Below are 115,343 nucleotides of genomic sequence, written 5' to 3' on the forward strand. Positions count from 1 at the left end.
ACCTTTACCTACACCAACGAATCCGGAGAAGTTGTAGCTTTTGATGCCAATACGACTGCAATGGTAGATAACGGAGATGGTACGTATACTTTCACCAATGCCAACGGAGATACCATTACAGTAGATATACCTTCCAGTGTTGTGGAAAATATAACCAATGAAGGCGATATTTTCAATGCTATCGAAAACCTGATTAAGAACATCGGCGGTAATGTATATTACGATGGTGATCAGTTCACTTATTTGGATGAGAACGGGGATACTCAAACCATCAACTTTGAAGAGTTGGTACAGGCTAATGAGACTGTAACCACATTGGTGAACAATGAAGACGGGACCTACACCTATACTTCCGAAGATGGTACGGTAACCACGATCAACGTACCTGCAGATGTGATCAACCAGTTTGAAGAGATTGTTAATAATGAAAACGTCTACAACACTTTAGAAGAGATCATCAAGAACATCGGCGGTAATGTGTATTACGATGGTGATCAGTTTACCTACCTGGATGAGAATGGAGATACTCAAATCATCAACTTTGAAGAGTTGGTACAGGCCAATGAAACGGTAACTACCTTGGTAGACAACCAGGACGGAACATTTACCTATAAAAATGAAGAAGGTATTGATGTTGTCTTTGATGCCAACACGACTGCAATGGTAGACAACGGAGATGGCACGTATACTTTCACCAATGCCAATGGAGATACCATTACAGTAGATGTACCTTCCAGCGTTGTGGAAAATATCACCAACGAAGGAGATATTTTCAACGCTATCGAAAACCTGATCAAGAACATCGGCGGGAACGTATACTACGACGGTGATCAGTTCACTTATTTGGATGAGAATGGAGATACCCAAACTATCAACTTTGAGGAGTTAGTACAGGCTAATGAAACGGTAACTACTTTGGTAGACAATGCCAACGGTACCTACACCTATACTTCTGAAGATGGAACAGAGACTATCATCAACGTACCTGCAGATGTGATCAATCAGTTTGAGGAGATCGTCAACAATGAGAATGTCTATAACACTTTAGAAGAGATTATCAAGAACATCGGCGGTAATGTGTATTACGATGGTGACCAGTTTACCTACCTGGATGAGAACGGGGATACCCAGACGATCAACTTTGAAGAACTGGTACAGGCTAACGAAACGGTAACGACCTTGGTAGATAATGAAAACGGCACCTATACCTACACTTCTGAAGATGGTACGGTAACCACGATCAATGTACCTGCAGATGTGATCAATCAGTTTGAGGAGATCGTCAACAATGAAAACGTCTACAATACTTTAGAAGAGATCATCAAGAACATCGGCGGTAATGTGTATTACGATGGTGACCAGTTTACGTATATCGATGAGTCCGGAAACACCCAGACTATCAATTTTGAAGAACTGGTACAGGCTAACGAAACACTAACCATTTTAGAAGCCGGCGATAACGGCAGTATTAATTATACAGATGAAGAAGGTGAAATTACAGCGATAAAAGCCGTTATGCCCAAGTTCTTTTACATGCCGTCGGTAGCAGTACCCACAGAAGTCAGAAGTACTCCGCAAACACTTGATTTATATAGCATGTACAGTAACCAGTTTGGAAGTCCTATGGCCAAGAACCCGGCATCCGGCACTGCTACTTTACCTGTGTTACCTGTAGGAGAATTGAACTATTATATAACGTATTTCGATGCTGATGTATTTGAAAGTGTTTCGGTAAGCGATACAGGGATATTAACCTATACTGTCAAGGCAGATGCGGAGATATCTTTAGCAAGTTTTATGAATATTGTATTTGAAGTGAAATAGGATTGAAAGATGAAAAAAATAACATATATCGCAACCATTGTATTTCTGTGCTTTCTGTGGAAAGGGGAGGCCCAGAATACCAAAATAGTTTCTTTGGAAAAGAAGCAAAGTACTTCCGGTAAACAGGAAGCCAGGGATTTGGAATACCTGAAGGCAGGAACACCTTACAAACTGTCCTTTACAAAAGAAAGGGAACCCCTATATATATGGAATAAAGAAGGAGGGGTCGAAGTAGTGGAGTTTGAAGATGTCTCTTTGTTGCCCGAATTGAAGAATTCCAGGCATACTAAAGATTTCAATTCTGCACAATTGCTGATTATCAATTGGAACAATAATGGAAATATTGGTATAGCGGAAGATGATCTGGTAATGTTTCAAAATCTTCGCTACATTCTTATCAGGAGTTATCAACCGTTAAATGAGAATCTCGTAACCGGTCTGATCCGTTCACTACAATCTTCCGATACAGGGGAGAACGGAGTAGAAATCCTGTTTGAGACATTGGAAGCAGCAAACTAAAACCCCGATTCTATGAAAACAGATTTTTATAAGATTAAATCGTTAAAAACTACTTTACGGGTTGTTTGCCTCCTGTTTTTGTTTACGGCCGGTTTTTCGGGTTTTGCCCAGGTTATCGTGCCTTTTGAACCCAGAATATCGGACAAGGCTCCCGCACCGTATACGAATGTAACCAATTACAACCTGCAGGGTGATTTCACTATGATCGGTAATACGAATATGACATTGGTAAATTATTCTGATTTTACTAATAACAGTAATACTGATATGAGATATGTGGATATCGACGGAGACCAAAATACACTTAACTCCTCGTCGGCCACACTCATTCTGGAAGGAGAAGAAGAGTGCTCCGAAATTATTTATGCAGGGTTATATTGGTCGGGAAGAGCACATAATGGAAGTAGTTCCAATACGTTTACAGTTGGAGGAAAACAATTGGATAAGCGAAAGGTCAAGTTAAAAAAAGCAGGGGGCACCTACCAGGAAGTTACTGCGGGGCAGAATGATATTTATTATCCAACTACTTCCCATGATTATATGTATTCTGCCTATGCCGATGTGACCGATTATGTGAGAGAGAATGGAGCGGGTGAATACTTTGTGGCAGATATGGCCCTCCGGGAAGGGAACGGGGGAGGAACCGGTTATTATGGTGGCTGGGGACTGGTCGTTGTTTATAAAAATCCTGCCATGAAATGGCGGGATATTACAGTATTTGACGGACATGGCTATGTGGCAGGCGGAACAGGTAATCATGAATTACCTGTATCTGGATTTAAAGCTGCACAGAATGGAGACGTAGCTGTAACAATAGGTATGATGGCAGGTGAAGGGGATGTTGGTATTCCGGGAGATTATTTTCAGATCAGAAATGCGGCCAATTCCAATTGGATATATTTAAGCCATGGAGGTAATACGACCAATAACTTTTTTAACTCTTCCATATACACCGGGGGAAATTCCAGGAATCCTGATCTGTTAAACAATACGGGTATCGATATCAGTATGTTTGATCTGAATAATAATAGTAATCAAATTATTGCAAATAGCCAGTCATCTACCCGGTTTCGTTATGGGACTACCCAGGATACCTATATTATTTATAACATTGTTTTTGCCGTAGACGCTTATGTACCGGAAGTAGATGGGGTAAATACGCCTACGGATACGGGCATAATCCATGACGGTGTTGTAGACCCGGGACAAGAAATAGAGTTTGACCTTTCCATATACAACCGGGGAACCGAAGCGATCAATAATGCCAGGGTAGAGATACCTCTTCCGCCCAATGTACATTTTGTGGAGGCTTCGGCAGAAACGCTCGGAGGAACCATTACCTGGGAGCACTCTTATAGTAACGATCCCAATGAAACTCCAGGTGGTAAAATCATATGGGATATTGGTACCATACCATTAGGAAGTACTCCGGATGAACTATTGGGCAAACTCAGGTACAAGATTCGCATAACAGATAATTGTACGTTGCTGACCACCTCCGCAGGTGGCTGTGGACTGACCATTCCCATCAATGGACAAATAACAGGCGCAGGCGCCACTTCAGGTACGCCATTGAATACCGAATTTATCAGGGAATACGCTTCTGGCGACTGCTACGGACCGGTATATGGTGATTTTGTATCGACGATAAACATAGCCGGTGTTACATGTCCGGATGTTACCGAGGAAGGATTTAAACGTTTTACATCTTTTTGTAAAGGAGGAAGCGTTCCGGGAATAACGGTTACCGATGTTTATCCGTCAGGGACTATATTTTACGACGGTATCCCGGGAGAAACAGGTTCGCAGGAAGTAACGGGAGATTTTCCGGCTAATAATGATGGAACTACAGTTACCCGTTTCTATGCAGTTATACCGGGAATGGAACCGGGATGTTATTTGCAATTAGAGACTATCCTGAAGAAATGTATGGTAATCACCAACCCCATGCTTCCCTCAAAAGCTAAACAATAAGGATATGAATAAAGATATACACATAAAAATTATTGGGGTCTTGGTCCTTTTGTTGCAGGTATGCCAGGTTTCCGCACAAACCGTTAACACCGGAGAACTGTCCGTTGCTCCCGGAACCCAGCTATCCACTATGGAAGATTTTGACAACAGGGAAAGCGGAACAGTAAGCAACGACGGAGAATTCTACATATACGGAAACTTTAACAACGATGGCCTGGTAAGCTTTACCCCCGGAACAAAGACCGGAATCACACTTTTCAAGGGACTTTACGGGGCACAGTCCATAACAGGGGAGATGCCTTCGGATTTTTTCCATGTACTTTTTGACAATCCGTCTACCCAACCCGCCTTTCACCTTTCCGGAGATATCGGTATCTCCGGAAAGGCCCAGTTTCAGGACGGTATTGTAGACGGCGATATCTATGGTGGATTGGTCACTTTTCAGCAGGGTGCCTTCCACGAACAGGTTTCCGATATCAGTTTTGTAGACGGGCAGGTACGTAAAATAGGTGACGAAGCCTTTGATTATCCCATAGGGGACGGAGGTTATTACCGAAGGGCATCGATGTCAGAACCATCCGATACGGACGACCATTTTACTTCGCAATATATCCTGAAAAATTCCAATACACTCTATGCGCATTCCGATAAGGAAAACAACATAGAACGGATAGATGATACGGAATATTGGGAGATAAACCGGACTAACGGAACATCCGGTATAGTCCTTACCCTTACGTGGAATGAAGAGACCACGCCATCGGATATTTTAAACGAAGAAGACGGTAAAGCCATACACATTGTACGCTGGGATGCTGTCCATAAAAGATGGAAAGACGAAGGAGGTGTGGAAAACCGCGATGAAAAGACGGTGACTACGGCGGTATCCGGCTATGGTATATTCACTTTTGCCAAAGTAATGACAGAAGAAGAGCCGGACAGCGGCCTGGTGATCTATAACGGGGTGTCTCCCAACGGGGATGGCAGGAACGACTTTTTCTATATAAAAGGTCTGGAAAAATACCCGGAAAATACTGTGGAGATCTACAACCGGTGGGGTGTAAAGATATACGAAGCGAAGGGATACAATAATACCAACGTCCGTTTTGACGGGTATTCGCATGGACGTGCTACGATAAACAAAGGCAGGTTATTGCCTTCCGGTACGTATTTCTACATCCTGAAGTATAACGACAACAACATATTGAGAGATAAATCAGGGTATTTGTATATCAATTAATCCTGCCCATGTAGTATAGAAGGGGGAATAACAAGTTTTAGACTTCCGGAAAATGAAGCAGTAAAAAACAAGACAGATGAAGAAGATATTTTTGATATTGGGATTATTCGGCTCCTGGATAGGTTTCGCGCAACAAGAACCCCAGTATACACAGTATATGTACAACACTATAAGTGTAAACCCCGGTTACGCCGGTACCAGGGGAGCTACCAGTATGCTGGGCTTATACAGACAGCAATGGGTAGGCCTGGAAGGAGCGCCTAAAACAGCCCAGTTTTCCATACATTCCCCGATCAGTTACCAGGGGCATGGGTTGGGATTGTCCATCATTAATGATGAAATAGGTCCGTCCAGGGATACATATGTCAATGCCAGTTTTTCCTATAAATTGCAACTGGATTACGATACCTGGCTGAACCTGGGAGTTATGGCCGGGGGAAGTTTCCTGGATATAAACTACGATAAACTGAATATCCATGACGAAGGAGACCCGCAGCTAACCGGAAGACTGAGCAAATTTTCGCCGAACATTGGTGCAGGAGCCTATTTGCATTCCAGTAACTGGTATGTAGGACTATCGGTTCCCGCCTTGCTGGAAACCAGTTTCTACGATGATATCCAGCAGTCCGTAGCCAAGGAAAAAATGCATTTCTATCTAATAGGGGGATACGTTTTTGATCTTAACCCCATGCTAAAATTCAAACCGGCAGCCCTGGTCAAAGCAGTAAGCGGTGCCCCTCTGGGAGTGGATGTTTCGGCTAATTTCCTGTTCAATGACAATTTTACCCTTGGAGCCGCATATCGCTGGGATGCCAGCGTGAGCTTTCTGGCAGGTTTTAGTATCACCGAAGGGCTGCATTTGGGATATGCTTACGACTATGATACCACGCGATTAGGAAATTACAATTCTGGGACACATGAAATATTTGTCCGGTTCGAATTTATTTCCTCATCCCGGAACCGAATGGTTTCCCCGAGATTTTTCTAACCTAAGCGATAACATACAATGAACAAAATACTACACATAGCATTTCTTCTTTTCCTGTGCAATTCCCTGTTCGCCCAGGAGGCCAAAAAAGCCCGTGCGGATAAAGATCATGACAAGTTTGCCTATATACGTTCCAGTGAATTATACGAGAGACTTCTGGAGAATGGTTATGAATCCAAAGACCTGTACGGTAAACTGGCCGATGCTTATTATTTTAACGCCCGTTATGCGGAAGCCCTGCCGTATTACAGGAAAATGATGTCTTACGAAGGAGAAACAGAACCGGAATATTATTACCGGTATGCCCAGTGCCTTAAAGCAGATGAAAAGTACGGGGAAGCGGATAAGGTTTTAGATAAATTTTACAACCTTGTAGGTCACCCGAAAGAAGATAATGCAAAGCTGCTCCATATTGCGGAAACCCTGGAAAACGGATCGCCCCGCTATGTTTTAACCGATGCGGGAATCAATACCGGATATGCCGATTTCGGAACCGGTTTTTACGGTAAGGACCAGGTAATATTCGCTTCGGCCAGGGATACGGGAATCTTTGTAAAAAGAACCCATAAGTGGAACCAAATGCCCTTTCTCAAACTGTATACCTCGACTATAGACAGTACCGGAACGCTTACGGAACCGAAAAAATTAAAAGGAGAGGTGAATTCCAGATATCACCAGACTACAGCGGTGGTGACAAAAGACAAGAAAACCATGTACTTTACGCGGAATAATTACCGGAAAGGAGAATTCCGTAAATCCGAAGACGGTACAAACCACTTGAAAATATACAGGGCTACCTATGCAGACGGGGAGTGGGGGAATATAGAAGACCTTTCCATAAACGACGATGCGTATTCCACGGCCCACCCGGCATTAAGCCCGGACGACAAACGCCTTTATTTCGTTTCCGAACGCCCCGGAACCCTTGGAAATACCGATATCTTTGTTACGGAAATACTGGATAATGGCAAGCTGGGGCCTGTAGAAAACCTTGGAACGGATATAAACACCCCCGGGAAGGAGACTTTCCCCTTTATAGATGAAAACGACAGGCTCTATTTTGCTTCCAACGGGCATAATGGTTTGGGTGGACTCGATATATTTACAGCTATCCGCGACCCTTTCGGTCGTTACAGGATCGTAAACCTGGGAAGCCCGGTAAACTCCCCGGTGGATGATTTTGCTTTTATCATGCGTAGTGACGGAAAGGGGTTTTTGTCCTCGAACCGGGAACAGGAAACCGGCTTTGATAATATCTATGCCATATCCGAAAAAGAACCTCTTAATCCGAAGGCAACCCTTTGCGGATTGGTCAGGGATAGCATAACAAAAGAACCTTTGTCCGATGCAAAAGTGACACTTTATGACCGGGATAATGAAATGTTAAACGAGGTCCTGACCGATGTTTCCGGGAATTTCTGTATTCCCGTATGGCCTTTTACCAACTATAATTTAAGAGCAGGCAAAGAAGAATATCAAAGCCGGGAACATTGGGTAAACGAACTCGAAAACGGTGAAAACAGAAACGTAGTGATAGATCTGGTCAGAGACGGTGTAAAGGTAACCACAGGTGATGATCTAACTGAAAAACTCGGACTGAAACCCATCTATTTCGATTTTGACGGCTCGGGAATACGAAAAGTATCCGAGATAGAACTTGGCAAGGTTATTGAGGTGATGAAACAGTATCCCGACCTGGTCGTAGAAGTACGTTCACATACCGATAGTCGCGGAAGTGATGCTTATAACATGGCACTTTCCGAAAGAAGGGCCAAAGCAACAGTAAATTATATACGGAATAAAGGAGGTATTTCTCCCGATCGGATCAGTGGTAAAGGATATGGGGAAACCGAACTTATAAATTCCTGTGCAAATGGCGTACCGTGTACTGCAGAACAACATCAGCAAAACAGGAGAAGTGAATTTATACTGATCCAAATGTAATTTTGTATTCGTTTTTTAAGTTCCCGGAATACGGGCTTTCAGGATAATCTTTTGTCCTTATCAATATATTCTGGCAGGTGGAAATATTTTTTTAAGGGTTTTATATTTTTTTACAGTCATTATAATACGGGTTTTGATTATTACTGAACTCATCTTGACTTTTGTGATTGAAGCAAACCTGCCGGCAGGCAGGAAATAGAGTTTTTTGCTTCAGATGCAGGCTTTTTTGCGCTGCATAGCCATAGCTACGGAGCAAGAAAAAGGCGAAATCTGGAGTAAAAAGATCATTTTGCAGCCAATTAGAAAAGTCAAGATGAGTTCACTAAAAAGATAGAGCATCCGGACTTTCTGAGATATCGGATATAGCCTGAAAATCCACCCAGATCGAATTTTGTCATGTACTAAAAAAATAAGGATAAAATTAAGGCTAACGTACTTTTACAGACTGTTATAGCGGATAAAAATATGAAGTGAATTGAAATAAGATTTAATAATATTCGTTAAACTACGAACAATGGCCCCACCCCCATGATTTGGTTACTGTGCGTAGTATTTGCTAAATGCATAGAAAAGATGAAGAGAGAGGAAACAAACAACCGAACCAAAAAAAGAAATAACACAGTTCCAGGGAAAGAAGAGCTCAGTGTAAAGGAGGTTTTGAAGAATCTGAAAGAAATTCTGAATCTTCGGACAAATAAAGAATTATCAGACGTGCTCGGGGTGAGAGCTAACACCATATCCACGTGGAAAAAAAGGAATAGTCTGGATTATAGCAGGCTGGTTGCCATGGGCAAACACCACAAGCTGGATATGAATAAATTATTCTCTAACAATGTGTTCGAACCTGATTCCGGAAGATATATTATTGCCGTCCCGAGGGAGTTACAATACCAATATGTTTCACAAAGACAGGATAGAAATTTTCTCGGCAGTTTACCCAGATACCGTTTTCCCTTTTCTTCTGCCGAAAACGCCAGGGCCTTTCAGACTACCGATATGTCATCTTCCGTGACCTTTAAGGGAATATCTTATGTTGTCGGGGAACCGGTTGAAATTACGGAGACCTTTGCCACGGGCAAAACATATGTTCTGGTCAACCGTGAACAGGGAATATTCATAGGTCAGGTAGAAAAAGACGAAAACGATAAGTCCATGATCCATGTCATAACAAATAATCATAAATTAATACCCGGAAACGTGAGTATGATACGTGGAGAGATCATAGAAATATGGAAAGTCACCAGTATTATCTACCAGGATTTTGTGGACGGATAAAATATAAAGAGATTTTTAGTACACGACAAAATTCAATTTCGCAGGATTTTCCTCTCCCGAAAGCTTTCGGGATTTGACCCCGGCCCTAAAGGGAGATCCCGAGGAAAATCGGGACGAGGAAAATCGGGTTCCCTTTAGGGCTAGGGTAAAACTGATTTTCCGATAAATAGTGCCAAAATCTGATTTTGTCGTGTACTAAAAAAAGAGATTATAAAGCAAATATTACCGTTAATTCTATCGGTTACTTGCTTTGGTTTTAGGGAAAAGGAAAGGTGGAGATCTTTCCTTTTTTATTTGTAATTTAGAATTCTCTTTCGGGATATTTTTAGTCCCCGGAAATAAAGAAAACAGGTATAATTACAAACCAACAAGTAGCCGATGCACGAATCTTTTTTTATTCAGGCCTTTATATATCTTGCCGGGGCCGTTATTATGGTCCCTATAGCCCAGTATTTTAAACTGGGGTCCGTATTGGGTTACCTGCTTGCCGGGATAATAGTCGGACCGTCTTTTCTGAAGCTGGTGGGAGAGGAAAGCCAGGATGTCATGCATTTTGCCGAATTCGGAGTAGTCATGATGCTTTTTGTTATTGGCCTTGAACTCGAACCTTTGCGCTTATGGCGCTTGAGACGTCGTATCATAGGCCTGGGAGGAGCCCAGATGCTCTGTACATCCTTGCTGGTTTTTATCATTTGTAACCTGCTCGGATATTCCTGGCAGGTTTCCCTTACCCTGGGGATGATCATATCGATGTCGTCCACCGCCATAGTACTGCAGATACTGGAAGAAAAAGGCTGGAACAAGACCATGGCGGGACGGAGCGCATTTGCCGTGCTTCTGTTTCAGGATGTGGCAATTATACCTATCCTTGCCATTTTACCATTATTGTCCGTAAACGGGGGAAATACTACCAGCGACGAAACAACACTTATAGGACATCTCCCCGGATGGGGGCAAACCCTGGCCGTGATAGGAGCCGTAACTATCATTATTTTAGCGGGTAAATACCTGCTGTATCCCGTATTCCGGGCTATAGCAAGGACACATCTGCGTGAAATGTTTACTGCTATAGCCCTGCTCCTCGTTGTAGGCATAGCATTGCTTATGCACCTCGTAGGGCTTAGTCCCGCCTTAGGAGCCTTCCTGGGAGGAGTATTGCTGGCCAACAGCGAATACAGGCATGAACTCGAAAGCGCTATAGACCCGTTTAAAGGATTACTATTAGGACTTTTTTTTATGACCGTAGGATCTACCATCGATTTTCAACTGGTAGTACAACAGCCCTGGACAATTACCGGGATGGTACTGGGGGTTATTGTCCTTAAAGCGGCTGTGTTGCTTCTCCTGGGGAAAATATTCAATATCCGGAATGCACAGAACTTTATTTTCAGTCTCGGCCTTGCCCAGGTAGGAGAGTTTGCTTTTGTGCTGCTCAGCTTCAGTCTCGGAGAAGGGATACTTTCCGAAGAATTAAATTCCCTTATGATGGCTACCGTTGCCATTTCCATGGCATGTACGCCGTTGCTTATGATGTTTAACGAAAAATTTATCCTTACCAGTTTGTGTTCCGTTAGCACCGAGGATAAAAATAAGGATTATAACGATGTAGAGGAAGAGGAGAATGCTGTGATTATTGCCGGCTACGGACATTTCGGAAATACGGTGGGCCGTTTTTTACAGGCACATAATATCCCCGTTACCGTACTGGATTACGACAGCGACAATGTAGATTTTCTGAGAAAAGTAGGGCTTAAAGTCTACTTCGGAGACGCTACCAGACACGATCTCCTGGAAATTGCCGGGGCCAAAAAAGCGGAAATCCTGATTATAGCTATAGGAGATGAAGAGAAACGTAAGGTCCTTATAGAAACCGTTAAAAAACATTTTCCGCATCTCTATATGCTTGTCCGTGCAAAAGACAGGAACGAGGCATATAGCCAGATGAATGCCGGAATGATGCATATATACAGGGAAAGCCTGGATACCAGTCTCCGGCTTGGAGTGGATGCCCTTAAAATACTAGGCCATAAAAGACATGAAGCCGTAAGAGCGGCAAAGACTTTTTTTATTCACGATGAAAAAACACTTAAATATCTTTCCAGTATACGGAACAATGAAGAATATATCGTAGCTGTACGCGAAAAAATGCAGGAACTGGATATACTAATGAAAGCAGATCGCGAAGAGTTTCAGATGGAAGTGGAAGAAGAAAACTGAAAAGCGCGGAAACAAAGGCACCCTCCGGAAAGGTGTTAAAAATATGATAAAAGTAGTCATGTTATCTCTTTCGAAGTCCGTAAGGGTTGATTAAGCCGAAAATAAACTATATATTTAGTGAGTACAGAATCCCGGGTTTCCGTAAGTACCTGTCATGATTGTATCAGACCTCAATATTGCCACAGGAGGTATTCATGTCATAAGTGGACTTGCAATAATGGCCGCAGTATGCAATAGTTTACGGAAAACCAGGGACTTATTCATATCAGGAAAACTATAGTAAATGCTCAAAAAGCCCGTATATCTCGATTATAATGCCACCACCCCTTGCGATTCCGGCGTTGTGGATGCTATGATCCCATATTTTTCAGAACATTTCGGCAATACGGCCAGCAGGGATCACGGGTATGGCTGGGAAGCGAATGAAGCGATAGAATTCGCCCGAAAGAAAGTAGCACGCCTTATAGGGGCGCCCTCCTCCGGTGTGGTTTTTACTTCAGGGGCCACGGAAGCACTGAACCTTGCATTAAAAAGTATTGCGAATACAGATAATCCTCATAAAAATCATATCATAACCGCCCGGACCGAACACGAAGCCGTGTTGGATACCTGCCGGTATCTCGAAAAAAAAGACTGTGAGGTAACATACCTGGGAGTAGACGCTTTCGGGAATATCGATCTGCAGGAATTGGAAAGAGAGATCAGGCAGGAAACCATAGCCGTGGTACTGATGTACGCCAATAACGAAACAGGACTTATTCACCCGGTAAGACAAATAGGAGAGATAGCTAAAAAACACCGTATCCTTTTCGTTTGCGATGCTACCCAGGCCGTAGGTAAGATCCCGGTAAATGTACCGGAGGATAATATAGACCTGCTGGCATTTTCATCTCATAAAATATACGGACCCAAAGGAGTAGGGGCTTTGTATATGAACGAAGAGGCCAGGAAAAAAATATCCCCGTTGCTTCACGGCGGGAAACATGAAAAAGGGTTTCGTAGCGGTACGTTAAACGTACCGGGAATTGTAGGATTCGGAAAAGCTGCGGAAATATGTTACAGACAGATGGGGACGGAAACCGCTCGTTTGGAGCGGCTTCGTAATATAATGGAAGATATATTGCTTACCGAAAACGGGATTGCAGTTAACGGTGATACGGGGAACAGGCTTTCCCATGTTACCAATATTTCCATTGACGGAATAGAAGGAGAAAGCTTTATATTGTCCCTTGCCATGGATATTGCCGTGAGCCGGGGAAGCGCATGTTCAGGAAATGTACACACCCCTTCCCATGTTCTCCGGGCCATGGGAATGTCAGCCGAACAGGCCGGGAATTCCCTGCGTATAAGTCTCGGAAGGTTTACGACCGAAGAAGAAGCCCGCTTTGCTGCGGAAACCATAATAAAAGCAGTAAGAGAAAGAAGAAAAAGACAATTGGAAATAACAAAGGGCTAATTCCTGTTGAGTGTCGATAATGAATTAAAAAAACGGATCATTGAGTTTAGCAAAAGAAATACGGCAAATAACAGAAGCCTGCGACCAGGCAGCAGAACAAGGAAAAAGAACCGCCCTGGCTACGGTGGTACATGTGGAAGGATCGTCTTATCGCCGTCCCGGTGCCAGGATGCTTATTACCGAAGACGGTGAACTTACAGGAGCTATAAGTGGGGGCTGTCTGGAAGGAGATGCACTGCGTAAGTCGCTATTGGTCATCATGCAGGATTACCCCATGTTAGTAATTTATGATACCTCGAACGAAGATGATGCCGTCCTGGGAGTAGGTTTGGGGTGTAATGGCATCATACGCGTACTGATCGAACCCCTGCCCGGTTCGGCTTCACCCAATCCCGTAGAATTTTTGAGGAAGCTGCAAAAAGACAGGTACCCTGCCGTTCTGGTAACGCTTTTCTCTTTGGAAGATCACAGAAGCGGTATACAAGGAACCCGTTTGCTTTTAAAAGAAGGAGGATCCTCCGGCGAATTAGATGGAATACTTCCCCAGGCAACGTTGTTACAGGAGAGTATGGATGTTTTGAAGAACGGGTATTCTGTTTTCAGAAAATATCAGACGGAACAAGGAGAAATAGCCGCTTTCATACAATATATTCCCCCGGAAATAACCCTGCTCATCGCCGGGGCGGGTAACGATATTTTTCCCGTGGTAGAAATGGCAAATATACTCGGGTGGGAGGTAACCCTCATGGATGGAAGGCCCAATTATGCCAACAAACAGCGTTTTTCTTCGTGTAATATTGTCATCGGTGAGCCGGAAAAAGTATTGGATACTATAAAAACAGACGACCGTACAGCCGTATTATTGATGACGCATAATTATAATTACGATAAGATATTGATGAGAAGATTATTGCAGGAAAATATTTCGTATATAGGCATGCTCGGACCACAAAAAAAACGGGAACGTATACTGGAGGAGCTCCGGAAAGAAGGAATGGAAATAGATGCTGTTCCGGCAAATGTTTTCAGCCCTGTGGGACTGGACATAGGAGCGGAGACATCCGAAGAAATAGCACTTTCCGCAATCTCGGAAATAAAAGCTGTTTTTTCCGGGAAACCGGGAACATATCTCAGGGATAACAAAGGAAGTATCCACGAAAGTAAAGGCACAGAACTAACGGATAAAATAAATGTAAATGCCTAAAGTGTTATTTATTATTACTTTAAGCCTGATTCTGTTTTCCTGCCAGCGGGAAAAGCCGAAGGGTATTGTCGTTAATTCTGTTACCGGAAATACACAAATAGACAGTATATATATATCACAGGTGCCGGCCGAAGGAGATAAGTACCTTGCAGTTCTTTCTCCCGGAGATAAACACGTTAATATAAACAGTGCTGTGAAATATCCTGTTACAGCCAGGATATATACCAAAGACGATAAGAAAAATTATGATATACTTTTGACGCCTGGCAAAGAACTGGATATCATTATAGAAAAAGATTCCACGCTTCGCACGAATAATTTAAGTGACTCCCTCCTGAATTATATTACCGGTAGTACACTTCCGTTTCTCAACGAGAACCTCAATATTTTGATGGGGAAAGACACTCCTAAAGATACCGTTGTTAAGATACTGGATGATTTTCGCTTGAAAAGAGATAGTGTCATTAACGTTTATGCAGATAAGCTTACCGGGGAAGAAACAGGTTTGATTAAACTACACAACTCTGTTAGAATAAACAATTTTATGCTTTATTACGGACTTGTTTTCAATGATATAGATCCGGGAGACGCTATCTTCGATTTTACAGAACGAATAGATCATAATGATCCCTTTTTTAAAGGATATCATAATCTCGCATTGCTTAAACTGATGAGAGAATACCTTGGAACAAAAGATTCCCCGGAGAGCATAGGATCGTTTTTAGATTATGTGAATGATAATACCGTTAATAAAGAATTACGGGATTGGTATAAACTATGTTATGTCAAAGAATTGATAGAGCATTCCGGCCCATGGAAAAGACATCTGGATAAATTCAGTGTTTCCGTATTGAAGGATATACTACAAAAGGAAAAGTCCAACAGGTTTTATAATGATCTTCGGGAAATTTCGGAACCCTACCTGTTAACCAGAAACGGAGAGAAGGCTTATGATTTTGAAGCAGAGCAAATAAACGGTGAAAGAATAAAATTGTCCGATTTTACGGGAAGTATTGTGTTTATTGACGTGTGGACAACCTGGTGCGGCCCGTGTAAAAAGCAAAGGCCGGAAGTCATGGCCATGGCTGAGAAATATAAAGATAATCCGGAAGTAAAGGTGTTGATGGTCTCCGTGGATAACTCAAAGAAAGCATGGGATGATTATATCCGAAAACAACCCGGAGATTTCGGAACAGAGTTATATGCCGAAGGCGGATTTAAGGGAGCTTTTGTTTATAATTACAGTATACATTATGTGCCTAGGTATATGGTAATTGATAAGGATGGGACCATAATAAACTCACGGATGGAGAAGGCTTCGGACGCTATTGATATTATAGAAACATTGGTGGCGGAAAATCAAACATAAATCATATCTTTTGAGAAATAACCCCCATGCTATTATCATCCTTGCTGCCGGAAGTTCCAGCCGTTTAGGGCAACCGAAACAGTTGCTGGAGTACAAAGGGAAGACCCTGTTACAACACGCGGTAGACGAAGCACTCGGTACCGGAACGGAACACATAGTAGTTATACTCGGTGCCAGTGCAGGGATTATAAAGTCCGGGATAAAAGGAAATAAAGTAATATTCCTGGAGAATCCGGAGTACGAAAAAGGTATGGCTTCCGGTATTTCGCTGGGTACCGAATACCTGGTAAAAAAGACCGGAAACAAAACAGACGCGATATTAATTATGTTATGTGACCAGCCTTTTGTAAATTCGGGACTTCTGACAGCCTTGTTGAAAAAACGGGAAGAAACCGGAGCCGCCGTGGTAGCCAGTTGGTACAAGGACAACAAAGGTGTTCCGGCAGTATTTCACCGAAGTATCTTTCCGGAACTCAAGGATCTGACCGGGGAACAGGGAGCAAAAGGGATTATCCGTAAATATGAAAATCGTACGGAAACCGTTGAATTTCCCCTGGGACATATAGATATCGATACTATGGAAGACTATCACAGGTGGATAGAGGATGACAAAAAATTATAAAAAAATTCAATGATAAAAGACACATACAACAGAACACACGATTATCTCAGGATATCCCTTACGGACGTATGTAACCTGAGGTGCTTCTATTGTATGCCCGACGAAGAATACGACTTTACCCCCGAAGCCAGGCTGATGCAGGTGGATGAAATAGAGCATATAGCAAAGACCTTTGTTGATCTCGGGGTGAATAAAATAAGGCTGACCGGGGGAGAACCACTGGCCAGAAAGGATGTGGGGGAAATACTAAAGAGGTTATCCCGACTTCCCGTAACACTTACCATGACTACCAATGCTACACTTCTACACCGTTATATCGATGTCCTGGAAAAAGCAGGAGTAAAGTCGCTGAACATCAGCCTGGATACCCTGAAGACGGAAAAATTCCTGTGGATGACCAGGAGAAAACAGTTCCGCCTGGCGTTGGATAATATAAACATGGCCATAGAAAGAGGGTTCCATGTGAAAATTAATGCCGTAGTGATGAAGGGGTTGAATGACAATGAGATAACAGATTTCGTAGAATGGACCAAGGACACCCCGGTGCACGTCCGTTTTATTGAATTCATGCCCTTTAACGGTAATAAGTGGACAAGCAACCAGGTATTTACCTGGGAGGAAATGTTGGAGACTATAGGCGCGGAATACCGTTTTGAGCGACTGGCAGCGAGCCCTCATGATGTAGCGAAAAAATACCGGGTCCCCGGGCATAAAGGAACTTTTGCCGTGATAAGCACCATGAGTGCCCCTTTTTGCAGTGGCTGTAACCGTATGAGACTCACGGCAGACGGAAAAATGAAAAACTGCCTGTTCTCCAAAGGAGAAACCGATCTTTTGTCGGCATTGCGCAGGAGAGAAGACCTTGTGCCGCTGATCCGGGAAAATATATTGCGAAAAGCAAAAGGACTCGGAGGCCAGATGGACGAAGATTTTAAAAAACTGGACGGGGATAAAATAGATAACCGGAGCATGATAAGTATAGGAGGATAGCTGTAAAAAAAATCAAACGGATATAGAACGAACAGAATGATCTCGGTAACCGAAGCCAGAAAAATTATAAAAGAACATGTATCTCCCCTGGTACCCGTAATTATGGATACGGACAAAGCTATTGGGCATATTCTTGCCGAAGATGTACATGCCGCCTGCGATATCCCCCCTTTTAATCAATCGGCTATGGATGGGTATGCCATTGTTTATGCCGACTGGAAAAACAGGGAAGCATTACAGGTAGATGGAGAAATCCCTGCAGGGCAGACAGAGGCATATCGAATGTCTTCCGGAAAGGTAGTGCGGATATTTACGGGTGCTCCGGTACCGGAAGGAGCGGATACCGTAATTATGCAGGAAAAAACAGAGAGGGAAGGAGACAGGCTTTTTATAAAAGATGCCGAACTTAAAAAAGGAAGCAATATAAGGCAAAGGGGTACCGAAATACGGAAAGATGAACTGGCACTTGCAAAAGGTACTGTCCTTACCCCGGCCGGAATAGGGTTTTTGTCCGGAGTGGGTATTACCGAAGTAAAAGTATATCCCAGGCCTTCCGTTGCTGTTATTGTTACCGGTAACGAATTACAGACTCCCGGCAAACCCCTTCAATCGGGGCAGATTTACGAATCTAATTCGTTTATGCTGAAAGCCGCACTTCGTGAAATGGGGATGAAAAATATATCCGTTGGCAGCGCCAGGGATGACCTGGATGAACTGACCATAACACTCGGTGAATATATGGAAAGCCATGATGTGGTATTGCTTACCGGGGGAGTCAGTGTGGGAGATTATGATTTTGTCGTGGAAGCAGCTTCAGGGTGTGGTATTACGCAAAGATTCCACAAACTCAGGCAACGACCGGGAAAACCTCTTTATTTCGGGACCAAAGGACAAAAAATTATTTTCGGATTACCGGGTAATCCCTCATCCGTACTTACCTGTTTTTATGAATATGTATGGACGGCTTTGCAAAAACTTTCCGGGAAGGAAAAACAACTGGCAGCACTAAATGCTCCCTTGAGTAATGAAATTTCCAAAAAGCACGCATTGACACAGTTTTTAAAAGGAATCTATGTCAATGGAGAAGTAACCCCGCTTTCCGGTCAGGAATCCTTCAGAATGGGGTCTTTTGCCGGTGCCAATTGTCTGATACGGTTAGGAGAAGGTGTGAAGGAATATGAAAAAGGCGAAACGGTAGAAGTGCATTTATTGCCTGAATACGGATAATATCCGTAAAGTTTTAATACCGGTATTACCGGGGAGAATTAAAATAAAAAATAATAGCTTAACCCTAAAAAATATAAAATGAAGATATTGGTTTTCGGACAGTTGACAGACATTTTCGGGGACTCTTTCGTACAAATGGAGGATATTCCGGATACGGATACTATGGTCCGGAAGCTGGAAGAAAAATACCCGGTATTAAAACGAATGAAATATCTCATAGCCATAGATAAAGAAATTGTCCGGGAAAATACCCTGTTGGCAGATGGAAGTGAAGTGTGTCTTCTTCCCCCGTTCTCCGGAGGATGAAAAACACCAAATGTCCTGGTACCTTACCTTATAATAAACGCGATAACACCCAAATGAAACGTACCCCTAAAAATATATTCCGGCAAGGAGCCATACCGGCATCTTTTGTAGGAGAAAGCATAGCAAAACACAGTAGTAAAACCGAAATAGGTGCCCATAGTATTTTCCTGGGACAAGTCCGGGCCGATGAAGCGGAAGGCAAAAAGGTGACTGCCATCGAATACACGGCTTATGAAGAAATGGCACTGGAAAAGATGCATGAAATAAGAGAGTCGGCCTTCGAAAAATATCCCATTACCTGTATGCATGTCTACCACAGCCTGGGGCCGGTAAAGACCGGAGAAATATGCCTCTTCATATTTACGTCTTCCCCACACCGGAAAGCAGCCACCGAAGCCTGTAATGAAATCGTCGAACGAATAAAAGCGGAGCTTCCCGTATGGGGAAAAGAATTGTTTGAAGACGAAGGTTATCAGTGGAAAGTCAATAATTAAGATTACCCTATAAAGAAGAAGGCCCGAACAATTCCCGTATTCTTCCTTTTTTTATTTTGAACAAGTATAAATAGCTGTGTCCCTGCTTAAAATTTGCAATACAGTTTACTGTAACTGACATTTTATAATTAATTTTAAACTGTTCAGGTTTATCAGTTTCAACTTCAAACTTTAAAAGTTATGGCACAATATACCATTCGGATTAACGGCGTGGAACACCAGATAGATGCAATGCCCGATATGCCTTTATTGTGGGTATTACGGGATATACTGGATATGAAAGGAACAAAATTCGGGTGTGGAAAGGCTTTATGTGGAGCCTGTACGGTGCATTTCGACGGCGTTGCTACAAGATCGTGCAGTCTTCCTGTTTCTGCGGTGCAGTCTGCCGAGATCACCACTATAGAAGGATTGTCGGAAAACGGAGATCATCCCTTACAAGAAGCCTGGGCGGAACATGTAGTTCCCCAGTGCGGGTATTGCCAGACCGGGCAGATCATGTCGGCAGCGGCCCTTCTCCGGGAAAATCCGTCGCCGTCCGATGAAGAAATAGACAGTGCCATGCAGGGTAATCTCTGCCGTTGTGGTACATACAACAGGATAAAAGCGGCCATACATACCGCTTCGGAAAAATAATCCCCTTTAAAATACCAGCTTTATGAAATCATCTGTACCTACATCTCCGGAAAAAGATAAAGAAACGACAATTATATACAAGCCGGGAAGGAGGGATTTTCTCAAACTCGGCTCGCTCGCTGCCACAGGGTTGATACTTGGTGTTAATTTCAGTTGTTCCGATCGTAAAAAGGGAGGAGAAATAACAGAACTTAAAGCCAATGTTTATTTAACGATCACTTCTGACGGAAAAGTAATTATTACGGCGCACCGTTCCGAAATGGGACAAGGGATTCGTACCTCCCTGCCGCTTATCGTTGCCGATGAGCTGGGAGCGGACTGGGAAAAAGCCGAGATCGTTCAGGCGGAAGGAGACGAAGAGAAATACGGTAACCAGAATACTGACGGATCATTTTCCGTGCGGATGTTCTACAAACCCATGCGTGAAGCGGGAGCTACGGCGAAATTGTTGCTCATTCGTGCCGCTGCCGGGAAATGGGAAGTGGATGAAAGTGAATGCGATACCGAGAATGGAAAAGTGATCCACAGATCTTCCGGAAAATCCGTAGGGTTCGGAGAACTGGTAGATCTCGCGGCTGCATTACCTATGCCCAAGCCGGAAGAAATTGTATTAAAAGACCCTTCGGAATTTAAGATAATAGGAAAAGACACCCCGATCATAGATCTTCAGGATATCGTTACCGGTAAAGCCGTTTATGGTACTGACGCTAAAGTACCGGAAATGAAAATAGCGGTTATTCAGCGCTGTCCGGTTGTCGGAGGTAAGGTGAAATCTGTGAATGATAAGGCCGCTTTGGCTATCGATGGTGTCCTGCAGGTACATACTATCGAAGGAGCCGGAATACCCCCGCAGTTGAACAAACCCCTGAGTGGCGTGGCTGTAATTGCCGAAAATACATGGGCGGCGATGCAGGGGAGAAAAGCCCTGGAGATCGAATGGGATCTCGGTCCGAATTCCGGTTACGATTCGGATAAACAACAGGAGGAACTACTGGAAAAAACAAAAGAAAAAGGTACCGTAAGAAGAGAAAGGGGAGATTTTGACAAGTCCCTCAAAAATGCTTCAAAGGTCATAGAAAAAACATACCTGGCGCCGTTTTACGCCCATGGCACCATAGAACCCCCTGCTGCTTTGGCGAGGGTGAAAGACGGCAAATGCGAAATATGGGCGCCTTCACAACACCCGCAATGGGCACGGGATTCCGTGGCGGAGGCACTGGGAATGGACGTAAAAGGCGTAACAGTTAATATAACCCTTATCGGGGGAGGTTTCGGCCGTAAATCCAAACCGGATTTTATTGTGGAAGCAGCCTTGCTCTCCCAAAAGTCCGGATTCCCGGTAAAAGTTCAGTGGACGAGAGAAGACGATGTTCAGCACGATTTTTATCACGCCCAGAGTGCTCAGCGGGTACGGGCGGTTATAGATAAGGACAATAAAGTGAGCGGGTGGAACCATCACTCCTCCTTTCCATCCATAAGTTCTACTTCCGATGCCGGTGCCGTACAGCCCTCGGACGGAGAAATGGGGCTTGGATGCGTGGATTTTCCCTATGACGTACCTTCCATACGTGTAGAGACCCACGATGCCAAAGCGCATGTGCGTATAGGATGGCTGCGTTCGGTAAGTAACATCCACCATGTGTTTGCCTCGGGAAGTATGCTCGATGAAATTGCAGAGGCCCGGAAAATGGACCCCGTAGCTAACGCCCTGGATATGCTGGGTGAGGACCGCAGTATTACATTTAACGAAGAAATGCCACAGGGAGAATATGGTAATTACGGAGAAAATATAGAGGATTATCCCTGGGAAACCGGGAGATTGCGCAGGGTGATCGAACGTGTAGCCGAAAAATCCGGCTGGGGCAGGGAAATGCCGGAAGGCCGCGCCCTGGGGTTTGCCGTACACCGCAGTTTTCTTACCTATGTAGCCTGCGTGGTAGAAGTTGCCATAGATGATCGCAATAATATAACCATACCCAATGTACACTATGCACTGGATTGCGGTCAGGCTGTGAATACCGACCGCATCCGTTCCCAGTTCGAAGGAGGTTCACAATTTGCGGCCAGCCTTGCACTGAACAGCGCCATTACAGTTAAGGACGGACAGGTAGTACAGGATAATTTCGATAGCTACCAGATCGTTCGTATGCCACAATCCCCACAAAAAATCCACGTCGATATCGTAGAAAGCGATGCCAAACCTACCGGGGTGGGAGAGCCTCCCGTACCTCCTTTTATTCCCGCATTGTGCAATGCAATCTATAAAATTACGGGCAAACGGATACATAAACTGCCGGTGGATCTGGAAGTGGTCTAGTTATTGCTTTGCGGTATTAAATTTTAAAGTGTTGCCTGAATAACGAAATAACCAATTAACCAGGGTCATATCTTTTCAGAAGCTAAAGTAACCCCGATAACCGGAGGTACTTAAGCGCATGATTCTAACTCTTTATGAAACGAATAAAATTCGATTCTATTCCCCGTTTTTCCTATGAAACAGGAAATCTGACTTCCATTATTTGTCGTTGTTCCGTAAAAGAACGCAAAATAGTTTCATAATAAGGGGATAATAATTAATTTCACGCTTTGATTTTCAATATGGTCATTCCATCCGTTCCGGATGGTAACGGTCTTATTATTCCTATGGCAACAGCCGGAAGGGAAGAGAAACTGCGGCCGGACATATACATTCGAAAAAGATCGAACAACAGTGGAAAAGTACTTACAGGAACTAAATGAAGCACAGCGGGCGCCCGTACTTCACATGGACGGCCCTTTAATGGTAATTGCGGGAGCGGGATCGGGTAAAACAAGGGTGCTTACATACCGGATAGCATACCTGATGAGTAAAGGCGTGGATGCGTTTAATATCCTGTCCCTTACCTTTACCAATAAGGCTGCCCGCGAGATGAAGAAGCGAATTGCCGATATTGTTGGGAATAGCGAGGCTAAAAACTTATGGATGGGAACCTTCCATTCCATATTTGCAAAAATACTTCGTTTTGAAGCCGATAAATTAGGATACCCCAGCAATTTTACCATTTACGATACGCAGGATTCCCAGCGTCTCATCAATGCCATTATTAAGGAAATGGGGCTGGACAAGGATGTATATAAATACAAACAGGTACAAAGCCGTATTTCGTCTTATAAAAACAGTCTTATAACCGTAAAAGCTTATTTTAATAATCCGGACCTGGTTGAGGCCGATGCCATGGCCAAAAGACCCAGAATGGGAGATATTTACGTGGCTTATGTAGAGCGTTGCTTTAAGGCAGGTGCAATGGATTTTGACGACCTGTTACTGAAAACCAATGAACTGCTTACCCGCTTTCCGGAAGTACTGGGCAAATACCAGGAGCGGTTCCGCTATATCCTGGTAGATGAGTACCAGGATACCAACCATTCCCAGTACCTTATCGTAAGGGCTTTGAGCGACAAATTTCAGAATATTTGTGTGGTAGGGGACGATGCGCAGAGTATATACGCGTTTCGCGGTGCGAACATCAATAATATTATGAACTTTCAGCGCGATTATGACGATGTAAAGGTCTATAGGCTGGAACAGAACTATCGCTCCACAAAAAATATAGTGGAAGCTGCCAACTCCGTGATCGAAAAGAATAAAACGAGACTGGATAAAGTAGTGTGGACGGCCAATGAAGAAGGAGGGAAGATAAAAGTAAACCGGAGTATTACGGATGCCGAAGAAGGCAGGTTTGTAGCCGGGTCGATTTTTGAGACCAAAATGCAGCATCAACTGGGTAACAATCAGTTTGCGGTTCTGTACCGGACCAACTCCCAGTCGCGGGCCATAGAAGATGCTTTGCGAAAACGCGATATCCCGTATCGCATTTACGGTGGCCTGTCTTTTTACCAGCGTAAGGAAATCAAAGACGTACTCTCATACCTTCGCCTGGTGATAAATCCTAAGGATGAAGAAGCATTGAACAGGGTGATCAATTTCCCGGCAAGGGGGATAGGGCAGACCACGCTGGAAAAACTTACCGTTGCCGCCAATCATTACAAGCGTTCCGTTTTTGAAGTAATGGAGCACCTCGATAAGATAGACCTGAAGATCAATGCCGGCACCCGCAGGAAACTACAGGATTTTGTTACCATGATCAAAAGTTTCCAGGTAACCGCCCAGAGTGCGGACGCCTTTGTGCTCTCCGAACACGTAGCCAAGAAAACCGGGATACTGCTCGAATTCAAAAAAGACGGTACTCCCGAAGGGATAGCCCGTATGGAGAATGTGGAAGAGTTGCTTAACGGTATCCGGGATTTTGTGGAAGGACAACAGGAAATAGACGGCGCTACGGGATCTATTGCGGAATTCCTGGAGGATGTGGCCCTGGCTACCGACCTGGACAATGATACGTCGGACGATGACCGGGTTGCCCTGATGACGATACACCTGGCAAAGGGACTGGAATTTCCCTATGTTTATATTGTAGGGATGGAAGAAGACCTTTTTCCGTCCGCCATGAGTATGAATACCAGGAGCGAACTCGAAGAAGAAAGACGACTGTTTTATGTGGCGCTTACCCGGGCAGAAAAACAGGCCTACCTGACGTATACCCAAAGCCGTTATCGCTGGGGGAAACTCATCGATGCCGAACCGAGCAGGTTTATAGAAGAGATCGAGGAGAAATTCCTGGAATACCTTACTCCGCCATTGGATTCTTCTTACCGGTACAAACCGATGATCGATGCGGATATTTTCGGGGAAGTAGACAAGAGCAAATTACGACTTAACAAACCGGTAGGCAGTACACCTCCGGATAAAAAAGGGCCTTCGGAAAATCAACTTCGAAAGCTTCGAAAAATAAAACCGGACCTGGGAAGTCCCGTGGGTAATGGAAATGCGACCTCTTCCGATCTTTCCGTAGGAAGCAGGGTAGCCCATTCCCGTTTCGGCAACGGCCAGGTTATTAAACTCGAAGGAACCGGAAATGACCGGAAAGCGGAAATAAAATTCGATAACGGGGAATTGAAAAAATTACTCCTTCGCTTTGCCAAACTGGATATTGTAAAATAATTTCTTATGAGTGTAACTAATATCGTTATATCCTTACTCTCGGTTTTTAGTATATTATTACTCTCTGTTACTTTTTTTATTTCGTCCGAATCTGAGGTTTATCGCCTTATATCTTATTTTGATTATGCGCTCTGTTTTATATTTCTCATGGATTTTTTTAATCAATTACACAAAGCACAGGATAAGAAGAGTTATTTCATAAGACTTGGATGGTTAGATTTATTGTCGTCCATTCCGGTGATCCATGAGTTGCGCTATATTCGGATATTTCGCGTTTTCAGAGTGCTGCGGATAATGAAGTCAATAAAACTCTTAGTGGATTTTATACGAAAAAACAAATCGGCTTCGCTATACGGGTTCGTAGTCTTTACAGCTTTTGTTACCCTGGTGCTTTGTACCACTGCAGTGTTATATGTAGAAAAAGATATAGGTAATATAAAAATGGCTGAAGACGCATTGTGGTGGAGTTATGTAACGATAACAACAGTGGGATATGGAGATTTTTATCCGGTGACCAATGTGGGTAAAGCAATTGCAGCTATATTGATATTCTGTGGTATAGCTTCGTTTGGAACCGCAGTGTCATTTATAAATGATAAAGTCTCCTCCTTTAAAAAATAAACTTGCCCGGAACAAAATGGAAGGTGGAATTAGCGAGAATTTAAAATAACGTGAGTTCGATTTATATCATACAGAATAACAGATGGTTATCTTAATCCCTGTCAGGTCGAGCGCAGTCGAGACCTCTTTTATAGGAGTTAATCCCCAAAAACCTCTCGACTGCTCCCGATAACCATCGGGACGAGGTAATAGCACTATTTTGACTCAAGCACCTTATAACCAGCATATTTGGCCTTGTCTTAAATCGAACTCACGTTACGTTATAATTAAAAAAATCCCAAATTCCACTACAGAATTATATGGAATTTGGGATTGGAAATCAGAAGTTTAAAACGTGTTTTCTAGAACAAATACCTTTCCGCTTCACCTTTTTCGTTAAGGATAATCATAACGTTTCTTTCATTCGGGTTTATCTCGGATGCGATCTGTTTGGCCTCTTCAACATTTTGTATTTCCTTGCTGTTTATCCCCACAAGTATTCTTCCTTCCAGGTTAGCATTGTTCAGGTAAGGAGCGGTACGGGTGATCTTAACCCCGCCTTTTATTTTGAATTTCTTCCTGTCCTTTTCGGAAATGTTCTTTACCTGCATTCCCAATTCGTTCAACGTGTATGTGTTTACCTTGCTCAGGGTTACCGGAATGGTCTTAACATTGCCATCCCTGTCTATGGCCACTTTAATGATGTCACCGGGACGTTTGGAATTGAGATACCCGGTCAGATCGGCGAATTTGGTAACCTTTATATTGTCTACGCTCTTTATAACATCGCCTTCGCGGATTCCTGCTTTCTCCGCCCCGGATTCTTCCTCTACACCGGCTATATACAAACCTTCAATGTTATTAAGTCCTTTTTCCACAGCGTAAGGAGTATTTTTCGGAAGTATGGACACGCCTAAAAGTCCTTTTTGTACATTGCCGTATTCCAGTAGGTCTTCCACTACTTTTTTGGCAATATTACTCGGTACGGCAAAGGCGTAACCGATATATGTTCCCGTTCGCGATGTAATAGCAGTATTGATACCAATGAGGTCTCCGTTAGTATTTACCAGTGCGCCTCCGCTGTTTCCGGGGTTTACGGCGGCATCGGTCTGTATGAAAGACTGTCTGTTACTGCCGCTCAGGTCCCTGGACTTGGCGCTGATAATACCTGCCGTTACCGTAGAAGTAAGGTTAAAAGGATTTCCGACGGCAAGTACCCATTCCCCGACCCTGGCATTGTCGGAATCTCCGAAAGCAAGGTAAGGCAGGTCATCGTCCGTATCTACTTTAATAAGCGCTATATCCGTAGAAGAGTCAGACCCTATAAGCTCTGCAGTATATGTTTTGTTGTTGTTCAGGGTTACCGATAATTCACTGGCACCGTCAATAACGTGGTTATTGGTAACGATATAACCGTCCGGAGATATGATAACTCCGGAACCGGTACCTACCTGTGTGCGTTCCCTGGCATTTCCGAAGAAAAGATCCTGGAGACTGGTGGGGCCTTTACTGGTTATTTTATTGGTGACGTGCACAACGGCATGAACTGTTTTTTCTGCGGCTCCCGTAAAATCCGTTGTTTCCGCAGCTGCCAACGGTGACGGATTGTAGCTGGTGGTTACAAAATTCGGGGTATTGTCCTTATGCTCGACAATTACCTGACCTTTTTCAAAAAAAGTCTTGTACATTCCCAAAGTAAGAATCCCTCCCAGGACAGATACGATAAGTAAACCGATAAACTTTTTCATAGGTTTTAATTTTATAATTTATCAAATGTTATTCAATAATTTTTGTTTTGCCATCCGGCCGAAGATAAGGGGCTTGGAATCTCCCGGCCCTTGCCGGTTGTTTTGCAACGACACAAGGCTCTTTGCCGGAGTAATCGAGTGTTTTTCGTTCTTTAACCATTTCGGAACAGATGCTCCGAAACGGAATTTTAACATTCAAATTTAAGCGTTTATTATTTTAACATTTCAACTTTAACGGCAGTTTAACAGGTGTATAATAACTGTTAAATCGTATATTTGCCATAACAGGAAAACCGTCGGACAACTGATTTAAATAAGAACGAATGCACTTAATATTTTATAAATATCAGGGAACGGGAAACGATTTTGTAATGATCGATAACCGTCAACAACAGTTTCCCAAAAATGATACCAAACTGGTTGCCAGTCTTTGTGACCGAAAATTTGGCATAGGCGCTGACGGTTTGATACTTCTTGAAAATGATGAGGCTGCCGATTTCCGGATGGTATATTACAATGCGGACGGAGGGGAAAGTACGATGTGCGGTAACGGGGGAAGATGTATTGTGGCTTTTGCCAATTTCCTCGAAATTGTCGGTGAAGGAGCAAGGTTTATTGCGGTTGACGGAATGCATCACGCTACTATAAAAAATGGCAAGGTGCGTCTGCAAATGACCGATGTGGACACTATAAAAGTTTTTGATAACTACGTATTTCTCAACACAGGCTCCCCACATCACGTACAGGAGGTAAAGGATCTCGATAATTTTGATGTGAAGACCAACGGGGAAAAACTGCGTTATGGTAAATACGGAAAAGGAGGAAGTAATATTAATTTTGTAAGCCCGGCCGGAGATAATGTGTTTAAGGTAAGGACGTATGAAAGGGGAGTAGAAGATGAAACCTTGTCCTGCGGAACAGGTGTGACCGCAGTGGCCATTGCCATGCACCGTACGGGGAAAGCGAGTGAAAATACCGTAAAACTGGATACTCCCGGAGGAATCCTGACCGTTTCTTTCGAAGAACGGGATGGGAAATATGAAAATGTGTACCTCGAAGGCCCTGCAACAAGAGTGTTTCGGGGAGAAGTAGATGTGCTTTAGGAGATATCCCAAAAGCCTTTGGAACAGCGTTGATAACAAATAGGAAATAAATTATGGTGACACTTACCGGGAAAAATATCTTTTTAAGGGCGCTGGAACCCGAAGACCTGGATTTCCTGTACCTGCTGGAGAACGATGAAACTATATGGGAAGTAAGCGAGACCCAGGTGCCGTATTCCCGTTATATCCTTAAAGAATATCTTAAAAACAGTCATAAGGATATATATGAAGTAAAGCAGTTGCGCCTTGCCATAGCGGATTTTAATCACAAACTTCTGGGATTTATAGACCTTTTTGATTTTTGCCCGAAGAACAAGCGGGCAGGAGTGGGAATTGTGGTATTGGAAATCTCAAGAAGGAATAAAGGCATCGGTACCGAGGCACTGCAGCTTCTTATGGACTATGCTTTTTCCCATTTGGGAATCCATCAGTTATATGCCAATATAGCAAAAGATAATACGGCCAGTATTAAATTGTTCTCCAATCTCGGTTTTAAAGAGGTAGGAGTCAAAAAAGACTGGAATTTTACGGGAGGTGAGTTTAAAGACGAAATTTTATATCAGAGAATCCATAATTCATAAATAAAACCGGGGCCCAGCGCTCCGGTACGATCCAAATTAAATAATACCCATGTATATACGAAAGATAATCGTAGCTGTTTTGCTCCTGGGAGTTGTTCTGGGATTGGTGTTTGTATATCGCATTTATACAGCTATTTTTGCCCCAAATACCGCATTTAATAATAACGAAGCCTATGTCTATGTTTCCACCGGGGCAAATTTCCCGGAAGTCAGGGAACAGCTGGAACCCCTGTTGAAAAACATTCGGACTTTTGAGAAGGTTGCTGAAAAAAAAGGATATATAGCCGGCCCTAAAGCAGGAAAATATGTCATAAAAAAGGGGATGAGCAATAACGATATTGTAAATACCCTTCGCAGCAGGAACACCCCTGTTAGCCTGTCCTTTAATAACCAGGAGTCCCTCGAGAAACTTGCAGGCAGAATAGCTGTACAGATAGAGGCGGATAGTGTGGAGCTGGTAGAGGTTTTCAGGGACAGGGTTTTTCTGGATAGTATACAATTCACAGAAGAGGAAGCGCTGGGACTTTATATACCTAATAGTTATGAATTTTTCTGGAATACGTCGGCAAAAGAATTTCGCAGCAGGATGCTGAAAGAATACAACAGGTTCTGGAACGAAGAACGACTGGCCCGGGCAAGGGCACAAAACCTTTCGGAAGAAGAAGTAATAACACTGGCCTCCATTGTGCAGAAAGAAACGGCTAAAGCGGACGAAAGACCAAGAGTTGCCGGGGTATATCTGAACAGGTTGCGTAAAAAGATACTGCTACAGGCCGATCCGACAGTTATATACGCACTAAAAAAGCATACCGGAGATTATGACACCGTGATAAAAAGGGTACTGTATAAGGACCTGGAAATAGACTCGCCGTATAACACCTACAAATATGCCGGATTACCTCCGGGCCCCATAGCAATGCCCGATATATCTTCTATAGATGCAGTGCTCAACCCGGAAAAACACGATTACTATTATTTTGTAGCGGATATAAACCAGCCGGGTTATCATAAATTTTCCAAAACATTAGCACAGCATAATGCCAGTAAAAGGGAATATGTAAACTGGTTGAACAGACAAAAAGTGCGTAGATAAAAAAACCGCCGGGTTATGGAATTTTATCGTATATTTAATACAATAAAATGCGGAAAAAGGAAAAACAGATTTTTAGAATAATTTAACACTTTGATTTTCAGTTTAATAAAAAAGTCGTATATTTGCACCCGCTAATTTCGAGCGGGGATTTTGATCACTTTAATGTGATATTCGGAGTTTAATACCCCGGCCTTGTAAGTCTCGAAGAAATAAAATTCAATGGGAAAGAATATACTGAAATATTCTGTTTTAATTATTCTTTTAACCTTTATTAGTTTGGGGTTTACGTCAACAAAGGAAGTAAAGGTCCATAACAAGTACAAAGTAAATGGTCCGTTATTGGTAACCGTTCCCTCTGTAGATGAACCGGTAAATGTGATCCATCCTCCCTTTTTAGGGAAATCGTTTGTGGGTTTTAAGGAAGCATTGGGTTTCAAAGAGTCCAGAGGAAATTATTTTGTAACCAATCACCTGGGATATATGGGAAAGTACCAGTTCGGAACTTCTACCCTGAAGCTTATCGGAGTGTATAATTCTTCCGATTTTCTGAATGATCCCGAATTGCAGGAGCGTGCCTTTATAGCCAATACGGCAAGGAATAAATGGGTGCTTCGAAGAGATATACAAAGATGTGTCGGAAAAAATATGGGTGGTGTTTACATTACGGAGTCAGGTATTCTGGCGGCTGCGCATTTGGCAGGCCCGGGTAATGTAAAAACCTACCTGCGTTCCGGTGGAGCCAGGGGGTTTAAAGATGCCAATGGCGCCTCTATCCGGTACTACATGAAAAAATTCTCCGGTTATGATACTTCTTATATCCAGCCAAACAGGAGAGCAAAAATTTAATTGTGGTTAAACATACGTTTCCGGGACCCCGTGCTTTTTTGAAGTACGGGGTTTTGGTTTTTTAACCGTGTAATATTCTTGCTGGTAGCTTTGATTTTATAAGATTTATCCTGTCTTATGTTTGAAAAAGTCAGGTTTTAAGCGTTTATTGAGGTGTTGTCTTCCCGGCATCTTCTGTTCCGGGATTCCTTTGGGGGAGTATTTTAAATTTATACTAAAGCTGTTCTTACTACCTGTTAAAGAGTATTTTTAGCGCGCATGGATGATGAAGATACAGGGTCTTTTATGCAGACTTTCCGTATTTTTTTTCCATGCTTTGGCGGTTCTGGTCCGTATAAATTCCGTAGAAAGCGTAATATCGCAGGCCACACATACCTGTGTGTCCTGTTTAAGGGTGGAAGAGAGGTCGGCCAGCAGCTGTTCATTGCGATAAGGAGTCTCGATAAAAATCTGGGATTGCTGTAATTCTGACGAACGTTTTTCCAGTTTTTTAATTTCCTGTTTTCTCTTTATCTTGTCTATGGGAAGATACCCGTTAAAAGCAAAACTTTGCCCGTTCATGCCGCTGGCCATCAGGGCGAGGAATATGGACGAAGGGCCCACCATCGGAACAACAGCTATTTCTTTTTCGTGCGCGATGGCAACTACATCAGCCCCCGGGTCCGCAATACCGGGGCATCCGGCTTCGGATATTACGCCCACATTCATACCTTCCGTGCAGGGCGATAAAAAAGCGGGGATATCTCCCGGTTCTGTGTGTTTGTTCAGTAATTGTATGTGTAATTGACTTTGCTGTTTTTCCGGACAGATACTTTTTATGAATCGTCGCGCTGTTTTCTCGTTTTCAACAATGTAATAGTCGATTTCTTCAATTACCTTTTTAACAGACGAAGGAAGTACGTATAAAGGATCCTGATCTCCCAGTGTGGTCGGTATCAGAAATACTTTGCCGGATGTGTTGTTTTCTTGTTTCAAATTACAATGTATGAGCAAGGTGTATACGGTTACCCCTTCAGGTCTTTTGCCAGGATGTCACAGGCACGGTCCAGCATATCGAAAACATCGCGAAAACCTTGTGCTCCGCCGTAATAAGGATCCGGAACATCCATGTCTTCGCCCGGATATAACAGGTTGAGGATAAGATCTACTTTCTTATCATCTTTAGCATTTCTGGCCAGGTTCAAAACGTTGTCGTAGTTAGAGTTGTCCATGACATAAATCCTGTCAAAATCATCAAAATCAGAAATCTGGAATTTCCTGCATTTTTGATTCGTTATGTCGATGTTATTTTTTCGGGCAATATCAATAGATCTGGGGTCAGGAGCTTCCCCGGTATGATACCCGGCAGTACCGGCAGAGTCGACCATTACGGTTTCTTCCGAAACTTTGGAACGCAGAATGCCTTCCGCGAGGGGAGACCTGCATATATTACCCAGGCAGACCATGAGAATTTTCGTCTTCATTCTTTACGATAAACGGTTATGATATCTGACGTATGCTGCAAGATAGAAATTTATAAACAATAAAAAGGGGTGGGGTAGTTTTAAACGGAATTTTTTCTATTGCGAGAGCTTTTTGGTAAGGTCCTCGAGATGTTTGCGGAACTGTTTGTCTGTCTCTGCCAGATTGTCTACGGTTTTGCAGGCGTGCAATACGGTAGCGTGATCCCGTTTCCCGATCTGGGAACCGATACTGGCCAGGGAAGCCTTGGTGAATTTTTTGGCAAAGAACATGGCGAGTTGCCTGGCCTGTACAATATGCCTCTTCCTGGTTTTGGACTGCAGGGTAGCCACATCCATCTGGAAGTAGTCCGATACTACCTTCTGGATGTAATCTATGGAAACTTCCCGTTTGGTGTTCTTCACGAATTTTTCCACGATCTGGGTGGCGAGTTCGATGGTCACCTCTCTCTTGTTGAAGGAAGACTGTGCTATGAGTGAAATGATAGCGCCTTCCAGTTCCCGTACATTAGACTTGATGTTTTTGGCGACATACTCAATGATGTCATCGGGCATATCCACGCCGTCCCTGTAGAGTTTGTTTTTCAGGATGGATATCCTGGTTTCGTAATCCGGTGTTTGCAGTTCGGCGGAAAGACCCCATTTAAAACGGGACAGGAGCCGTTGCTCTATATCCTGCATATCTACCGGAGCTTTGTCTGAAGTGAGAATAACCTGTTTTCCGTTCTGGTGCAGGTGGTTGAAGATATGAAAGAATACGTCCTGTGTTCCGGACTTGCCGGAAAAGAACTGCACGTCATCTATGATCAGCACGTCGATGAGCTGGTAGAAGTGAATAAAATCGTTACGGGTATTCTTCTTTACGGATTCTATATACTGTTGCGTGAATTTTTCCGCGGAAATATATAATACGGTCTTTTCAGGGTATTTATCCTTGATGTCCACACCAATAGCATGGGCAAGGTGGGTTTTTCCGAGACCAACACCTCCGAATACAAGGAGGGGGTTGAAAGAGGTCCCGCCCGGTTTATTGGCAACTGCAAGCCCCGCAGACCTGGCAAGGCGGTTGGAGTCCCCTTCCAGGAAATTGTCAAAATTATAATTCGGATTTAACTGGGATTCTATTTTAATATTCCGGATCCCCGGGATCACGAACGGATTTTTGAGTTCGGGATTTTTGTGTTTGACAGGAACGTCCAGTTCCTGCGGTTGTAAATTAGACCGGTTACTGCTGGGTATCTTTTCAGTAAAAGGCCGTTGGTTACCATAGGTGTTTTCCATTTTGATGATGTACACCAATTTGGCACTCTCACCCAACTCCTTCGTAAGAGCCACTTTCAATAGCTTTACGTAATGCTCTTCCAGCCATTCGTAAAAAAATTTACTCGGAACTTGGATACTCAGAGCGTTATCGGTAAGTTTGACAGCTTTTATTGGGTCAAACCAGGTTTTGTAAGCTTGGGGCTGAATGTTATCTTTTATAAACGATAGACAATTGTCCCATACCGATTGCGCAGTCAAATTCATTACCTCGTATAGTTTATTCAGTTAGATTAGTGATTATGAAGAAGATTGAAAATAGTATATCTTCCCGCCTTAGGTTGAACAAATATGTGAACAAAAAATTGAAAAAAAAAATGAAATAGAGGTTGAATTTTTAGTTTTTTTTTCGCATGCTTGTTAACAATAATGTTACATTATCTTAACACGTAAAATATACGATAAATTTTTATGAAAACACACGAAATTCCGATAAGAATTCGTTACGGTGAAACAGACCAGATGGGCGTGGTCTACCACGGGAACTACGCACAGTTTATGGAGATAGGAAGAGTGGAATGGCTTAGAAATATCGGGGTCTCCTACAGATCCATGGAAGAAAACGGTATTATGCTTCCGGTTATTTCCCTTCGTCTCGAGTATAAAAAACCGGCAAAGTACGACGACCTTATATGGGTGTCTACAACCCTGAAAAAGGAACCGGGGGTTAAGATTGAATTCGACTACAAAATTTACAATGAAGAGAGGGAGATTTTAACACTCGGCAACACTGTTCTGGCATTCGTGGATATGAAGTCCGGAAGACCGGTAAAATGTCCCGATTATATTTTGGGAAAAATCAGAAATCCGGAAGATTCGGTTTAACTTTTCTTATGCAAAAGGGCCATATAAAAACCGTCAAATCCGGAAACGGATGCGAGTATTTTATGGTCCTTTTCCAGTTGAAACTCTTTGCCGCCTTCGCTGTTCAGAAAGGCATCTACCTGTTCCCTGTTTTCGGAAGGGAGTACAGAGCAGGTGGCATAGACGAGTTTCCCTCCGGGTTTAACCATTTTAGAATAACTCTGAAGGATTTCCTGTTGTGTTTTCTTAATTTTCTCTATGAATTCGGGCTGTAATTTCCATTTGGTATCCGGGTTTCTTCGCAATACCCCCAGTCCGCTGCACGGGGCGTCTATCAATACCCTGTCTGCTTTATCATAGAGTTTTTTTATCGTTTTGTTGTTTTCGATGATCCTGTATTCTATGTTGAAAGCGCCGTTTCTTTTCGCCCTGGTTTTCAGTTGTTTCATTTTACTTTCGTACAGGTCCATAGCAATGATTTGCCCCTTGTTCTGCATTTGGGAGGCCATGTGAAGCGTTTTTCCTCCTGCGCCTGCACAAGCATCGACTACGCGCATTCCCGGTTGTACGTCCAGTAACGGAACCACCAGTTGGGAAGAAGCGTCCTGAACTTCAAAGAATCCTTCCCGGAAGGCATCGGTCAGAAAAACATTGGCACGTTCTTCGAGTACTAGTGCGTCCGGATAATCTTTCCGGGTTTTGGTTTGTATCTTCTGCTCGGCCAGAATGGCTTGTAATTTTTTCACGTCTGTTTTCAGGGTGTTTACCCTGAGTACCACATCGGCTTGTTGGTTTTGTGCAGCAATTTCTTTTTCCCAGGTGGCTTCCCCGAGCTCACGTACGCCGGTTTCGTCCATCCAGTCGGGTATCGATTCCCGGAACTTGCGTATTGCGGACAGTTCTTCAAAACGTCCTTTAATGCGTCGGGAAGGAGTGTCTTCCAGTTGTTTCCAGTCCGGAAGCCTGTGTCCGCGTAATACTGCCCAAACTGCAAAGATGCGCCAGAAATTATCTCTGTTAAACGGTTCTTTTACCCCGGCAATCTCGGCATAAAGGCGTTTCCAGCGAACTATGTCATAAATGGTTTCCGCAACAAATCTCCTGTCACTGCTTCCCCAGCGCTTGTCTTTTTTCAATGCTTTTGCCACCACCTTATCGGCATATTCCCCTTGGTTAAAAATAAAATCAAGAGAATCAATTACGGTAAAAACCAGGTTTCTGTGCAGTCGCATAGGTGAAAAAAATTAGGCGGCAAAGGTACGATTTAGATTTTAGATATCGGACACGGAATGTTGGAAAAAAAAGCCGGAAGCTTGAAGCCGGAAGCTCGGAGTTTGTTAGTCCTCTTGCTTCTTTCTCCTTGCTTCGTGCTTCAAGCTTCCGGCTTCAAAACATCTAAAGAGATGTCTTACTGGGCCTTACTTCAATTTTACTCGGAAGTGTACGTGCCGGCATTTTAAGCAGGTCGGCGACCATTTGGCCTATATCTTCCGGTTGTATCTTCCATGTATCGGCAGCATCGGGGGTGTTTCCGTTAAAATATGTAGCCACAGAGCCCGGCATTATAGTGGTTACTTTAACATCATACGGACGAAGGTCCAGCATAATGGCCTGGGAAAAACCGACCAGCCCGAATTTACTCGCATTATAAGCAGCGCCCTTTGGAAAGAAATTGGTTCCGGCAAGGCTGGCAATGGTAATGATATACCCTTTACTTTTCTTTAATTCCGGAATGGCAGCTTTAACCGTGTTGAAAACGCCTGTAAGATTGGTGTCTATGGTACTGTTCCAGTCTTCGGCGGATAATTCGTCTATTGGGGCAAAAACGCCTATTCCGGCATTAGCGATCACCACGTCGAGTTGGCCCCAGGTGTCGGTTACCTGTTTTATGGCGGCCTGTTCCGATTGGTAATTCGTCACATCCGATTCTATCACCAGGTAAGAATCTTCTTCCTTTGTGATGCTTTGCATGGCTTTTTCACCGCGTTTTTTGTCCCGGCAGGTAACCGCTACTTTCATTCCTTCCTTCAGGAGGGCTTCCGCTATTCCGAGTCCGATGCCCTTGGAGCCTCCCGTTATATATGCTGTCTTGTTTTTCATAGCTACTGTATCTGTGTTTATTATATTTGAATTAAGGAGTGCTTGTGTATAAAAGAAAAACACCTTACAAAAGTATTGCAAGGTGATCTTTTTAACTGTTAAGAATACGTTATTTACCGAAAAGACCTCCCAGCAGTCCGCCTCTTTTTTTATTGCCTGTGGCCATACCTGCAATATCGTCGATAATACTGCCGTCTCCATCGGAGTCAAGTAGAGAAGTAATCAGGCTTTGATTGTTGGAAGACTGGCTTCCCATCAGGTTGCCGAGCAGTCCGGACAGTCCGTCTGTAGAACTTACGTTTTGTTGACGTGCCTGCTGTCCGAGATATCCCATGAGTATGGGCGCTGCAATTTTAATGATCTTGCTCACTGTGCTTATACTGACACCGGATTTTTGACTTATGGCATTTTCGACGGTAGATTGTTTGTTGCCCAGAACATGGCTTAGAATACCGGCGCCGTCCTGCTCGTCTTCTTTATCAACTCCGCCACCGAAGAAACCGCTCAGGTTATCCAGAACACCTCCGGAATGTTTACTTCCGGAAAGGGCTCCCAGCAGACTGGCTGCCCCTTCGGGAGAAGATGTATTTTTCTGCATGGCTCCCATCAATAAGGGAAGTGCCATGCCCAGAACACTGGTAGTTTCCTGTTGCGAGGTGCCTGCCTCACCGCTCACCCCGTTAATGATCTGCTTACCCAGATCGCTGTTAAGTAAATCTGCTATACCCGCCATTTTTTAAAGTTTTAAGGTTTAATAGAACCCTAATTTACAAAAAAGTCCCCTCATTTGGAGCGAGAGGACTTTAAGAATTTACATAAAATTCGATAATTATACCGTTTCCGACTTCAAAATACTTATTATTTGCTGAGCCAACTCCGTTCCGATCCTGTCCTGTGCTTCATTGGTAGCAGCCCCGATATGCGGAGTAAGAGAAATTTTGGGGTGCATAAGAATCTTAATGGCAGGTGTTGGTTCGTTCTCAAAAACATCCAGTCCGGCAAAGGAAACCTTTCCACTGTCCAGAGCACTTATAAGTTCTACCTCGTCTATAACCCCGCCTCTGGAAGCATTGACAATGGCCACACCGTTTTTCATTATTTCCAGTTCCTTTTTCCCGATAACATATTCCTTCTGGGCAGGAACGTGCAGGGTGATGAAATCGGCCTGTTTGTAAAGGTCTTCCAGCGGTTGTGTTTTGATCTCCACTTTAACGGACTGCCCGTCAAAGAAATCTACAATAACATCGGCCTTGTCTACAAACGTATCGGCAGCTATAACTTTCATACCGACACCCAGCCCTATTTTGGCTACTTCAATGCCGATTCGTCCGAGACCTACGATCCCCAGGGTTTTGCCACGCAGTTCTATCCCGCCTGCATAAGCTTTTTTCAACTGACCGAATTTAGCTTCTCCTTCGAGCGGCATATTTCTGTTGGCATCATATAAAAACCGTACACCTCCGTAAAGGTGAGCAAATACCAGTTCTGCTACCGACTGGGAAGAGGAGGCGGGGGTGTTGATAACGCTGAGACCTTTGGAACGTGCATATTCTACATCGATATTGTCCATACCTACACCGCCACGGCCTATAACCTTAATACTACTGCAGGCGTCAATAATATCTTTTCTTACCTTGGTCGCAGAACGAACCAGGATAACATCTATCTGATTTTCGTTGATATATGGAATGAGCTGCTCCTGGGCAACTTTGGTGGTGATTACTTCAAAACCTCCTTGTTCCAGGGCTTCAACTCCACTTTTTGAAATTCCGTCATTAGCTAATACTTTCATGTCTCTGTTTTTATATATTCCCGGGTAGCGGGAATCGAGTTATTACGGGTTGCTGTGTTGTTTTATCCGACTTTTTTCTCCAGTTCCTGCATGGTTCCCACAAGTACTTTGGCGCTTTCTACCGAAAGGGCATTATACATGGAAGCACGGTATCCTCCCACACTTCTGTGACCGTTAAGTCCGTTGATGCCTGCTCCTTTCCAAAGGGCGTCAAAAGCTTCTTTATGCGCTTCATCTACCAGGTTGAAAGTAACGTTCATTGAACTTCTGTCTTCTGTAGCTGCAAAGCCTTTGAACAGGGGGTTCCGGTCTATTTCATTATATACCAGCGAAGCTTTTTCCGCATTGATCTTTTCAATGGCGGCAATACCTCCCAGGTCCTTCAGCCATTGCAGGGTAAGCATGGACACGTATACGGCAAATACCGGGGGAGTGTTGAACATACTGTCTTTATCCAGGTGAACTTTGTAGTCCAGCATGGAAGGGATAGACCTAGAGACTTTTCCCAATACCTCTTCTTTAACAACGACAAGGGTAGTTCCCGCCGGTCCCATATTCTTTTGAGCACCTGCATAGATCAGATCGAATTTAGAAAAATCGAGCTGCCTGGAAAAAATATCCGAACTCATGTCGCAAACCAAGGGTACTCCGGTTTCCGGGAAATCTTTTATCTGGGTACCGAAAATGGTGTTGTTGCTGGTGCAGTGGAAGTAATCCGCATCTTCAGGAACAGAATATCCTTTGGGGATGTAATTGAAATTGGCATCTTTGGAAGAAGCCACCTCTACCACCTCACCGAGAACCTTAGCTTCTTTTATCGCTTTGCCACTCCAGGTACCGGTGTTCAGGTAAGCCGCCTTTTTTTCGAGAAGATTATAGGCAACCATCAAAAACTCCAGGCTTGCACCTCCCTGGAGAAACAGAGCTTTGTACCCTTTTCCTTCCAGGCCCAGCAGTTCTATGGCCAGGGAGCGGGCGTTCTCCATAACGTCTATAAAATCCTTACTCCTGTGGGAGATTTCTATTAATGATAGGTCTAAACCGTTGAAATTAATAACTGCTTCTGAGGCCTTTTTCAATACCTCCTGTGGAAGCACGCAGGGACCCGCGCTAAAATTGTGTTTTTTCATCATGTGGATTTGACAATGTTGTGTTGAATGTTCTATGCAAAAATGCTAAAATTACGAGGAAAAACAGTTATAAAAACGATAAATATTTGTTATATTCTTAACAGAAATTCAATCGTATCCACACCGTCCGCGTAATCCCGTAATTCCGGCTTTTGTGTCTCTCCGAAGGCCACCTCACCGGCAGTAAAACCGTTGGCGACAATACACTGTATTTTTTCGGAATCTCTCGTCAACTTTTTCCTCAAGCCATCCGTATTTTTATACGTTTCATAGAAAAGGGAGGCAATGGGGGAGGCATAGCTATCATCTTCTTTAAGCATTAAAAATCCGTTATCCCGGAGTTTGAAAAGACTCATCAGGTAAACAGCCTTGTTGTAGTCGTAATTATTGGCGTACTTATGTATTTCTATAATGTCTTTGAAGGGATACACAGCCTTGAAAAAACTGTCGAAATCATAATTTTCCGGTACAAATAACTTAGAGACATTCCTGCACCCGAGACCGAAATAACGAAAGATGTCTTCTCCGAGGGCGGTAAGCTGTTCATCGGTTTCTTTTCCCGTAAGAACAGCGATGGAATTCCTGTTTCTACGGATAATATTCGGTTTACCACCGAAATAATATTCAAAGTACCGGGATGTATTATCGCTACCGGTAGCAATAACAGCATCGAATGCTTCCAGTTTGTCTTCGGTAAATGTTATCCTGCCTTTCAAAGAAGGTTCGGCATGTTCCAGGTATTTGGCCAGGTAGGGGAGCAGGTGCCTGTCGTTGGAAGATTGTTTGACGACAACGGAATGTCCGCAGACAAGTACGCTCATAAAATCATGGAAACCTACCAGCGGAATATTACCGGCCATGATCACAGCTACTTTTTTGGAAGATGCGGGTTCCGTGTGGTAATCCGAAAGCCATTGTAAAAGGTTTTCTTCCGTAAGCGCAAGTGACCATTGGTTCAGGGCAAAGGCCAGGTTTTCTTTGGTAAACCATCTGTTGTGTTCTTCCGCCAGTTTCAACTGGTGCCTGAAACCATCGTAAAATACATCATTATGTAAAACGTCTTCTCTTTTGCTGTGTTGTATATCACGGAATTGCCCGAGAAATTTCCCTAATTTAACAAAAGCATCTATGTTTTTTTGCAGTGGATGCATAGTCGTCGAATAAATTTTTTTAATAGAAAACATCAAAAACAGCCATATTCAGGAACTTATAGGAGGTTTTGCATTTCCTTCGAAAAAACAAAGACAATGAAAAGTCTAGTTTTTTTGTATAGAATTCCTTTTAGTCTTATTTTTGCTGGACAAAGTTACACGAAAAAGGAAGAAATCATGGCAATTATCATAACAGATGAATGTATAAATTGTGGCGCTTGCGAACCGGAGTGCCCGAATACGGCTATTTATGAAGGTGCGGATGACTGGAGGTACAGCGATGGTACATCTCTGTCGGGAGATGTCGTTTTGCCAAACGGAAAGTCTGTAGATGCCGACGAAGCCCAGGAACCCGTTTCCGACGAAATATATTATATTGTTCCGGACAAATGTACGGAGTGTAAAGGATTTCACGAAGAACCCCAATGTGCCGCGGTATGCCCGGTAGATTGCTGTGTTCCGGATGACGATCATGTGGAAACGGAAGAAGAGTTGTTAGGAAAACAACAATTTATGCATCCGGAATAGCGGGAATGTGTAAAGGACATATAAAAACGCTGATCTTTATGGGTCAGCGTTTTCTTTTTCTGTTAGTCATATAATCTTCTATGGCTTCTTTGGTGGTGAGCCAGTTTCTGCCTTCTTTATAGGCATCTATTTTTCCCTGACGTGCCAGTAAACTGATATATTCCTGCCCGTAAGGCAAACTCTCTTCTTCTACGAGATTGGAAATTTCTTTGTATTCATAATCGCTTCCCGGAAGCGCGCCTATGTAAATATTCAGCGTGCGTTCCAGCGCCTGGGATATAAGGAGCATTAATTTGTGATACTTGCCCCGGTTGGCCTGGTTGAGTGCTTCGTAATATTTTTTCCTGTCATTTTTCAGAATAATGGCGGGAGGGAAGCCTTTTCGCATGAGCAAAAGGTTCATGGCAAGGCGAACGGTCCTGCCGTTACCGTCAAAGAACGGGTGTATCCAGACAAATTTATGATGAAACACGGTAGCCAGTTCGATATCGTTGAGGCCGGCGGGATTGTTTTGAACGAAATCTATGAGTTCGTCCAGAAGACCGGGTACTTTCCTGGCATTCGGCGGTGTGAAATTGGCTCCCGAAATGCGTACGCCTCCACTGCGGAGACGCCCGGCATATTCATCTTCTATACTGCGGAGGATATAACCGTGAAGTGACAGAATATCCGGGCTTTTCATCGTATATGAAGTGTTTTCTACCAGGGAATACAGATGGTGTATAGCGCTCTCATGGTTTTTGGCTTCGAAGTGTTCGCGGAGCGATTTGCCTTTGATGGTGACCCCTTCCTGTAAGACCATTTGGGTTTCCCTCAGGCTTAAGGTATTCCCTTCAATGCTGTTGGAATTGTAGGTCCATTCGATCATAAGGCTCTCCTTTATTTTCCGGAGGGCAACGGCGGGCAGAGGACGGTGATTTTTCAATACTTCCTTTTTCTCCAGGAGCCTGTCAAAAACATCCTGTAAATCATTGCGGTATGTCCTATCTATCTCCCACACACCACAAAGGTATAAAATCGTTTGTATTAAAAAAATATTTTATCCGATATTAAGAAATCGTTACCCCGTATTTTTTTCCGGATGTTTTCCCTTATATTTGATATACCGAATCTTAAATTTTTATACCATGAAAAAGTATGCTTTTTACGGGATCTTTTTTCTGATCCTGATCTTTTCACATGCCGGTTTTTCTTCCGGTTTTCCCTCTGCTTATGTGTTTTCTCCGGTTGTTACCGGCGAAACGGTAGAGGTCCGTATTGCTTATGTTGACATTCACGGTAACCCGGCAGAAGGGAATGTTATGGTGAGCGGTCTTTATGCCGTTGACCAGGACTCCGGGGAGACTTACTACGCGGACAGGGAAGGTGTTTTCCATATCCCGGAAGGAACTTATCGCTTTGATGCGGAGCGTACCGGTCCGTGGGAGGGTATAGTGCCAAAAGTGGAAACCATAGGAGCGGGAGATCCTTATGTTGTTGTGGAACTTACCCATTGGTACGAGTAGATACCGGAAATAAAAAAGGCCGTGTTGTTGAAAAAAACACGGCCTTAATATTTTTGTAATGGAGACAAATTAAAAACTGCGGAATCTACCGCCTCGTCTTCGTCCTCCTCCCGGCCTTCCTTCTTTTCCGCCGAATTTATCCAGTTTACAACTCAGGGAGAACATAACGTATCGCTTTAGTACGGTGTTTTCCACATCCTGAATATAAGAATCGGTAATGGTTCGCATAGTACCCACATTCTGGTCCAGGAGATCGTATACTTTTACCTTGAAAGTCATTTTGTCTTTCATAAAATTATACCCGATACTGCTGTTCCAGAGCCAGAAAGATTTGCGGAAACCATCCGCGATATTAGAATTGTAGGTATATCCGAAATCATTGCCGAAGACAATGTTCTTAGGCCAGTACGAAGTAGTCACTACCTTGAAAGTATGCCGGAAATTAGATGTCTTGTCTATGCTGTAATTGGTATATCTGGATTCGTTATAATTAAAATTGTAGTTTGGTTCTACAGTGAACAGCTCTCCGTATTCCCACGTGAACGACCCGGAAGGACTGATAGAAATATTATTTGCTTTAAAATTTTCATTATTGGTAATACCCCGGTTCATGGAAAAGTTGGTATTTAAGCCGATACGGTATTTAAAGGTGTGTTCTTCTTTCTTCCTGGTGGTATTCCAGTTCATTCCCAGCATTGCGCTGTACGTGCCGTTCAGGTTCTGAAATGTGGTGGTCCTTTTGAAGTTTTCGTCAAAAGTGGTAACGTTTACTATTTTGTTTTCGTCATAACTTACATTCCCGTATGCGAAGAAGCCCGTTCTTTTGGCAAAATCGTAATTGTTGTAGTTAAAGTAGACGGAATGGCTCCTGGTAGGGTCCAGGTCGGGATTCCCAATAGTGGTACTCAAAGGATTGGAAAGATCTTCTACCGGCAATAATTGCGAAGCGGAAGGCAGGTTAACCCTGTAGTTGTAATTGACGAACAGGGATTTTCCCTTGGACATTTCGTAACGTACATTAGCACGTACGGAAGGATAAATATACTGCTCCTTGAGTTTTGTGTGTTCACCGAGATAGATAGAGGAGTTGTCGTAATCCGTAATATTGGTCCCCAGGTTAAGCCGTCCCTGAAACTTGCTTTTTCGCAGGCGTAGTCCTATGGCAGGGTTAATGGTGTTTCTTCGGGATTCTGTGTAGTTAGACAACGGATCGTTCCTGTCGGTATAATCTCCCGTAGAATCTTCAAAATTAAAAGTCTCCCTGTTGTTGATAGATTTATTGGTATTATAATCCACTTCTCCCGTAAGGCTCAGAGAATCTGTAACAGGTTCCGTATACCGAAGGCTGAGAGAATAATTATCTGTCTGGCTTTCGTTGGTTTCTTTCTGATTACGTATATCGTCCGGATCATCATTCTGGTAAAATATGGTGGATGACTGGTTAATACCTTCCGAATCATTAGAAGAATTGTTGTTGCCAAACCGGAAATTCATATATCGTCCTTTCCTGCGAAAACGCCGTACGATAAAGAGGTCAGACCGGAAACTTTCCCTGTTTGTCGAACTGTTGTTAACCGACTCACTTTCGTTGAGCAGATCCCCGTTTTCATCTACGGAAAACTGGGTTTGATGGGAACTGAAGTCCGAATCGGTTTTGTTTATGGTAGGGGAGAACCCTATGGTTGTCAGGGAGTCCAGTTCGTATTCCAGGTTGGCATTAAAACTATGGTCTCTGGAGTCGTTGTTCGTGGTATTCTCTGAGTTGGAGGTGAATTCTCCTTCCGGGGTAAGGTTTATTTGTTCCGTTCGGTTATCGTTTTCCCTGTTGGTCTGGGTGTAGAAATAACTTGCATCCGTTTCCAGTTTGTCCTTAAAAAAGTCATCGGCGAAAGTCAGTCCGCCTAAATGCGATGTGGTTATTCCGGAGCCTGTGGAACCAAAGGATACCCCGTTGATATTTACACCGCCCTGCCCATTGCCCCATACATTTCTTCCGCCTCCCATGGCGTCGAATATTTCATCCATAGAAAAACCGACACTGTTTATGTTGTTGCTGCCAGCCAGGGCACTTATCCTTTGTCCTTCATTGAAATAATTTAAAAACAGGTTTGTTTCATAGCGGTCGTCCGTGCCGTAGCCTCCCGTTGCCCGCCCGAAATATCCTTTGTTCTTACCTTGTTTTATGGTGAGGTTGATGGTTTTATCGTCAGAACTGGCCTCCTCACCGGAGAGTTCTTCTTCTTTGCTTTTGGTATCCGATACCTGGATTTTCTCTATGATGTCGGAAGGCAGGTTTTTAGTAGCTATCTGGCCGTCGTTCCCGAAAAAGGGTTTACCGTCCACCAGTACTTTGTTAACTTCCTTACCGTTTACCCTGATCTTTCCGTCCGAATCCACTTCCACACCCGGAAGTTGTTTCAATAAGGTCTCGACATTGGAATCGGGGCGTACCTTAAAGGAAGCCGCATTAAATTCCAGGGTGTCTTTCTTTACCTGTATCGGAGGGGCTTCGCCCTGTACCACGACTTCGGCAAGTTCATCGGCACTTTCCTGGAGTTCGATAGTACCCAGATCGAGAGGGTCGTTCAGGGCTTCTATCGATCGGGAATAAAGTTGATACCCGATAAAAGAGATTTTGATATATGCAGGTTCGTCTGTTTTCCGGACTTCCAGTGAGAATGCCCCGGAGCGGTTGCTTATGGTGTAGTCCAGTACGGTGGAATCTTTTTGGGAAGAAAGGTAAACGGTAGCGGATTCCAGGGGAGACTGGTCCAGGGCGTCAACCACCCTCCCTTTGATTTCTAAGGTGTTCTGGGAAAATAAAAACGAGGTCCACAGCAGTACTATGGATGTGAGTAGGGATCGGTAATACATTCTACGGCGTCTGTTGGTTATTTGGTTATAATGAAAGCTATATTACTGGTATTATTAGATTTTTCCTATTGTGTTATAATATTTTAATACTATTTAACAGAAGTTTAAAGCTCTGTATTCGAACATTTAGACCAGTATAAAAAGTATTGGTTTAAAACGGGAAAAGGTTTTAACATTATTTTAGATAAGAATGTATAGCTTTTCCTGTCCAAAGGAAAAAACAGGAAGACCGTGGCAGTTAATAACCGGCAGCGGCATCGTCCCCTCTTTTATCGGCGCCACCTTCCAGTTTTCCGTTCGGAAGGACCAGGATGGCATCTACTTTACCGAGTATCGGGGTACGGTCTTCATTAATAAGGTATCCTTTTTGTTTCAGGCTATCCAGTATTTCGGGAGAGAATGCTCCGGGCTCAAAAGTAATGGTATCCGGTAGCCACTGGTGGTGAAACCTGGGGGCGTTTACCGCTTCCTGCATTCCCATATCGTATTCGTAGACATTGAGAATGGTTTGCAGGACCGATGTTATAATGGTAGAACCTCCGGGGGTGCCTACCACCATCCATAGTTTTCCTCCTTTTTCTACAATAGTCGGGGTCATGGAACTGAGCATACGTTTTTCCGGGGCAATACTGTTGGCTTTGGCACCGGTAAGCCCGAACATATTGGGTACGCCGGGTTTGGCACTGAAATCGTCCATTTCATTATTGAGAAAAAAACCCAGTTCATCGCTGTATAGTTTTGAACCGTAGGCACCGTTCAGTGTTGTGGTTACCGAAACGGCATTGCCGTAAGCATCTACAATTGAATAATGCGTGGTTTCATCACTTTCTGTAATCTGTATTTTACCGTGGGATACATCCGAAGATTTTGTGGCCCGGTCAAAAGAGAAATCCTGCATCCGTTTACGCAGGTAGCGTTCGTTTAACAGTGTACTTTGAGGTATATCCGTAAAATCCGGATCGCCCAGGAAATAATTTCTGTCGGCATAAGCTCTTCGTTCCGCTTCGGTAATTACCTGTATGCTTTTTACGGAATTATGTCCGTATTCATCCAGGGGATAAGGGGCTATCATCTGCATGATCTGTGCCAGGGTAACTCCTCCGCTGCTTGGCGGGGACATGGAAATTACTTTAAGGTCCTTGTAGTTGAAAATTATCGGTATTCGCCATTTGGCAGTATACCTGGCCAGGTCTTCTTCGGTTACTATACCTCCTTTATCCTGGATAAGAGCAGCCAGTTTTCGGGCGGTTTCACCGCGGTAAAAGCCGTCTTTCCCGTCTTCTTGTATGCGCTTCAGTGTCCGGGCCAGGGCCGGGTATTTTATGGTGTCGCCTTTCCGGAACGGGGTTGCAAATAAAGTACTGTCCCCGTTTACTTCAATGAAAAGATTACGGTTACTTTCCAGACTTTTTTCCTGCTTTTCCGTAACCACAACTCCTTTTTCCGCGAGGGCTATGACCGGTTCCAGGACATCATGGAATGGCAGTATTCCCAGTTTTCTGTGCGCTTCAAAAACACCGGCTACGGTTCCCGGCACACCTACGGCCATCGCCCCGAGAGTACTTTTTCCCGGGATCACATTGCCCAGGCTGTCCAGGTACATGTCTTTGTGAGCAGCAAGAGGGGCTTTCTCCCGGTAATCGAGAGCACCGATCTCCCCGTCCGCTTTGCGATATACCATAAAACCGCCACCGCCCAGGTTACCGGCAAAAGGATAGGCTACGGCAAGGGCAAGCTCCGTAGCAGCCATGGCATCAAAGGCGTTCCCGCCTTTTTTCAGGATATCAATACCAATAGCTGAGGCTTCTTCCCGGGCAGATACGACCATTGCTTTATCCGTGATAAGTCCGGATGAAGAATGCCTGGTTTTACAGCTATGTATAAAAAAGAAAATACCTAGTAGGTAAAGGCAGATTCTGGGGTGTGTTTTTATCATTTGATTAAGTTTTTGGTTCAACGGATTTCTTATCCTTCATTCTCTTTTTCCTGTATCCCTTTTCCCGTATCCGTTTTTATATCAGCTTCACGGATTTTTGCCTTTGTAAATATAATCAACTCTTCAAAAAAGGTGGTAAACTCTTTTTCAAAAGATGTATAGTGTTCCCGAAGATCGTTTACCGCGAGATGCATATCGGATTTATATGCGGTTCTGCGGTTCATTTGTGTGAGTATTTTTTCCAGGCCTTCCAGGGAAGCATAACTTACCAGCCAGTTCTCTTTTGCCATATACGGGATCATTCCCAGGGTTCTTTCCGGTAACAAGGTTTGATGTCTCTGCAACATCCGGTAAAAATTTTCTGCGAAAGTCCCCAGGGGAATATCGGAATAGCGTTCCCAGTTGGCCGCCAGAAAATGATCGTAATACATATCTACGATAACCCCGCTGTAGTGGCTGTAATTGGCATGAAGCCTTTTGGTACTTAGCCTGACTATCGGATGGTGATCGGTATAGTAATCGATCTCCCGGTGAATTAAGATGCCTTGTTGGATACGTTCCGGGAACGTCAGGTATTTTTTTCCTTTGATACCGTCGGCAATGAAATTTCCGATCTGTAAGAACTCGTCCTCACCGGAGAGATAAATGTGTGCTAAAAAATTCATTTTCCGAATATACGAAAAAAGCTTTCCTGGTTTCGTTGGCAGAAATTCTTTTTTCAGATACGGGACCAAGGTTTATGACATAGGCCTGTCCAAATCTTTTATTTTTTCATGGCCTGTACCAGTTCCAGTTGGTCGAGGCTTACATTGGTGGTAAAAAGGCCGTAGTTTACTATTGCTTTGTTTTTCTCTATAGTTTCGATATTTCCTACCGCTTTTCCGTCGAGCAAACGCACCCTGTCTCCGATTTTCAATACCGGTTTCGGTTTGCTTTTTTCCTGCCGGACGGCCTCTTTTTTCTCTTCTTTTTTCTTTTCGCGGATAACCTCCACTTTTTTCTCCATTTCTTTGGAGACCTGTTCCTTGATTATTTTTTCCTTTTTCTTTTCCCTGGGAGCCTTGGGCTTTCGCTTGCTGTTCTCAGTTTCCACGATTCTCAGGAATTCCGATACCAGGGGGCGTTTTTTCTTATCCGTAAAGTATTTTTCCGCAATGTCGTTGATCTTGTTTCCGAGGTATATCATACGCTGGTTATGATCAAACTGTTGCTGGTAGCTTTCCAGTTTGGACTGTATTTTTTCGTTCAGGGATTCCAGGCGTGTGGCTTCTTCACGGGCCTTTACTTCTTCGTCCTTTAACTGTTGGGAAGTTTTTTCCATGCGATTGCGCTCTTTCTGCAGTTTGGCAATGGTGGCATCAAACCGGACTTTTCCACGTTCTATCTTCTTTTTGGCACGGTTTATCAGGCTGTACGGAATGCCGTTTTTCTGGGCTACTTCAAAAGTAAAAGAACTTCCGGCTTCCCCGACGATAAGCCGGTATACGGGCTCCAGGCTCTTACTGTCAAAAAGCATATTGGCATTGGAAGCGTATGGCAATTCGTTGGCCAGCATTTTCAGGTTGGCGTAGTGTGTGGTTATGATACCGAAAGCTTCCCGGTGGTAGAACTCTTCCAGGAAAGTTTCGGCCAGTGCCCCGCCGAGTTCCGGATCACTACCGGTACCGAACTCATCAATCAGGAACAGGGTTTGCGAGTTACATTTCCGCAGGAAAAAATTCATGTTTTTTAGCCGGTAACTGTATGTACTTAAATGGTTTTCGATAGATTGATTATCCCCGATATCTGTCAGTATCCTGTCGAAAAGACACATTTCGCTCCTGGGGTGTACGGGCACGAGCATGCCACTTTGCAGCATAAGTTGTAACAGTCCCACGGTTTTCAGGGTTATACTTTTTCCACCCGCATTAGGCCCGGAAATAACAATGATCCTGTTATCCTGTTGCAGGGAAATGGTTTGCGGATAGGTCTTTTCTCCTTTTTTCTTGTTTGTGAGATAAAGGAGGGGATGAAAAGCATCGATCAGGTTCATGGTCTTTTCCCCTGTAATTGCCGGGAGGATACCATGCATTTGCCCGGCGTATTTTGCCTTTGCCGCAATGACATCTATCGTAGCGAGAAATTCCTGGTAGTCCTGTAGCAGGGGGGCATAGGGACGAAGGAAATCCGTCAGGGCTTTGAGTATCCTCTTTATTTCTTCCGATTCCTCGTATTCCAGGTTACTCAGTTCCCGGGAATACCGGAGGGTCGCATCCGGCTCCATATAGACAATACTGCCTGTCTTGGAGCTTCCCATAATAGCGCCTTTCACCCGTTTTCGGTACATGGCTTTTACGGCAAGGACCCTGCGGTTTTCCACTACGGATTCACGGATGTCGTCCAGGTACCCGGCAGAATTGCTGGACTGAAGAGCGCTGAGGAAACTCTGGTTTATCTTTCCCCGGACCTCGTTTATGGATTTTCTAATGGAAGACAACACTTCCGAAGCATCATCCCTGATTTCCCCGAAACGATCTATAATACCGTTTACTTCCTGTACGATAGCTGTAGTATATTCTACGGTATCGGCAGTTTTATGCAGTATGGGATAGTATTCCTTAAACTTTCGGAAAAAGAGGATATGGACGTTTACCGTAGCGGATATTCCTGCTATTTTCTTAAACCCTCCCAATTCTATAAGGGTATTTTCTATGCCCAGTAATTTGATTTCCTGGAAAATACTGTCAAAGTAATGCCCGGGGATATTATTATTGTTGTCAAAGGAAGCCACATATTCGGATGTTTGTCCGAGAGCCGCAAAAAGTTCTTCCCTTTTTGTATGCGGAAATATTTGCAGCGCCTTTTCTTTGCCGAGTTCCGTAGAGCACAGTTCCTCTATTTGGGAAAGTACGGTGGAAAATTCCAGGTCTTGCAGGGTTTTATGATGGATTTTGTGCATAGGTGTTTTTACAGTTGTACCAAAAATTAAGTTACAAAGATAAGCAGTATGGGGGAAGTATACATCTTGGAAGGAGGAAGGAAGTTAGAAGTACGAAGTTAGGAGTGCGAAGTTAGAAGAAGAAAACAACTTGAAATCTGCGACCTGTAACCATTTTAACCACCTCATTACAATAAAGTTCCGTTTTGTTTTTTCCACAGTGCAATAAATAAATATACCGCCCGGAGATAAGTTCGGCAGAAATACGTATTTTTACGGGCGAAATACGTTGGAAAACATGAGTCAAAGAGTTCTGCTTTCTTCCAAAGAAATCCACATAATTCTGCATCGGTTGGCCTGCCAGCTAATTGAAAATCATCTCGATTTTAAAAATACGGTACTGATAGGTATACAACCCCGGGGAAAGTTTCTCGCAGACAGGCTTATCCGTATTCTTAAGGAAGAATATCACGTTAAAGACATACAACTGGGTTACCTGGACATTACGTTCTACAGGGATGATTTTCGCCGGGGAGAAAAGCCCCTGGAAGCAAATAAAACCCATATAGACTTTCTTGTGGAGGATAAGAAAGTGGTATTTATAGACGATGTACTGTATACGGGCAGAAGTATCCGGTCCGCCCTTACCGCAATACAGTCTTTCGGAAGGCCCGCGGAAATAGAATTACTGACCCTTATTGACAGAAGGTTCAGCAGGCACCTGCCCATACAGCCCGATTACAGGGGCAGGCAGGTAGATGCCATAAATAAAGAAAAAGTAAAGGTAATGTGGAAAGAGAATGAGGGGGAAGATGTCATATACCTGGTAGGTAACTGATAAAAACGGACATTTCTTTTGTTTACCGTTCGGAACAATAACTTGATTTGAATACCCGGTTTTCAGAACGAAAACCAAAACCGGAAACTACAAATACAATTCTTGAATATGAGCCAGCTAAGTGTAAATCACTTATTAGGAATAAAGTACCTCAACGAAGCGGACATTCAACTCATTTTTGAAACTGCAGATCATTTTAAAGAAGTGATCAACAGACCCATAAAAAAGGTGCCGTCACTCCGGGACATTACCATAGCCAACCTTTTTTTTGAAAACAGTACGCGTACACGATTGTCTTTTGAACTGGCGGAGAAACGGCTTTCTGCCGATGTCATCAATTTTTCCGCAGCGCAGTCGTCGGTTAAAAAAGGGGAGACCCTGATCGATACGGTAAACAATATCCTTTCGATGAAAGTAGATATGGTGGTGATGCGGCATCCCAACCCGGGAGCGGGAGTGTTCCTGTCCAGGCATATCAACGCCAGTATCGTAAATGCGGGAGACGGGGCACATGAGCATCCCACACAAGCCCTCCTGGATTCGTACTCCATAAGGGAAAGGCTGGGGGATGTAGCCGGGAAGAATGTGGTTATCGTAGGGGATATTCTTCACTCCAGGGTAGCTTTATCCAATATATTTGCCCTGAAACTTCAGGGAGCTAATGTCAAGGTATGCGGCCCTAAGACACTTATACCGAAATATATAGATTCTCTGGGAGTAGAGGTAGAAACCAATCTCAGGAAAGCCCTGGAATGGTGCGATGTAGCCAATATGCTACGCGTGCAGAACGAAAGGATGGATATCAGCTATTTTCCTTCGACACGAGAATACACCCAGCAATTCGGGGTTAATAAGACTATGCTGAATTCCCTCGATAAAGAAATTGTGATCATGCACCCCGGGCCGATAAACAGGGGGGTGGAAATTACCAGCGATGTTGCCGATTCCAAACAAGCCATCATACTCAATCAGGTGGAAAACGGAGTGGCTGTTCGTATGGCGGTTATATATTTGTTAGCATCGAAAATTAAAAACTGAAGCCATGCTTTTTGATAAACAGGAAGATAATATTACGATAGTAACCCACGAAAAGGGTTCGGTTCGTGCTTTTTGCGGCAAGCTAGGGGAAGCGTATGACAAGATCAAAGGAGACAATGTTGTTGTAAACCTCTTTTCCCTGGATGCAGTTACCACGGAAGATCTGCTGGAATTTTTGGAAATATCCAACAAACACAGGGGGGCAAAAAAAACTTTTGTACTGGTGACCGATAAGGTGAACTATAACGAGGTGCCGGACGAACTGGTTGTGGTGCCAACTCTGAGGGAAGCACATGATATTATAGAAATGGAAGAGATAGAACGCGATCTTGACTTTTAGATTTTTCACTAACTTCATCGTAACACACACCATATAACTAATTTATTCGAATTATGAATACTGTTAATCCGTAATTATCATTCTTATGAAGCTTACCATTCTGGGATGCTATTCTGCCACGCCCAGGGCTTTTACAAACCCTACTTCGCAGGTACTTGAAATTAAAAATCACTTGTTTCTGATCGATTGCGGAGAAGGGACACAGGTGCAGGTACGAAAACATAAGATTAAATTTGCCAGGATAAAACATATATTCATATCGCATTTGCACGGCGATCATTTTTTCGGACTTCCCGGGCTTATATCTACTTTTGTTCTCCTGGGGAGAGAAGCCCCTTTACATATTTACGGGCCTAAAGGTATTAAAGAAGGTATCACCTTGTTATTGAAACTAGGCAATTCCTGGACTAACTTCCCTCTTATTTTTCATGAACTGTCTTCTGCTTCACCTGAGCTTATTTTCGAGGATGATAAAGTGGAAGTACACACCATTCCCCTGCAACACCGGGTATACACCAACGGCTATCTCTTTCGGGAGAAAACCGGGGAAAGAAAACTGAAAATAGAAGAAGTACTCAAATACGGTATAGATAAGTGTTATTACCGGAATATCAAGAACGGACGGGACATACAACTCGATAACGGGGAATGGATACCCAATGAGAAGCTGACTGCCGATGCGCCCAAACCAAAAAGTTATGCCTTTTGCAGCGATACGGTATATAAACCCGATATCGTCCCGCAGATTGAAAAAGTGGACATGTTATATCACGAATCCACTTTTTTGGAAGAACATAAAGACCTTGCCGCAAAAACCAGGCATTCTACGGCTAAACAGGCAGCCGAAATAGCACTACAGGCCGAAGCGGGAACTCTTTTGCTCGGACATTACTCCATACGCTACGGCAACCTGGAAGCCTTCCGTGAGGAAGCACAGGCTGTTTTTCCGAAAGTGGAACTTGCCGACGACGGTAAGGTTTTTGAATTTTAAAAAATCATCCTGAATTTAAGGTAGAAAGATTCCCCTATTCATCGTGGGGGGTACAGGTGTGACCGCAAATCCCCCCGGATTTTTGTATGCTACCGCCCTTTGATTTTATTCCATCCGGTGACTGAAAGCAAATTTACATCGGCATGCCATAAAGTACTTTTAGTGTTCTTTTACATTGTAACACAGGGAGGAAAATACTATGAATTCGAACTTGATATTTTCTTAATTATAGAATTTACCCCGGTTTAATATGCTTTCATAGCATTTTTGATATATTTGCGAGAGTGCATATGGAATCGGAAATCCTTAAAATCAAATCACTAGCCGTTCAGGTACAGGCTGGAAATACCCGGGCGTTTAATCAGCTTTACACTGAGCTTTGGGAACCGCTCTATGTCCATGCCCGCGCATTGGTCATGGATGAGGATAAGGCCAAAGATATATTGCAGGAAATATGGGTGGATTACTGGCAAAGACGTAATAAAATAGATACTGCCAATATAAGAGCCTACCTGTTCCGTGCGGTAAAATACAAAAGTTATAACTATCTGCGCGATCATAAATTTAATCATGTGCAACTGGAAGCCATCCACGCTCTGGCAGATGTTGTCCCGGAACAGGATACCGAAGATCATGCCTATCTTTTTGCATCGCTTATAGAACCTTCCTTAGAGCGGTTACCCTCCCGGTGCCAATCCATATTTAAGTTAAGCCGTATAGAAGGCTACAGTAATGATGAAATAGCCCGTCTGCTCAATATTTCCAAACGCACGGTAGAAAATCAGATATCCCTGGCCATGAAAAGGTTGCGTACCGATCTTCAGGGGCGGGAATGGGCACTGGTACTTTTCTATCTCTACATGCTTTAAGAAAACTTTATCCAAACTTCCGTTTTGTTACCAAATCGTTAAGAGTTTTTGTTTTTCCGTGAGTTTATAGCTATCTGTGGTATATATAGATAGAAAACTGTCAAATGGAAGAAAAAGCGTTTAGAAAATTACTTGGTAAATCTTTAAAAGGAACTCTTACGGATGAAGAAAACAGGAAGCTTCTGGAATTTGAAAAACGCCTGTTATCCGAAAATAAGGATACCGTATTTAAAGATAACGCCCATAAGGAAGATATACGTATAGAAGTACAGCGGAGGATAGCCCGTAAACTTCACCATACTACCCGTCTATATCAATGGATAAAAGTAGCTGCTTCCCTGGTTTTGCTAGTAGGATTATCCGTATTCGGGTATTTCCGGTGGTATACGACGTCTGTTGATCGGTTTCAGACAATATCCCTGGAAACAGGAACACCTCCCGAAAAGGTGTTTTTACCGGACAGTTCCGTAGTATGGATGAACAGTGGGACCACCCTCCGTTATTACGCGGATTTTTCAAAACAAAGGGAAATCATCCTGGAAGGAGAGGCATTTTTCGAAGTAAAAGAGGACAGCCTGCACCCTTTTTCCGTTGCTTTCGGGGATAATCAACTGGAAGTTACCGGAACCCAATTCAATGTCAAGTACTATAAAGACGAACCATCCGATCATACCGTGGCTATAAAAGAAGGAAGAGTACGCGTGCGGACAACCGGAGAAGTAGTGTCCCTGGAACAGGATGATTACCTGAAATTTTCCGGGGATGGCAGAGCTAAAAAAACGACCAGACCTTTTCCGGACAGCGGATACTGGAATGGCGGAGAGATGTATTTTAACCGGACACCGCTAAACAATGCCTTGCTGGCTATAGCCAGGCGCTATAACCTGGCACTGCGGTACGAAGGAATGTCTGCACGGGAACAGGACAGTAAAGTCACAGCCAGTTATAAGACGGATACGGATATACAGGATATACTTAAAGGATTAACCCTCATAACCCCATATGCCTATGATATAGATACAGAAAAACACCTGTTGCAGATAAGACCAAAATAGAAGAGGAGTGTAATCGCTTGCCGGCAATAAATCCACTCCCCTTAAAAGAATCACTAAAAAACTAATATATGAAGATTTTTGATATTCAACGGTTTTTAATGTGTTTGACAGCCGTATTCCTGTCACTTCCGTTATCAGCCAAACAAAACATGGATCCCGGGAATTATGAAGTAACCCTGAAAAAAGCGAATTTGATAGGGATTTTTAATCAAATAGAAGGGCAGACCCCTATTACTTTTGCTTATAATGAAACCATAGATGAAAGCACCCGGGTTAATATCCGGGAGGGAAAACAAAATCTCGAAACCTGCCTGGAACAAATCTCTTCCCAGCTAAACATAACCTTTAATTTCGTCGAAAACACGGCTTATGTTGTTCCCAAAGAAAATAAACCTGTAAAACAGCAATCCATACGGGTAGGCGGAACGGTAAGAGATAATCAGAATTTGCCACTTGCCGGGGCAACCGTAGTGGAAAAAGGGACAAGTAATGGTGTTTCTACGGATTTCGACGGTAATTTTTCCATAGATGTTTCCGGCCCCGGGGCAATACTCCGGGTATCTTATATGGGTTTTACTCCCTATGAAGTGGAGGTTTCGCAAAGCGGTAACCTGGGAATCGTTTTAACAGAAGATCGTAATGTACTCGATGAAGTCCTGGTCGTAGGCTACGGCACACAGAAGAAAGCAAACCTTACCGGGGCGGTAAGCCAGGTAAGCGGGGAAGATCTCGATAACCGCCCGATAACCAACCTTAATTCCGGTTTGCAAGGGCTCCTTCCCGGGGTTACCATAACCGGGGCTTCCGGGGCTCCCGGTAACAATGCAGGGAGCATTCGTATAAGAGGAGTCGGCACCTGGGGCGACGCCAATCCTCTGGTGGTGATAGACGGAGTACCGGGAGGAGACCTGAATATTCTCAACCCCAAAGATATAGAGAGTGTTTCGGTATTAAAAGATGCTGCTTCATCCTCCATTTACGGGGTTAGAGGTGCAAACGGAGTTATCCTGGTAACAACCAAAAAAGGGAGTACGGGAAAACCGAGCCTGTCCTATGATTTTTATTACGGCTTTCAAAACCCGACAGCTTTGCCCGATCGCCTGGGCTCCCCCGAGTATATGGAGCTTTTAAATGAATCGCAGGTGAATGTGGGTCGAAATCCTACATATACCGAAGATGAAATAAGGATCGCAAGGGAAGGAACAGATCCGGATAACTATGCCAACACCAATTGGATCAAAGAAGTGTATAAAGATTATGCGCCTCAGGAGAATCATAACCTCGCCATTAATGGCGGTAACGAGAACCTGAATTACTACCTGTCGTACGGATACCTGAAAGAAGGCGGATTGATAACCGGGGATAACTACAATTCCGAACGGAATAATACCCGGGTAAAAATCAACACCACGCTTTTTGACCACCTGGATGTCACGGCAAACCTCGGTTATGTCGACAGGAATTTTTCCGGTTCTTCACAAAATATGGGACCTTTATACCAGGCACTTACTATCATACCTTTGGTTCCGGTAAGGAATTCTGCAGGAGGATGGGGGTATATCGGGGGGTCGAGCAATCCTGTTGCGGTAGCCAGTGATGCCGGTACCAATGATTTTTCATCCGAAGAGTTTACAGGAAATATACAGGCAGTTCTGAATGTATTCGACGGCTTTAAGGTCACGGCCCGTTACGGACTGGTAAAATATAACTCGCGAAGAAATGTTTTCGAGAGAACCATCAATTATTACAGCCCGGAAACCGGGGACCTGTTGTGGCAGACCGGCTATCCCAACAAAATAACGACCAGCAGTTACAAAGGAATTTACCAGACCTTTATCGGAACAGCCGAATACGAAAAGAATTTTTCGGACACCCATCATGTAAAACTTCTCGCGGGGGCTTCCCAGGAAGAGACCATTAATGATGATCTGGGAGCTTCCCGGACCAACCTGGCTTCATCTTCCACCGGACATATCAACCTGGGGACGGAAAACCAGTTGAACAGCGGGTCTCATAAAGAAAATGCCCTTCAATCTGTTTTCGGAAGGGTGAATTACGCGTTTAAAGATAAATATCTTGCAGAAATTGACTTTCGTTACGACGGTTCTTCACGTTTTTCGGACAGCGTACGGTGGGAGCTTTTTTCTGCTGCATCGCTGGGTTGGGTATTTACTAAAGAATCCTTTTTACAAAACCTGGGGCCTCTGAATTACGGTAAAATTCGTGCTTCTTACGGAACACAAGGAAACGATCGTATAGCAGACCTGGCTTACCTGGATGTGTTGGGCCCCATAAGTACAATGCCTATAGGAAATGAACTTACCATAGGATACCGCCAGACTATTGTAGGAAACCCGATGCTGACCTGGGAGACCTCCAAAAAAACCGATATAGGACTGGATCTCGGTTTTTTTAAGAACCGGTTACTCCTGAACTTGGATTATTACGTCAATAAAACGGATAATATTTTGTTAAGGCTCCCCATCCCCGATATTTTCGGGGGACCGGCCTATCCGTATCAGAATGCAGGTTCCGTGGAAAACAAAGGTTGGGAACTTCAATTGGGGTGGCAGGACCAGGTTAAAGATTTTAGTTATAATCTGAATTTTAACTTCTCCGATGTACGGAACAAAGTAGTGGATCTTGGAGGAACAGAACCAACACTGGGAGACCGGATACGTATGATAGGGGAACCCCTGGATGCTTTTTACGGCCTTGTGGCCGACCGTATCGCTCAGGAATCGGACTTTACCTATAACGAGGCAGAAGGGATTTATATACCGAACTTTCCTCATATAGACGGAGATCCCGTACAACCCGGAGATCTTATTTATAAAGACCTTAACGGGGACGGGGAAGTAGACCTGGTGAACGACCGGAAGGTAATAGGGAGCCATATCCCCCGATATACTTTCGGATTCAGGGGAGCAGCAGCATTCCGCGGATTTGATTTTAACTTTTTTCTCCAGGGAGTAGGAAAGGCTGACGGATTGCTTACCGGGCCGGCAAGACATGCTTTTATAACCGAAAGTGCTATGCCACAGGACGTGCACCAGGACCGATGGACCCCGGAAAATACCGGTGCGGGTTACCCGAGACTGACCTATCAGCAGTCTTATAACCAGCGACTGTCCACGTATTGGCTGGAAGATGCTTCTTACATCCGGCTGAAAAATATTCAACTCGGATATACACTTCCCACCTCCGTTACCGAAAAGTTCAGGGCTACCAAACTGAGAATATATTTCTCTGCGGACAACCTGTTCACCATTACCGATTATTTCAAAGGATATGACCCCGAATCCCCGGTTCATGATATCGAAGACCCTGTGACTAACGGACAATTTTATCCGCAACTGAAAACTTTTGTCTTCGGCCTCAATATAAACTTCAGATAATTTTAAAAGATATGGACATGAAACGAATACTATACCTCAGCAGTTTATGTTTAATGCTGTTTGCCTGTGACGGGGATTTTCTCGATCGCGATCCGCAGGACCAGCTTACCAATAATAACTTTTGGGAAAATGAAGAGCAGCTTACATTGGCTGCAAATGCGCTCTATTCCAATGTCAAGGCCAAAAATACCGTAAATATGGAGAATATGGGAGACAATACCCTCTGGCCTTCCACTACGCAGTATCAGCAAATAGGCAGCGGAAATTACGGTCCGGACCAGACTACCCTGAATACGGAGTGGACCACCCAATACAAAGGAGTGCGCCAGGCCAATGCTTTTCTGGAAAACTATAAAAAAGCCGACATAGATTCCTTAGTGGCCGAACGCCTGGCGGCAGAAGTACGGGTGATAAGGGCGCTGATGTACAGTTATCTTACCGCATTCTGGGGAGATGTGCCCCTGGTGACCACCACTCTCGGCCTGGATGAATTAATGATGCCCAGAACCCCAAAAGAAGACGTAATAGATTTTCTACTGGAAGATCTGGAAGACGCGGCCCGGTTTCTTCCTTCGGAGATCCCGACGGGAGAAAACCTCGGGAGGATGAGTAAAGGAGCCGCCCTGGCACTAAAAGCCCGGGTAGCCCTTTATAACAATAGATTTGAAGTCGCCGAAAAAGCGGCAAAAGATGTAATGGACCTGGGGGTATACCAATTGTTCACCAGTGGCGACCCTTCAAGGAATTATTATGACCTGTTTACAGACGCCGGCAAACTGGCGAACGGAAATAATAAGGAAACCATTATAGCCCGTTTAAACCTGGAAGATGTTTCTATGCATAATTTAAGCCGCGAGATCCAGGTTCCCGATCAGGTAGTACGGTGGAATCCTACGAAGTCCCTGATAGACACATATCTTATGGCAGACGGTCTCCCCATAGATAAGTCACCCTTGCATGACGTAAATACCTATGAAGATGTTTTTAAAGATCGCGACCCCAGGATGGTACAGACTATCCTGCAACCCGGATCGGAGTGGGGAGGACGCTACGACGGACGGAAAGAAAATGATAATCCCGGGATATTTGAAGTCCCGAAATTCCAGTCGGACCGCCGGGGAGCCGTAACCCTCACCGGGTATTATTTCACCAAATATGTCGATTTGGGAGCGGTACCGACATATAACAGGGATGATAATGATTTCCATCTGCTACGCTACGCCGAGGTGCTGTTAACCTATGCCGAAGCCAGGGTGGAACAGGGAACCCTCACACAGGAAGATGTGAACAAGACGATCAATTTATTGCGGGAACGCGTAGGAATGATCCCCATGAACCTCGCTGAACTGGAAGCCAACGGTTTGAATATCAGAGAAGAAATACGACGGGAGAGAAGAGTGGAACTCGCCCTGGAAGGACAAAGATATTTTGATATAAAACGATGGGAGCAAGGAGAGTTTCTCGGAGAAGATGTAAAAGGGACCAATATTCACTGGTTGGCCGATCCGGAAGCAGCAGGGAATTTACGAACGGATGAAGACGGCTTTATCCTTGCCCATACGGGAAGGACGTTCGATCCGGGGAAACATTACCTGTGGCCCATACCATTACCTCAATTGGAACGCAATCCGGACCTGGCACAAAATCCGGGCTGGTAACGTACTGGTAAAATATATACCTGTATCCGGAAGGCGGTTAACGGAAAATGTTATAAAGCCCGATAACCGCCGGAGGATCGGGTGTATTCCGTAGTAAGAGAATAAAGAGTTCAATTTTTAAAACACAGCAATGCGCATAGTAATAACATTATATATGGCTTTTATGGCCTTTTCCGGTCTTTATTCCTGTAAAGGATCAGGGCAATCTGCCAGTAATGAAAATATGGAAATATCTGAGAAAGATAGTACAGGAGAAGCTCCCGTAACCATATTAAGTTATAATATTCACCATTCCAATCCACCTTCACGTCCGGATTATATTGACGTCGCTGCCATCGCAGAGGTAATAAAAAAGAGTAATGCGGATATTGTCGGTTTGCAGGAGGTAGATGTGTATACAGAACGTTCCGGACCAGCATTACACATGGCCCGGGAACTTGCGGAATTATCCGGAATGGATTATTTCTATTTTTCCAAAGCTATAGATTACAAAGGAGGGGCATATGGTACAGCGATTCTTTCTAAATATCCCTTATCCGATACCTTGACGATAAGCCTGCCGTCAGCAGCAGGAACAGAGCCCAGGGTGCTTTCCGTAGCTACGGTGACTTTTGACAATGACCGTAAATTCTGTTTTGCCAATACCCATCTCGATTATACCAATGCTGACAATAATATGGACCAGGCCGAACACCTGGCCTCGTATTTTGAAGAATTTCCCCTGCCTGTTATCCTTACCGGTGATTTCAATGTAGCTCCCGAAAGCGAAACCATCGCTTATCTCGACCGGCATTTCGTCCGCTCCTGCATAGATGCCTGTTCTTACACTTCCCCTGCCGATAATCCGAGGAGAACAATTGACTACATTATGTATAAAGGAAGGAATGTCTTTACCGTTGAAAAACACCAGGTACTTCAGGAAAATTATGCTTCCGATCATCTGCCGGTAAAAGCGGTTTTGAAAATGGAATGATCCTGTGGTACTTTAGGGATTTATTTTAACGTGAGTTTCGATTTAAGACAAGACCAAATAAGCTGGTTATAAGGACTTGTGTCAAAATAGTGCTATCACCTCGAGAACTAACATTTTGGCAACCGCATAAAGTAATAATGACGTATCTGTCGGCCCGAGCCCTTCGGCTGTGCTCAGGATAAACTAAAGTCGAGGGGTTTTATAGTTCGAATGGTCTTTCAAAGAGGTCTCGACTGCGCTCGACCTGACAGGGTTTAAGTTAACTATCTGTTATTATGAATGATATAGGTATAACTCACGTTATTTTAAAATTATTTTAAATATTTCGTTGGTCAGTACCGGATTACTAAAAAATCACATACTCCCGATACAAAACAACGTTTCCCCGGTATTTACCGGAGGGGTCCCTGTTTTATAAAGAATGATACCGTCTTCCGGAGATGTAATATCGGTTAGTTTATTACCGAATTCATCCGTAATATATCCCAGCAATTGTCCCCCCGATATACGGTCACCACTTTTGAGATCACTGTAAAAAATACCTTTTGCCGGACTTTTAATATAATCCTGCCCTGTTATCCACACCTGTTTTTTTGATTTGCGATCACCGGGGTGTCTGTACATTTTCATTACATCGAGCATGTTGTAAACCCCGGTTTTGATCAGTTGTACGGCATCTTCCTGCACCGTTCCCAGTTTTCCCGCTTCAATGCTCAAAGCGGTAATGCCTTGTTGTGTAGCATGTTTGAATGCGTATTGTGCCGGTTCTTCCGGACCGATATTATATGGATACACAACATTATAGGTAAAACCAGCCGCCTGGGTAAGTGTCCTGGCCAGTTGATTTTGTTCGGGAGCATCTTTTTTATCATAATAACACACAAAAGGCAGAAGGTCTTCACTGGCATCACCCCCGTGAATATCCAGGAATACATCCGAACGGGTTATGATCTTTTCGGAAATATAATTCGCTATTCGCTCCGTCATAGTCCCGTTTTTATCGCCTGGAAACACGCGGTTCAGGTTTTTTGCATCCTGCGGATTTAGAAAAACGGTTCTGTCGTAAAAGGCGGGTGTGTTAGCTATTGGGATGATAACCAGCGTTCCGGTGAGTTTATCCGGGTTTAGTTCTGCCAGTAATTCCTGTAAAGCAATAATAGGTGGATATTCATAACCGTGTATTCCACCGACTAAGGTAAATACCGGGCCCTCGTTTCTTCCTTTGATGACACTTACGGGGAGTGTAGCTTTGTTTTTGGTATCCGTAATTTTCAGTAATGTGTCCAATCTGCTTGCGGAGGGGATATTTTTCCCAAATATAAAATCGTTTTGTGCGTGTAAGGCACTATTGGAATTCCACAACAATAATAGAAAAGCAATCCGTACTATTTTCATAACAAACTGTTTTTTTTGGTTGACAGGAATACGGCGGGAAATCTCTTTTGTTCCCTCTCATTTATAATGCAACCATATTGCAAATATATCTATAATTTGTTGTGCGGTTGGCCGGAACGGTAGAAAAGTATAGTAGGAGAGCAACCCGTATGGAAAGTAAATACTTGTTTAAGTGCCTGTTATTTAAGTGTTAATGGTGATTTCAAGTTGAGGGGAAATAACTGAAAATATATTTGCAACTATGTTGCAAATGTTCTATTTTAGTTCTGTTGCAACCGGGGATAAGCCGAAAACCCGTAAAACAGTAGGCATAACCTTTAAAAATTAAGCCATGAAAAATCATGCAGAGAACATTAAATTGAATCTCGAGGACCTACAATTGGAAAGTTTTGTAACCAGTATTGACAGCGAAGTTGCTTCCCGTTTAGCAGGTGGATTGGGTAACCTATCTCATCCAACCCACACGGAGCCCACCGATGATCATCATAACCCTCCGATTGAATGTACGACAGTTATCTGTTAAACCCCACTTTTTAAACAGAAGAGGCCGATCAAAAGGCCTCTTCTGTTATTTCAAATTCCTTTTCTTCTACAATCCCCGTTTTTATCATTTCTATAAACTGTTTCAGTACCATTCCTTTAAAATCCAGTATTTCATCCGGGGTTTTTACCTCTTGTGAAAAATGGCGGAGGAGTATAATATCGCTAAGGTCGTCAGCCGAATAGTATTGGGCACTCAAATAAGATACCAACAGGGTATGGAACTTACCGACAGGGGTCTTGCTTACACCGTTTTCGTTAGAAATCAGTATTAAGGCTTGATGTCCGGAGTCTGCATGTATGATGTCCTTCAGTTCCGGTCCGAGAGGATGTGTGTGTACATGACCGGAAAGTGTAAAGGGTATTTTAAGCAGGGCAATAGGGGAGAAGCTGCACAATATTTCTGCACGGGATTGGTAGTGCTTTCTTTTCATATGGTAACACAGGTAACCTTTGTGAGATTTCCACAGGGCTGTCCATGTATGCTCATAATTGAATATTTCCTCTAATGCCGGTACGGTACTCGTATATTGTTTTATCCGGCGTTCAAATGCAGGAATGTCTTCATCTCGGATGTTTTCTGCAAGTCCGGGCAAAGTATTCAGGATACGGATAGTTTCCGGGTAGTATTTCCGGAAAATATATGAGATCATATATGTCCTCGAATAATCCTTAAGTGTCTTACGTTTATGGGGCTTTGGCAAGCGTGGTATACAAATACTATCCATATCCGGGTTCAGTATATGTAAAATACCATATCCCACACCGGCTTTGCCCGACAGCAGGCCGCAATCTTTCCCGTTGATGGAGACATAGGTATTATAGGACTGATGCCCGGAGTACTGTTCTTTCGCGTTATCCGTGATAGCGACCAGGTTGGAGAGATCGTATGCTTCGGAATGTTTTCTGTAGCGGGATAAAAAAGGAATATGCCCGGTATAGCCGCTACACAGCGTATAATCGGGACGGTCATTTTGCCGTAAGTGTTTCAGGCTGGATTTCATTACCGTTTTACATTGATCCAGGTAGATGGACTTACCGGTTACTTCATAAGCATATAACCTGGAGATGCCTATGCCCGAGGCCCCGTGTGCCCAGGAATTTACATTTCGCATAGTCGGTATAAACTGTTCCAGGTCCCACCGGTGTGCTTTTTCCAGGCCCAGGCGATGGGGCCCCATACGCAGGTCGAGCCAGTTCCCGGACTCGGGGTGGAAGTATTGCATCTCGTAAGCCAGGGCCTGTTCTGCCAGGTATACCAGTCCGTCACTTTTAAAATAATTCCCTACCTGTAACAGCACATAGGCAATTCCCGAAGCGCCATGCGAAAACCCGGTCATGCTGTCATAAGCCGATTTTGCCCGGGAATAGTCCCATTTCAGCCCTGTTTCCGAAATACGGAGTTCTTTAATAAATCTTCCGATCAATTGTTCTATAATATCCAGTACGGTGTTATTTTCGCTGTAATGGTAGAGCAAGGTCATTACAAACAGGTTACCTGCATAACCGCTTAATAAGTCTGCTTTTACCGGCTGCTCCACAATATCCTTTGCATGGTCAATAGAAAGATATAACGCCCGGGCCAGGTCATCTTCTTCACCGGTTATTTCATAGCGTTTTAACAGCGTGTAAGGGACACCTGTAAAGCCGGTATAGAAACAGAAGTATTTTTGTTTTTGTTCCGAGGCGTGCAGGATAAAACGTATGATCTTTCCTGCGGTTTCCAGGTCTTCCTTATTACCTTCGTATTTGTAGAGTTCCAGGAAAAAGAGCGCAATTCCGCTATTGCCGTTAAAGATATTCAAAGATAATTCCGCTGCGGTTTCCAGGCCGTCTTTTTGATATACGGGAGTTTCCCAGAATATGGTTCCTTCCTTATGTTTTGCCAGGGAAAGAATATCTGTTTTGATCTGGTGTAAATGCCCGGTAAGCTTTCTTTTTTCTTTTTCGGTTAACATGGCGGTAGGATAAATTAGGCAGAAATTTGATTTTTGTGAATAAACTGCAGGCATTGCTGCGTACAATACATACCATAGGCCTCTTCGTGATTGGAAACTCCCAGGCGGTTATTGGCCATATGCATCATACTGCTTATTACCGATTTCATTTTGTCTTCGGCAAAGCCGATATTTTCATATTCCCCGAAAACTTTGGTACTGGTCTGCAGGAATGTAAGGGAACGTGCATCGGCATTACCTTGTACAAGTTCTTCCCAGAATATTTTGGAAGCAGGTAATATCTGTCCGGAGTGGCGTAGAAAAGATTGACGGAACAGGTTTAGCCATTGTCCTTTTTGTGTTTCTTCATCCGCGGAACCATCGTATAACCGGGGTAACCATCCTTCTATAAAAAAAGTACATATTTCATTTAACCCGCTTGCGTCCAGCCCGGTGGCAAATAACAGGATGAGGTGCATCCGGAGAGATTCGATGAGCACGGGCGCTTTCGAAGTTCCCGCCAGCCATTCCAGGACAAATGCCGATGACCGGAAAAACTGGTGTTCTGCCCGGGGAAGGCTTTTAAGGTTACCATAGCGTTCCATTTCGGGGATATAGGGAACAAATTGTACCGTCGGAGCCGGGAGTGAGGAACCGGGGTCCCGGGAAAGAGCCGGATATTCCTTAAAAAAAGATGCCGCCTGCCGCAGGAGTTCCTCCCGGATGAATTCTTCTTTCCCGGGAAGAGAATTTAACCTGAGCCTGATATGGCTTCCCCCTTCCCGGTACCGGATAAAAAAATAGGGAGTAGGGTGTTGCAATTTCATGGAAATATCATCAAGAAAAGGACGGACAAGATATACTAATACGTTGTCCAGATTCCCCGGGTAAAAAATATGTGCGGCAAGCCAGTTATTTTGTTTCATAGATCAGTATTTATACCATTGAATCAGGTATTCTTTTACCCGCATATCCGGATCGGGATGGTCTTCGGGCAGCGCAGGGAGCACCTCTTCCAGGGAGATATGAGAACCGGCCCTGCCGAGCAGGCGCTTGAACATTTCCATAAGCACCGGTTGCCCGAAAGAAATGTACTGAGGCTTATAATCGTCGGTTATCTTGTTCTCTCCGGTAGTCTTTTTATGCGGTGGTTGTCCGGCGTTTATAGTTCTTTTCCGGATAAAGAGGAAAACCTGTTCGGGAATACCATTATTCTGTCTCCAGGTATTTAACCGGAGGTAGTATGCAAAATCAGTCTCCTCCTGTTCCTGCTGTGGGACACATGAGGCCTTTACACACCAGGTCTTTCGCCTTATAATTACATTTTTTTCATAAACAATCCTCGGCAGGATGTAACATTCCCTGTCCTTATCCGCAGTGTATGCCATGTCCGCCAGCCGTACCAGGGATTTGAGGGAAAGTTTGGCTTCCGGGTTAAAATGCGCCATCATCTGGTACAGGTTAGAGCGGTTATAAAAGGATTCCAGGCAAAGATCGTAGGTGAACACCTGCTTTCCGTTCTTCACCAATTCGAGGAATCCGGTGTTTTTGTCCAGGCGGACATACAGGTCGTTTACCGGTACCTGCTTTTCCGCGGGATAAATATTGTTCCCCCCGGGAAGCGCCACTTCATAGGACAGGAGGGGAGGGTGTGTGTTGGCGTTAAAACCGGAAGCATCATTGAGTTCCGCTTTAATAACCCCGGGATAGAGGCGGTTGTTCCAATCCACAAAATTTGCAGTCACCTTTTTATCAAAGAGGGATAAAAAACGCCCGCTCACCTTTCCCATACCGGGAAGTACCATATTGATCACACCACAAAGATCGCCGGTGTCTTTATCCATATCCGGATACAACTGTACAAACATCCCCCGGGAATACTGCTTTTCCTGCCTTGTTTGTTCCGGGACCGGGAGGTTGTCAAAAAGGTCCTTTTGCAATTCCAGCACCCCCGGTTTGTTTTTGGTAATACCCGTAATTCTTTTCAAGAGTTCCTTTTCCCACAAGGTTTCTTCGTGGTGCATTGGTTTTCCCTTTTCCGCCAGTTCTTTTTCCGGTTTTTTTACGAGGAGATAGTAAGTCCTGTAAAAATCCATAATATTCACGGGTTCTTCCCCGGGGTAATGATCGCTAAAGAAACCGGACATTTTCATGCGCTCTTTCCGCATAAGGTCCAGGGGGAGCAACAGGTTGAGGAGTTCATCTGTTTTTTCCACAAGCTTTTGTACCGGGATTTTGGAGATGAACTCATCTTCTGGGGTATGACAGTCCTCGTAAAACAGTTGTTTCTGGGAAAAACGATAGGAAGCAAACCCGTTCTTTTCGAAACTGCTGCCAGTATCTTGCGCCGGTTTTTCTTCTGCGGAGACTATTTTCCCGTTCTCTTCCAGTTCTTTAAACGTTTCGTTGATACGGGTTTCGGCTGTTTTTAACAAGGTACGACGCGTACCTGTATCTGCTTTCGGGTAACTTATACAACATTCCCGTAATTCCCGGAAGAGGTTTTTCAGTGCGGTGACCGGGACGGAGTTGTTACCCGTTTTATCCAGGAAATCCCCGGTTTTGCTATCCCATTCCGGATCAATACCCGAAATTTCCGTTCCCGCCTGCAGAAGGCCTGCTGCAATCAGTCGGAACAAGTAGGCCTTAATGTCCGCACGACCGGCATTTTCCACTATTTCCATAAGCTGGTCCGTGAACGCTTGCAGCGAAAGAGGATGTTCGGATTGTTGCAAGTAATCTACAATGACCATAGGCAATCCCGTGGCGGGAATCTGCTGAAAAGATTCAATGTTGTTGAAGTTGACCAGGAATTGTATTTTATCGTTCTGTACGGCAACGGTCTTATTGAGTTTTATCAGCAACAGCTCATGGAGTTCCGGATGGTGCAACAGTATGGAATTCAGGTATGCAAACAGGTAGTTGTTAAGGCGAAGGTTGCCCTGTACGGTTTCCGGCCCCGGTTGTTTCCGGTCCGCATTGTTATCTGACAGGCGCATAATTCCGGTATGAGTAAATGTACTGAACGGGGAAGTTTTAAAAGAGCTCCGGGTGAGGTAGCGCAGGAGGCTGAATTCAATCCGTAATTCTTTCTGGCGGAATGTCCCCGGTTTTTTTCGAAGATATCCTGGCAGTTGTTCCAGTAAAACAGGACTGGACAACAATAGCCCGTTCTGTAAAACCGGGTCTTTGGCGAGTTCCTGCAGTTTTACCCGGTCTTGTTCCAGTTTTTGTTTGTAACGTACCGTCCCGTCCGTAAGAAAGGCGCTTAAGGTTTGTTGTAATTGCAGGTATTGTTCGAGGTCTGCCCGGAGCGCGGGAGGAAGAACCGGACTCAGCCGGAGTAATTTTTGAGTGGATATTTCCCGGTCGTTGAATATCCGCCTTTTCAGATCAATGAGGGATTGCCGGTGTGTATCATCCGTATCGGCAATCTGTTGGTAAAGAGATTCACATAACCGGTCTTTCTGTTGTTGTCCGGATGTGAGTAAGTGAAGGTATTGTTCCAGGAGAGAATCCGTGTCTTTCAGGGTAAAAGATCCGAAATCCCGGTAATCCATTCCGGCATACCTTACCAGGGAATATGGAAATATATGAACAGGCATAAGCAGGTTTTAGTTGAGTTGTTTATGGTTTATTAATTCCGGTTTGGTGTTTTTAAGCTTTTGGTTTACATAAAATTTTAGCCACGGATACACGGATACAAACAATTACTTTACAATGATTCGTGTAGTTGTGGCGGAACAGGCTTTCGGTCTGCTCCAGACCTGTATTAAACTTCATAATGGTTTATTTTGCCCAGTTCCAACTGGTTTTTCACCAGGTGATAGTAATTGCCCTTGCGCCGCAGCAATTCGCTGTGTGTGCCTTTTTCCACCAACTGTCCCTGGTGGAGAACAACGATCTGGTCGGCATTTTTTACGGTGCTGAGCCTGTGGGCAACAATAACTACTGTTTTTCCCGTAAAAAAACGGTTGAGGTTGTTTACAATAGACAGTTCGTTATGAGCGTCAAGGGAATTGGTAGCCTCGTCCAGGAATATGTATGACGGGTTTCTGTATATCATCCGGGCGATCAGGAGCCGCTGTTTCTGGCCTTCACTCAGTCCGTAACCCTCTTTTCCCACAATGGTATCATAACCAAAAGGCATGGAATCAAAAAATTCATGCATATTCACCAGTCGTGCAGCTTCTTTCATCCGGTCTTCATCTTTGAGTTCTGCCCCGGCGTAGATATTATGTGCAATGGTGTCCATAAATACATAGCCGTCCTGCATAACCACTCCGCAAAGGGCACGCCATGCCCTGGCATGGATGTTTTCCACAGGTTGTTTACCAATGGTTACGGAACCCGTGCTGGCCTGGTAGAACTTTAACAGGAGTTTGACCAGGGTGGTTTTGCCGCTTCCGCTCATACCTACGATAGCGGTAACCTTTCCTGCCGGAATATGCAGATTGAGGTCTTTTAAAACATGGGGAGATCCCCGGTGGCCGTAACGAAAGGAGAGCTGTTTTATGGTTATATCTTCCGGTACCTGCTGCATAGGGGTTTCCGGAAGCCCGGCATCTTCTTCGGTTTCCTGGTGTACTTCGTCCATACGTTGCAGGCTGAATCGCGTATTCTGGGAGACCCTGGCGAATTCTATCAACTGGGTGACAGGGGCGTTGAGCTGCCCGGAAATATAGGTTATGGCCAGCATACCTCCCAGAGTTATCTGGTCCTGGATAACCAGCATGGCTGCCGCATAGGTGATGAATACGTTTTTGATCTCATTGATAAACAGTCCCACACCCTGCATAAGCTGGTCCAGTTGAAGTGCTTCTAGTTTCAGGCCGTACGACCTGTCCTGGAGTTTTTCCCAATGTTGCTGTTTTTCGGATTCGCTTCCCGTCAGTTTTATTTCCTGCATGGCATAGAAGATTTCCAGTAATAGTTGCTGGTTGGCAGAAAGAACTTTGAATTTCTTCTGGTCTATGATCTTTCTTTTATGTTGAAAAGATTGCGACCAGACGGTGCTGAGTACAGCGCCGGTAAGGAAGATCAGGAATATCATCCAGTTGTAATACAGCAGTACACTTCCCAGAACGATAAGGGTAAGGCCCGAGAGTATAAAACCTATAAGCGAATTGGTAAGGAAATCTTCAATACGCTGGTTGTCGTTTACCCGTTGCATATTGTCACTGGCCTGCCGGTTATCAAAAAAAGAAAAAGGAAGGGTCATCAGCTTGGCGAGGAATTCCTTCAGCATGATTATACTTGTCCTGGCCCCGATGCGGAACAGAAGCCTGGCGCGAATAAAATCCATAACCGTGCGCCCGCTGAAGAGCGCGAGCTGTCCCAGACAAATGAGCCAGAGCAGGTTGGTATTTTCATTTTTTATCCCTTTGTCTACGATAAGTTGTGTGAGAAACGGGATAACCAGGGAAAAGGCGCTGGCAAATACGACACTGATGCCAATAGGCAGGAAAATCTTTTTGTGCTGCTTCAGATACGGGAGCAGAGACCACAAAGAGGCGGATTTTTCGGGAGTATCTTCCTTGTCTGCAAAGTCCCCGGCAGGCTGAAGGAACAATGCCCTTCCCGAATTGCTCCCCTCCCGGGTCTGCCAGGAGGTAATAAAATGCGGCATCGGAATTTTAACCCTGCCATTGGCAGGGTCGGAGATATAGGCAAAACGATCGGTAATCCGGTACAAAACCACGTAATGTTCCCTTTCCCAGTGGAGAATACATGGCAGGGGGGCATGTGTAGCAAGTTTTTCGTACGGTATCTCTGCCGCCAGGGTCTGAAACCCCAGGGCTTTGGCTGCTTCTGTGAGGCTTGCCAGGGAAGTCCCCTGTCTGCTGATATCACATAGTTTCCGTAAATAGGAGAGGGGCCACGATTTACCGTAATACGCTGCAATGATCTTCAGGCATACCGGTCCGCAATCCATAGCGTCCGGCTGGGCATAAAACGGGAACTTTTTTCCGAGTGAAAATATTAGGTTCATGGTTTGGGAACTAGATACGACAAAGTTGCAAATATTAAAAAAATAATGCAACTTTGTCGCGAATATTTTTATTTCCCATGAATTCACACCGGGTTTTACGAACACTTATACTTAAAGATTCCAGGCTGGTATATCGGGGAGGGACATTATCTCTTTTATTCGGGCTTACGTGGTTTTTGCTTATTGCAAGCGGCATACTTACCATGATAGAATACCACAAGGCGCAACAAGACCGTGAGCTCGCCAACTTGTTGTTCCGGCAGCAGTGGGAAGAACAGCATAAGGGGGCACATGATGCGGCACACTACGGTACCTGGATATTCAAACCCCTGAACGTTCTGGGAGCCTTTCATCCCGGGTTAAATGACTTTTCGGGTACCACATACAGGGTAGAGGCACATAAGCAACAGGAGGTAGACCACAGTAATGCGGAAGGGAAAGACAGTATAATGCGGTTCGGGCAGTTTTCTTTTGCGCTTATTCTGCAATTCCTCGTTCCCCTGTTGATCCTGTTCCTGGCATCTTCTGCGGTCACCTCCGAAAGAGAATCGGGCACACTTCGTATGTTACTGGCACAGGGAGTGAGTTTCCGCAGGTTGGTATGGAGTAAAATATGGGTGAATTACCTGTACGGTATCTTGCTTGTCCTTCCCGTATTCCTGGTGATCCTGGTATCTGTTTGGGTTGCCGGAGAAGGAGGGCAGGCTGTATTGCGCCTGTCATTTATTTTCCTGGGCTACCTGTTGTATTATTTGTTGTGCGTACTTATCGGGGTGATCATTTCCGTAAGGAGTACCACTTCCAAAATTTCCGCATTTACCGCACTTACTTTCTGGTTACTCACCGTAGTCCTTTTACCCAAGGTAGTTACCAATATGGCCGATCATCGGTTTCCACCCATGTCACGGGCCACTTTTGACGATCGTGTAACGCAGGGATACCGGGAGGGATTAAACAGGGATGGTCCGTATTACGAACGTGCCCGGCTTTATGAAAAGGAACTTTTATCCCGCTACGGAGCCGACAGCACGGCAGAGCTTCCCGTGGATGTGGATGCCCTGGTTATGCAGTATCACGAAGATTATAAGAGTACGGTGTTTACATACTACTACAAACAGGTGTCGGAGACTTTTGACCGGCAGCAAAAATTTATCAGTAACGCTATTTGGACAGACCCGTTTATCGGCATTAAACGACTGTCTTCGGCCATGTCCGGAACCGATTTTTTTCATCACCGGGCCTTTTTTACACAAGCGCGGGCATACAGGGACTACTTTATACGCAGTTTAAACCTGGAGCAGGCGAAGCACCCGGAAAGGGGAGAGGAGCAATATCATCCGGATGCGGATTTCTTTCGCCGGATAGAGGTTTTTCAATACCGGGAACTTTCCGTGGGGCAGGTATTAAAATTACAACAGACCGCCTTTTACGGAATTCTGGGCTGGATATTGCTGGCCGTACTGATCCTGCATTTCATCACTAAAAATCATCCCGGTAAATGACACATCTTTTCCGTATAGTTTTTCGATTTGAATGGCAGCAGTTGATACGCCAGTTCATACCTGTGTTTGCCTTGCTTTTTTTCCTTATCATGGGGACTTACAGTTTATACAACGGGAAAAGGTTTGTGAGCCACCAGCTGGACGGACTGGACAGCCTGGAACAGAATCACCGGAACCACAGGCGTGACCTGCTTAACCGTTTTCAGGCAGATACTACTACGGCAGATGGGAAAAGGATGGCTGCACAGGCAGGGATACCGCAGGTAGTGGAGTACCGCAACCCGCCTTATGCCGCTTTTCCACCGTCGCGGCTTTCGGTTATGGCTATCGGGCAGAGAGACCTCCTTCCTTATTTCAATGTGGTTACGAGTAAAAGGGATGCTTTTTCTTCCGCAAGAACCACGATCACCAACCCGGAAAAGCTTGCCTCCGGGAATTTCGATTTTTCTTTTGTACTGATCTATTTGTTTCCGCTCCTTCTCATAATATGGAGTTACGATATATATTCCAGCGAGGCAGAGCAGGGTACCGAACAGCTGGTAGCCGTACAGGGAGGAGAAATGAAACAGATACTGGTCTTTAAACTGCTCTTCCGGTTTATTCTGGTTTGTACCACTGCCTGGTTATTGAGCATGGCAGGATTCTGGTTACACAGGGAAACCACCGGGCTTGCGCTAACGGATGCCCTGTTGTGGTTGCTTGGGGTTACCCTATACCTGTTGTTCTGGTGTGCGGTGACCTGGTTGACCGTCCTGGGGAAAAAGTCGTCCCGGATTACCTTGATACGCTTGCTGGGAATATGGTTCGCTCTGACTTTTCTGTTGCCGGCGATAGCCAATAAAATAGTTGAGGTAAGCCATCCCGTGCCATCCCGTACGGAACTGATATCCGCCCAAAGAGAGGAAATAGAGCATACCTGGGAAATGCCGGTAGCACAATTACTGGATAGTTTTTATATAAACAATCCTCAATACGCTGCACTGAAGAGCCCCGGAGATACCGCCCGTTACGGGAACAAGAGGTTTGTAGCCTATTACGATCTGCTGGGCAGAAGAATAAACAAACATATTCAGAAATACAACGGGGAAGTGGCCGGGCACAATGCGTTGCTCCGCAAGCTCGGTTGGCTCAGTCCGGTAGTACAGATGCAGAATTTTTTAAATGCCGCTGCGCGGACCGGGCTGGAAGACTATATGGATTACCGGGAGCAGGTCGGGGTTTTTCACGATCAATGGGTTGCCCACATGAACAACTTTATGCTGTACGATAAAAAATTGGACGAGAACGATATACAAAGCCTGCCACACTTTGAACTTCGGGAAAACCCGGACAAATGGAAAAAGGTGCTTCTGACCGGTCTCCCGGTCTTTCTTTTTACTATGCTGGTATTCCTGGCAGCAAAACGCAGAAACATATAAAATCTGAATATAACCATAACTAACTAAACCGTAAAAAAAATGAATATAAGACATTACGCATTTATTTCCTGTTCCCTGGGGCTTTCTTACCTGGCATCCGCACAGGAAAAACCCGTATCTCAGCCGGCGGACAGCATACAGACAGATGTCCACTATCTGGATGAGGTAGATGTTGTCGGGGCGAAGATATTACGTATGAAAAGGGACAGTGTTTCCCGCACGTTAAAGATCCGGCAACCCTTAATACTGATTCCCCAAAATATAGTGAATATATCTTCCGAACTGTTACAGCAACAGGGAGCACTGGAGTTAAAAGATGTTGCCCGCAATGCCAGCGGTGTATATTTCAGTTATAACAGTACGCCTTTCGATCAGTCGGCGGCAATGCAGATCAGAGGATTTAAAGGATTTACCACATTGAACGGAATGTCACGCCGTTTTAGTTACGGGGCATCCATTGACGATGAGGCCATAATGGAGAATATAGAAGTCGTAAAAGGGCCGGCAGGTTTTCTGAATTCTACGGGAGAGCCCGGAGGATCTGTGAATATCGTTACCAAAACACCCGGCAAAAAAATCAGGGAAGCCAGGGTCATGCTGGGGAGTTTTAACCTGTACAGGGCCGCGGTGGATATCGGAAGCGAGATGCAGGACAAAGGTTTTTCTTATCGTTTTAACGCCGCTTACCAGCACAAAGACTCTTACCTGGATTTTCTACGTACCGATAAGTTTGTGGTGGCCCCGGTATTGCAATACAACTTCAGCCCGAACACTTTTATACTTGCAGAGTACAATTACATAAGGGGAAATGCCGGGAACGGGGCGTACCTGGCTAAAGTCCGCAGCGAATCGGAAAAATTAAAAGGACCCGTATCCAAAAATTACAGTGCCGCCCCGGGATTGCCGCTCAGTTATGCCAAGAACGAAACGGTTCGGCTTTTTTTTCATCATAAATTCAACGATCAATGGCAGATCACCTCGCAGAGTTCCTACCTGGCCGCCCCTTACGAGACCTGGTACATGACAAAGAACGGAAGTATAGTGGATTTCGATGAGAACGGGGATGTGGATCGCAAATCCAGTTTAACCATGGGGAGCGGGACTACATGGAACAGCCAACTGTTTGCTAACGGCAGTTTCCGTACGGGAACCGTGGAACACGACATACTGGTGGGCGGAGATTTTACCAGTAGCAAAGATTCCCTGGCCCTGCACAGGGGGAAGTATGATTTTCCTTATAACAGGTATACTTACCGGAACCGTGTGGACAAGGATTCCGTCCGGGAGACAACACGCCTGGTGAGAATAGAAAATAATACTTACCTGAAGTCGCTTTATGCTTACGACAATATCCGCTTACATAAAAAATGGCTTTTGTCCCTGGGGGCACGCTATACCTGGTACACCAATAAGCGAAGAAATGTTACGGCTGCCGGACCGGGAGAATGGCAGGAATTTGACCAGAAAGCCCTGACACCACGGGCAGGCCTTACTTTTAGTGCAAACCCTTCTACCTCGATATTTTTCCTGTATGACCAATCTTTTATCCCTCAAAGCGGACTGGTTGCCACGGCAACCGATCCCGGAACCGGGGAAGTAACTTCTTCGAGGGCGGTAGACCCGCAACGGGGCAATGACCTGGAACTGGGGGTAAAGAAAAACTGGTTCGGTTCTCGCCTGAGTACCTCGCTAAACGGGTTTTATACCGTAAAGACCAACGTACTGGTGGCCAACCTGGAATTACCCGGTTTTGTAAAGGAGATAGGAGAAGTAACCAGCAGTGGTATAGAAGTGGATATACTGGGAAACATTACGGACAGGCTGTCGGTATCCGCCAATTATACATATGTACATGCGCGGATTACCGAAGACCAGGACCCCGATCTGATAGGAAAAGAGCTGCCGCAGGCCCCGCAGCAGATATTCAACACCTGGCTGCAATACACCATTCCCATGAAAAACAATGCCCGGATCGGGTTTAGTTTGGGACAGGTAACACAAGTAAAGCGAAGCACATCGGAACCCCACCAGTACATTCCGGATTTTACCAAGGTGGATGCCGGGATCAATTTTACCAAAGACAAATATTTTGTCCGTCTGCTTGCCGATAATCTTACAGGAAAACGCTATATGGCATCCGGGGATATTTTTAATAGTTATATCACGGGGGAACCGGAATATTTTTATATAGACGGTGAACCGTTTAATGTACAACTATCCGCGGGAATAAGGTTTTAGCCAGGCCTACAGTCCGGACAAAATCCCTGTAACACTAAACCACTCCTATGGACTTCAAGTCCATAGGAGTGGTTTAGTTAATGAGTTATAAGGTTATTGGCGGAATACAGGAGAGCTTTATTATCAATCCGTGTATCCGCACAATATAACTTCTTAGAAACTAAAGCAATCCTAGATACCGTAAGCACCAAAGTACACGATTCTAACGCTTTTAGAGACCATCCGTGGTACTCTAATGTTAATTACCTGTAAAATCTTCTCAATAAATTATTAAAGTAGATGCAACTTTTGGGGAAATACCTTAATTTCAGGCCAAAACAATCCCTATGAGATCTTTTTACCTGTCGTTTTTCCTTTTTTTATATGGTTTTTCCCATGCTATTGCCCAACAGTCCGTTACTGCAAAAATTATAGACAGCACAAATAAAAAGCCGGTACCGTTCGCTACTGTTTCCATCAATAATGAAATCGGGGTAATAAGTTCGGAATCCGGTGATTTCACACTTCATCTGAAAAATGACGCGAAGGTGAATGACTCTTTGTATATCAGTTGCCTGGGATATGGAGAAAAGGTTTTTTCGCTGGCCAGGTTTAAAGACCCGTTGATCGTTCTGGCACCCAAGGCACTCGAATTGGATGAAGTAGTCCTCCTGAATAAAAACTATACGGCAGAGGAGATCATGGAACACGTGAAAGACAGCCTGGAAAAGAATTACGATTTTGACCTGCTGAAACAAAAACTGTTTTTCAGAAAATCCGATTACATCTATATAGATAAGAAGGAAACCACTTTGAAAAAAAGCACTATCCCCGAGTTTAATCAGTCCTTTGTAGATAGTTTAATGCACGCGATCCCGGATTACAACTCTATCCATTCCGAGATCCTCGGAGAATTTTACGGGGATATGGCTCCTGAAAAATCCGGTTCCAAGCTGCATATCATCAAAGCCTCGCATTTATACGACAAAAATAATGAAATGTCTGTAAAAACCCTTACGGAGCGCTTGCAGCATATTATCCGGGCGCGTGTGAAGCGGGATTCGTATTTTAAACTCAAATCGGGACTTATCGGTACTAAAACCGAAATAGATTCTTCCTTTTTCGGGGATGACGAGACGAAAGTAGCGGAGCAGCTTATCGGGGAACGGGAAAAAGAGGAGGAGGAGCGTAAAAAGCGTTTTCTGCAGTATGAGAAACGATTACTTACCGGGCTGCAACGCCGTAGTTTTATCTTTAAAAAATCGGACCTGGATTTTATTCATAAAAGCCGCAAGTACGAGTTTAAACTGGAAGGTATAATAACACTTCACAACTATGTTGTTTACCGTATATCTTTCCAGCCGAAACGGAATGCCGATTATTCCGGGACCTTATATGTAAATGCGGATGATTTTGCCGTAATCAGGGTCGATTATGAAAATGTGGGACTGCTTCGCAATTTCAAACTTTTCGGGATTTCCCTGAATAAATACATGCATAAAGGCACCCTTATATACGAGAAAGACGGCAGGAACAGGTATGCGCTTAAGTATGCGGAGGAAGAAACCGGGCAAAAGGTAGGGTTGAAAAGACCTGTAAAGATCATTGAAAAGAACAAAAACGTAAAAGGCCGGCGGAAGCAGAATGAGGTTGCCGGTGATGTACATCTTATCATGCGGGGCACTGATAAATCGGAAATGATCGTTTTCGATAATACTACTATAGATACATCGGAATATGACAGTTATACGGAGGAACCGGATGTAGTACCGCAATACTTATCCGAATACGATCCCGATTTTTGGAAAGGGTATAACATTATAGAACCGAATAAGGCTATTAAGGAGTTTAGGAGTGTCGGGGATTAAGAGATTTTACATTAGATTAGTTGAAGTCAAAAGAAAAGATTATTACCGAAACAAACCTCAATTTCCCAGGATTTTACGTTTTTCCGATTCATACTCTTCCCTGGTTATAGCATTTTCATCGAGAAGCTTTTTTAATTTACTTAATTTGTCAAAACTGTCTTCGCTTTTTGCCGGAGATTGTGGATTAATAATAATCCGTTGATTTTTTGACTCACTGGAAAGGCTCCATACCAATGAAACAACCCAGCCCAGTAATGTCCATCCCAGAAAAAAATTCAATGCCCCTATGGCTACAGCATTGTTTTTTCCACTTAATATGGCTATGATGGTAGGAAGAAAATAAAATACGCATCCCAGGATTATCAGTACGATAAAAATAAGTACACCGAATTTGCCATTCGGGGTTTCGGGTTGTAGAAACAGGGTCATAAGCTATGATGTTGTGGTGGTTAACATACAAATATAAGCAATTCCCGTATTGAATTCCGGCAGAATGATTTGTCTCATTAACTGTCCTTATAAATTTTTTTAATCAGAAACAATAACACCGATGTTTCGGCAGCTATTTTCTTGCGAAGCAGTGACATGGCTTTGGCTACCTGATTTTCGACGGTTTTTACCGAAATATGGAGTTGCGCAGCTATTTCCTTATGACGAAGTCCCTGTTGTTTGTTAAGAATAAAAATCTCCCGGCAACGGGGAGGTAGTTCGTCTATAATTTTCTTTACCTGCTCCAGTTTTTCCTGGAATGCATCATCATTATCCTGGAGCAGCTCGGAAAGGCTTTGGAGACGAAGGAGTTCCAGTTCCCTGTTCTGTTTTACATTTTTGCGGTAAATGTCGATATATTCATTATAGGTGAGTGTGTACAGATATCCGCCGAGCGAACCTCCGGGTTTTAGTCCTTTCCGGTTATTCCACAATTTCAGAAATACTTCCTGGACTACATCTTCCGCGATTTCCCTGTTGGGCGTGAAGTTGAGAATATAAATACACAACCGTTCATAAAAATGGAGGTAAACGGATCGATAGGCGGCTTCGCTGCCGGATCGTATTTCCGCAATGAATTTTATTTCGTTCTCCGGAAAATACTCCATGATTATTTGGTGTTTCTTCAGTTTAAAAGGTTGTAAATTATAAATAGGACAAAACTTTTCCAAAAAAAAGTGATAATAACGTAGGGGATTTTTGTGAAATCCGCGTAACACTATATAGAAAAGCATAAAAATGTGTGCAGGTACCCACCAAAAGAATTTGCGGGACTCCAAAAATGACAATATAGTTTTTTATGAAAGACAAACCGGATCACCTCATAGAAAAATTTCTCGAAGACAAACTGTTACCCGGAGAAGAGGAAGAACTCATAGCATGGATAGAGACTCCGGGAGGTCGGGAATTTCTGAAAAAGGAAGTGCAGCTCCGTCACCTTATTTTGAGCTCTTTGCACAGCTTTGATGCGGAGACTTCCTATAAAAAGATAAATGGCAGGGTACAGGAGGAAGAAAAAAACCATATGTTTCATTTTCGTTATTTACAGCGTTATGCCGCTGTTTTTATTTTGTTCCTGGCGAGCAGTTATTTTTTGTATATCCATTGGTCTCCGGGTAAAGAACAATTGGTAATTCCGGATGAGAAGATCACCCTGCAGCTGGAAGACGGAAATATACAAACCATTATTCCGGGTGATGATCACCGGATAAAAAGTACGGGAAACAAAGCCGTTATAGCCCAGAGAGGAGATACACTGTATTACGAGGCAGATGGTAACATGGCGGAAACGGATTTTAACGTGCTCCGGGTACCTTACGGCAAAACTTTTAAGCTAAAGCTGTCCGACGGCACTATAGTACATATGAATGCGGGGACTTCGCTGCGTTTTCCGGTGAGATTCGGGGAAGTATCCAGGGATGTTTTTCTGGACGGCGAAGCTTATTTCCGGATTGCCGAAAACCGGCAAGTACCTTTTCTGGTCCACACCGGTAAAATGGATGTTAAAGTTACCGGAACGGAGTTCAATGTCACGGCATACCAGGAGGATAAAGATGCCTTTGTAGTATTAAAAAAAGGCGGGGTAGCGCTTTATGGAAAACAAAACCCGGATACGGTGCAAAATCCCGTAGCCCTGTGTCCCGGGGAAATGGGAAGCCTGGGGAACGATACCGGGCAGTTCTCCACACACGGGGTGAATGTTAACGACTATACGGCATGGATGGACGGTAAGACTATTTTTTATAATAAAGCCTTTAAAGATGTACTGAAAATACTGGAGAGGAAATATAACGTTACCATCCGGAACAATTATACGGAATTGAATGAGGGCAGGTATAAGGCCACCTTTGATAATGAAACCATAGAACAGGTACTACGGACTTTTACCGAAAGCCGTTTGTTCAGCTATCGCATACACAATAACATTATTATTATAGACAGGCCTGAAGAAAACAAATAGAGTATATCTCCAATGTTGTAAAACACATGTGGATATTCCCTGTAACAATTTAAAACACCAAATATTAAAAACAGATAATTATGAAAACAGTTTCTACCGGACCACCGGTCTGAAGTAAGACAACACCACAAACTTACCGGATTATTAAAATATCACTTTAAAGTATAAAAGAACGGGAAATGCCGTCACATTCCCCGTTCGGAATTTTTAGTGATTGTAAGCAATGTACCACCACCAAAACATAAAAGTATGAAAAATCTTTTAGGGATACGCAGTATCCGTTTTTATCCTCCAAAATTTGATCTGAAAATGAAGATTACTGTTCTGCTCATGGTTCTTTCCCTTTTTCAGCTCCAGGCATTTACCTCCTATGGACAAAAGGTAAAAGTAAACCTCCACCTGGAAAACGAACCCCTGGAAAAAGTCTTCGAAGCCATAGAAGCACAGACAGCATACAAGTTTTTTTATAATCTCGAGGACATAGATACCCAAAGACTCCTGTCTGTAGTAGCAGAAGATAAACAACTCGGGGAAGTACTGAAAGAACTTTTTGAAAATACCGGTACGGCGTATAAGGTCGTTAAAGAACAGATAGTCATTACCGCCAATCGCAGGACGAAAGTATCCCATAATTGGGGATATCAGCAGGACCCGGTACACGGTATCGTAACCGATGAGAACGGAATGCCGCTTTTCGGGGTCACCGTACTGGTCAAGGGAACCAATATCGGGACCAATACCGATGAGAACGGGTATTACCAGCTTTCTGTCCGCGGAGAATCCACCCTTATTTTCAGTATGGTAGGATTTCAAAACAAAGAAGTACCTACGGGAGGCCGGACCGAGATAGATATTACACTGCCGGAAGAAAACACGAAACTGGATGAAGTGGTAGTAACAGGCTACAACACCATAAAAAAAGAACACGTAGCCTCATCTGTTGCGGAAATGAATATGGATCGTGCGGTGTACCGTCCCATTTTTAAATTGCAGGAAGCTTTCAGCGGAACCCTTCCCGGGGTTACCATGCAACAGTCGAACAATTTACCGGGGTCGGTACCGGGCAATATTTCCATTCGCGGGATCAGTACCCTTCAGAATGAAGCCCCTTTGGTAATTGTAGACGGTATGGAACAGTCTCTAACAGATATAGACCCTAACCAGGTAAAGAGCATAAGCGTACTGAAAGATGCCGCTTCCGCTTCGCTATACGGTTCCCGCGGGGCAAACGGGGTTATAATCATAGAAACGAAACGGGGGGTAACAGACCAGTTTAAAGTGGATATACATACCTGGACCGCCATGAGCGACCCTATTGACCTTCCGGATTTTGTCGGTTCTGCAGACTATATGCGCCTGAACAACGAGGCGAGGAACATGCAGGGACAAACACCGCTCTTTACCGAAGAGCAGATCGGGCTTGCTGACCGGGGAGAATATGCGGATACCGACTGGCTGGACGAAGTGATGGAACGCAGCGCTTTTTCCCATAATACCTCCGCAAGTATATCCGGTGGAGGCGGCGTGGGGACGTTCAACCTTATGCTGGGATATATAACTGACAAAGGATTGAACAACAGTGAAGGAAGCGAGAAATTCAGTGCCCGTTTCAACACCAACATCAATATAGATGACAAATTCGTATTAATGGCCGATTTTTATGCCCACCGATTACAGGTAGACCGGCTCATGGTTAATAACGACGGGCACGGTTTGTACAGGGATGCCTGGAAAATGAATCCTACCCAGGATATTTTTTACGATTCCGACCTGCCCGAACATTACATATTGTACAATAACCTGAATCCTGTAGCTTCTATCAAACACGGAGGGTTGCGAAACAATATGTACGACAGGAGTACCATAAACCTGAGACCCACTTACTTTATAACCGAAAACCTGTCTCTCAACGGCAATGTATCTTATATGATCAATAAATCGGCCTGGAAAGAAAAACGGTCGACCTTCAAGTTTTTTGACGGGGACGGTAAACCGGCCGCAACCTGGGCAAACAGTGTTAATGCCGAACAAGGGGTAAGTGTCAGCCAGATAACGGCAAGGGCAAACCTTAATTACGAAAAGGATCTCCGGAACAACAGGGACAAATTGTATTTCATCGCAGGTTCCGAGATCATGACATATAATTTTACCGATTACAGGGAAGTCAGTAAAGCTTCTTTTTTCAGTAAATTAAACTATTCCTTTGACAATCGCTATATACTTGAGATAACCGGCCGTACGGACGGAAGCAGCAAATTTGCTCCGGGTCACCGTTGGGGATTCTTTCCGTCGGGGGCATTGGCATGGAACGTTCACAACGAAAAGTTTATGGTGGGATGGAAAGATAAGGGAATAGTGAATAACCTCAAGTTGAGATTGTCTTACGGCCTTATAGGTAACGAAAATGTAGATCCCTATCTGTGGCAGGAAGTCGTTAACGAATGGGGGTGGACCATGAGAGTGCCAAATCCGAATTTTACCTGGGAAAAGCAGAAACAGGGAAATATCGGTCTTGATCTTACCGTGTTAAACAACCGGCTGAACCTTACGGCCGAAGTGTACAGCAAACATTCCTATGACCTGATCTATTCCAGGGTTACCGTTCCGCCCCTCACAGGTTCCAATTCGCTGGAAGCCGCGGTAAACATAGGAGAGGTAGAGAACAAGGGATGGGAACTCTCTGCCAGGTGGAACGATCAGATAGGCGATTTTTCCTATAGTGTGGGAGCTATGCTTTTTGACAATAAAAACAAGGTATTAAAAGCCGGGTATTCCAAATCCGACAGCCTTATTTTTAAGGAGAATCCCGACAAAATATGGTACCCGGGTATTGCTATAGACAATTACTACGGTTATGAGAGTAACGGGTACTTTCAAAATCAGGAAGACGTGGACGCTACCGAAGCAAAATTACCGAATACCATTCCCGGCGATATTAAATACGTAGACCGGAACGGCGACGGGATTATCAACGACCTGGACAAGGTGGATCTGGGGGATCCTTTTCCACATCTTAATTATTCCGTTACCCTGGACCTGCATTACCGCAGGTGGGACTTCAGTATGCTGGGGCAGGGCGTAGGCCGGCGTTTGGGGAGATTGAACGGTATGGAAGGGTTCCCGGTATTAATGGATGGCGGGGACAACAACCTCGGAACACCGAGAACCTATTATATGGACAATCGCTGGACACCGGACAACCCGGACAGCAGGTTTCCGAGAGTGTGGACAGGAGCAAGCTCTAATGCGGTACTCAGTGACGTATGGCTGAGCAATGCGGCTTATTTCCGGGTAAAAACCCTGCAATTGGGATATACCATTCCCAACATAGGAAAAAATATCCGGAACTTCCGGGTATATCTCAATGCCCAGGACGCTCTTACCTTTACCAGGTGGGAAGGACTAGACCCGGAAAGAGACGGGGGGAACGGAAGCTATCCCCGGATGGCAACGTACAGTATAGGACTCAGATTTACCATATTATAACCGTTTTAAGCATACAGAAAATGAAAAGAATAGCCATAATCAGTGTTTTTATATCTGTCTTTTTATCCGGGTGCGAATCGTTCCTGGACAAGACCGATCCCACAGCAACCACTTTCCAGGAGTTTTTTATAGATGAAGATGATCTGAGGAGAGTGACCTACAGTAGTTATTATGATGTATTTACAAATCATGGAGACCGGAGGCTTTTGTTCTATATGATGGACGGAAGGTCCGATAACGCCTATGCCCGAAGCGAAAATGATCATCACCTGCGTATTGCCAATGGTAATATAAACAGCAACACCCGTGCGTTTGAGTATTACTACACCATTTATATGAAACACATTGGCCGGCTAAATACCTATATCGATAATATAGATGTACCCTATGTAGAAGACGAATCCATTCGTACACGGTATGAAAATATACTGAAAGGGTTACGTATATGGCATTATTTCCGGCTCACCTTTCATTGGGGAGATGTGCCGTTTCTCCTGGAACCTGCGGAGTTGGAAGACGCCACTTTACCCGCGACTCCCAAAAAGGAAATACTGGATTCCCTGTTTCCGATGGCTTTGGAAATAGCGGAAAAACTGCCGTCGGACGAGTATACCACCAACAAATATATGTTCAATCAATATTCCTTTAAAGCGTTGATTATGCGTTATGCGTTGTACGATGAACGGTATGAACTTGCCGCAGAACTGGCCAGGGACATCATGGAAAGTGGTAAATACAGTTTGCACCCCGTGTACAGGGACCTTTTTCAATACGAAGCAGATTCGGACAACAATGAATTTATTGTGCACCTGGATGAGGAGAGCCATAGCGGAAGTACCACATATTCTTTCCGGGACCTCGGTCCGCATTTCCGTACAGGTAACGGACAATCGTATTGTGTTCCGCTGAAATCGCTGGTCGATTCGTACTGGACCCTCCAGGGACGCCCTATTGAAGATTGTCCGTTGCATACCAGAGAAGAATACGAACTGGACCCCAGGCTTAATCGTGATCCTCGTTATGAGGCGAGTATTATGGGGCCCGGGGATGAGTTTTACGGGGAAACCATTGAGGTCTACAATCCCAATAACCCCATGTTTTACGAAAATCAACGGGCGAGTAAATCCGGTTATTGGTTCCGGAAATTTGTATCGGAAGCCGATGCCTTCCGGGACGGAAATATGGAATACGGTCTCCTGCGTTACGCGGAGGTACTGCTTACTTATGCCGAAGCAAAGATCATGACCAACAACATAGATAACCTTGCCAGGGAATGTATTAATAAAGTCAGGGAAAGGGCAGGACTGGATATGACAGAGGCCGATGTTACCTTACCCGTTTACAGTGCTTACAATCAGCAGCAGTGGATAGACCTGATACGGAATGAACGAAGGGTGGAATTTGCCGGTGAAGGGCAACGGTATAACGATATTATCCGGTGGCGTATTGCCGAAAATGTTTTAACCCTGCCGGCCCTCGGGCATACCAGAATGGCAGACGGAAAAAAGACTTCCCTGAAAATAGAAGACCGTTCCTTTAAATCCTTTAATTATCTATGGCCTTTCCATGAAACCAGTTTGAGGGTAAACAAGAATTTAAAGCAAAATTCCGGGTATTAACGGGACTTTTGTCCGAAATAAAAAAAATACAAAGCTGAGTTAGTTAGTAGAAAACCGTCTCTGTCCGAAAAGACAGGGCGGTTTTCATTTTTTCTTTCCGGTTTTCCGTTTCATAGTATGGAAATATTACTTTGCCATACAGAATACCTGGGATAATTGCCTGTCTTAAAAGAAAAATAAGGTTTTTGAGTTATACATTTAATTTCTCTACAATACTTTGTGCAACCCTGCCTATGCAGGCAGGTCTGTGCCTACTTTGTGAAATCTCTGTGATAAAATAAGACCCGTGCCAGGGAAAACCACAAAGGGCTCAAAGTTTTTCACAAAGCCCACAAAGTCAGGTTCTTTTGAAATGCCTATTCATTTTATGCGTATACAAATATTTAACTATCTGTTTATGAGACTAATACAAATAGTGTCTATGTGTATAACTCAATAAGGTTTATATAAACCACAGGGCGGGTGAAGGTCTTTCACCCGCCCTGATATTTTGCCTTATCCCGCTTACATGAAGGTGCTGCATGTAGCCTGTTTCAGGGAGAAGAATTTAAAACAGTTCCGGTTTGTAATCATACTGTAGTTTAAAACTTCCTGTAATCCCCGGCCAGGTATTTATTGGCTTTATCCTCTTTGAACCTGGCATTTTCGGCATCCCAGTGTAAAGTCTCACCGGGGAAGCGACCTGCAATGGTTCCTAAAAGAATGGTTTCCGTCAGTCGCGCGGCATAATCGAAGGGTGCGGAGCATTCTCCTTTGCCCAAACAGGCATCGACAAACTGGTGATAGTGTTTGGGGCCTTCGGTTTCGTAATTCCGGACGGGTTCCCCCAGGTTGTGTTCTTTGGAAAGCTTTGCGATTTCTTTGGAAATATCTACATACTTTCCTTTTACTATTTTTCTGGGCAATTGCATAAAGTGTGGCAATAACAAGCGGCCTTTTTCCCCGACAAACATGGCTCCCTGTTCCGGCAACTCATTTTCGCCCGCTACCTTGGCATCCAGCGATATTTTATCCTTAACTCCGGCATTCTTATCCTGTTTCTTTTTATCCTTTTCGGTTTCCATGCCCGGCAATACGAGGTCTTCGTGCATTGCCGGGGCGCCTTCACCGTCATACCATATCCATTTCAGGGACTTTGCCGTATACTTGGTAGCCGGAAACTCATAGGTCACCGTATTGTGTTCCGGGTAACCGAACCCGTTGGAAGGCCTGCATTCGGTCATTATTGTTTCCGGTACATCCAGTTGCAGGGCGTTGTATGGGGTATCAAAAATGTGTACACCCATATCGCCCAGAGTGCCACAGCCGTAATCCATAAGCTTTCTCCAGTTCCCCGGGTGGTATACTCCATCTTTATACGGTCTCATGGGAGAGGTTCCCAGCCAGAGGTTCCAGTCCAATTGCGAGGGGACAGGATCTTTGCCCTCCGGGGGAGCGCCGTCATATCCCCAGTTTTTCGGGGACCAGGCGTGTACAGTATGCACTTTTCCGATAATACCGGATTGAATCAGAAGCGTAGCCAGTTTGTAATCGTAAAAGGAATGCACCTGGATGCCCATTTGGGTCACCAGTCCTTTTTCGGAGGCCAGTTTTTTCATGGACCGGGATTCCGATACATAATGGGTGAGTGGTTTCTGGCAGTAGACGGGTTTACTCATCTGCATGGCCAGCATGGATGCCGGAGCGTGCGTATGATCGGGTGTGGATACGATTACCGCATCGATTTGATCTCCCATTTCCTCCAGCATGGCCCGGTAATCGAAAAACACACGGGCTTTAGGGTGAAGTTTGTGTGCCTGGGACAGGTAGATGGCATCCACATCGCACAGGGCAACTACATCTACCGCCGGGTGAGAGGAAATAGCCTTCAGGTCTTCATTTCCCATGTTTCCTACCCCGATATGGGCGGTTCGTAAACGGTTTCCGCTCCTGGAAGCATGCAACAGAGAAGGGGCCAGCATAACTCCCAGGGCCCCGGCTCCGGTTGTTTTTAAAAATTCGCGTTTGTTCATAATTGGTATGGCAGGTTATAATTTTTTAATCTTTATGTTCCGGAACCAGATAGGACTGGAATGGTCCTGAAGGGCAATGTACCCGGTTTTGAACTTTCCGTAATCCGGGCTGTTCTTCCATTTATCGGAGTTTTTCTTTTCGTACCACGCTTCATCCCAGGGAACGAAGGATAGGACCAGTTGCCCGTTCAGCCAGTGTTCTACCTTTTCCGGGGTAAACACAATCCTGGAACTGTTCCATTCCCCGACCGGGTGCAGTATCTTATCCGCAGCAGGGGGGTGCATGGCATAGTCGGCCCCGGTTTGCTGCAAGGGCTTCAGTTCTTCCGGTTTTTCGGTATAGCCCAGACTGGTATTGTACGCGGTAAGGTCGTGGATACTGGCATAATTTTCATCGTCAATAAGTTGATATTCCGGTGATACCACAGGCGGCCCGTCATATCCTTCCTTTACATGGTAAAAAATGCCGCTGTTTCCTCCTTCGGGAAGCTTCCATTCCAGGTAAAGCTCAAAATTATCGAACTCTTCGGCCCCGTAAATAATATCTTTTCCGCCTTCGTAATTCTGTTCCAGGCCGAGTTCGGTATCAAAGGTAAGGGTGCTGTCTTTTATGGTCCAGCCAGGGGGCAGGGAGTCCATGTTATATCCGCGCCAGCCTTTGGTAGTGGTACCGTCAAAAAGATAGACCCATTCGGAACCTTTGGATTGGTTTTTCTGTGTTGCCTTTTCGTCGGTAACCTTTTCCGGAGATGTTTTTTTATCCGTATCGGTTTTACAGGAAAAAGCCATAACAGCAAGGGATAGCAGGGCAAACTGCCTTACCCGGTTTTTCGTTTTCATCTTCATTTTGAATAGATATTGCATTTTAGGTTAATGTTCGTTTTTTAGTATATGGCAAAAATTACTTTTTGCATAATTTGATCAAAAAATCAGTTTGTCCCTCCCGACACCTGTTTGCTCCCTGCAATCTTCCGTAGAGACCATATAATCCCTTCCGGAATGAATTCAACAGGGGATGCCGAAGCGGCACACAGGATTGCGTACAAGATATAAAAAAATAGTTTATTTGACTCCCTGTTTTTAGGATCAGGTTAGCGGTTAAAATCGTATAATTTTATTGCAGCTACTTAAATCTCCATAAATTTAGCCACAGATATATGGATAATGGGATTATCATTGTGAGTCTTTTAGAGGTAGATCTTCTCTCTGTCGCCGTTTTCCGTAGAAGAATTAATCCCTATTTTTTTATATCTTGCCATATGTTTAAACATATGAACTTTTAATTATGAAGATTAAACCGAAAACTGCCGGTGCGGCATTTCTTGTCATTTTGTGTTTTGCCTGTGGCCGTTCCGGAAAGGAGCATACTAAAAATGAAACCGGGTTACCCGAAACAGCGGTTATAAAAGAAGATTCTTCCCTGGATACCGTAAGACGGATGGCTCTTGAGGTGATAAAAGATGGCTTTAATGCCGGTGCAGGATACCAGGAGGTCTGGATACGGGATTATAATACTTTTATCAATCTTGCAGCGCATGTTCATACGAAGGAATTGCTTAAAGAAAACCTGAGCGTGTTTTTCCGGTTGCAGGGAAGCGACGGTAATATCGTAGACGGATTTATCCCCAAACAAAAAGCCAAAGCTTCGGAGGGAGGATACGAGTATGTGTATACGGACCTGGAGGAAAATTACGCGGGGCATAAAAATACGGTAGAGACCGACCAGGAGACTTCGCTGGTACAGGCCGTATACAAGTATATAAAATCTACGGGGGACACTCATTTTTTACAGGAAAAGATAGGAGGCAAGAGTATGGAATCGCGTATGGAAATGGCCATGCGGTTTTTGCTGGAAAAGAGGTTCAATGAAAAATACGGACTGATATACGGTGCAACTACGGCAGATTGGGGTGATGTTCAGCCGGAACACGAATGGGGAGTGTATATAACGGAAGACACTCATTATGCTATTGATATTTATGATAATGCTATGTTTCTTATTGCCCTGGATAATTTGATGGACATGGCTCCTTCGTTGCAGCAAAAGTGGAAGCCGGTAAGAAATAGGATAGCTGAAAATACCATGAAATATTTATGGGATGATTCCCGCCATAAATTCATACCACACCTGTATACCGATGATTCTCCTTTTCCCCCGGATTTTGATGAAAACGAGATTTATTATCACGGGGGTACCGCCGTAGCCATAGAGGCGGGGTTGCTCTCCAAAGAAGAGATAAAGATCTCTCTGCAAAAAATGACAGACAACGTTAAAAAATCCGGGGCAGCGAGTATTGGGTTAACGTTATACCCGCCTTACCCGGAAGGCTATTTTAAAAACCGAGGCATGTCTCCTTATGGTTATCAGAACGGGGGAGACTGGACCTGGTTTGGCGGAAGAATGATTAAGGTATTGATTGAAAACGGTTATGAAAAAGAAGCCCGTGAGCAACTCCGCCCGATGATCGACAGGGTGATTAAAAACAAGGGTTTCTACGAGTGGTATTCTGTAGATAACGAGCCTAAAGGTTCCGCGACTTTTAAAGGATCGGCAGGTGTTTTGTTTGATGTTATTCAGTTGCTTCGGGGGAATGACTAAACCACTCCCGGACCGCAAGTCCGGAGGTTTGGAAAGGCAATCTTGCCCGCCCGCCCGGGGGAGAAATTACCATGGTTATTAGGCTATTTGGTCAATATGTGATAACTTAGTAGTCTATTAACCAGGTAATAGCGAAAAAGATATAGAAACTAAAGTTTCTGCAATAATCCCGATATCGGGATTAGGATAGGGAGCAGGGTTTTAAACCTAAAATTGAGACCAATAAAATGAAAAGGGAGACCCGTGGGTAAATTTAGCTGTTTTTTTGGTTATGAGTTATTAGATGCATTAGTGTCCGCCAAAAATGAATCCATGTTCTTTGAACCCTTGTCATACATAACTTTCAACACTTTTTTCCGGGATGACCGTTGGCTTGGTATTCACGGCACCTTCCCTTGCTGCACCAGCGGGTACCTCCGCATATCTTCAGAAGACCGGGGTAGTCGATCAGCACATTTTTTTCTGATTTAAAGCCCGGAAAACGGCCATTTAAGGGATTGTGTATATGCGGGAAGGAGTCCGCTATGCGGTTTCCCTGTTCCCTTTAACCGCTTACCGGGTTGCTTGTGATTTCACACGCAACTGCTTAAGCGGCTAACTGCGTTAGGTTTACGGCGTAAGGAAATGGGTATAAAATCACAGGGGATTCGGTTTGCCGCATATACGGTTCCGTTGACCGCTTACCGGGTTGTTTGCGAATTCATGCGCAATTGCTTAAGCGGCTTACCGGGTTGCGTTCGCGGTGTAAGGGATCCGGTTTACCGCATACGCGGTTCTGTTGACTGCTTACCGGGTTGTTTGTGAATACATACGCATTTGCTTAAGCGGCTCACCGGGTTATGTTTGCGGCATACGTAGTTCCTTTGATCGCTAACCGGGTTGCTTGTGATTTTATACACAATTACTTAAGCAGTTAACCGGGTTATGCTTATGCCTTAAGAGGATGGGTATGCGGCAAACCCAAGCCGGTTCGGCGTCTACCCGTTCCCTTAAATGACGAAAACAGGCTCCGGACCATCCGGCCGGGAATAGGATATGTCGGTACGACGGCAAAGCCAGGCATACCTTTACAGGGAAGTCACCAAACCTCAACCTGCCGGGAAGCCGGCAGTGGTGTCGCCTGTCGGGCAGTGTTATCCCTTCAGGTACCGGGTTTACAAAGCTGCTGCCGGTGGCAGCCCGGGGGTGTTCCCGAACGTGGATTGCCCGGTGGGGGATATTTGCTATACCGTAAGAGGCATATTTCATCCGCAGGTATTCCTTATGGCTTAATAGTCATAGGACATGACCTGAAACCGGGGCGTTTAACCTGCGAAACATTATCAATTTCAGGGGTTTCCTATCGGGCAAAACACCTATAAAAAGTGGTTTATGGGGACATATGACAATTACTTCAAAGAATGTAAATGTTTGAAAATAGAAATTTTTTAAGTGGACGCGAATGAAACTATTGAGCGTTGTTTAAATGATCAGATAATTCTTACTCATCAATAGCTTCAATACCCTGTTGTTTCAGTTTTTCAAGGTGTTCTTTCATGGTTTTGAGTTGTTCCTGGGAATGTCCCTGCCAATCCGTAATTTCGCCAATGATCATAAAGGGATGCAAAGAGCGGTATGATTTTGTCGGATTGCCGGGAAACTTCTTGTCCGTCAGATTGGGGTCGTCTTCCATAGGCCCGGTCGGCTCTACGATATAAATTCTTTCGCGTCCTTCTCCCTGAGCAAGCTCGGCACCCCAGATGGCAGCATCCAGGGTAGCGGTCAGGTAAATGTATTTCGCATTCTTCCTTTTACCGTAGTTGGACCGGTATCCGGGTTTTATCAGATCTCCCTGCTTCATATCCACCTTTGTGCCATGATAGAACTTTTGTGAAGTTACATTTTTCGCAGCCCCTGTAGTGTGATCTTTATCGCTTTGTTTCATCTTTTTTAAATTTTAGAGGAGAGTTTCTTATTGGTGAAATTTGTTTTTGTTTTGTTCATTAACGCTATGGCCTTCCGGAAGTAGGTTTCCATTGTTTGTAAATCTTCATTTGAAAATGACGCGATCAGCTTTTCGGTTTCCATCTGAAATTCCTTGTAAAACGGTTCCAGGAGGGCCATTATCTTTTCCGGATCGGGTACAATGATTACCTTGCGCCTGTCGCTTTTATCGAACTGCCTTTTCACGAGATTTTTTTTCTCAAACCTGTCTATCAAACCTGTGACGGCACCTGTTGTTAATCCCGTTAAATCCGCAAGTTCGCCTGCTGTCAGCTTACCTTTTTGCAGAAAAAAACCTAAATATTTGTGATCAGTACCGGAAAAACCGGCTTTCCGGGCGATAGTTTCGTGCATCTGAATGGAGACATATGCATATTGCTGACTCAGTTTTCTTAGGGCAATGATCTTGTCGTCGGTCATTATTTGTCTTTGTAATTAATTATCTTAGTCACAAAGATAAATAAAAATTCATTTCCCGACAGTATACATGGATACAAACTGTCAGGGACAGACAAATTATATTAGTCCTGCAAAGTTACAATTGGGAATAATGGCAATCTCATATTTCATTTTGTGATGAACTAATCCCTTTTTTGCTGGATTACCTTTACAGGAAAAATTTATTTACATGAAGAAAATAGCATATTTATTTGGTTTATTGGCAATCGTATCTTGTAGCTCCATGAAAAATAACAAACCTGTTGACATTAAAATAGAAAGCAGAATAAAAGGGAAGAGAATCAGTTTATCACATCTGAAACCAGAACGTAAAAAACTGGGAGAAGCTGTTCTCTTCATTCACGGGGCGTCTTTCCCTTCTGAACTGGCTTTCGGATTTCGCATGAATGAAATTTCATGGATGGACAATTTAGCAGATGCGGGGTATGATGTATATGCTATGGACTTTTTGGGTTACGGAAAATCTGATAGGTATGATTATATGTCCGGTAAGAATACAGATAATGAAAGTATTGGCAGGGGAGAAGAAGTTGTAAAAGATATGGATATAGCCATCAATTATATTTTAACGGAGCCGGGCGTTTCCAAAATTAACCTTATCGGGCATTCCTGGGGGGCAACAGTATCCGGGCATTATGCAACATTATTTCCCGAAAAAATAAATAAACTCGTTTTGTTTGCTCCATTCACACAAAGAAACGGAACAACCAAATGGGATAAAACCAAAGTGTCGTATAAAGATTTAACACCAGGAGAAAGAGTAGAACAATTTATTAGCAGAATACCCAAAGGTCAGGATATAACCCTGGAAGATGACGTGCTTAAAAAATGGAAAAGCAAATGGCTGGACAGCGACCCCACTTCAAAAAACCGAAGTCCTTTTTCGGTCAGGTATCCGTCTGCATGGGAAATTGATTTGTTCGATTGCTGGAATGGAAACTGTTTTTTTGACCCTCGTAAGATTAATAATTCAACCTTACTGATTAGGGGAGAATGGGATACGGCTTTTAGTTTTGATGATGCGGAAAAACTGTTTGGACAAATGGAGAATACACCTTCAAAAAGGTATGTGGTAATAGATAGGGGGACTCATGTTTTGCATCTGGAAAAAAATCGTTTTGCGCTCTATGACGAAGTTCAATTATTTTTAGAATCGAAATAGTTCCGATGTTGTAAACCGTTTCCTGGTTGTTTTTAAATAACGTGAATTTTATTTAAGACAAGACTAAATATGCTGGTTATAAGCTGCTTGAGTCAAAATAGTGCTGTTACCTCGAGAAGTAACGTTTTGGCAACCGCATAAATTAATAATGACGTATCTGTCGGCCCGAGCCCTTCGGCATACTCAGGATACCCGCCTGCCGGACGGGCAGGAACTAAAGTCGAGGGGTTTTTTGGTTCGAATGGTCTCTCAAAGAGGTCTCGACTACGCTCGACCTGACAGGGATTAAGATAACCATCTGTTATTCTGTATGATATAAATTTAAACTCAAGTTAAATAAGTATGAAAACAGGAAAATTTCACAAAACAAACTGCTTCGGGTTAGATGCAGGGTAAACGCATTATATAAGAGAGGAACAGTAATTAGTAATCCGTAAGCGGTAACAGTGTTACAGTTCGGGGTTGAGGAGTCCCAATATATATCAGGATGGAGTTGGAGGTATTATTTTTTTGTTACAAGTTCCAGGTTGTATATTTATTTATAGCTCCTGAGCCCTTCGATAAACTCAGGAAAGGGACGGGTTAGAGGTGAAATATAAATATCGGCGATCGGAAAACCGAGAACTGGCACCGGAAACCTGTAACCTGCAAACTTGGAACCTGTAACCATTAAACGTTGCAATTATAGTTTTTTTAATGCGTTTGCCCTGGGGTTGGATGAGTCCTAATATAATACCAATAATTTTGACTTTTGGTTTATATATTTAATTTTGAAAGGTAGTTGTACTGTACAACCTAAACTTTATTAAAAATGATGTTTGATAATCCGGTTTTATTTTTCTTTGGTTCCCTCGGAGTCTTTAACGGGTTTCTGGTGAGTTTATATCTTTTATTTTTTGCCAAAGAAAAACGGATTCAGAATTTCTTTTTCGGGTTGTTGGTATTAATGCTGAGTTTGCGGATAGGGAAATCGGTATATTCCCTTTTTACGGAACACCGAAACCCGCTTTATATACAAATAGGACTTTCTGCCTGTTTTTTGATTGGGGTTTCCCTCTATTTTTATTTGAAATCTTCGGTTAAAAATATAAAAACGGTTCCGCGTTCCTGGAAAATCCATTACGGAATTTTACTGATCGCTGTACTTTTCGCGGGGATTATAAAACCCCGTGCAACTTATGTAGAATTATGGAACAATTATTTTGCCTTATTTATTTATATAGTTTGGGGGATCTATTTGCTTATTTCCGGTTTTGTTTTAAAAAATATTCTTAAAAAATGCTTTAATAAAAAGGAAAAATGTACTACCCAGGAGTTGTGGTTGGTCGGGGTGTATATAGGGAACGGACTCATTTTCACGGCATACATAATCGGGTATTTTTATCTCTATTTTGTAGGCACAATGACGTTTTCGTTTGTGTTTTACGCCTTGTTGTTCTTTTTGCTGTCCAAAAGAAACAGGGACACCATTTTCCGGGACATCCCCCAGAAATATGCGTCTAAAAAGATAGAAGAAGTTGAGGCCAAAGCGCTGACAAAAGCCCTCAACGAAGTGATACGAAAAGAAGAGTTGTACAAAAATTCCAATATCAAATTAAACGACATAGCCGAAAAAGTAAATATTTCAACCCACAAACTGTCCCAATTGTTGAATGATAACTTAGGGAAAAGCTTTGCTCTGTTTATTAATGAATACCGGATTGAAGAAGCGAAAAGACTAATCCGGGAAAGCGATCAGTTTACACTGGAGGCCATAGGTTTTGAGGCTGGGTTTTCCTCAAGATCCACATTTTACAATACTTTCAAAAAACTTGTCTCGCAAACCCCGGCGGAGTTTAAACGCCAATTTTCCTAGTTTTTAATCCGGATTTATAAATCCGTACATCTCCATTATAATCTAATACTCCATTTTCATTTTGTTTAAAGATGTTTGCCTGAAATTTAAACATCGATCAAAATGAAACGTCCCTGTGCTTTCCTTTACCCAAACCAATGCATAATTCGGACGTTCCATCTGACCGATAAAAAACAACTAAAAGCAAACAGATGAAACATTTATTTTTTGGGGTAGTTACAATATTCTTTTTTTCTTCTTTTACCGGGATTTCTCAAACCAATGACAAAGACCGTATTGAAATAGAAAAAACACTTCACAATTATATAGAAGGTAGCTCGTATAATAAGTTGGATATGCTGGGAAGCGCATTTTCCGAAAATGCGACTTTGTATTTAACCATCCGGAATGAGTTTAAAATAATCACTCCTGCAGAATACATGACTTTCTTTAGAGGGAAACCGGGTACATTCAATGGTAGAACGGGTGAGATTTTATCTATAGACATTGCGGGTGATATTGCCACGGCAAAAGCTGAAATTTTAATCCCTGCAAGAAAAATGCGGTTTGTAGATCTTTTTCTGTTAAAGAAAACAGGGGAGGGGTGGCAGATCATTAGCAAGTCTGCCAGCAATGAGAAAAGCAGTCGATCCGGAAACCGTATTCTTTTTATTGTATCTAATGCCTATTATCATGGCCGTTCCACTATACCGACGGGAAATAGTTTTTCGGAAATCGTAAACGCCTATAACACTTTTAAAGAAGGCGGGTACACCGTAGATTTTGTGAGTCCGGATGGAGGAAGTATACCGCTTGCCTATATTAATACATCAGATTCGCTGCACAAGAAATATTTGTACGATGCGGACTTTATGTACGCCCTGAAACACACACATAAACCGGAAGAAATAAAACCCGAACAGTACAAGGCCGTTCATTATATCGGGGGAGGAAGCGCCATGTATGGCGTACCTGAAAACAGCCATATCCAAAAACTATCCATGACAATTTTTGAAGAGTATAATGGTATTATTTCTTCCGTATGTCACGGAACCGCGGGAATCGTCAACCTGAAAACAAAAGATGGAAAGTATCTGGTAGATGGAAAAGTGATCAGTGGATATCCTGATGGCTACGAAAAACAGGATGCGGATTATTTCAAACAATTCCCTTTTCATATTCAAAAGACCATTGAAGACAGAGGCGGAACATTTAAGTTTTCTCCAAGGAATTCTCCGCACGTAGAAGTACAGGAAAACCTGGTAACCGGTCAAAACTATTTATCATCCAAAGATGTTGCTCTAAAAATAATGGAGAAGTTAAAACGGAAAACAGGCCGGGGAACTAACCGAAGTCAGAAGTTTTAAAAGTCGATCGGAACGGATGATAGGAATATAGACCAAATGCCAGTAAGTTTTACACGAATGAAAAGAATATTGCTATTATTTTATCTTTTGAGCATAGTAGGTATCAAAGCACAAAGGGGATTAATAGTGTTTAGAAATGTTGAGATAACTATTGACGGAAAACCGGACGAACCCGTTTGGTAACAGCTTCCGGAATATACCGGGTTTTGTAATCTAAAAATAAGCGAGATTGTGTATATTTGGGTGTTGGCGGTCATTTAAGGACACAACTGTTTGAAAACAAGTATAAGAATGAGGAAACAAATATTATTTATACACGGAGGAGGTGAAGACGGTTATGAAGCAGACACTAAATTAGCAGATTCCCTTAGAAAGGAATTGGGAGATGCCTATGAGGTGCACAATCCTGAAATACATTTTAACGACACGCTTCCGGATTTCGGATGGCTTAAGCAAATCGGGCAAGAGATTTCATCGATTAAGGAAGAAATCATTTTGGCGGGACACTCTTTTGGCGCTTCCATGCTTTTGAAATATCTGTCGGAAAACCGGATACAGAAAAAAATTGATGGACTTTTTCTTATCGCTGCACCGTATTGGAGCGGTGACGAAGATTGGAAACAAGGCATTATGTTGCAGAAGAAATTTGCAGATAGTATACCAAAGGATATTCCGGTTTTTCTCTACCAATGCAAAGATGACGAAGTAGTACCGTTAAACCATCTCGAGTTTTATATACAAAATCTGCCGCAAGCCACTGTTCGCAAAATCAACAGTGGGGGACATCAACTTAATAATGACCTATCGCTCATAGCAAAAGACATTAGGGCGTTATGAAAATCAAAGCCCTATGGACAGGGAAACTAACTTCCCTTCCAACAACTGCATATCCTCATGTATTTTTCCCTCGAACACCCGCGTATAAATCCGGGAGGAGTGAACTATTTCTGTAAACAAAAGAATCCCGATTAACTTTTTTAACTTTTTATTAATACTTTTTAAATGATGTGTTTGATACACTTAAGTACTTTAGGGGAACTTTTTTAACCCTAAATCTTAATTCTATGAACACCAAAAAGAAGATCAAAAAAATCATGCTGTTCTTCGCTCTTTGTACATTAATGTACGGATGTAGCGGGGATTCCGATTCACTTCAAAGTGAAGTAAACCAAACCGGGCAGGAGGAAGTACGAGAAGACATAGCTCTGAACCTGGAGAAAACCACCATGCTTAAAAGCAATAGTGACTCGATTGGCGGATATAAGCTTATAGCTTCGGGTAAAAACGGGGAAAACGCCTTGTTTATTGAGTTCTCTTCAGGCCGGCCCGGAACGCTTGCCGAAGGGACATATCATTTCTATACCGGTAAACCCGAAGGAAACGTTCCCGGTATCACTTACGGGATGGTACTTCCGGACAATGGAAAACCGGAAGGCATCACCGGTGGAAGTGTTACCTTGAAAGCTGGTGAATCCGGTAAGTATGAGGCTACGCTCCGTTTGGATACGGAAAATGGAAAAAAGCTGGATGATACATTGTATATTGACGGTATTGCGGTGGAAAAGAAGCATGGAATTGCTAAAGTAGAAGCTGCTTCCACGTGTACCGGGTGTACCGATAATTTTCAAAACTGGGTTAGTGAGGCCGAAGCCCGGAGTTGGGCGGCCCGTTACGCTCCTTATGTAAAATTTGACCAGGCCGCTTCTACTTATCCCGATGATATTGAAGTTATTTGGAATGCCTCTACGAACCGGGACTGTGGCCAGCAGTTGGTATTGAGTGACCGGAGTATTATCGAGAATCGGAATACCGGTTTTACCACTTATTTTGACGTACAGATCAGTCCTGATGACGGTAGGAGAGTATTTATCGATTACTGGTGGGCATATGCCCGGCAACCCAATTGCATAGGAGATACCGGCGGACACGATTACGATTGGGAGCATGTAGTGATCCAGTTCAACCGAAATACCTGGACGCCCTCAACCATTACCTTTTTTCAGCATGGAGGATGGTATACCCAGAACCTCACCACAAACAGGGATGAAGTATATGTTGGTAAAGTAGCTCATGGGGCTTATCACGACAGCGGAGGTATGGGAGGCTGTCTTTACTATGCTGATTACCGCAATCCCGGTATTACAGTAGATATAGCCAATAACCTTTACCAGTTACGTTGTTCCGATCCTATTCTCAGCGCAGACGTAAACTGGGGAAGGCCTGGTAAAAGCCCGTTATGGAGAACAAGGGACTACTGGAACTTCGCCCCCTGCAAAGGAAATAACCCATTTGGCACCAACGGCTGTGCACGGGGGGATTATAAAGATACCGCGTTGGGGAGGATAGAACGAAGTTTTTAATAAACTTGAAATATAAGATTTAAGGGTTAAAGAATGGATCCGGTATTCCGATAACACAAATTCCCGGTAGCCGTCTTTTCTTTAACCCTTTTATCATTACTTTGATTTGAGTGGATTTTTCGGTATTTACCGAAAAGAATGCCTGGTTTCTTCTCTGCCAGTCCGGATATTTCTGTAAACGGATTTCATCCTGTTCAAGTAATTTTTTTAAGTTCAATGATAAGGATCAACAATAAAAAAGCCAAAAGTCAATTACCTCGGGATAAGCCTGCGAGACATGAGGCGGAAACCATAGATTACTTTTCGACGCAAGCCTGTCTGACGGTAGGCAGGCGTCGGGGCATTTTAAACCTGATTTAGTGAGTAAAACCGCGACTAAAAACCTCCTGAAAATACAACAATCTGAAGAACAAATATTCACACCGATTAGTTCACCATATGGAGTGAATTCAGGTGAATACAAATGCTATTAGTAAAAACAAAAAAAAGCATTGAAAATCAAATGATTAACAATGCTTTTGATACTGAAAAGTCGGGGTGACTGGACTCGAACCAGCGACCACACGCACCCCATGCGTGTACGCTACCAACTGCGCCACACCCCGATAGCCCTTTGTTTGTAAAACAAAATAAAGAACGCTTTCTTTAATTCTGCGCGAATATACAGAAAAAATATAAAGTGGAAAACATAAAAGATCAACAAAAGATAACTCTTGTTCTTACGGTATTGATTATGTGTTTATTTGGAAAAATATAAACAAAAACGGGCATCCCGATAGAGAAATGCCCGAAGTTTAAAAGCTATTTCTGGGTGCGTTCCTTAAAGGAATCGAACTCGGATTTGGTTTCTCTTTTCGGCCAGAAATTATTTCCGGTTTCCACATCTGCGGTTTCTTCTTTCGGGTCTATTACAATTTGCGTAATTTCTTTGTTTGTAGCAATGACTTTAGATACTTCCGTATCGTTTTTTCTCCATAGCTCCACGGGGTACTTTACAGTTTCTTTACTGCCATCGGCATAGGTATATTCTACGATGAGCGGCATCGGCATTCCTCCCGGTTTCTCGAATGTTATTTCGAAGAAATACTTCGGTTGTTTTAGTTTGGCTCGTTCTTCCGGGGTGAAATTATCGAGGATATATTCATTCAGGGGAGTAGAATGATCCAGGATATTCCCGTTTTTCAGGTCTTCGGTGTAATTTTCCGCACCCTCTTCCGCAAGAAATACCAACGGTGCATCTGCGGGAATATTTCGGGCAGCCATAACTTCTTTAACCTGCTTACTCGGTTCCGGGGATACGTAGTATTTTTTCACTTCCTTAATACCTATATCCACATAATCGGTGGTATAGAACCAGCCCCGCCAGAACCAGTCGAGTTCTACACCGGAAGCGTCTTCCATAGTCCGGAAAAAGTCCTCGGGGTTGGGGTGTTTGAACATCCATCGTTGTGCATAGGTTTTGAAAGCGTAATCAAACAATTCGGGGCCCATGACGGTTTCCCGCAGAATGGTAAGTCCGGCTGCAGGTTTGCCGTATGCATTATTTCCTAGCTGGTATACATTTTCCGGGTTACTCATAATGGGAGCGATATAATCCTGGTTGCCCCTCATATAGGTGACCATAGAGGCGGGCTTTCCTCTTCGTGAAGGGTAATCCTCCATAAAGGTTTGCTCGGTGAGGTATTGTAAAAAAGTATTCAATCCTTCGTCCATCCACCCCCATTGGCGCTCGTCCGAATTGACGATCATAGGGAAGAAGTTATGGCCTATTTCATGGATTATAACGCTTATCATTCCGTATTTAACCCGGTCGGAATAGGTACCGTCTTCATCCGGCCGCCCATAATTCCAGCAGATCATGGGGTATTCCATGCCCTGGTTTTTGGCGTGTACGGAAATGGCTTTCGGGTAGGGATAATCGAAGGTATGACCGGAATAAGACTTCAGGGTGTGGGCCACAACCCTTGTGGAATATTCTTCCCATAACGGATTTCCTTCTTTGGGATACAGGGACTCGGCCATCACCGTCCGGTCTCCAATCTTCACGGCCATGGCATCGAATATAAATTTGCGGGAAGTGGCAAAGGCAAAATCCCGTACGTTCTCCGCCTTGAATTTCCATGTGTTTTTTTTGTCGGAAAACGATTTCTCCCTGGCTTCGGCTTCTTCCTGGGTAATAATAACCACGGGATTGTCAAAAGATTTCGCAGCCTTTTCATAGCGCTCCATCATGGTTTTCGTAAATACGTTCTTGCGGTTTTGCAGTTCCCCGGTGGCTTCGAGCATATGATCTGCGGGGACGGTAATATTTACCTCGTAGTTCCCGAAAGGGAGGGCAAATTCCCCGCTTCCCCAGAACTGGTAGTTCTGCCAGCCTTCGTGATCGTTATATACTGCCATCCTCGGAAAGAACTGTGCTATGACATAGGCATTATTGCCGTCTTTCGGGAAGTGTTCATAGCCGCTCCGGGCCCTGTTTGTTACGTGATTGTTGATATTATACCTCCATTTGATGGAGAAGGATATTTTTTGCCCGGGTTGCAACGGTTTGGGCATATCAATACGCATCATGGTAAAGTTGATGGTGTAGGGAAGTGCTTTTCCTTTGGAATCTTTTACATATTCTATATTAAAGCCCCCGTCAAAAGGCTCTTTCAGGTATTTATCGGTAAAGCGGTCCGGGGTTTCGGCCGGGGGAAGTTTTTCGCTGTCCTTCTCCAGGGCGGGAGAAGTTTTTGAACGGACATTCTGATCGAGCTGTACCCAAAGGTATTCCAGCTTGTCCGGGGAATTATTGGTATAGGTGATAGTCTCTTCCCCATATAATTTCTGATTCTTATCATCGAGCTCTATGTCCATCTTATAGTCTGCCTGTTGCTGATAATATGCAGGCCCCGGGGCACCGGATGCTGTACGGAACATATTGGGTGAGGTAAATTCCTGGTACATCTGGCGGAATTTATTGGTGTTGATATGCCCCTGTTGCCGGGGTTCTTCCTGGGCATATGTCCCGGTGAACAAAGACAGGACCAGGAAAAAGGAAAAGAGGGATTTAACTGAATTCATACCTGAGTTGTGTTAGTAAATGAAACAATGTTGCAAATTAAATATTTTTTTGAAGAAAGACCTTATTAGCGGTTAAACTTTAACGTACACCGGTCATCATTTTTTAGCAATAAAAAACTTTTCCTGGTATCACCGGAGCGTATATGAACAATATTTTGCTGTTCCGGGTAGGTTTCGTATAACAACTTGTTTTCAATTTCTATGGAAGAGGGCAGGGGAGTGTCCTGAATTTCCAGGTAAGAAACCACCATGTCGTCTTTGTATTCTTTACCTATAAAGCGGAATTTTACCGGTTTTCCGTTTATCCTGATTATAAATTTTCCGTCGTAATATTTTTCCAGGTACACATCTGCCTCCGGATGTTCCCTGGAAGTAGCCAGTTCGGATTTTACGCCGTACCTGGCATCGATAGTTTTTTCCAGGTCATCCGCAAAGATCCGCGATATAACCTGTACGGAATGCGATTTTTCATCGTAGTTTACATCTGTGGTACTGACATAAAATTTGTGCGTACGTATAAAAGCCAGCAGGGGCAGTAAAAGAAAAAGAACACTGATTTTTTTAATAATACGCATTTTACAGAGTTTCAGTCCGGGGTTCCGGCAGGTTAATCTTTTGAAGTCGGGGAGGGAGTGTTTATTTCTACATAGGTTTCCGCTTGTTTTTTTAAAAACTGTTGCAGGAACATTTTGTTGTTTAAATCCAGAATTTGATTGTACCTGGGCTGGACGGCACAAAAGTATAAAAAATCGTATATCTTTTCTTCGGGAATGCCGAGAGAAACAAAAAAATCGTTGTCAAAACTGCTTCTTACTTTTTCGACTTTTGCTGTTTCCTTTTCTTTCTGCAGCCTGTCCTTTAACATTCTGGTTCGCCCGCTTATCGCATTTAAAATAGGATTAAGCGGTATAAAACCACCACCCGTAGTCGCCTCGTTTAACCTGCGTTCGGTTTGTGTAGGTAATCGCCTGGTAGCATTGGGTAAGCCCATGTGAATGGCTGTAACACTGTCCGTTTTAATTCTCCGGAGATCGGTGGCCAGGTTCCCGGTAAGGTTTTTTAAAACTACTTCGTCGAGTTCGGTTACCTGTTCCGTGAGATGTATGACGAATGAGGGTGTGGCCAGGATTTCGGCTGTAACGATGATTTCTTCTTTCCTATACTGTACGGCAGAGAATAAAATGGAATCTCCCTCCTGTGCCGGGATATCGAAGTAACCGTGGGCATCGGTAATTGTGGCGGATTCCCGGGTTTTATTTATGACATGGACCCCGGTTATATCCGAAAACGTACTTTCTACCTTGCCTTTTAACCTGCTTTGGGCGTGGACGCCATACAGGGAAAACGGCAATAGCAGGAGCAAAATCTTATTTTTTTTCGATTGTTGCAATACCGGTGATTATTGGTTCTACGTCCTAAATAAAGTACACTTGTACACGAAAAAGTGAACTATTCTTCTTTCTTCTGGTTTTCCCTGTAGTTTTCGCTTTGCTTTACGAGGAACTCTATAAGTTCAAATTCATTGTCTTTACGAAGGAGGGATTGTCTGGGTATCCTGTCATCACAATAATAAAGAAAATCGTTTATTTGGTCCTGGGGGATTTTCAGATCTGCCACGAAAAAATCATCATTGTATACCTGGCGGAGTACTTCGCTTACCTTTAGTTGTCTCTTCGGTCCTTCACTTTCCTGGTCAGACAGGAATAAGGCTTTGAATATGTTTACGAAATTGATCCCGTTCTGCAGGCGGTGTTCCGGGGTAGCCATATTTTCGGCTACAGTGGAATAATCCTGTTCGTAATCGAATTTCTTGAATTCCTCTCCTTTCAGTTCCAGGAACTTTTCCTGGTTATCGGGAGTTACCACTACTTCGTCCAGTTCGTTAACTCTCTCGTTTACTTCTACAACCAGGCGGTTGTTGTTTAATATACTATCGTTTACCTGTATAGTCCTTAGCTGATAATTTACGGCAGAAAAGGCAAGGTGGTCCCCTGATTTTACGTATATCTCAAACTCCCCGTCCTTATTGGTAATAGTAGCTCTTTCCGTATCTATGTTTATGACGTTCTGGTTCGGAACATTGGTGTTTTTGTATAGTACCTTCCCCCGGAGAATGACCCTGTCATTGTCTTGAGCATAAGTTGTTAATGTACAGATAAGTGTCAGAATAAAAAATATTTTTCGCATAGGGTCATTTAGTTTTTTCTATATTTCTTGCCTGTCCGCAGTAGTGAAGGTATCCGGGAGATTTCCTTTCATACGGCAGTAGGGTACTTTTCTTCCGGATAAAGAAAATACAAGATTACCGGAAAAAAAATAACAGGGCAATTAAAATTTTGTTAAATACAACTTATTATACGCTGCAAATAAAGATCGGTCTCGCTGAGAAAATCCCTGAAAATGCACGACGGGTTAAATACAATATTTAAATTTACAAAAAATCCAGTTAAACCATAATACAAAAACATCCGGATGAAGAAGCTAATCATTGCCAGTACTTCTACGGTGCACGGCAGTACATATTTATCTTATATTTTACCCCGGCTCAAAGATTTTTTTGCAACAGTCGATGAAATCCTTTTCATTCCGTATGCCCGTCCCGGCGGAATTACCCATGACGAATATACGGAAGTGGCCCGTAAAGGCTTCGGAAAAATAGGAAAAAGGGTAAGGGGCATTCATACTTTTGAAGACCCGAAGGAAGCTGTGCGCGAAGCTAAAGCGGTATTTACCGGGGGAGGAAACACTTTTTTGCTGGTAACACATTTATATAAGAACGGCATCATGGAGCTTTTACGGGAGGAAGTCCTGGATGGTACGTTGTATTTCGGTACCAGTGCAGGAGCTAATATTACGGGACTTACCATGCAAACTACCAACGATATGCCCATTGTTTATCCTCCGAGTTTTAAAACCCTGGGATTAGTACCTTTTAATATAAACCCGCATTACCTGGACCCGGAAAGCGGGAGCAGGCATATGGGGGAAACGCGCGAAACCCGTATAAAGGAATTTCACCGCATCAACACCCAGCCGGTTATAGGCCTCCGCGAAGGCAGTTGGCTGGAGGTTTCGGGAGATGATATTGTTCTGAAAGGAGAACTTTCCGCCAGGATATTCGAGCAGGATAAAGAAGCATACGAACTCGAAAGCGGGAGTAAAATAACGTTCGGGTTATTCTAGTGAGAAAACACCTTCAATCCGACAATGGACAGGATAAGTGTAGTTATAAAGAACAATCTCCAGAAATCGGCAGGTTCCTTAAAAAACAAAATTCCCATTAGCACGGTACCTACGGCACCTATCCCGGTCCAGACGGCATAGGCCGTGCCTATGGGCAATACCTGTGTGGCACGGTAAAGGAGGTACATGCTCAGGGAAAGGGAGAGGAAAAATCCGGTTATCCACCAATAGGATGCTGACCCGGCAGTTTCTTTGGCCTTTCCCAGGCAGAAGGTGAAACCTACTTCAAAAAGGCCGGCTATAATAAGGGTTAACCAATGCATGAAAAAATAAATTAATTAGGGGGACGGTCAGTCCTGTTTTTTTGAAATTTTAACCTCGAAGATCTTATCCCAGTTTTTTCCCGTAATAAAGAAGGTGTCATTGCCTTTGTGATATGCAATACCGTTAAGCACATCCAGGTTTTTGCTCTGGGTAACTTTATCTTTAAGTCCGCGGAAGTCTATGACACCTTCAATGGCCCCTGTATCGGGATCAATGATCATTACCCCGTCTTTCTGCCAGGTATTGGCGTATATTTTACCATGCGCGAATTCCAGTTCGTTGGCGCGGGAAAAGACGGAAGTGTTGGTAACGGTTTCGATATGGTCTTTTTCTTCCAGGGTTTCGGGGTCCAGTATCCATATTTTTTCGGTGCCGTCACTTTTGTAGATGCGGGTGCCATCATTACACAATCCCCAGCCTTCTTTACTTTTACCGTAATTAAAGTCTTTTATTTTATTGAATTCCATATCGTAAACAAAGCCGATATTGGCTCTCCAGGTAAGCTGGTATATTTTGTGGTTCAGAATAGTAAGCCCTTCCCCGAAATACATGGAGTCCAGATCCACTTTCCGAAGGACTTCCCCCGTGCGGTAATTTATTTTTCGCAAAGATGAATATCCCCGTCTCCCTGTGCTTTCATAAAGCGTATCGTCGAGAAATTCCAGTCCTTGTGTAAATGCATTGCTGTCGTGCGGATATTCATTAAGGACGGAATACGTGTATAATTCCGGGGCCTTTTCGGCAAGGACAATTACCTGTTTTGATATTTTATCCGATTTTCCTTCATAATAAACAGTAGCTTCCAGGTTACGGTGCCCCAGGTGTATCCCGGTAAACGTCAGGTTTTCACCGTCGGCATCTATTTTTTTACCGTCTATGCTATAGGCTACGGAATCTATCGTTATTTTTTTCCTGTTTTTTATGGTTGCCCTGACCTTCTGGTTGTATTGTACCTTATCCAGTCCGTCTCCAAGCTGTATGGAAAACTTTTTTGTCGAGGCCTTTTCACCGTTACAGGCCATGAACAAACAAAACAGTATATTGACAATTAGCCACTTGAACATTTTCATGAAAGTTTATTTAAGACATGGCAATTTATTCAATAAAATTAAGATGGTAAAACCTTTGGCTAAATATAAAAAAGGAGTACCTTTGCACCCGGCAAGTCCTACACGACCAGCTCCTGCAGAATCCCCCAGGGTGGGAACGCAGCAAGGGTATGCGGTCGTAGCGGTGCGATGTAGGTAGCTTGCCTTTTTTTGTACCCGAAAGTTTCCTGTTTTCGGAGGTCCTGAAACTTTCACAAAAGTTCGGGATCGGGTTAAAATTGGTTGCCTTTTTCTTTTATAAATTCCTTGTATCTTTTTATTTTTGCGCCATGAATTTGCCATCAAAAAGCAACTTTATCAGGAACGGATTAATATGGTCTTTATTTTTAATCCACTTTATCTTTTTATTTATAATATTAATAGAGTACAAGGCCCCTGTGTATGTTCTGGCTTTCATCGGGATGTTGCTGTTTATCATGCTTTTTTCCTATTTGAAGTCGCCTTTGCATATAGACGGGTTTGATTATGATTCCTGGCGTCTTGTGCTTTGGGTTCCGGCAGGAGCCCTGGTCGCTTTCTTTTTAAATCAAAAACTGGAACTGGGGCCTGTTCTGGGCGGTTCCGTGACCGGTTTTGCCGCATCTTACATTCCACGGCTTAACAGGCGTTCGGTTTATTTATCGCGATTGCCGGAAGTTATTTATTGTGGTGCTTTTATAGGAATGTCGGCACCAAAGGTGGCCAACGGATTTATGTTTGTAGTGATTGCCGGAATTATAACGGCCGTTTTCCTGATGCTTTCCAAGAACTTTTTATATGGTATAGGAGGAAAACTGGGAACACTTGCCTTTTTAGGGGTGGTTATCGCCTCATTCATTTACCAATTACTGAATTTATGGAACTTTTGGTATTAATAATAACAGCGCTGACAGGGGCATTGACCACTTATTATTGCTGTAACCGTTTCAGGTGGTCGCCGGTGCGTTCTTCGGCCACGTTGAGCATGGTTGTGGCCTTGTTTTTTAAAATATTTCCGGGTATTCTTTCGCAATACCTGACGGAAACTATCCCCTTTGTTTTTATCGGCGCCACTTTTGTGGGTATGGTATCGGCAAGACAAACCACGAGTTATTTCGGTATTAGCCTGGCAGCTGTTATTTACAGTATCATATTGCTGAATATGAGTGATTATTTCCGGGGTTACGGAGGTGCTTTGGGAACGGCGGCCTGTGTAGCTCTTCTGGTCGTTTTGAGTTCCCGCTATCTGAAATCGGATAAAAAAGCTTACGCAGGGACCAGGAAAGTGTGGAAACAGGTTAAAAAACCGATACGTAAGGGATAGTTTTGTATGTGTATAGTCTCCAAGGACCGGAAGCTGCCTGTAGGATAAATAGTGATTTTTAAACAGGGTTTATTTTTTCGGGAATTTTTAACTTAAAAAAAGTATCTTCGTTTGCTGATTCCTATAGGGGATAAAAATATTTCATGTCAAAAGTAGTTCTAATTACCGGAGGGTCTTCTGGCATTGGTAAATGCATAGGGGAGTTTCTTATAACCAAAGGATATAAGGTTTACGGTACCAGCAGGAATCCGCAAAAGGTAACGGGTTCTGTTTTTCCTTTGCTTAAGATGGATGTGCGGGAAAGGCAAAGTATAGACGAAGCCGTCAAAAATCTCATAAGCACCGAATTGCGCGTGGATGTGCTGATAAACAATGCCGGTGTGGGAATTACGGGCCCTCTGGAGGAAACACCGGATGCGGAGATGCTCAATAATTTCGAAACCAATGTTTTTGGTCCCCTGCGGGTTATAAAGGCCGTTCTTCCGCATATGAGAGTACAGGGAGAGGGGCTTATTATCAATGTAACCTCTATTGCAGGATATATGGGGCTGCCTTATCGCGGTATTTATTCCGCTTCCAAAGGAGCTCTGGGATTGCTTACGGAAGCGTTGCGTATGGAGATCAGGGCTTTTGGTATACAGGCCGTAAATGTCGCCCCGGGGGATTTTGCAACCAATATTGCCGCCGGAAGATACCATGCCCCGGTTATAGAAGGTTCGCCTTATGAAAAGGTATATGAGAATACCCTGAAAACCATGAACGACCATGTGGATTCCGGGGGAGACCCGCAAGAAATGGCGGAGGCGGTATACCGTATCATGCAGCAAAAATCACCGTCCGTCCATTACAAGGTAGGGGCTTTTATGCAAAAGTTTTCTATAGTATTGAAACGTATTTTGCCGGATAAAGCCTATGAAAAATTACTGATGAACCATTATAAATTGTAGCTTTGTAGTCTTGCGTACTATAAGTGATTTATACGAGAGGAAAGCGGTAAAACCAAAATAAATGAAAATCTAACATATTAAAAGTTAAAAAAATGAAGTTTTTTATAGACACAGCCAATCTGCAACAAATCGAAGAAGCACAGGCGTTGGGCGTTTTGGACGGCGTAACTACCAATCCGTCCCTTATGGCCAAAGAAGGTATAACAGGGAGAAACAATATTCTGAAACACTATGTGGATATATGTAATATTGTGGAAGGAGATGTTTCTGCCGAAGTGATCGCTACCGATTTTGAAGGCATGATAAAAGAAGGAGAGGAACTGGCGGAGCTGCACGAACAGATCGTGGTAAAGGTCCCTATGATAAAAGACGGGGTGAAGGCTATAAAGTACTTTACCGATAAAGGAATCCGTACTAATTGCACCCTGGTATTTTCGGCAGGACAGGCTTTGCTCGCTGCTAAAGCCGGTGCGGCCTATGTTTCTCCTTTTATCGGAAGACTGGATGATATTTCTACCGACGGGTTGAACCTGATTGCCGAAATACGCCAGATTTATGACAATTATGATTTTTCTACCGAGATACTGGCTGCATCTGTTCGTCATACTATGCATGTTATTGATTGTGCAAAAATAGGGGCGGATGTAATGACCGGGCCTTTGTCTTCGATCACCGGATTGTTGAAACACCCGTTGACGGATATTGGTCTGGAGCAGTTCCTGAAAGATTATCAGAAGGGGAATTCTTAATACTTATGGAAATTTATTCCCGGGAAAATGTTTTCCGGGGATGTTATAGTTTATAGGGCGAAGCTGGAATACTTTTTTTCAGCTTCGCTTTTTTTATGCTGTCTTGTAATTTAACGGAAAGGCTGATATCCGAGCCAAATTTTATTCCGCCACCGCTTTGGCCAGCAATTCGAGTGATTTCAGCTTTTTGCTGTGATTTGCGGAGATGAGCTGAACGATAATCTCGTCGGCACCGAATATTTCCCGAACCGTTTTCAGCTCCCGCGCTACGGTTTGTGCGTCTCCGACAAAAAATCTGGGAGGTTGCCTGGGATCCGAAAGTCGCTGGGCGAGTTCGGAACTTTTCAATAATTCCAGGGCTTCTTCTTCCGTTCGCAGCCCGTCCTTTATATTTCCCCGGTGAAGCTGTTGAAGGAAATACTGTGCGGGAGCCGATAATTCCACCGCCAGTTGTTCGGTTTCGTGTGCATAAATACTGAGGGACAATAAAAGTCGGGGGTGTTGCTGTCCGTACGTTTTACCGGAAGGCTGGAAGAGGTTTTTGTAAAGCCCGGTGATATAGTGAGCCTGTGAAGGGTTTATAAATGCCGCAAAGGAATAGGCTAATCCCGTTTTTGCCGCTGCCCTGGCGCTCCATTCGCTGGAACCCAGCAGGTAGATCTCCGGTAAAGTATTGTCACGGAATACTTTTACGTCATTAAAAGGGTGATCTTCGGAAAAATCATCCGCCAGCCAGGAAAGCAGTTCTGCCAGTTGTTCTGTAGAGTCGTTAGTGGTCTGGCGGTAGGAACGGTTGCGTTGCAGGGCCAGGTCGGAGTAAGGGCCTGTTGTAGCCCGTCCTATTCCCAGGTCTATTCTTCCGGGGAACAGTTCGGTGAGGGTAGAAAATATTTCCGCGACTTTAAACGGACTGTAATGATTGAGTAATACGGCCCCCGAACCCACACGGATATCCCTGGTTGCCGATGCTATTACCGGGATAAGCGCCTCGGGTGCACGTCCGGCAAAATGACCGGAATTGTGGTGTTCTGCCACCCAAAACCTCTTAAAACCAAGTTCTTCTGTAAATCTGGCCGTCTCTATGGTTTTGTGTAAAGCCTGGTTACGTGTTCCGTTATAGGGTACGGGAGATAAGTCTAAATAGGATAGATCCATAATTACTTTTTATTAATACAAAATTATTTTACTTTTACTATATAAAAAATAGTAGTTACCTAAAGGATAGTAATGAAACCGGAAAAAGTAATCCCTGAAAAGAAACAGTTCAAAGAATGTATCCATACTTTATATCCCATACGGGATGCCCTGGAAGTAATAGGAGGGAAGTGGCGGATACAGATACTTATTGCCATACGTACGGGAAATCATCGTTTTACCGCTATTCAAAAGGCTATAGAAGATATTTCGCCCCGTATTTTGTCCAAGGAACTGAAAATATTACAGGATAACCGTTTAATTGTCCGGGAAGTGTCCAACACGTATCCGGTAGTTATTACCTACCAATGGTCTGAGCATGCCAACAGTATAGCTCCTGTTATAACCGCTTTGAATGATTGGGGGATTTATCATCGGAAATTCCTTTTCGGAGAATAGGCAAAAACTGCTTTGTGTTAACAGGTCTTAGTTTAACGAGTTCAGGATATTGCGGAATTCCTGACTTTGGATATATGTGAAAGCGTTGATTATATTACTGTTATTGTCTACGACGATCACTTTATTCAGGTTGTTAATAGTAAGTCCTTTGCTGATGCTTTCCCGTTTGAAGGAAAGGTATTGTGCTTCCCGGCGCAGGTTGTTCAGTGCGATGGCTTCCATCCATTTATCATAATCTTCGTTAAGACATATGCCCACGAAGTTAACCATGGGGTATTCTTTCTGCAGGTCGATTACGTATTTGTTGATGTATTTGGAATGTCCTTTCTGGAATAAGGTCCAGAAGTAAACTACGGTATTCCGGTTGTGAGATACCCGGTTAAGATCGGTCTGGTTGCCTTGTGTGTCTACAAGTTGTAATGCCGGAATATGTGCTCCTTTTTGAAGTTTTCGTATACTCGTATACAGGGATTCTATCTCCTCCAGGTATTTGTTATCCCGATCGAGTTCCAGGAACTTCTCCATAAAGAGTTTGTTGTTGGTTTCTTCCTGGTCTTCGAGATAATAGGTGTAGGCCGTATTGCGGAACAGGTGATCTTTCAACCCCTTTTCTTTTACCTTGTCATTTATAAGCTGCAATTTGTGCATGTAGTAGTGCACAGAGTTCTCGTTAAAATCGTCTTTACGGGGACAGTCTTCAACGCATTTATTATAGGCAAGTCCGTTAAAGTGGTACACCATAAAATCAAAATACGGTTTGTAGAACCTGAGTTCCCGGTCGTTGTAGTTTACGTTGTTTCGGAATGCGTAAAAATCGTCCGGTATTTTAACCTGTTTCTTCCGGTCCGTACTTTTCAGTCTTTTATACATGTACGGGTAGAATTCCCGGTACCTGTAATTGGGATAATCAATAGAAGCCTTTGCTACATTTTTGGCAGGTTCGGAAAGCCTTTGGGTTACGATCAGGTGTTCGTATTGTTCCAGTTTCATATCCCGGAGGGAATCTATCTTTCTGCCGAACTCTTCCGGTTCCAGGTTGTAGTAACTGTATATGAGTTTTTGTTCGTCATCATCCAGGAGATACATTTCTATGAGGAAATTATTTTTTTCCGCGCCTTTGCCGGAGAAGACCAGCGATTCGTCAAAATTGAGCGTATTGACCCTGGCCAGTACACTATCCCGTCCCTGGATAAATACGTATTGATATTCCGGGAAGTGCCTGAATTTAAAAAGGTCACCTTTTTTATCGCGCAATTTTATCCGGAACAAAAAGCGGTTTTCGCTGTTTAAGAATGCAGTATCTACGGGTTCGTCATCTCTGTACAAAATGACAATACTATCACGTGGATTTATGACTTCGCCCCCGAAATAGGCGATGGTATTCTTTGGATTATCACAGCCAATAAAGGGTAATACCAAAAATGCAATCAGCAGGTTCCTCATACAATCCTTTTAAATGTATAGCGCTGAGAACTATACTTTTTCTAATGGCAAAGCTAACAAACCTTGGGGTGTTCGCGTGTTAATACCGAGTTAAAAAATGTTCTTAAAAGGGTAACATATACCCTTTGTAATAGTTTACGTTTTGTTACTTTTGCATCGAGTTAAACGAACTTCAAAAATAAAATAAATGTTAACAGTATCAAATCTTTCTGTTCAATTTGGCAAACGGGTTTTGTTTGATGACGTCAATGTCACATTCACCCAGGGCAATTGTTACGGGATTATCGGTGCGAATGGAGCCGGGAAATCGACATTTTTAAAAATTCTTTCCGGTAAAATGGATCCGACTTCGGGCCATATTCACCTGGAACCCGGAAAGCGTATGTCTGTATTGGAACAGGACCATTATGCTTATGATGAGCACCCGGTGCTGGAAACCGTAATACGGGGAAACAAACCGTTGTTTGCCATTAAAAAGGAAATGGACGATATCTATGCCAAGGAAGATTTCAGCGATGCCGATGGTGAAAGGGTAGGAGAGTTACAGGTGCAGTTTGAAGAAATGAACGGGTGGAGTGCAGACAGTGATGCGGCCGCATTGTTATCTAACCTGGGGATAGCGGAAGAGTTTCATTACACCCCGATGGGCGACATGGACGGAAAGCTGAAAGTGCGGGTGCTGCTGGCACAGGCGCTTTTTGGTAACCCGGACGTGCTGATCATGGATGAGCCTACCAACGACCTGGATTTCGAAACCATAAACTGGCTGGAAAATTTCCTGGCCAATTACGACAATACGGTAATTGTAGTTTCTCACGACCGTCACTTCCTCGATGCCGTTTGTACACATATATCGGATATAGACTTCGGGAAAATAAGTCATTATTCCGGTAACTATACTTTCTGGTACGAAAGCAGCCAGCTTGCGGCAAGACAACGTGCGCAACAAAACAAGAAAGCAGAGGATAAAGCCAAGGAATTACAGGAATTCATACAGCGTTTCAGCGCTAACGTAGCCAAATCCAAACAGGCCACTTCCCGTAAAAAGATGCTTTCAAAACTGAAGATAGATGATATAAAACCTTCCAGCAGGAGGTATCCTGCTATTATTTTCGAACAGGAAAGAGAAGCCGGAGACCAGATCCTCCATGTGGAAGGGCTTTCTGCTTCCCTGGAAGGAGATGTACTGTTCCGCAACGTGGATATCAACCTGGCGAAAGGAGATAAAGTAGCGGTTATTTCCAGGGATTCCAGGGCTACCACTGCTTTTTACGAGATCATTAACGATAAGGCAGCGCCGGATTCCGGTAAGTATCAATGGGGGGTAACCACTTCCCAGTCCTATCTTCCTGTAGATAATACGGCGTATTTTGATAATGACCTTACCCTGGTGGACTGGTTGCGTCAATGGGCAAAAACCGAAGAGGAGAGGGAAGAAGTTTACGTACGCGGATTTCTCGGAAAAATGCTGTTC

92 protein-coding genes, 1 tRNA gene and 1 other RNA gene (1 of these 94 running past the window's edge) are annotated in these 115,343 nt (G+C 43.8%); 59 read left to right on the forward strand and 35 right to left on the reverse strand.

Annotation, left to right across the window (positions count from 1 at the left end; all coding sequences use genetic code 11):
• The 20 genes from ACVBDU_RS02465 to ACVBDU_RS02560 form a co-directional block, all read left to right on the forward strand.
• Positions 1-1,824, forward strand: a 1,824-nt coding sequence (locus ACVBDU_RS02465; RefSeq protein WP_447178195.1) for a hypothetical protein, incomplete at its 5' end; no start/stop codon positions are given.
• Positions 1,825-1,833: 9 nt separating this feature from the next.
• Positions 1,834-2,343: a hypothetical protein gene (locus ACVBDU_RS02470; RefSeq protein ID WP_447178196.1), complete on the forward strand. Its 510-nt coding sequence runs from the start codon at positions 1,834-1,836 to the stop codon at positions 2,341-2,343.
• A 12-nt stretch (positions 2,344-2,355) separates the two neighbouring features.
• Positions 2,356-4,317: an adaptor complexes medium subunit family protein gene (locus tag ACVBDU_RS02475; RefSeq protein WP_447178197.1), complete on the forward strand. Its 1,962-nt coding sequence runs from the start codon at positions 2,356-2,358 to the stop codon at positions 4,315-4,317.
• 4 nt (positions 4,318-4,321) lie between these two features.
• Positions 4,322-5,557: a T9SS type B sorting domain-containing protein gene (locus ACVBDU_RS02480; RefSeq protein WP_447178198.1), complete on the forward strand. Its 1,236-nt coding sequence runs from the start codon at positions 4,322-4,324 to the stop codon at positions 5,555-5,557.
• Positions 5,558-5,633: 76 nt separating this feature from the next.
• Positions 5,634-6,545, forward strand: coding sequence for a PorP/SprF family type IX secretion system membrane protein (locus tag ACVBDU_RS02485; RefSeq protein ID WP_447178199.1), 912 nt, complete (start codon positions 5,634-5,636; stop codon positions 6,543-6,545).
• 18 nt (positions 6,546-6,563) lie between these two features.
• Complete coding sequence (locus ACVBDU_RS02490; protein WP_447178200.1) at positions 6,564-8,489, forward strand: OmpA family protein; 1,926 nt, start codon at positions 6,564-6,566, stop codon at positions 8,487-8,489.
• A gap of 573 nt (positions 8,490-9,062) precedes the next feature.
• Positions 9,063-9,764 (forward strand): helix-turn-helix domain-containing protein, encoded by a 702-nt coding sequence (locus ACVBDU_RS02495; protein ID WP_447178201.1) that lies wholly within the window; start codon positions 9,063-9,065, stop codon positions 9,762-9,764.
• Positions 9,765-10,142: 378 nt separating this feature from the next.
• Positions 10,143-11,981, forward strand: coding sequence for a monovalent cation:proton antiporter-2 (CPA2) family protein (locus tag ACVBDU_RS02500; RefSeq protein ID WP_447178202.1), 1,839 nt, complete (start codon positions 10,143-10,145; stop codon positions 11,979-11,981).
• A 283-nt stretch (positions 11,982-12,264) separates the two neighbouring features.
• The gene (locus ACVBDU_RS02505; protein WP_447178203.1) at positions 12,265-13,437 is read left to right on the forward strand and encodes a cysteine desulfurase family protein; all 1,173 of its coding nucleotides are present in this window, start codon (positions 12,265-12,267) and stop codon (positions 13,435-13,437) included.
• 40 nt (positions 13,438-13,477) lie between these two features.
• Positions 13,478-14,641 carry an XdhC family protein gene (locus ACVBDU_RS02510; protein WP_447178204.1) on the forward strand — a complete coding sequence of 388 codons (1,164 nt, stop codon included), beginning with the start codon at positions 13,478-13,480 and terminating at the stop codon, positions 14,639-14,641.
• A complete protein-coding gene (locus ACVBDU_RS02515; RefSeq protein WP_447178205.1) occupies positions 14,634-16,010 on the forward strand; it encodes a TlpA family protein disulfide reductase in 1,377 nt (458 codons plus the stop codon). The genes ACVBDU_RS02510 and ACVBDU_RS02515 overlap by 8 nt, the downstream gene beginning before the upstream one ends.
• 10 nt (positions 16,011-16,020) lie before the next feature.
• Positions 16,021-16,632, forward strand: a complete 612-nt coding sequence (locus tag ACVBDU_RS02520; protein ID WP_447178206.1) for a nucleotidyltransferase family protein — start codon at positions 16,021-16,023, stop codon at positions 16,630-16,632.
• Between the two features lie 9 nt (positions 16,633-16,641).
• Positions 16,642-17,622 carry a GTP 3',8-cyclase MoaA gene (moaA, locus tag ACVBDU_RS02525; protein WP_447178207.1) on the forward strand — a complete coding sequence of 327 codons (981 nt, stop codon included), beginning with the start codon at positions 16,642-16,644 and terminating at the stop codon, positions 17,620-17,622.
• A 36-nt stretch (positions 17,623-17,658) separates the two neighbouring features.
• Positions 17,659-18,849 carry a molybdopterin molybdotransferase MoeA gene (locus tag ACVBDU_RS02530; RefSeq protein ID WP_447178208.1) on the forward strand — a complete coding sequence of 397 codons (1,191 nt, stop codon included), beginning with the start codon at positions 17,659-17,661 and terminating at the stop codon, positions 18,847-18,849.
• Between the two features lie 78 nt (positions 18,850-18,927).
• A complete protein-coding gene (locus ACVBDU_RS02535) occupies positions 18,928-19,155 on the forward strand; it encodes a MoaD/ThiS family protein (protein WP_447178209.1) in 228 nt (75 codons plus the stop codon).
• A gap of 53 nt (positions 19,156-19,208) precedes the next feature.
• Complete coding sequence (locus ACVBDU_RS02540; RefSeq protein ID WP_447178210.1) at positions 19,209-19,649, forward strand: molybdenum cofactor biosynthesis protein MoaE; 441 nt, start codon at positions 19,209-19,211, stop codon at positions 19,647-19,649.
• A 180-nt stretch (positions 19,650-19,829) separates the two neighbouring features.
• On the forward strand, positions 19,830-20,285 hold the full coding sequence (locus tag ACVBDU_RS02545; protein ID WP_447177612.1) for a (2Fe-2S)-binding protein: 456 nt from the start codon (positions 19,830-19,832) through the stop codon (positions 20,283-20,285).
• 22 nt (positions 20,286-20,307) lie between these two features.
• Entirely contained in the window at positions 20,308-22,602 is a 2,295-nt protein-coding gene (locus tag ACVBDU_RS02550; RefSeq protein WP_447178211.1) for a xanthine dehydrogenase family protein molybdopterin-binding subunit, read from the forward strand.
• Positions 22,603-22,995: 393 nt separating this feature from the next.
• The gene (locus ACVBDU_RS02555) at positions 22,996-25,326 is read left to right on the forward strand and encodes an ATP-dependent helicase (RefSeq protein WP_447178212.1); all 2,331 of its coding nucleotides are present in this window, start codon (positions 22,996-22,998) and stop codon (positions 25,324-25,326) included.
• 6 nt (positions 25,327-25,332) lie between these two features.
• A complete protein-coding gene (locus tag ACVBDU_RS02560) occupies positions 25,333-25,947 on the forward strand; it encodes a potassium channel family protein (protein WP_447178213.1) in 615 nt (204 codons plus the stop codon).
• 341 nt (positions 25,948-26,288) lie between these two features.
• On the opposite strand, the gene ACVBDU_RS02565 is transcribed toward ACVBDU_RS02560, so the two are convergent.
• Positions 26,289-27,674 carry a trypsin-like peptidase domain-containing protein gene (locus tag ACVBDU_RS02565; protein WP_447178214.1) on the reverse strand — a complete coding sequence of 462 codons (1,386 nt, stop codon included), beginning with the start codon at positions 27,672-27,674 and terminating at the stop codon, positions 26,289-26,291.
• A 323-nt stretch (positions 27,675-27,997) separates the two neighbouring features.
• Here ACVBDU_RS02565 and dapF point away from each other — a divergent pair, with 323 nt between their 5' ends.
• From dapF to ACVBDU_RS02585, 4 genes are all read left to right on the forward strand, one after another.
• Positions 27,998-28,777, forward strand: a complete 780-nt coding sequence (gene dapF, locus ACVBDU_RS02570; RefSeq protein ID WP_447178215.1) for a diaminopimelate epimerase — start codon at positions 27,998-28,000, stop codon at positions 28,775-28,777.
• A 53-nt stretch (positions 28,778-28,830) separates the two neighbouring features.
• Positions 28,831-29,358 (forward strand): GNAT family N-acetyltransferase, encoded by a 528-nt coding sequence (locus ACVBDU_RS02575; RefSeq protein ID WP_447178216.1) that lies wholly within the window; start codon positions 28,831-28,833, stop codon positions 29,356-29,358.
• A gap of 49 nt (positions 29,359-29,407) precedes the next feature.
• Positions 29,408-30,451, forward strand: coding sequence for an endolytic transglycosylase MltG (mltG, locus tag ACVBDU_RS02580; protein WP_447178217.1), 1,044 nt, complete (start codon positions 29,408-29,410; stop codon positions 30,449-30,451).
• A gap of 219 nt (positions 30,452-30,670) precedes the next feature.
• A complete protein-coding gene (locus tag ACVBDU_RS02585; RefSeq protein ID WP_447178218.1) occupies positions 30,671-31,297 on the forward strand; it encodes a peptidoglycan-binding protein LysM in 627 nt (208 codons plus the stop codon).
• 249 nt (positions 31,298-31,546) lie between these two features.
• Here the strand turns inward: ACVBDU_RS02585 and ACVBDU_RS02590 are convergent, their stop codons facing one another.
• The 3 genes from ACVBDU_RS02590 to dnaA form a co-directional block, all read right to left on the reverse strand.
• On the reverse strand, positions 31,547-32,272 hold the full coding sequence (locus ACVBDU_RS02590; RefSeq protein WP_447178219.1) for an SAM-dependent methyltransferase: 726 nt from the start codon (positions 32,270-32,272) through the stop codon (positions 31,547-31,549).
• A 29-nt stretch (positions 32,273-32,301) separates the two neighbouring features.
• On the reverse strand, positions 32,302-32,760 hold the full coding sequence (locus tag ACVBDU_RS02595) for a low molecular weight protein-tyrosine-phosphatase (protein ID WP_447178220.1): 459 nt from the start codon (positions 32,758-32,760) through the stop codon (positions 32,302-32,304).
• A gap of 96 nt (positions 32,761-32,856) precedes the next feature.
• On the reverse strand, positions 32,857-34,284 hold the full coding sequence (dnaA, locus tag ACVBDU_RS02600) for a chromosomal replication initiator protein DnaA (RefSeq protein WP_447178221.1): 1,428 nt from the start codon (positions 34,282-34,284) through the stop codon (positions 32,857-32,859).
• A gap of 204 nt (positions 34,285-34,488) precedes the next feature.
• On the opposite strand from dnaA, the gene ACVBDU_RS02605 reads away from it, so the two are divergent.
• Positions 34,489-34,902, forward strand: coding sequence for an acyl-CoA thioesterase (locus tag ACVBDU_RS02605; RefSeq protein ID WP_447178222.1), 414 nt, complete (start codon positions 34,489-34,491; stop codon positions 34,900-34,902).
• Here the strand turns inward: ACVBDU_RS02605 and ACVBDU_RS02610 are convergent.
• The 6 genes from ACVBDU_RS02610 to ACVBDU_RS02635 all read right to left on the reverse strand — a co-directional run bounded on the left by ACVBDU_RS02610 (position 34,899) and on the right by ACVBDU_RS02635 (position 41,054).
• The gene (locus ACVBDU_RS02610; protein ID WP_447178223.1) at positions 34,899-36,113 is read right to left on the reverse strand and encodes an RsmB/NOP family class I SAM-dependent RNA methyltransferase; all 1,215 of its coding nucleotides are present in this window, start codon (positions 36,111-36,113) and stop codon (positions 34,899-34,901) included. The genes ACVBDU_RS02605 and ACVBDU_RS02610 overlap by 4 nt on opposite strands.
• Before the next feature lie 163 nt (positions 36,114-36,276).
• Positions 36,277-36,981: an SDR family oxidoreductase gene (locus tag ACVBDU_RS02615; protein ID WP_447178224.1), complete on the reverse strand. Its 705-nt coding sequence runs from the start codon at positions 36,979-36,981 to the stop codon at positions 36,277-36,279.
• Positions 36,982-37,090: 109 nt separating this feature from the next.
• Positions 37,091-37,714 carry a DUF937 domain-containing protein gene (locus ACVBDU_RS02620; protein ID WP_447178225.1) on the reverse strand — a complete coding sequence of 208 codons (624 nt, stop codon included), beginning with the start codon at positions 37,712-37,714 and terminating at the stop codon, positions 37,091-37,093.
• 96 nt (positions 37,715-37,810) lie between these two features.
• On the reverse strand, positions 37,811-38,773 hold the full coding sequence (locus tag ACVBDU_RS02625) for a D-2-hydroxyacid dehydrogenase (protein WP_447178226.1): 963 nt from the start codon (positions 38,771-38,773) through the stop codon (positions 37,811-37,813).
• Positions 38,774-38,835: 62 nt separating this feature from the next.
• Entirely contained in the window at positions 38,836-39,903 is a 1,068-nt protein-coding gene (gene serC, locus ACVBDU_RS02630; RefSeq protein ID WP_447178227.1) for a 3-phosphoserine/phosphohydroxythreonine transaminase, read from the reverse strand.
• A gap of 89 nt (positions 39,904-39,992) precedes the next feature.
• Positions 39,993-41,054 carry an acyl-CoA reductase gene (locus ACVBDU_RS02635; RefSeq protein ID WP_447178228.1) on the reverse strand — a complete coding sequence of 354 codons (1,062 nt, stop codon included), beginning with the start codon at positions 41,052-41,054 and terminating at the stop codon, positions 39,993-39,995.
• A 177-nt stretch (positions 41,055-41,231) separates the two neighbouring features.
• Here ACVBDU_RS02635 and ACVBDU_RS02640 point away from each other — a divergent pair, with 177 nt between their 5' ends.
• Positions 41,232-41,582, forward strand: coding sequence for a 4Fe-4S dicluster domain-containing protein (locus ACVBDU_RS02640; RefSeq protein WP_447177596.1), 351 nt, complete (start codon positions 41,232-41,234; stop codon positions 41,580-41,582).
• A gap of 43 nt (positions 41,583-41,625) precedes the next feature.
• Here the strand turns inward: ACVBDU_RS02640 and ACVBDU_RS02645 are convergent, their stop codons facing one another.
• Positions 41,626-42,582, reverse strand: coding sequence for a Fic family protein (locus ACVBDU_RS02645; RefSeq protein ID WP_447178229.1), 957 nt, complete (start codon positions 42,580-42,582; stop codon positions 41,626-41,628).
• A 127-nt stretch (positions 42,583-42,709) separates the two neighbouring features.
• Here ACVBDU_RS02645 and ACVBDU_RS02650 point away from each other — a divergent pair, with 127 nt between their 5' ends.
• Entirely contained in the window at positions 42,710-43,087 is a 378-nt protein-coding gene (locus ACVBDU_RS02650; protein ID WP_447178230.1) for a hypothetical protein, read from the forward strand.
• 69 nt (positions 43,088-43,156) lie between these two features.
• Here ACVBDU_RS02650 and ACVBDU_RS02655 read toward each other — a convergent pair whose 3' ends face one another.
• The 4 genes from ACVBDU_RS02655 to ACVBDU_RS02670 form a co-directional block, all read right to left on the reverse strand.
• A complete protein-coding gene (locus tag ACVBDU_RS02655; protein ID WP_447178231.1) occupies positions 43,157-45,961 on the reverse strand; it encodes an outer membrane beta-barrel protein in 2,805 nt (934 codons plus the stop codon).
• Positions 45,962-46,199: 238 nt separating this feature from the next.
• Positions 46,200-47,897, reverse strand: coding sequence for a gamma-glutamyltransferase (gene ggt, locus ACVBDU_RS02660; protein ID WP_447178232.1), 1,698 nt, complete (start codon positions 47,895-47,897; stop codon positions 46,200-46,202).
• Positions 47,898-47,926: 29 nt separating this feature from the next.
• Positions 47,927-48,562: an acyl carrier protein phosphodiesterase gene (locus tag ACVBDU_RS02665; protein WP_447178233.1), complete on the reverse strand. Its 636-nt coding sequence runs from the start codon at positions 48,560-48,562 to the stop codon at positions 47,927-47,929.
• A 98-nt stretch (positions 48,563-48,660) separates the two neighbouring features.
• Positions 48,661-50,835: an endonuclease MutS2 gene (locus ACVBDU_RS02670; RefSeq protein WP_447178234.1), complete on the reverse strand. Its 2,175-nt coding sequence runs from the start codon at positions 50,833-50,835 to the stop codon at positions 48,661-48,663.
• Positions 50,836-51,112: 277 nt separating this feature from the next.
• Between ACVBDU_RS02670 and pyrR the strand changes: the two genes are divergently transcribed.
• The 9 genes from pyrR to ACVBDU_RS02715 all read left to right on the forward strand — a co-directional run bounded on the left by pyrR (position 51,113) and on the right by ACVBDU_RS02715 (position 61,974).
• Positions 51,113-51,652, forward strand: a complete 540-nt coding sequence (gene pyrR / locus ACVBDU_RS02675) for a bifunctional pyr operon transcriptional regulator/uracil phosphoribosyltransferase PyrR (RefSeq protein WP_447178235.1) — start codon at positions 51,113-51,115, stop codon at positions 51,650-51,652.
• 108 nt (positions 51,653-51,760) lie between these two features.
• On the forward strand, positions 51,761-52,690 hold the full coding sequence (locus tag ACVBDU_RS02680) for an aspartate carbamoyltransferase catalytic subunit (protein ID WP_447178236.1): 930 nt from the start codon (positions 51,761-51,763) through the stop codon (positions 52,688-52,690).
• 4 nt (positions 52,691-52,694) lie between these two features.
• Entirely contained in the window at positions 52,695-53,030 is a 336-nt protein-coding gene (locus ACVBDU_RS02685) for a ribonuclease Z (protein ID WP_447178237.1), read from the forward strand.
• A gap of 85 nt (positions 53,031-53,115) precedes the next feature.
• A complete protein-coding gene (locus ACVBDU_RS02690) occupies positions 53,116-54,021 on the forward strand; it encodes a ribonuclease Z (RefSeq protein ID WP_447178238.1) in 906 nt (301 codons plus the stop codon).
• Positions 54,022-54,311: 290 nt separating this feature from the next.
• Positions 54,312-54,890: an RNA polymerase sigma-70 factor gene (locus ACVBDU_RS02695; protein WP_447178239.1), complete on the forward strand. Its 579-nt coding sequence runs from the start codon at positions 54,312-54,314 to the stop codon at positions 54,888-54,890.
• A 104-nt stretch (positions 54,891-54,994) separates the two neighbouring features.
• A complete protein-coding gene (locus ACVBDU_RS02700; protein WP_447178240.1) occupies positions 54,995-55,945 on the forward strand; it encodes a FecR family protein in 951 nt (316 codons plus the stop codon).
• Positions 55,946-56,013: 68 nt separating this feature from the next.
• Positions 56,014-59,343 carry a SusC/RagA family TonB-linked outer membrane protein gene (locus ACVBDU_RS02705; protein ID WP_447178241.1) on the forward strand — a complete coding sequence of 1,110 codons (3,330 nt, stop codon included), beginning with the start codon at positions 56,014-56,016 and terminating at the stop codon, positions 59,341-59,343.
• A gap of 17 nt (positions 59,344-59,360) precedes the next feature.
• Positions 59,361-61,001: a RagB/SusD family nutrient uptake outer membrane protein gene (locus ACVBDU_RS02710; protein ID WP_447178242.1), complete on the forward strand. Its 1,641-nt coding sequence runs from the start codon at positions 59,361-59,363 to the stop codon at positions 60,999-61,001.
• Positions 61,002-61,131: 130 nt separating this feature from the next.
• Positions 61,132-61,974 (forward strand): endonuclease/exonuclease/phosphatase family protein, encoded by an 843-nt coding sequence (locus ACVBDU_RS02715; protein ID WP_447178243.1) that lies wholly within the window; start codon positions 61,132-61,134, stop codon positions 61,972-61,974.
• Positions 61,975-62,328: 354 nt separating this feature from the next.
• Here the strand turns inward: ACVBDU_RS02715 and ACVBDU_RS02720 are convergent, their stop codons facing one another.
• Positions 62,329-63,369 carry a succinylglutamate desuccinylase/aspartoacylase family protein gene (locus ACVBDU_RS02720; RefSeq protein ID WP_447178244.1) on the reverse strand — a complete coding sequence of 347 codons (1,041 nt, stop codon included), beginning with the start codon at positions 63,367-63,369 and terminating at the stop codon, positions 62,329-62,331.
• A 331-nt stretch (positions 63,370-63,700) separates the two neighbouring features.
• Between ACVBDU_RS02720 and ACVBDU_RS02725 the strand changes: the two genes are divergently transcribed.
• Complete coding sequence (locus ACVBDU_RS02725) at positions 63,701-63,892, forward strand: pinensin family lanthipeptide (protein WP_447178245.1); 192 nt, start codon at positions 63,701-63,703, stop codon at positions 63,890-63,892.
• Between the two features lie 28 nt (positions 63,893-63,920).
• Here ACVBDU_RS02725 and ACVBDU_RS02730 read toward each other — a convergent pair whose 3' ends face one another.
• From ACVBDU_RS02730 to ACVBDU_RS02745, 4 genes are all read right to left on the reverse strand, one after another.
• Positions 63,921-65,867 (reverse strand): lanthionine synthetase LanC family protein, encoded by a 1,947-nt coding sequence (locus ACVBDU_RS02730; protein ID WP_447178246.1) that lies wholly within the window; start codon positions 65,865-65,867, stop codon positions 63,921-63,923.
• A gap of 14 nt (positions 65,868-65,881) precedes the next feature.
• Positions 65,882-66,772 (reverse strand): thiopeptide-type bacteriocin biosynthesis protein, encoded by an 891-nt coding sequence (locus ACVBDU_RS02735; RefSeq protein ID WP_447178247.1) that lies wholly within the window; start codon positions 66,770-66,772, stop codon positions 65,882-65,884.
• 3 nt (positions 66,773-66,775) lie between these two features.
• Complete coding sequence (locus tag ACVBDU_RS02740; protein WP_447178248.1) at positions 66,776-69,451, reverse strand: lantibiotic dehydratase; 2,676 nt, start codon at positions 69,449-69,451, stop codon at positions 66,776-66,778.
• Positions 69,452-69,618: 167 nt separating this feature from the next.
• Positions 69,619-71,838: a peptidase domain-containing ABC transporter gene (locus ACVBDU_RS02745; RefSeq protein WP_447178249.1), complete on the reverse strand. Its 2,220-nt coding sequence runs from the start codon at positions 71,836-71,838 to the stop codon at positions 69,619-69,621.
• A 53-nt stretch (positions 71,839-71,891) separates the two neighbouring features.
• On the opposite strand from ACVBDU_RS02745, the gene ACVBDU_RS02750 reads away from it, so the two are divergent.
• The 4 genes from ACVBDU_RS02750 to ACVBDU_RS02765 all read left to right on the forward strand — a co-directional run bounded on the left by ACVBDU_RS02750 (position 71,892) and on the right by ACVBDU_RS02765 (position 78,843).
• Positions 71,892-73,340, forward strand: coding sequence for a DUF3526 domain-containing protein (locus ACVBDU_RS02750; protein ID WP_447178250.1), 1,449 nt, complete (start codon positions 71,892-71,894; stop codon positions 73,338-73,340).
• Positions 73,337-74,758: a DUF3526 domain-containing protein gene (locus ACVBDU_RS02755; protein ID WP_447178251.1), complete on the forward strand. Its 1,422-nt coding sequence runs from the start codon at positions 73,337-73,339 to the stop codon at positions 74,756-74,758. Before ACVBDU_RS02750 ends, ACVBDU_RS02755 begins: the two co-directional genes overlap by 4 nt.
• A 39-nt stretch (positions 74,759-74,797) precedes the next feature.
• Entirely contained in the window at positions 74,798-76,996 is a 2,199-nt protein-coding gene (locus ACVBDU_RS02760; protein ID WP_447178252.1) for a TonB-dependent siderophore receptor, read from the forward strand.
• Between the two features lie 326 nt (positions 76,997-77,322).
• Positions 77,323-78,843, forward strand: a complete 1,521-nt coding sequence (locus ACVBDU_RS02765; RefSeq protein ID WP_447178253.1) for a carboxypeptidase-like regulatory domain-containing protein — start codon at positions 77,323-77,325, stop codon at positions 78,841-78,843.
• A 57-nt stretch (positions 78,844-78,900) separates the two neighbouring features.
• Here the strand turns inward: ACVBDU_RS02765 and ACVBDU_RS02770 are convergent, their stop codons facing one another.
• Together ACVBDU_RS02770 and ACVBDU_RS02775 are read right to left on the reverse strand one after the other, a co-directional pair.
• On the reverse strand, positions 78,901-79,272 hold the full coding sequence (locus ACVBDU_RS02770; protein WP_447178254.1) for a superinfection immunity protein: 372 nt from the start codon (positions 79,270-79,272) through the stop codon (positions 78,901-78,903).
• 77 nt (positions 79,273-79,349) lie between these two features.
• Entirely contained in the window at positions 79,350-79,940 is a 591-nt protein-coding gene (locus ACVBDU_RS02775; protein WP_447178255.1) for an RNA polymerase sigma factor, read from the reverse strand.
• A gap of 191 nt (positions 79,941-80,131) precedes the next feature.
• On the opposite strand from ACVBDU_RS02775, the gene ACVBDU_RS02780 reads away from it, so the two are divergent.
• The 3 genes from ACVBDU_RS02780 (at position 80,132) to ACVBDU_RS02790 (ending at position 86,397) form a co-directional block, all read left to right on the forward strand.
• Positions 80,132-81,292 carry a FecR family protein gene (locus ACVBDU_RS02780; RefSeq protein ID WP_447178256.1) on the forward strand — a complete coding sequence of 387 codons (1,161 nt, stop codon included), beginning with the start codon at positions 80,132-80,134 and terminating at the stop codon, positions 81,290-81,292.
• A 249-nt stretch (positions 81,293-81,541) separates the two neighbouring features.
• On the forward strand, positions 81,542-84,778 hold the full coding sequence (locus ACVBDU_RS02785; RefSeq protein WP_447178257.1) for a SusC/RagA family TonB-linked outer membrane protein: 3,237 nt from the start codon (positions 81,542-81,544) through the stop codon (positions 84,776-84,778).
• 20 nt (positions 84,779-84,798) lie between these two features.
• Positions 84,799-86,397, forward strand: coding sequence for a RagB/SusD family nutrient uptake outer membrane protein (locus tag ACVBDU_RS02790; RefSeq protein ID WP_447178258.1), 1,599 nt, complete (start codon positions 84,799-84,801; stop codon positions 86,395-86,397).
• A 581-nt stretch (positions 86,398-86,978) separates the two neighbouring features.
• Here ACVBDU_RS02790 and ACVBDU_RS02795 read toward each other — a convergent pair.
• On the reverse strand, positions 86,979-88,409 hold the full coding sequence (locus ACVBDU_RS02795; protein WP_447178259.1) for a Gfo/Idh/MocA family protein: 1,431 nt from the start codon (positions 88,407-88,409) through the stop codon (positions 86,979-86,981).
• A 15-nt stretch (positions 88,410-88,424) separates the two neighbouring features.
• Entirely contained in the window at positions 88,425-89,249 is an 825-nt protein-coding gene (locus ACVBDU_RS02800; RefSeq protein WP_447178260.1) for a 3-keto-disaccharide hydrolase, read from the reverse strand.
• A 445-nt stretch (positions 89,250-89,694) separates the two neighbouring features.
• Between ACVBDU_RS02800 and ACVBDU_RS02805 the strand changes: the two genes are divergently transcribed.
• Both ACVBDU_RS02805 and ACVBDU_RS02810 read left to right on the forward strand, forming a co-directional pair.
• The gene (locus ACVBDU_RS02805; RefSeq protein WP_447178261.1) at positions 89,695-91,008 is read left to right on the forward strand and encodes a GH36-type glycosyl hydrolase domain-containing protein; all 1,314 of its coding nucleotides are present in this window, start codon (positions 89,695-89,697) and stop codon (positions 91,006-91,008) included.
• Between the two features lie 1,035 nt (positions 91,009-92,043).
• Positions 92,044-92,280 (forward strand): hypothetical protein, encoded by a 237-nt coding sequence (locus tag ACVBDU_RS02810; protein WP_447178262.1) that lies wholly within the window; start codon positions 92,044-92,046, stop codon positions 92,278-92,280.
• A 208-nt stretch (positions 92,281-92,488) separates the two neighbouring features.
• Here ACVBDU_RS02810 and arr read toward each other — a convergent pair whose 3' ends face one another.
• Positions 92,489-92,932: an NAD(+)--rifampin ADP-ribosyltransferase gene (arr, locus tag ACVBDU_RS02815; RefSeq protein WP_447178263.1), complete on the reverse strand. Its 444-nt coding sequence runs from the start codon at positions 92,930-92,932 to the stop codon at positions 92,489-92,491.
• A 5-nt stretch (positions 92,933-92,937) separates the two neighbouring features.
• Positions 92,938-93,411, reverse strand: coding sequence for a MarR family winged helix-turn-helix transcriptional regulator (locus tag ACVBDU_RS02820; RefSeq protein WP_447178264.1), 474 nt, complete (start codon positions 93,409-93,411; stop codon positions 92,938-92,940).
• A 208-nt stretch (positions 93,412-93,619) separates the two neighbouring features.
• Here ACVBDU_RS02820 and ACVBDU_RS02825 point away from each other — a divergent pair, with 208 nt between their 5' ends.
• From ACVBDU_RS02825 to ACVBDU_RS02845, 5 genes are all read left to right on the forward strand, one after another.
• Complete coding sequence (locus ACVBDU_RS02825; RefSeq protein WP_447178265.1) at positions 93,620-94,612, forward strand: alpha/beta hydrolase; 993 nt, start codon at positions 93,620-93,622, stop codon at positions 94,610-94,612.
• Between the two features lie 811 nt (positions 94,613-95,423).
• Positions 95,424-96,467: a helix-turn-helix domain-containing protein gene (locus ACVBDU_RS02830; protein ID WP_447178266.1), complete on the forward strand. Its 1,044-nt coding sequence runs from the start codon at positions 95,424-95,426 to the stop codon at positions 96,465-96,467.
• Positions 96,468-96,658: 191 nt separating this feature from the next.
• Positions 96,659-97,813: a nuclear transport factor 2 family protein gene (locus tag ACVBDU_RS02835; RefSeq protein WP_447178267.1), complete on the forward strand. Its 1,155-nt coding sequence runs from the start codon at positions 96,659-96,661 to the stop codon at positions 97,811-97,813.
• A 291-nt stretch (positions 97,814-98,104) separates the two neighbouring features.
• The gene (locus tag ACVBDU_RS02840) at positions 98,105-98,650 is read left to right on the forward strand and encodes an alpha/beta hydrolase (protein WP_447178268.1); all 546 of its coding nucleotides are present in this window, start codon (positions 98,105-98,107) and stop codon (positions 98,648-98,650) included.
• 227 nt (positions 98,651-98,877) lie between these two features.
• The gene (locus tag ACVBDU_RS02845) at positions 98,878-100,173 is read left to right on the forward strand and encodes an NPP1 family protein (protein ID WP_447178269.1); all 1,296 of its coding nucleotides are present in this window, start codon (positions 98,878-98,880) and stop codon (positions 100,171-100,173) included.
• A 532-nt stretch (positions 100,174-100,705) separates the two neighbouring features.
• On the opposite strand, the gene ACVBDU_RS02850 is transcribed toward ACVBDU_RS02845, so the two are convergent.
• From ACVBDU_RS02850 to ACVBDU_RS02870, 5 genes are all read right to left on the reverse strand, one after another.
• A tRNA-Pro gene (locus ACVBDU_RS02850) sits at positions 100,706-100,778 on the reverse strand.
• 196 nt (positions 100,779-100,974) lie between these two features.
• Entirely contained in the window at positions 100,975-103,239 is a 2,265-nt protein-coding gene (locus ACVBDU_RS02855) for a M1 family metallopeptidase (RefSeq protein ID WP_447178270.1), read from the reverse strand.
• 65 nt (positions 103,240-103,304) lie between these two features.
• Positions 103,305-103,814 carry a DUF6702 family protein gene (locus ACVBDU_RS02860; protein ID WP_447178271.1) on the reverse strand — a complete coding sequence of 170 codons (510 nt, stop codon included), beginning with the start codon at positions 103,812-103,814 and terminating at the stop codon, positions 103,305-103,307.
• Positions 103,815-103,846: 32 nt separating this feature from the next.
• Positions 103,847-104,602: a carboxypeptidase-like regulatory domain-containing protein gene (locus ACVBDU_RS02865; protein ID WP_447178272.1), complete on the reverse strand. Its 756-nt coding sequence runs from the start codon at positions 104,600-104,602 to the stop codon at positions 103,847-103,849.
• An 86-nt stretch (positions 104,603-104,688) separates the two neighbouring features.
• Entirely contained in the window at positions 104,689-105,426 is a 738-nt protein-coding gene (locus ACVBDU_RS02870) for a BamP family beta-assembly machinery protein (RefSeq protein ID WP_447178273.1), read from the reverse strand.
• A 285-nt stretch (positions 105,427-105,711) separates the two neighbouring features.
• On the opposite strand from ACVBDU_RS02870, the gene pepE reads away from it, so the two are divergent.
• Positions 105,712-106,422, forward strand: coding sequence for a dipeptidase PepE (gene pepE / locus ACVBDU_RS02875; RefSeq protein WP_447178274.1), 711 nt, complete (start codon positions 105,712-105,714; stop codon positions 106,420-106,422).
• Here pepE and ACVBDU_RS02880 read toward each other — a convergent pair.
• Together ACVBDU_RS02880 and ACVBDU_RS02885 are read right to left on the reverse strand one after the other, a co-directional pair.
• A complete protein-coding gene (locus ACVBDU_RS02880) occupies positions 106,419-106,745 on the reverse strand; it encodes a DMT family transporter (protein WP_447178275.1) in 327 nt (108 codons plus the stop codon). The genes pepE and ACVBDU_RS02880 overlap by 4 nt on opposite strands.
• 27 nt (positions 106,746-106,772) lie before the next feature.
• Positions 106,773-107,810, reverse strand: a complete 1,038-nt coding sequence (locus ACVBDU_RS02885; RefSeq protein ID WP_447178276.1) for a glutaminyl-peptide cyclotransferase — start codon at positions 107,808-107,810, stop codon at positions 106,773-106,775.
• A gap of 95 nt (positions 107,811-107,905) precedes the next feature.
• Between ACVBDU_RS02885 and ffs the strand changes: the two genes are divergently transcribed.
• From ffs to fsa, 5 genes are all read left to right on the forward strand, one after another.
• An RNA gene (gene ffs, locus ACVBDU_RS02890) (signal recognition particle sRNA small type) lies at positions 107,906-108,004 on the forward strand.
• Between the two features lie 228 nt (positions 108,005-108,232).
• The gene (locus ACVBDU_RS02895; RefSeq protein WP_447178277.1) at positions 108,233-108,709 is read left to right on the forward strand and encodes a hypothetical protein; all 477 of its coding nucleotides are present in this window, start codon (positions 108,233-108,235) and stop codon (positions 108,707-108,709) included.
• Complete coding sequence (locus ACVBDU_RS02900; RefSeq protein ID WP_447178278.1) at positions 108,691-109,137, forward strand: hypothetical protein; 447 nt, start codon at positions 108,691-108,693, stop codon at positions 109,135-109,137. The genes ACVBDU_RS02895 and ACVBDU_RS02900 overlap by 19 nt, the downstream gene beginning before the upstream one ends.
• Before the next feature lie 143 nt (positions 109,138-109,280).
• The gene (locus ACVBDU_RS02905; protein WP_447178279.1) at positions 109,281-110,084 is read left to right on the forward strand and encodes an SDR family oxidoreductase; all 804 of its coding nucleotides are present in this window, start codon (positions 109,281-109,283) and stop codon (positions 110,082-110,084) included.
• A gap of 92 nt (positions 110,085-110,176) precedes the next feature.
• The gene (fsa, locus tag ACVBDU_RS02910; RefSeq protein WP_447178280.1) at positions 110,177-110,833 is read left to right on the forward strand and encodes a fructose-6-phosphate aldolase; all 657 of its coding nucleotides are present in this window, start codon (positions 110,177-110,179) and stop codon (positions 110,831-110,833) included.
• A gap of 141 nt (positions 110,834-110,974) precedes the next feature.
• Here the strand turns inward: fsa and ACVBDU_RS02915 are convergent, their stop codons facing one another.
• A complete protein-coding gene (locus tag ACVBDU_RS02915) occupies positions 110,975-111,988 on the reverse strand; it encodes an MsnO8 family LLM class oxidoreductase (protein ID WP_447178281.1) in 1,014 nt (337 codons plus the stop codon).
• A gap of 72 nt (positions 111,989-112,060) precedes the next feature.
• On the opposite strand from ACVBDU_RS02915, the gene ACVBDU_RS02920 reads away from it, so the two are divergent.
• Positions 112,061-112,426: a winged helix-turn-helix transcriptional regulator gene (locus tag ACVBDU_RS02920; protein ID WP_447178282.1), complete on the forward strand. Its 366-nt coding sequence runs from the start codon at positions 112,061-112,063 to the stop codon at positions 112,424-112,426.
• Positions 112,427-112,453: 27 nt separating this feature from the next.
• On the opposite strand, the gene ACVBDU_RS02925 is transcribed toward ACVBDU_RS02920, so the two are convergent.
• Positions 112,454-113,869 carry a TlpA family protein disulfide reductase gene (locus ACVBDU_RS02925; protein ID WP_447178283.1) on the reverse strand — a complete coding sequence of 472 codons (1,416 nt, stop codon included), beginning with the start codon at positions 113,867-113,869 and terminating at the stop codon, positions 112,454-112,456.
• A gap of 187 nt (positions 113,870-114,056) precedes the next feature.
• Here ACVBDU_RS02925 and ACVBDU_RS02930 point away from each other — a divergent pair, with 187 nt between their 5' ends.
• On the forward strand, positions 114,057-115,343 hold the 5' portion of the coding sequence (locus ACVBDU_RS02930; protein ID WP_447178284.1) for an ABC-F family ATP-binding cassette domain-containing protein. The gene runs 339 nt beyond the window's last position; the window shows 1,287 of its 1,626 coding nt (coding positions 1-1,287); the start codon lies at positions 114,057-114,059; the stop codon falls past the right edge of the window.

This window comes from Sinomicrobium endophyticum (assembly GCF_052983315.1).

Excerpts from the sequence above, each read along its gene's own strand:
- ACVBDU_RS02665 (WP_447178233.1), bottom strand. The coding sequence starts at position 48,562 with ATGAATTTTTTAGCACACATTTATCTCTCCGGTGAGGACGAGTTCTTA.
- ACVBDU_RS02900 (WP_447178278.1), top strand. The coding sequence starts at position 108,691 with ATGGAACTTTTGGTATTAATAATAACAGCGCTGACAGGGGCATTGACC.
- ACVBDU_RS02615 (WP_447178224.1), bottom strand. The coding sequence starts at position 36,981 with ATGAAAAACAAGACAGCATATATAACGGGAGGCTCCAAGGGCATCGGA.
- ACVBDU_RS02530 (WP_447178208.1), top strand. The coding sequence starts at position 17,659 with ATGATCTCGGTAACCGAAGCCAGAAAAATTATAAAAGAACATGTATCT.
- ACVBDU_RS02825 (WP_447178265.1), top strand. The coding sequence starts at position 93,620 with ATGAAGAAAATAGCATATTTATTTGGTTTATTGGCAATCGTATCTTGT.
- ACVBDU_RS02885 (WP_447178276.1), bottom strand. The coding sequence starts at position 107,810 with ATGTTCAAGTGGCTAATTGTCAATATACTGTTTTGTTTGTTCATGGCC.
- ACVBDU_RS02745 (WP_447178249.1), bottom strand. The coding sequence starts at position 71,838 with ATGAACCTAATATTTTCACTCGGAAAAAAGTTCCCGTTTTATGCCCAG.
- ACVBDU_RS02715 (WP_447178243.1), top strand. The coding sequence starts at position 61,132 with ATGCGCATAGTAATAACATTATATATGGCTTTTATGGCCTTTTCCGGT.
- ACVBDU_RS02915 (WP_447178281.1), bottom strand. The coding sequence starts at position 111,988 with ATGGATCTATCCTATTTAGACTTATCTCCCGTACCCTATAACGGAACA.
- ACVBDU_RS02670 (WP_447178234.1), bottom strand. The coding sequence starts at position 50,835 with ATGCACAAAATCCATCATAAAACCCTGCAAGACCTGGAATTTTCCACC.
- ACVBDU_RS02925 (WP_447178283.1), bottom strand. The coding sequence starts at position 113,869 with ATGAGGAACCTGCTGATTGCATTTTTGGTATTACCCTTTATTGGCTGT.
- ACVBDU_RS02690 (WP_447178238.1), top strand. The coding sequence starts at position 53,116 with ATGAAGCTTACCATTCTGGGATGCTATTCTGCCACGCCCAGGGCTTTT.
- serC (WP_447178227.1), bottom strand. The coding sequence starts at position 39,903 with ATGAAAAAACACAATTTTAGCGCGGGTCCCTGCGTGCTTCCACAGGAG.
- ACVBDU_RS02765 (WP_447178253.1), top strand. The coding sequence starts at position 77,323 with ATGAGATCTTTTTACCTGTCGTTTTTCCTTTTTTTATATGGTTTTTCC.
- ACVBDU_RS02685 (WP_447178237.1), top strand. The coding sequence starts at position 52,695 with ATGCTTTTTGATAAACAGGAAGATAATATTACGATAGTAACCCACGAA.
- ACVBDU_RS02585 (WP_447178218.1), top strand. The coding sequence starts at position 30,671 with ATGGGAAAGAATATACTGAAATATTCTGTTTTAATTATTCTTTTAACC.
- fsa (WP_447178280.1), top strand. The coding sequence starts at position 110,177 with ATGAAGTTTTTTATAGACACAGCCAATCTGCAACAAATCGAAGAAGCA.
- ACVBDU_RS02860 (WP_447178271.1), bottom strand. The coding sequence starts at position 103,814 with ATGCGTATTATTAAAAAAATCAGTGTTCTTTTTCTTTTACTGCCCCTG.
- ACVBDU_RS02700 (WP_447178240.1), top strand. The coding sequence starts at position 54,995 with ATGGAAGAAAAAGCGTTTAGAAAATTACTTGGTAAATCTTTAAAAGGA.
- ACVBDU_RS02800 (WP_447178260.1), bottom strand. The coding sequence starts at position 89,249 with ATGAAAACGAAAAACCGGGTAAGGCAGTTTGCCCTGCTATCCCTTGCT.
- ACVBDU_RS02775 (WP_447178255.1), bottom strand. The coding sequence starts at position 79,940 with ATGGAGTATTTTCCGGAGAACGAAATAAAATTCATTGCGGAAATACGA.
- ACVBDU_RS02650 (WP_447178230.1), top strand. The coding sequence starts at position 42,710 with ATGAAAAAGTATGCTTTTTACGGGATCTTTTTTCTGATCCTGATCTTT.
- ACVBDU_RS02695 (WP_447178239.1), top strand. The coding sequence starts at position 54,312 with ATGGAATCGGAAATCCTTAAAATCAAATCACTAGCCGTTCAGGTACAG.
- ACVBDU_RS02540 (WP_447178210.1), top strand. The coding sequence starts at position 19,209 with ATGAAACGTACCCCTAAAAATATATTCCGGCAAGGAGCCATACCGGCA.
- ACVBDU_RS02640 (WP_447177596.1), top strand. The coding sequence starts at position 41,232 with ATGGCAATTATCATAACAGATGAATGTATAAATTGTGGCGCTTGCGAA.
- ACVBDU_RS02790 (WP_447178258.1), top strand. The coding sequence starts at position 84,799 with ATGAAAAGAATAGCCATAATCAGTGTTTTTATATCTGTCTTTTTATCC.
- ACVBDU_RS02840 (WP_447178268.1), top strand. The coding sequence starts at position 98,105 with ATGAGGAAACAAATATTATTTATACACGGAGGAGGTGAAGACGGTTAT.
- ACVBDU_RS02905 (WP_447178279.1), top strand. The coding sequence starts at position 109,281 with ATGTCAAAAGTAGTTCTAATTACCGGAGGGTCTTCTGGCATTGGTAAA.
- moaA (WP_447178207.1), top strand. The coding sequence starts at position 16,642 with ATGATAAAAGACACATACAACAGAACACACGATTATCTCAGGATATCC.
- ACVBDU_RS02575 (WP_447178216.1), top strand. The coding sequence starts at position 28,831 with ATGGTGACACTTACCGGGAAAAATATCTTTTTAAGGGCGCTGGAACCC.
- ACVBDU_RS02710 (WP_447178242.1), top strand. The coding sequence starts at position 59,361 with ATGAAACGAATACTATACCTCAGCAGTTTATGTTTAATGCTGTTTGCC.
- ACVBDU_RS02855 (WP_447178270.1), bottom strand. The coding sequence starts at position 103,239 with ATGAATTCAGTTAAATCCCTCTTTTCCTTTTTCCTGGTCCTGTCTTTG.
- ACVBDU_RS02735 (WP_447178247.1), bottom strand. The coding sequence starts at position 66,772 with ATGAAACAAAATAACTGGCTTGCCGCACATATTTTTTACCCGGGGAAT.
- ACVBDU_RS02500 (WP_447178202.1), top strand. The coding sequence starts at position 10,143 with ATGCACGAATCTTTTTTTATTCAGGCCTTTATATATCTTGCCGGGGCC.
- ACVBDU_RS02880 (WP_447178275.1), bottom strand. The coding sequence starts at position 106,745 with ATGCATTGGTTAACCCTTATTATAGCCGGCCTTTTTGAAGTAGGTTTC.
- ACVBDU_RS02920 (WP_447178282.1), top strand. The coding sequence starts at position 112,061 with ATGAAACCGGAAAAAGTAATCCCTGAAAAGAAACAGTTCAAAGAATGT.
- ACVBDU_RS02595 (WP_447178220.1), bottom strand. The coding sequence starts at position 32,760 with ATGAAGACGAAAATTCTCATGGTCTGCCTGGGTAATATATGCAGGTCT.
- ACVBDU_RS02725 (WP_447178245.1), top strand. The coding sequence starts at position 63,701 with ATGAAAAATCATGCAGAGAACATTAAATTGAATCTCGAGGACCTACAA.
- ACVBDU_RS02770 (WP_447178254.1), bottom strand. The coding sequence starts at position 79,272 with ATGACCCTGTTTCTACAACCCGAAACCCCGAATGGCAAATTCGGTGTA.
- ACVBDU_RS02760 (WP_447178252.1), top strand. The coding sequence starts at position 74,798 with ATGAATATAAGACATTACGCATTTATTTCCTGTTCCCTGGGGCTTTCT.
- ACVBDU_RS02485 (WP_447178199.1), top strand. The coding sequence starts at position 5,634 with ATGAAGAAGATATTTTTGATATTGGGATTATTCGGCTCCTGGATAGGT.
- ACVBDU_RS02550 (WP_447178211.1), top strand. The coding sequence starts at position 20,308 with ATGAAATCATCTGTACCTACATCTCCGGAAAAAGATAAAGAAACGACA.
- ACVBDU_RS02490 (WP_447178200.1), top strand. The coding sequence starts at position 6,564 with ATGAACAAAATACTACACATAGCATTTCTTCTTTTCCTGTGCAATTCC.
- ACVBDU_RS02820 (WP_447178264.1), bottom strand. The coding sequence starts at position 93,411 with ATGACCGACGACAAGATCATTGCCCTAAGAAAACTGAGTCAGCAATAT.
- ACVBDU_RS02740 (WP_447178248.1), bottom strand. The coding sequence starts at position 69,451 with ATGCCTGTTCATATATTTCCATATTCCCTGGTAAGGTATGCCGGAATG.
- ACVBDU_RS02505 (WP_447178203.1), top strand. The coding sequence starts at position 12,265 with ATGCTCAAAAAGCCCGTATATCTCGATTATAATGCCACCACCCCTTGC.
- ACVBDU_RS02475 (WP_447178197.1), top strand. The coding sequence starts at position 2,356 with ATGAAAACAGATTTTTATAAGATTAAATCGTTAAAAACTACTTTACGG.
- ACVBDU_RS02565 (WP_447178214.1), bottom strand. The coding sequence starts at position 27,674 with ATGAAAAAGTTTATCGGTTTACTTATCGTATCTGTCCTGGGAGGGATT.
- ACVBDU_RS02480 (WP_447178198.1), top strand. The coding sequence starts at position 4,322 with ATGAATAAAGATATACACATAAAAATTATTGGGGTCTTGGTCCTTTTG.
- pyrR (WP_447178235.1), top strand. The coding sequence starts at position 51,113 with ATGAGTCAAAGAGTTCTGCTTTCTTCCAAAGAAATCCACATAATTCTG.
- ACVBDU_RS02830 (WP_447178266.1), top strand. The coding sequence starts at position 95,424 with ATGATGTTTGATAATCCGGTTTTATTTTTCTTTGGTTCCCTCGGAGTC.
- ACVBDU_RS02605 (WP_447178222.1), top strand. The coding sequence starts at position 34,489 with ATGAAAACACACGAAATTCCGATAAGAATTCGTTACGGTGAAACAGAC.
- arr (WP_447178263.1), bottom strand. The coding sequence starts at position 92,932 with ATGAAACAAAGCGATAAAGATCACACTACAGGGGCTGCGAAAAATGTA.
- pepE (WP_447178274.1), top strand. The coding sequence starts at position 105,712 with ATGAAGAAGCTAATCATTGCCAGTACTTCTACGGTGCACGGCAGTACA.
- ACVBDU_RS02835 (WP_447178267.1), top strand. The coding sequence starts at position 96,659 with ATGAAACATTTATTTTTTGGGGTAGTTACAATATTCTTTTTTTCTTCT.
- ACVBDU_RS02705 (WP_447178241.1), top strand. The coding sequence starts at position 56,014 with ATGAAGATTTTTGATATTCAACGGTTTTTAATGTGTTTGACAGCCGTA.
- dapF (WP_447178215.1), top strand. The coding sequence starts at position 27,998 with ATGCACTTAATATTTTATAAATATCAGGGAACGGGAAACGATTTTGTA.
- ACVBDU_RS02560 (WP_447178213.1), top strand. The coding sequence starts at position 25,333 with ATGAGTGTAACTAATATCGTTATATCCTTACTCTCGGTTTTTAGTATA.
- ACVBDU_RS02870 (WP_447178273.1), bottom strand. The coding sequence starts at position 105,426 with ATGCGAAAAATATTTTTTATTCTGACACTTATCTGTACATTAACAACT.
- ACVBDU_RS02655 (WP_447178231.1), bottom strand. The coding sequence starts at position 45,961 with ATGTATTACCGATCCCTACTCACATCCATAGTACTGCTGTGGACCTCG.
- ACVBDU_RS02535 (WP_447178209.1), top strand. The coding sequence starts at position 18,928 with ATGAAGATATTGGTTTTCGGACAGTTGACAGACATTTTCGGGGACTCT.
- ACVBDU_RS02610 (WP_447178223.1), bottom strand. The coding sequence starts at position 36,113 with ATGCGACTGCACAGAAACCTGGTTTTTACCGTAATTGATTCTCTTGAT.
- ACVBDU_RS02680 (WP_447178236.1), top strand. The coding sequence starts at position 51,761 with ATGAGCCAGCTAAGTGTAAATCACTTATTAGGAATAAAGTACCTCAAC.
- ACVBDU_RS02785 (WP_447178257.1), top strand. The coding sequence starts at position 81,542 with ATGAAAAATCTTTTAGGGATACGCAGTATCCGTTTTTATCCTCCAAAA.
- ACVBDU_RS02635 (WP_447178228.1), bottom strand. The coding sequence starts at position 41,054 with ATGCATCCACTGCAAAAAAACATAGATGCTTTTGTTAAATTAGGGAAA.
- ACVBDU_RS02515 (WP_447178205.1), top strand. The coding sequence starts at position 14,634 with ATGCCTAAAGTGTTATTTATTATTACTTTAAGCCTGATTCTGTTTTCC.
- ACVBDU_RS02805 (WP_447178261.1), top strand. The coding sequence starts at position 89,695 with ATGAAGATTAAACCGAAAACTGCCGGTGCGGCATTTCTTGTCATTTTG.
- ACVBDU_RS02730 (WP_447178246.1), bottom strand. The coding sequence starts at position 65,867 with ATGTTAACCGAAAAAGAAAAAAGAAAGCTTACCGGGCATTTACACCAG.
- ggt (WP_447178232.1), bottom strand. The coding sequence starts at position 47,897 with ATGATAAAAACACACCCCAGAATCTGCCTTTACCTACTAGGTATTTTC.
- mltG (WP_447178217.1), top strand. The coding sequence starts at position 29,408 with ATGTATATACGAAAGATAATCGTAGCTGTTTTGCTCCTGGGAGTTGTT.
- ACVBDU_RS02795 (WP_447178259.1), bottom strand. The coding sequence starts at position 88,409 with ATGAACAAACGCGAATTTTTAAAAACAACCGGAGCCGGGGCCCTGGGA.
- ACVBDU_RS02755 (WP_447178251.1), top strand. The coding sequence starts at position 73,337 with ATGACACATCTTTTCCGTATAGTTTTTCGATTTGAATGGCAGCAGTTG.
- ACVBDU_RS02845 (WP_447178269.1), top strand. The coding sequence starts at position 98,878 with ATGAACACCAAAAAGAAGATCAAAAAAATCATGCTGTTCTTCGCTCTT.
- ACVBDU_RS02620 (WP_447178225.1), bottom strand. The coding sequence starts at position 37,714 with ATGGCGGGTATAGCAGATTTACTTAACAGCGATCTGGGTAAGCAGATC.
- ACVBDU_RS02625 (WP_447178226.1), bottom strand. The coding sequence starts at position 38,773 with ATGAAAGTATTAGCTAATGACGGAATTTCAAAAAGTGGAGTTGAAGCC.
- ACVBDU_RS02810 (WP_447178262.1), top strand. The coding sequence starts at position 92,044 with ATGTCGGTACGACGGCAAAGCCAGGCATACCTTTACAGGGAAGTCACC.
- ACVBDU_RS02495 (WP_447178201.1), top strand. The coding sequence starts at position 9,063 with ATGAAGAGAGAGGAAACAAACAACCGAACCAAAAAAAGAAATAACACA.
- ACVBDU_RS02780 (WP_447178256.1), top strand. The coding sequence starts at position 80,132 with ATGAAAGACAAACCGGATCACCTCATAGAAAAATTTCTCGAAGACAAA.
- ACVBDU_RS02470 (WP_447178196.1), top strand. The coding sequence starts at position 1,834 with ATGAAAAAAATAACATATATCGCAACCATTGTATTTCTGTGCTTTCTG.
- dnaA (WP_447178221.1), bottom strand. The coding sequence starts at position 34,284 with ATGAATTTGACTGCGCAATCGGTATGGGACAATTGTCTATCGTTTATA.
- ACVBDU_RS02545 (WP_447177612.1), top strand. The coding sequence starts at position 19,830 with ATGGCACAATATACCATTCGGATTAACGGCGTGGAACACCAGATAGAT.
- ACVBDU_RS02720 (WP_447178244.1), bottom strand. The coding sequence starts at position 63,369 with ATGAAAATAGTACGGATTGCTTTTCTATTATTGTTGTGGAATTCCAAT.